This window comes from Sphingosinicellaceae bacterium (assembly GCA_019285715.1).
Classification (GTDB): domain Bacteria; phylum Pseudomonadota; class Alphaproteobacteria; order Sphingomonadales; family Sphingomonadaceae; genus Glacieibacterium.
On record CP079108.1, the window covers coordinates 1,919,088 to 2,034,430 of the forward strand.

At 66.3% G+C, this 115,343-nt stretch carries 88 protein-coding genes, 5 tRNA genes and 1 pseudogene (2 of these 94 cut by a window edge); 51 read left to right on the forward strand and 43 right to left on the reverse strand.

All coding sequences use genetic code 11. From position 1 onward, the window contains the following. The 3 genes in view from KX816_08980 to fabI are tightly spaced (at most 47 nt apart) and all read left to right on the forward strand, a layout consistent with a single transcriptional unit that may run on beyond the window. Positions 1–455, forward strand: partial view of a DnaJ domain-containing protein gene (locus tag KX816_08980; protein QXQ08091.1) — the final stretch only. The gene continues 520 nt to the left of window position 1, outside the view; 455 of the gene's 975 nt are visible here — the last part of the coding sequence; its start codon lies beyond the left edge, outside the window; its stop codon occupies positions 453–455. 47 nt (positions 456–502) lie between these two features. Then, positions 503–1,360, forward strand: coding sequence for a YihY/virulence factor BrkB family protein (locus KX816_08985; protein ID QXQ08478.1), 858 nt, complete (start codon positions 503–505; stop codon positions 1,358–1,360). A gap of 41 nt (positions 1,361–1,401) precedes the next feature. Next, positions 1,402–2,193, forward strand: a complete 792-nt coding sequence (fabI, locus tag KX816_08990) for an enoyl-ACP reductase FabI (GenBank protein QXQ08479.1) — start codon at positions 1,402–1,404, stop codon at positions 2,191–2,193. A gap of 234 nt (positions 2,194–2,427) precedes the next feature. Here the strand turns inward: fabI and KX816_08995 are convergent, their stop codons facing one another. After that, positions 2,428–3,381 carry an NAD-dependent epimerase/dehydratase family protein gene (locus KX816_08995; protein QXQ08092.1) on the reverse strand — a complete coding sequence of 318 codons (954 nt, stop codon included), beginning with the start codon at positions 3,379–3,381 and terminating at the stop codon, positions 2,428–2,430. A gap of 126 nt (positions 3,382–3,507) precedes the next feature. Between KX816_08995 and KX816_09000 the strand changes: the two genes are divergently transcribed. Both KX816_09000 and KX816_09005 read left to right on the forward strand, forming a co-directional pair. Further along, entirely contained in the window at positions 3,508–4,548 is a 1,041-nt protein-coding gene (locus KX816_09000; protein QXQ08093.1) for an undecaprenyl/decaprenyl-phosphate alpha-N-acetylglucosaminyl 1-phosphate transferase, read from the forward strand. A gap of 21 nt (positions 4,549–4,569) precedes the next feature. Continuing rightward, positions 4,570–4,644, forward strand: a tRNA-Gln gene (locus tag KX816_09005). Positions 4,645–5,638: 994 nt separating this feature from the next. Here the strand turns inward: KX816_09005 and KX816_09010 are convergent. Next, on the reverse strand, positions 5,639–6,148 hold the full coding sequence (locus KX816_09010; protein ID QXQ08480.1) for a PEPxxWA-CTERM sorting domain-containing protein: 510 nt from the start codon (positions 6,146–6,148) through the stop codon (positions 5,639–5,641). A gap of 701 nt (positions 6,149–6,849) precedes the next feature. Between KX816_09010 and KX816_09015 the strand changes: the two genes are divergently transcribed. After that, the gene (locus KX816_09015; protein ID QXQ08094.1) at positions 6,850–7,815 is read left to right on the forward strand and encodes a hypothetical protein; all 966 of its coding nucleotides are present in this window, start codon (positions 6,850–6,852) and stop codon (positions 7,813–7,815) included. A gap of 33 nt (positions 7,816–7,848) precedes the next feature. Here the strand turns inward: KX816_09015 and KX816_09020 are convergent, their stop codons facing one another. From KX816_09020 to KX816_09040, 5 genes are read right to left on the reverse strand one after another with little or no spacing between them, the layout of a single operon-like run. Next, the gene (locus KX816_09020; protein ID QXQ08481.1) at positions 7,849–8,955 is read right to left on the reverse strand and encodes a DegT/DnrJ/EryC1/StrS family aminotransferase; all 1,107 of its coding nucleotides are present in this window, start codon (positions 8,953–8,955) and stop codon (positions 7,849–7,851) included. A gap of 38 nt (positions 8,956–8,993) precedes the next feature. After that, positions 8,994–9,863 (reverse strand): CpsD/CapB family tyrosine-protein kinase, encoded by an 870-nt coding sequence (locus tag KX816_09025; protein QXQ08095.1) that lies wholly within the window; start codon positions 9,861–9,863, stop codon positions 8,994–8,996. Continuing rightward, positions 9,860–11,344: a lipopolysaccharide biosynthesis protein gene (locus tag KX816_09030; protein ID QXQ08096.1), complete on the reverse strand. Its 1,485-nt coding sequence runs from the start codon at positions 11,342–11,344 to the stop codon at positions 9,860–9,862. The genes KX816_09025 and KX816_09030 overlap by 4 nt, the downstream gene beginning before the upstream one ends. Beyond that, positions 11,341–12,480 (reverse strand): hypothetical protein, encoded by a 1,140-nt coding sequence (locus tag KX816_09035; protein QXQ08097.1) that lies wholly within the window; start codon positions 12,478–12,480, stop codon positions 11,341–11,343. The genes KX816_09030 and KX816_09035 overlap by 4 nt, the downstream gene beginning before the upstream one ends. Further along, positions 12,477–13,163 carry a polysaccharide biosynthesis/export family protein gene (locus KX816_09040; GenBank protein ID QXQ08098.1) on the reverse strand — a complete coding sequence of 229 codons (687 nt, stop codon included), beginning with the start codon at positions 13,161–13,163 and terminating at the stop codon, positions 12,477–12,479. Before KX816_09040 ends, KX816_09035 begins: the two co-directional genes overlap by 4 nt. 302 nt (positions 13,164–13,465) lie before the next feature. Between KX816_09040 and KX816_09045 the strand changes: the two genes are divergently transcribed. Continuing rightward, the gene (locus KX816_09045) at positions 13,466–14,284 is read left to right on the forward strand and encodes a WecB/TagA/CpsF family glycosyltransferase (protein QXQ08482.1); all 819 of its coding nucleotides are present in this window, start codon (positions 13,466–13,468) and stop codon (positions 14,282–14,284) included. On the opposite strand, the gene KX816_09050 is transcribed toward KX816_09045, so the two are convergent. Beyond that, positions 14,285–15,979 (reverse strand): hypothetical protein, encoded by a 1,695-nt coding sequence (locus KX816_09050; GenBank protein ID QXQ08099.1) that lies wholly within the window; start codon positions 15,977–15,979, stop codon positions 14,285–14,287. It lies immediately after the preceding gene. A gap of 264 nt (positions 15,980–16,243) precedes the next feature. Here KX816_09050 and KX816_09055 point away from each other — a divergent pair, with 264 nt between their 5' ends. Together KX816_09055 and KX816_09060 are read left to right on the forward strand one after the other, a co-directional pair. Next, positions 16,244–17,608 (forward strand): glycosyltransferase family 4 protein, encoded by a 1,365-nt coding sequence (locus KX816_09055; GenBank protein QXQ08100.1) that lies wholly within the window; start codon positions 16,244–16,246, stop codon positions 17,606–17,608. A gap of 6 nt (positions 17,609–17,614) precedes the next feature. Then, positions 17,615–19,180, forward strand: coding sequence for an O-antigen ligase family protein (locus KX816_09060; GenBank protein ID QXQ08101.1), 1,566 nt, complete (start codon positions 17,615–17,617; stop codon positions 19,178–19,180). Here KX816_09060 and KX816_09065 read toward each other — a convergent pair. From KX816_09065 to KX816_09080, 4 genes are read right to left on the reverse strand one after another with little or no spacing between them, the layout of a single operon-like run. Then, positions 19,093–20,451, reverse strand: a complete 1,359-nt coding sequence (locus KX816_09065) for an oligosaccharide flippase family protein (protein ID QXQ08102.1) — start codon at positions 20,449–20,451, stop codon at positions 19,093–19,095. The genes KX816_09060 and KX816_09065 overlap by 88 nt on opposite strands. Next, positions 20,448–21,587, reverse strand: coding sequence for an acyltransferase (locus KX816_09070; GenBank protein QXQ08103.1), 1,140 nt, complete (start codon positions 21,585–21,587; stop codon positions 20,448–20,450). Before KX816_09070 ends, KX816_09065 begins: the two co-directional genes overlap by 4 nt. Beyond that, the gene (locus KX816_09075) at positions 21,581–22,684 is read right to left on the reverse strand and encodes a glycosyltransferase (protein ID QXQ08104.1); all 1,104 of its coding nucleotides are present in this window, start codon (positions 22,682–22,684) and stop codon (positions 21,581–21,583) included. The genes KX816_09070 and KX816_09075 overlap by 7 nt, the downstream gene beginning before the upstream one ends. Further along, positions 22,681–24,009 (reverse strand): glycosyltransferase family 4 protein, encoded by a 1,329-nt coding sequence (locus KX816_09080; GenBank protein ID QXQ08105.1) that lies wholly within the window; start codon positions 24,007–24,009, stop codon positions 22,681–22,683. Before KX816_09080 ends, KX816_09075 begins: the two co-directional genes overlap by 4 nt. A 346-nt stretch (positions 24,010–24,355) precedes the next feature. Between KX816_09080 and KX816_09085 the strand changes: the two genes are divergently transcribed. The 7 genes from KX816_09085 to KX816_09115 all read left to right on the forward strand — a co-directional run bounded on the left by KX816_09085 (position 24,356) and on the right by KX816_09115 (position 40,874). Beyond that, on the forward strand, positions 24,356–25,624 hold the full coding sequence (locus KX816_09085) for a glycosyltransferase family 4 protein (protein ID QXQ08106.1): 1,269 nt from the start codon (positions 24,356–24,358) through the stop codon (positions 25,622–25,624). Continuing rightward, positions 25,624–26,787 carry a glycosyltransferase gene (locus KX816_09090; GenBank protein ID QXQ08483.1) on the forward strand — a complete coding sequence of 388 codons (1,164 nt, stop codon included), beginning with the start codon at positions 25,624–25,626 and terminating at the stop codon, positions 26,785–26,787. The genes KX816_09085 and KX816_09090 overlap by 1 nt, the downstream gene beginning before the upstream one ends. 46 nt (positions 26,788–26,833) lie before the next feature. Further along, the gene (locus KX816_09095) at positions 26,834–27,736 is read left to right on the forward strand and encodes a glycosyltransferase family 2 protein (protein QXQ08484.1); all 903 of its coding nucleotides are present in this window, start codon (positions 26,834–26,836) and stop codon (positions 27,734–27,736) included. A 180-nt stretch (positions 27,737–27,916) separates the two neighbouring features. Beyond that, complete coding sequence (locus KX816_09100; GenBank protein QXQ08107.1) at positions 27,917–32,623, forward strand: LLM class flavin-dependent oxidoreductase; 4,707 nt, start codon at positions 27,917–27,919, stop codon at positions 32,621–32,623. A gap of 3 nt (positions 32,624–32,626) precedes the next feature. Then, positions 32,627–39,175 (forward strand): KR domain-containing protein, encoded by a 6,549-nt coding sequence (locus KX816_09105; protein QXQ08108.1) that lies wholly within the window; start codon positions 32,627–32,629, stop codon positions 39,173–39,175. Between the two features lie 9 nt (positions 39,176–39,184). Continuing rightward, on the forward strand, positions 39,185–40,198 hold the full coding sequence (locus KX816_09110; GenBank protein QXQ08109.1) for a glycosyltransferase family 2 protein: 1,014 nt from the start codon (positions 39,185–39,187) through the stop codon (positions 40,196–40,198). After that, on the forward strand, positions 40,191–40,874 hold the full coding sequence (locus KX816_09115) for a 4'-phosphopantetheinyl transferase superfamily protein (protein QXQ08110.1): 684 nt from the start codon (positions 40,191–40,193) through the stop codon (positions 40,872–40,874). The genes KX816_09110 and KX816_09115 overlap by 8 nt, the downstream gene beginning before the upstream one ends. Here the strand turns inward: KX816_09115 and KX816_09120 are convergent. Both KX816_09120 and KX816_09125 read right to left on the reverse strand, forming a co-directional pair. Beyond that, a complete protein-coding gene (locus KX816_09120; protein QXQ08111.1) occupies positions 40,869–41,126 on the reverse strand; it encodes a helix-turn-helix transcriptional regulator in 258 nt (85 codons plus the stop codon). The genes KX816_09115 and KX816_09120 overlap by 6 nt on opposite strands. Positions 41,127–41,565: 439 nt before the next feature. After that, a complete protein-coding gene (locus tag KX816_09125; GenBank protein QXQ08112.1) occupies positions 41,566–44,049 on the reverse strand; it encodes an acyl--CoA ligase in 2,484 nt (827 codons plus the stop codon). A gap of 356 nt (positions 44,050–44,405) precedes the next feature. Between KX816_09125 and KX816_09130 the strand changes: the two genes are divergently transcribed. Both KX816_09130 and KX816_09135 read left to right on the forward strand, forming a co-directional pair. Then, positions 44,406–45,692: an amidohydrolase family protein gene (locus KX816_09130; protein ID QXQ08113.1), complete on the forward strand. Its 1,287-nt coding sequence runs from the start codon at positions 44,406–44,408 to the stop codon at positions 45,690–45,692. Between the two features lie 2 nt (positions 45,693–45,694). Continuing rightward, complete coding sequence (locus KX816_09135; protein ID QXQ08114.1) at positions 45,695–47,491, forward strand: DUF885 family protein; 1,797 nt, start codon at positions 45,695–45,697, stop codon at positions 47,489–47,491. Between the two features lie 197 nt (positions 47,492–47,688). On the opposite strand, the gene KX816_09140 is transcribed toward KX816_09135, so the two are convergent. Both KX816_09140 and KX816_09145 read right to left on the reverse strand, forming a co-directional pair. Beyond that, positions 47,689–49,929 carry a TonB-dependent receptor gene (locus KX816_09140; protein ID QXQ08115.1) on the reverse strand — a complete coding sequence of 747 codons (2,241 nt, stop codon included), beginning with the start codon at positions 49,927–49,929 and terminating at the stop codon, positions 47,689–47,691. 33 nt (positions 49,930–49,962) lie between these two features. Continuing rightward, positions 49,963–50,457, reverse strand: a complete 495-nt coding sequence (locus KX816_09145) for a hypothetical protein (GenBank protein QXQ08116.1) — start codon at positions 50,455–50,457, stop codon at positions 49,963–49,965. Between the two features lie 395 nt (positions 50,458–50,852). On the opposite strand from KX816_09145, the gene KX816_09150 reads away from it, so the two are divergent. Next, a complete protein-coding gene (locus KX816_09150; protein QXQ08117.1) occupies positions 50,853–52,682 on the forward strand; it encodes a DUF885 domain-containing protein in 1,830 nt (609 codons plus the stop codon). A gap of 16 nt (positions 52,683–52,698) precedes the next feature. Here KX816_09150 and KX816_09155 read toward each other — a convergent pair whose 3' ends face one another. The 6 genes from KX816_09155 to KX816_09180 all read right to left on the reverse strand — a co-directional run bounded on the left by KX816_09155 (position 52,699) and on the right by KX816_09180 (position 58,717). Further along, positions 52,699–53,193: a DUF3237 domain-containing protein gene (locus KX816_09155; GenBank protein ID QXQ08118.1), complete on the reverse strand. Its 495-nt coding sequence runs from the start codon at positions 53,191–53,193 to the stop codon at positions 52,699–52,701. 84 nt (positions 53,194–53,277) lie between these two features. Beyond that, positions 53,278–54,318 (reverse strand): glycosyltransferase, encoded by a 1,041-nt coding sequence (locus KX816_09160; protein ID QXQ08119.1) that lies wholly within the window; start codon positions 54,316–54,318, stop codon positions 53,278–53,280. A 4-nt stretch (positions 54,319–54,322) separates the two neighbouring features. Continuing rightward, complete coding sequence (locus KX816_09165) at positions 54,323–55,564, reverse strand: glycosyltransferase (protein QXQ08120.1); 1,242 nt, start codon at positions 55,562–55,564, stop codon at positions 54,323–54,325. Continuing rightward, positions 55,561–56,565: a glycosyltransferase family 2 protein gene (locus KX816_09170; protein ID QXQ08121.1), complete on the reverse strand. Its 1,005-nt coding sequence runs from the start codon at positions 56,563–56,565 to the stop codon at positions 55,561–55,563. The genes KX816_09165 and KX816_09170 overlap by 4 nt, the downstream gene beginning before the upstream one ends. A gap of 83 nt (positions 56,566–56,648) precedes the next feature. Continuing rightward, the gene (locus KX816_09175) at positions 56,649–57,845 is read right to left on the reverse strand and encodes a glycosyltransferase family 2 protein (GenBank protein ID QXQ08122.1); all 1,197 of its coding nucleotides are present in this window, start codon (positions 57,843–57,845) and stop codon (positions 56,649–56,651) included. Between the two features lie 62 nt (positions 57,846–57,907). Continuing rightward, complete coding sequence (locus KX816_09180; protein QXQ08123.1) at positions 57,908–58,717, reverse strand: FkbM family methyltransferase; 810 nt, start codon at positions 58,715–58,717, stop codon at positions 57,908–57,910. A 312-nt stretch (positions 58,718–59,029) separates the two neighbouring features. On the opposite strand from KX816_09180, the gene KX816_09185 reads away from it, so the two are divergent. Then, positions 59,030–59,401: a response regulator gene (locus tag KX816_09185; GenBank protein QXQ08124.1), complete on the forward strand. Its 372-nt coding sequence runs from the start codon at positions 59,030–59,032 to the stop codon at positions 59,399–59,401. A 268-nt stretch (positions 59,402–59,669) separates the two neighbouring features. After that, positions 59,670–61,379, forward strand: a complete 1,710-nt coding sequence (locus KX816_09190; GenBank protein QXQ08125.1) for an adenylate/guanylate cyclase domain-containing protein — start codon at positions 59,670–59,672, stop codon at positions 61,377–61,379. A 4-nt stretch (positions 61,380–61,383) separates the two neighbouring features. Here KX816_09190 and KX816_09195 read toward each other — a convergent pair whose 3' ends face one another. Next, positions 61,384–62,475, reverse strand: coding sequence for an NADH:flavin oxidoreductase/NADH oxidase (locus KX816_09195; GenBank protein QXQ08126.1), 1,092 nt, complete (start codon positions 62,473–62,475; stop codon positions 61,384–61,386). A gap of 85 nt (positions 62,476–62,560) precedes the next feature. Between KX816_09195 and KX816_09200 the strand changes: the two genes are divergently transcribed. From KX816_09200 to cysN, 4 genes are all read left to right on the forward strand, one after another. Further along, complete coding sequence (locus KX816_09200) at positions 62,561–62,860, forward strand: helix-turn-helix domain-containing protein (GenBank protein ID QXQ08127.1); 300 nt, start codon at positions 62,561–62,563, stop codon at positions 62,858–62,860. Positions 62,861–62,869: 9 nt separating this feature from the next. Then, positions 62,870–63,973 carry a zinc-binding dehydrogenase gene (locus KX816_09205; GenBank protein ID QXQ08128.1) on the forward strand — a complete coding sequence of 368 codons (1,104 nt, stop codon included), beginning with the start codon at positions 62,870–62,872 and terminating at the stop codon, positions 63,971–63,973. Between the two features lie 71 nt (positions 63,974–64,044). Further along, entirely contained in the window at positions 64,045–64,944 is a 900-nt protein-coding gene (gene cysD, locus KX816_09210) for a sulfate adenylyltransferase subunit CysD (protein QXQ08129.1), read from the forward strand. Next, on the forward strand, positions 64,944–66,800 hold the full coding sequence (gene cysN, locus KX816_09215) for a sulfate adenylyltransferase subunit CysN (GenBank protein ID QXQ08130.1): 1,857 nt from the start codon (positions 64,944–64,946) through the stop codon (positions 66,798–66,800). Before cysD ends, cysN begins: the two co-directional genes overlap by 1 nt. Before the next feature lie 9 nt (positions 66,801–66,809). Here cysN and KX816_09220 read toward each other — a convergent pair whose 3' ends face one another. Then, positions 66,810–66,995 (reverse strand): hypothetical protein, encoded by a 186-nt coding sequence (locus KX816_09220; protein QXQ08131.1) that lies wholly within the window; start codon positions 66,993–66,995, stop codon positions 66,810–66,812. 215 nt (positions 66,996–67,210) lie between these two features. On the opposite strand from KX816_09220, the gene ettA reads away from it, so the two are divergent. From ettA to KX816_09235, 3 genes and pseudogenes are all read left to right on the forward strand, one after another. Further along, on the forward strand, positions 67,211–68,887 hold the full coding sequence (ettA, locus tag KX816_09225) for an energy-dependent translational throttle protein EttA (protein QXQ08132.1): 1,677 nt from the start codon (positions 67,211–67,213) through the stop codon (positions 68,885–68,887). A gap of 3 nt (positions 68,888–68,890) precedes the next feature. Next, on the forward strand, positions 68,891–69,529 hold the full coding sequence (locus KX816_09230; protein QXQ08133.1) for a squalene/phytoene synthase family protein: 639 nt from the start codon (positions 68,891–68,893) through the stop codon (positions 69,527–69,529). Between the two features lie 255 nt (positions 69,530–69,784). After that, positions 69,785–70,084: pseudogene (locus KX816_09235) on the forward strand (EF-hand domain-containing protein). 68 nt (positions 70,085–70,152) lie between these two features. Here the strand turns inward: KX816_09235 and trmFO are convergent. Further along, entirely contained in the window at positions 70,153–71,559 is a 1,407-nt protein-coding gene (gene trmFO / locus KX816_09240; GenBank protein QXQ08134.1) for a methylenetetrahydrofolate--tRNA-(uracil(54)-C(5))-methyltransferase (FADH(2)-oxidizing) TrmFO, read from the reverse strand. Between the two features lie 88 nt (positions 71,560–71,647). On the opposite strand from trmFO, the gene KX816_09245 reads away from it, so the two are divergent. The 3 genes from KX816_09245 to KX816_09255 all read left to right on the forward strand — a co-directional run bounded on the left by KX816_09245 (position 71,648) and on the right by KX816_09255 (position 75,560). After that, the gene (locus tag KX816_09245; protein QXQ08135.1) at positions 71,648–72,100 is read left to right on the forward strand and encodes a hypothetical protein; all 453 of its coding nucleotides are present in this window, start codon (positions 71,648–71,650) and stop codon (positions 72,098–72,100) included. 176 nt (positions 72,101–72,276) lie between these two features. Continuing rightward, on the forward strand, positions 72,277–75,081 hold the full coding sequence (gene gyrA, locus KX816_09250) for a DNA gyrase subunit A (protein QXQ08136.1): 2,805 nt from the start codon (positions 72,277–72,279) through the stop codon (positions 75,079–75,081). A 95-nt stretch (positions 75,082–75,176) separates the two neighbouring features. Then, the gene (locus KX816_09255) at positions 75,177–75,560 is read left to right on the forward strand and encodes a hypothetical protein (GenBank protein ID QXQ08137.1); all 384 of its coding nucleotides are present in this window, start codon (positions 75,177–75,179) and stop codon (positions 75,558–75,560) included. 268 nt (positions 75,561–75,828) lie between these two features. On the opposite strand, the gene yaaA is transcribed toward KX816_09255, so the two are convergent. Next, entirely contained in the window at positions 75,829–76,593 is a 765-nt protein-coding gene (yaaA, locus tag KX816_09260; protein QXQ08138.1) for a peroxide stress protein YaaA, read from the reverse strand. A 157-nt stretch (positions 76,594–76,750) separates the two neighbouring features. Here yaaA and KX816_09265 point away from each other — a divergent pair, with 157 nt between their 5' ends. The 4 genes from KX816_09265 (at position 76,751) to KX816_09280 (ending at position 81,374) form a co-directional block, all read left to right on the forward strand. Next, positions 76,751–77,998, forward strand: coding sequence for a tetratricopeptide repeat protein (locus KX816_09265; GenBank protein ID QXQ08139.1), 1,248 nt, complete (start codon positions 76,751–76,753; stop codon positions 77,996–77,998). Positions 77,999–78,165: 167 nt separating this feature from the next. After that, a complete protein-coding gene (gene guaB / locus KX816_09270; GenBank protein ID QXQ08140.1) occupies positions 78,166–79,617 on the forward strand; it encodes an IMP dehydrogenase in 1,452 nt (483 codons plus the stop codon). A gap of 12 nt (positions 79,618–79,629) precedes the next feature. Then, entirely contained in the window at positions 79,630–80,829 is a 1,200-nt protein-coding gene (locus KX816_09275) for an RsmB/NOP family class I SAM-dependent RNA methyltransferase (protein ID QXQ08141.1), read from the forward strand. Between the two features lie 32 nt (positions 80,830–80,861). Next, positions 80,862–81,374 (forward strand): tetratricopeptide repeat protein, encoded by a 513-nt coding sequence (locus tag KX816_09280; GenBank protein ID QXQ08142.1) that lies wholly within the window; start codon positions 80,862–80,864, stop codon positions 81,372–81,374. A 342-nt stretch (positions 81,375–81,716) separates the two neighbouring features. On the opposite strand, the gene rsmA is transcribed toward KX816_09280, so the two are convergent. From rsmA to lptD, 4 genes are all read right to left on the reverse strand, one after another. Continuing rightward, positions 81,717–82,553, reverse strand: a complete 837-nt coding sequence (gene rsmA, locus KX816_09285; protein ID QXQ08485.1) for a 16S rRNA (adenine(1518)-N(6)/adenine(1519)-N(6))-dimethyltransferase RsmA — start codon at positions 82,551–82,553, stop codon at positions 81,717–81,719. A 17-nt stretch (positions 82,554–82,570) separates the two neighbouring features. Next, complete coding sequence (gene pdxA / locus KX816_09290; protein ID QXQ08486.1) at positions 82,571–83,554, reverse strand: 4-hydroxythreonine-4-phosphate dehydrogenase PdxA; 984 nt, start codon at positions 83,552–83,554, stop codon at positions 82,571–82,573. 57 nt (positions 83,555–83,611) lie between these two features. Continuing rightward, the gene (locus KX816_09295) at positions 83,612–84,955 is read right to left on the reverse strand and encodes a peptidylprolyl isomerase (GenBank protein QXQ08143.1); all 1,344 of its coding nucleotides are present in this window, start codon (positions 84,953–84,955) and stop codon (positions 83,612–83,614) included. 103 nt (positions 84,956–85,058) lie between these two features. After that, on the reverse strand, positions 85,059–87,419 hold the full coding sequence (gene lptD, locus KX816_09300; protein QXQ08144.1) for an LPS assembly protein LptD: 2,361 nt from the start codon (positions 87,417–87,419) through the stop codon (positions 85,059–85,061). 83 nt (positions 87,420–87,502) lie between these two features. Here lptD and KX816_09305 point away from each other — a divergent pair, with 83 nt between their 5' ends. Together KX816_09305 and KX816_09310 are read left to right on the forward strand one after the other, a co-directional pair. Beyond that, a complete protein-coding gene (locus KX816_09305) occupies positions 87,503–88,972 on the forward strand; it encodes a leucyl aminopeptidase (GenBank protein QXQ08145.1) in 1,470 nt (489 codons plus the stop codon). A gap of 127 nt (positions 88,973–89,099) precedes the next feature. Continuing rightward, the gene (locus KX816_09310; protein QXQ08146.1) at positions 89,100–89,549 is read left to right on the forward strand and encodes a DNA polymerase III subunit chi; all 450 of its coding nucleotides are present in this window, start codon (positions 89,100–89,102) and stop codon (positions 89,547–89,549) included. Here KX816_09310 and KX816_09315 read toward each other — a convergent pair. Beyond that, on the reverse strand, positions 89,546–90,682 hold the full coding sequence (locus KX816_09315; GenBank protein ID QXQ08147.1) for a beta-lactamase family protein: 1,137 nt from the start codon (positions 90,680–90,682) through the stop codon (positions 89,546–89,548). The genes KX816_09310 and KX816_09315 overlap by 4 nt on opposite strands. Positions 90,683–90,846: 164 nt before the next feature. On the opposite strand from KX816_09315, the gene ndk reads away from it, so the two are divergent. Then, positions 90,847–91,269 (forward strand): nucleoside-diphosphate kinase, encoded by a 423-nt coding sequence (gene ndk / locus KX816_09320; protein QXQ08148.1) that lies wholly within the window; start codon positions 90,847–90,849, stop codon positions 91,267–91,269. A 136-nt stretch (positions 91,270–91,405) separates the two neighbouring features. On the opposite strand, the gene KX816_09325 is transcribed toward ndk, so the two are convergent. Then, positions 91,406–91,885 carry an Lrp/AsnC family transcriptional regulator gene (locus tag KX816_09325; protein ID QXQ08149.1) on the reverse strand — a complete coding sequence of 160 codons (480 nt, stop codon included), beginning with the start codon at positions 91,883–91,885 and terminating at the stop codon, positions 91,406–91,408. A 146-nt stretch (positions 91,886–92,031) separates the two neighbouring features. On the opposite strand from KX816_09325, the gene trxB reads away from it, so the two are divergent. Further along, positions 92,032–93,021 carry a thioredoxin-disulfide reductase gene (gene trxB / locus KX816_09330; protein QXQ08150.1) on the forward strand — a complete coding sequence of 330 codons (990 nt, stop codon included), beginning with the start codon at positions 92,032–92,034 and terminating at the stop codon, positions 93,019–93,021. A 29-nt stretch (positions 93,022–93,050) separates the two neighbouring features. Here trxB and KX816_09335 read toward each other — a convergent pair whose 3' ends face one another. Continuing rightward, entirely contained in the window at positions 93,051–93,647 is a 597-nt protein-coding gene (locus KX816_09335; GenBank protein QXQ08151.1) for a PEPxxWA-CTERM sorting domain-containing protein, read from the reverse strand. Between the two features lie 102 nt (positions 93,648–93,749). Continuing rightward, positions 93,750–94,136, reverse strand: a complete 387-nt coding sequence (locus KX816_09340; GenBank protein QXQ08152.1) for a DoxX family protein — start codon at positions 94,134–94,136, stop codon at positions 93,750–93,752. A gap of 209 nt (positions 94,137–94,345) precedes the next feature. Between KX816_09340 and KX816_09345 the strand changes: the two genes are divergently transcribed. The 3 genes from KX816_09345 (at position 94,346) to KX816_09355 (ending at position 96,636) form a co-directional block, all read left to right on the forward strand. Beyond that, positions 94,346–95,266 (forward strand): LysR family transcriptional regulator, encoded by a 921-nt coding sequence (locus tag KX816_09345; protein QXQ08153.1) that lies wholly within the window; start codon positions 94,346–94,348, stop codon positions 95,264–95,266. Positions 95,267–95,521: 255 nt separating this feature from the next. Next, positions 95,522–95,595 (forward strand) — tRNA-Ile (locus KX816_09350). A 27-nt stretch (positions 95,596–95,622) separates the two neighbouring features. Beyond that, positions 95,623–96,636: a flippase-like domain-containing protein gene (locus KX816_09355; protein ID QXQ08154.1), complete on the forward strand. Its 1,014-nt coding sequence runs from the start codon at positions 95,623–95,625 to the stop codon at positions 96,634–96,636. On the opposite strand, the gene KX816_09360 is transcribed toward KX816_09355, so the two are convergent. The 5 genes from KX816_09360 to KX816_09380 form a co-directional block, all read right to left on the reverse strand. Continuing rightward, complete coding sequence (locus KX816_09360; GenBank protein QXQ08155.1) at positions 96,593–97,231, reverse strand: MOSC domain-containing protein; 639 nt, start codon at positions 97,229–97,231, stop codon at positions 96,593–96,595. The genes KX816_09355 and KX816_09360 overlap by 44 nt on opposite strands. Before the next feature lie 263 nt (positions 97,232–97,494). Further along, positions 97,495–100,854 carry a glycosyltransferase gene (locus KX816_09365; protein ID QXQ08156.1) on the reverse strand — a complete coding sequence of 1,120 codons (3,360 nt, stop codon included), beginning with the start codon at positions 100,852–100,854 and terminating at the stop codon, positions 97,495–97,497. A gap of 120 nt (positions 100,855–100,974) precedes the next feature. Further along, the gene (hmgA, locus tag KX816_09370) at positions 100,975–102,258 is read right to left on the reverse strand and encodes a homogentisate 1,2-dioxygenase (protein QXQ08157.1); all 1,284 of its coding nucleotides are present in this window, start codon (positions 102,256–102,258) and stop codon (positions 100,975–100,977) included. Then, the gene (gene hppD, locus KX816_09375) at positions 102,255–103,319 is read right to left on the reverse strand and encodes a 4-hydroxyphenylpyruvate dioxygenase (protein QXQ08487.1); all 1,065 of its coding nucleotides are present in this window, start codon (positions 103,317–103,319) and stop codon (positions 102,255–102,257) included. The genes hmgA and hppD overlap by 4 nt, the downstream gene beginning before the upstream one ends. Before the next feature lie 67 nt (positions 103,320–103,386). After that, positions 103,387–103,463 (reverse strand) — tRNA-Pro (locus KX816_09380). A 163-nt stretch (positions 103,464–103,626) separates the two neighbouring features. Here KX816_09380 and KX816_09385 point away from each other — a divergent pair. From KX816_09385 to KX816_09405, 5 genes are all read left to right on the forward strand, one after another. Next, positions 103,627–104,382 (forward strand): hypothetical protein, encoded by a 756-nt coding sequence (locus KX816_09385; GenBank protein QXQ08158.1) that lies wholly within the window; start codon positions 103,627–103,629, stop codon positions 104,380–104,382. A gap of 335 nt (positions 104,383–104,717) precedes the next feature. Beyond that, positions 104,718–105,308, forward strand: a complete 591-nt coding sequence (locus KX816_09390) for a recombinase family protein (protein ID QXQ08159.1) — start codon at positions 104,718–104,720, stop codon at positions 105,306–105,308. A gap of 1,437 nt (positions 105,309–106,745) precedes the next feature. Beyond that, positions 106,746–107,252 carry a hypothetical protein gene (locus tag KX816_09395; protein ID QXQ08160.1) on the forward strand — a complete coding sequence of 169 codons (507 nt, stop codon included), beginning with the start codon at positions 106,746–106,748 and terminating at the stop codon, positions 107,250–107,252. A 41-nt stretch (positions 107,253–107,293) separates the two neighbouring features. Further along, entirely contained in the window at positions 107,294–107,842 is a 549-nt protein-coding gene (locus KX816_09400) for a hypothetical protein (protein ID QXQ08161.1), read from the forward strand. A 95-nt stretch (positions 107,843–107,937) separates the two neighbouring features. Beyond that, positions 107,938–108,384 (forward strand): hypothetical protein, encoded by a 447-nt coding sequence (locus KX816_09405; GenBank protein ID QXQ08162.1) that lies wholly within the window; start codon positions 107,938–107,940, stop codon positions 108,382–108,384. Between the two features lie 725 nt (positions 108,385–109,109). Here KX816_09405 and KX816_09410 read toward each other — a convergent pair. The 3 genes from KX816_09410 to phhA form a co-directional block, all read right to left on the reverse strand. After that, positions 109,110–110,651: a site-specific integrase gene (locus KX816_09410; GenBank protein ID QXQ08163.1), complete on the reverse strand. Its 1,542-nt coding sequence runs from the start codon at positions 110,649–110,651 to the stop codon at positions 109,110–109,112. Positions 110,652–110,742: 91 nt separating this feature from the next. Beyond that, positions 110,743–110,818 (reverse strand) — tRNA-Ala (locus KX816_09415). A 68-nt stretch (positions 110,819–110,886) separates the two neighbouring features. Further along, positions 110,887–111,753 carry a phenylalanine 4-monooxygenase gene (gene phhA / locus KX816_09420; GenBank protein QXQ08164.1) on the reverse strand — a complete coding sequence of 289 codons (867 nt, stop codon included), beginning with the start codon at positions 111,751–111,753 and terminating at the stop codon, positions 110,887–110,889. A gap of 117 nt (positions 111,754–111,870) precedes the next feature. Here phhA and KX816_09425 point away from each other — a divergent pair, with 117 nt between their 5' ends. Together KX816_09425 and KX816_09430 are read left to right on the forward strand one after the other, a co-directional pair. Next, complete coding sequence (locus KX816_09425) at positions 111,871–112,515, forward strand: HD domain-containing protein (protein QXQ08165.1); 645 nt, start codon at positions 111,871–111,873, stop codon at positions 112,513–112,515. A 14-nt stretch (positions 112,516–112,529) separates the two neighbouring features. Further along, positions 112,530–113,012 (forward strand): CinA family protein, encoded by a 483-nt coding sequence (locus tag KX816_09430; protein ID QXQ08488.1) that lies wholly within the window; start codon positions 112,530–112,532, stop codon positions 113,010–113,012. Positions 113,013–113,016: 4 nt separating this feature from the next. Here the strand turns inward: KX816_09430 and KX816_09435 are convergent. Continuing rightward, positions 113,017–113,090 (reverse strand) — tRNA-Gln (locus tag KX816_09435). An 89-nt stretch (positions 113,091–113,179) separates the two neighbouring features. On the opposite strand from KX816_09435, the gene KX816_09440 reads away from it, so the two are divergent. Next, entirely contained in the window at positions 113,180–114,370 is a 1,191-nt protein-coding gene (locus KX816_09440) for a PQQ-dependent sugar dehydrogenase (protein QXQ08166.1), read from the forward strand. Positions 114,371–114,509: 139 nt separating this feature from the next. Next, a protein-coding gene (gene rpsB / locus KX816_09445; protein QXQ08167.1) for a 30S ribosomal protein S2 crosses the window boundary here: on the forward strand, positions 114,510–115,343 show its 5' portion. It continues 78 nt past the right edge of the window; the window shows 834 of its 912 coding nt (coding positions 1–834); its start codon is at positions 114,510–114,512; its stop codon lies beyond the right edge, outside the window.

Below are 115,343 nucleotides of genomic sequence, written 5' to 3' on the forward strand. Positions count from 1 at the left end.
GCATCACGCTGAAGAACGGCAAGACCCTCGACCTCAAGCTGCCGCCGGGCTTCTCGTCCGAGAAACCGCTGCGCATGGGCGGGCAGGGCGAGGCCGGGCCGGGCGGAACCGGTGACGCGCTGATCACGCTCGACGTCGCGCCGCACCGCTTCTTCAAGCGCGAGGGCCACGACATCCGCCTCGATCTCGCGGTCACGCTCGACGAGGCCGTCGACGGCGCCAAGGTCAGGGTGCCGACCGTCGATGGTCCGGTGACGCTGACGGTTGCGCCGGGGTCGACCTCGGGCCGCGTCCTGCGCCTGAGGGGGCGCGGCTTCACCCGCGCCGACGGCACCCGCGGCGACCTGCTTGCGACACTGGTGATCGATCTGCCCGCCGACGATCCCGAGCTTCGTGCGTTCACGCAAACGTGGAAAGATACGCGCAAGGTCCGGCAAAGCCTGGGGGTGGATTGATCGCCGACGCGCTTCGCCGGTATTCGCCGGGCTGGCTCAAGCGGTTCCTGCGGACGCGGGGTTGCCGGGTCGTGGCGAAAACCATTACCGGCAGCTGGGCGGATGGCTTCGTTCACGCCGGCAACCTTGCCTATCTGTCGCTGCTGACGCTGTTCCCGTTCTTCATCGTCGTCGCCTCGGTGGCGGGCGCGCTCGGCCGCACCGATGCCGGAATCGCCGCGGTACACAGCTTCCTGCATACGGTGCCGAAGGATGTCGGCGTGCTCGTCGCCAAGCCGATCGCCGACGTCATCGCGGCGCGGTCGAGTTCAGGATTGCTGACGGTCGGCCTGTTGCTGACCTTGTGGACGGTCAGCGGCTTCATCGAGACGATCCGCGACATCATCCGCAAGGCCTATAACAGCCCCGGACTGCTGCCGGTCTGGCGCTACCGTATCGGCGCGATCGCGATGATCGTCAGTGCGGTGATGCTGATGCTGATCGCCTTTGCCGCGCAGGTCGCGCTGACCGCAGTCGAGCAGTTCGTCTTTCGGGTGTTTCCGGTGGCGGCCGACCTGCTGCACTGGCTCGGCATCGGGCGGCTGGCACCGGCAGCCATATTGTTCGTCGCGCTCTACCTGGTGTTCTACGCGCTGACCCCGCGCCGTTTCCGCGACGGCACCTGCCCGATCTGGCCCGGCGCACTGTTCACCGCCGCGGTCTGGATCGGCACGACGATGCTGCTGCCGATGATCATCGGGTATTTCGGCAACTACTCGATCACATATGGTTCGCTGGCCGGGGTCATCGTTGCGCTGTTGTTCTTCTATATCATCGGCTTGGGGCTGGTCGCCGGCGCGCACCTCAACGCGGCGCTGGCGATTGTCCCGAAAAGGGGCCAAGAGCGCGGCTGCGCGGTTGAATGAGACCGCGGCTGACGGATGTGGAGAATGATTTGCCCGGATTGATGCAGGGGAAGCGCGGCCTGATCATGGGCGTTGCCAACGACCGCAGCCTGGCGTGGGGCATCGCCCAGGCCGTCTCGGCACAGGGCGGCGAGATCGCCTTCAGCTACCAGGGCGAGGCGCTCGAAAAGCGCGTACGACCGCTCGCGGCATCGCTGGGCAGCGACTTCCTGGTGGAATGCGATGTCTCGGATACCGCCTCGCTCGACGGCTGTTTCGCCGAGGTCGCGGCCAAGTGGCCGACCATCGATTTTCTCGTCCACGCCATCGGCTTTTCCGACAAGAACGAACTCCGCGGTCGCTACGTCGACACCAGCGCCGACAATTTCACCCAGACCATGAACGTCAGCGTCTACAGCTTCACCGCCTGCGCGCAGCGGGCGCTGGCGATGATGCCGGACGGCGGCTCGATGCTGACGCTCAGCTATTACGGCGCCGAGAAGGTCATCCCGCACTACAACGTCATGGGCGTCGCCAAGGCGGCGCTGGAGACCAGCGTGCGCTACCTCGCGATGGACCTGGGAGCCAACAAGGTCCGCGTCAACGCGATCTCGGCCGGCCCGATCAAGACGCTGGCGGCGTCGGGCATCGGCGACTTCCGCTACATCCTGAAGTGGAACGAGTACAACTCGCCCCTGCGCCGCAACGTCACCATCGAGGACGTCGGCGGCGCCGCCGTCTACCTGCTCAGCGACCTCGCGAGCGGCGTCACCGGCGAGATCCACCACGTCGACGCGGGCTACAACGTCATCGGCATGAAGGCCGAGGACGCCCCGGATATCGCGACGGCCTGAGGCTCGATACTGATTGTCATCCCGGGCCCCGTTGTCATCCCGGGCTTGACCCGGGACCCAGCTAACCTCGGAGTCCGAGCGCTGGGTTAACTGGGTCCCGGGTCAAGCCCGGGACGACAATGGACCCCCGGGCAAAGCCCTAAATGACCCGAAATCCACTCCAAGTCATTGATTTCATTAGAACCAGTTTCGACAACCCCCGCACAGGCCTAAAGTTCGAACCACTCGGCTCGCCTACAGCCCCGTATAGCCCCGGAACCACGCCACGAACCGCGGCAGTCCCTCGTCCAGCGTGACCTTCGGATCATACCCCAGGTTGTCCCGCGACTTGCCGATCTCGGCATGGGTCGCCAGCACGTCGCCCGGCGGCAGCGGCACCTCCTCGATGATCGCCTGGCGCCCGGTGGCGGCCTCGATGATCGACAGGAAGCGCGTCAGCTCCTCCGACCGGTCGTTGCCCAGGTTGTAGATGAAGTGGGGCCTTGTCCCCGCCGGCGGCCGGTCGAGCGCCGCCAGCACGCCTGCGACGATGTCGTCGACGTAGGTGAAGTCCCGGCTCATCCGCCCGCCGTTGTTGAGCCGTATGGTCGTGCCCCGTAGCACGGCTTCCGTGAACAGCCACGGTGCCATGTCGGGCCGTCCCCACGGGCCGTAGACGGTAAAGAACCGCAGGCCGGTCTGCGGGATGTGGAACAGGTGGGCGTACGCATCGCTCATCAGCTCGTCGGCGCGCTTGGTCGCGGCGTACAGCGACACCGGATGGTCGACCGCGTCACCGACCTCGAACGGCAGCTTGGCATTGCCGCCATAGACCGATGACGACGAGGCATAGACGAGGTGCTTGCTGCCGCGCGCCCGCGCCAGCTCGAGCACGTTGAGGTGCCCCGCCAGGTTGCTCCGGACATAGTCGTGCGGCTGCTCGAGAGAGTGGCGGACGCCGGCCTGTGCGCCGAGGTGGACGATGCGGTCGAAGCTGTCGGGCAGGGCGGTCAGCACGCTCATCTCGGCAAAGTCGCCCTCGACGAAGCTGAAGTCACCGGTCAGCCGCTCCAGTCGCGCGTGCTTCAGCGCCACCGGGTAGTAGGTGTTGAGGTTGTCGATGCCGACGACGCTCTCGCCGCGCGCCAGCAGCGCTTCGGCGACCGCCGCCCCGATGAATCCGGCGACCCCGGTAACCAGCACTGCCATAACGCAACCCCTCGCAATGAGCGCTCAATGCCGTCCGCGACCGCGGCTGTCGAGGCCCGCCGTGCCACTCCGTCTTGTCAGTGGCGTACAGTTCCGCCACAAGCCGGCAAAACAAGGGATGGCCGCTTGGAGCCCGTCACAGCGTCGATACTAACCGGGGTAGCGGCGCTGGCGATCGCGCTGCCGATCGGTCTCTACGCCCGCCCGCTCGGCGAGCGCTTTGCGCTCCTCGATTTCCCGGACACCGATGGCGGCCGCAAGCGCCATGCCACGATCACCCCGTTGGTCGGCGGTATCGCGCTGGCGCTCGTCGCGCTGGTCAGTTGCGCGCTGACCGTAGTTCTCGTGCCCGCCGGGCCGTGGGTGGTCCAGCACCTGATCTGGCTCGGCAGCGTCACTGGGGCGATGTACATAGTCGGCTTCTTCGACGACCGCTTCCACCTTAGTCCGGTGCTCCGCCTCGGGCTCGCGGTCGGCGCGCTGTTGCTGGCGCTGGTCCATGCGCCCGACTACTCGCTCGGAATCCTGCGCTTCGCCGGGCAGGACAGCGTGCTGCCGCTCGGTTCGTCTGGCGATGCGTTCGCGCTGCTGTGCCTGGTCGGGCTGCTCAACGCGGTCAACATGGCGGACGGCAAGAACGGCATCATCCTGTGCCTTGGGCTGGTCTGGACACTCGTGCTTGCCTGCCACCTGCCCGCATCGTTTGCGCCGGTGCTGAGCGGCATCGGCGTGGCACTCGCGACGATGCTGGTGTTCAACCTCAACGGCCGCTTGTTCATGGGCGACGGCGGCAGCTATGCGCTGTCGGCGCTGTTCGGCCTGCTGGCGATCTACGCCTACAACAATGACTTCGAGGCGATGCGCGCCGATGATGTCGCGGTGATGTTTGCGATTCCGGTGTTCGACACGGTGCGCCTGATGACGGTACGCGCGCTGTCCGGCCGCTCGCCGTTCCTCGGCGACCGCAATCACCTCCACCACCACCTCCACCAGCGTTTCGGATGGCCGAGCGGCCTCGTCGTCTATGTCGCCCTGGTCGCGCTGCCCAACGCGGCAGCGCTGCTGTTGCCGGGCACCGGGCTGGTCTGGCTGGGTGTCAGCCTGGCACTTTATGCCGCGGCGTTATGGGCGACGCGGTGGCATCGCTTGCCAAGCCCCGCCGGCTGACCTAGTCGACCGCTCCGCCGATGGGGCGTCGCCAAGTGGTAAGGCACCGGTTTTTGGTACCGGCATTCGCAGGTTCGAATCCTGCCGCCCCAGCCAGACTTCATTTAAGTTGATGAAATAGCTAAGATCGTACACGCCACGCTCGCGCCGCGCCGAACGATTCTGCCAATCCGCTGTGTAAATGAGTCACTCGCTTTATGGCATGTTTGTAACACGCTTACCGTCGCTGCCGTATATTGTGCTCGCGCTGTGTCCATATTTTAACTGCGGGAGCCACATCGTTGTGCAGGTCGCGCTCGACACATCAAGATGAGTGAAAGTCCGAATGCGGTGCGCGAGCCCGGCCTGAACGTCTGGACATCAGGCCTCGCTGCCGCAAAGCTGCCGGTCGGCAGTTGCCCAAGATCGGTCATCCCAAAGCTTTCGCCTCCCGCCTGCAAGCGGGTGGGAGCTAAGTCCCGCGCGGTTCTGCAACTTCGTAAACGCGCCGGTCGATTTCACCGATGCCCAGGCTCTGCCAAGCCGCACGCCAGTCAGCAATGTGCGTAAAGGCGAAGCGGCGATCCAAGGCGCCCTGATTGGTCGCATCTTTTTCACGTGGATGAGGCCAAGGCCGGACACATCCTCGGAGTACCCATATTCGACGCACCGCGTCTCCAGCCGACTGGCATCAGACATGCGCTTCATGTCTGGGGGGCGAGGTCCAAGTTCGAACCGTTCCAACAATTCATTAACATGCACGACTCGCATCGGTGCGACTTTGCGATGGGAAGGGTCGGCTATCGGTCTAGCTGCGCTCGAAACGAGTATTCGCAACCGCGCGCCTATAGTCGGCTATATTATCCAGTAGGGTCTGCTGCACGAGCGCGAGCAACCTGCTATGGCGATACTGGCGTCATAGGCGCTTTGCCTGGTATCGGATGGACATGGTCCACATCACAAACGATTTGCCTGAATTGCACCGCGGATAACTTCAGACTGAATGGTTGATACGGGTATAAGCCCCACTCCCCCGCAGCCATGGGCCCGGACAGGAGAGCCAGATGGCCCTCCTGTCCTCAGACTAGCGCGATAAGTCAGGTAGATCGCGTTACGTGGCGGCAAACTGCCTCTTCCGCAGTGCTCCCCCGACCGCGCCGAAACCGACGAGCATCATGGCCCAGGTTGCCGGCTCCGGCACGGCTCCGACTGAGGCGCCGCTCAGGGACGTTGCGGCCGCAGAAATTCCGCGGGGTTGGCCCTTCGCCCACTCAGCCGCGGTGATCACCCGGATGGCAGCGAGGGCGAAATTGTTGCCGGCGTCAGCACCGGTCAGGTCATAGATCGTGACGGTCAGCTTGGTGCCGGTCGGAATGAAACGCGCCTCCATGCCCTGCCAGATCCCGACACCGAACTCGGCGTGCCACTGGCCAAGCAGCTGGTCGCCCTGGCCGTTGCCGAGGTTATAATAGGCCGCGAATACCGGACGGTTGGTGTTCGACAGTGTCGCGAACCAATTGTCGAAGACATACTCGGTTCCCGCCACGAACTTGATATTATCCTCGCGCCAGACGACTGAATTCTTCTTCAGCGAGCCGTTTGCGATGAGATAGTTGCCCATCCCGCTCTCATGACCATAAGCGAGGTCGGTGATAGCCGGAAGACCACCGGCGAAGTTGTGGGGGTTTGAGCCGATGGTGTAGGTTCCGGCACGCGCCAAGACATCCTTGGCGGGCGCTATGTACTTGAGCGAGCTGGTAAACCCGGTATTTCCAGCTTTGAAGTCGCCGTTCCGGACTTGATTGGCCACGGCGATGACAGGTAGATTTATCAGCACCGCGGCTGCCAGAAGAACTTTCATGATCGAGCTTCTCCCTTTTAGGGAGTGGACCTCCCCTTTGCTGGCTCAGGCTTGGACCAGCTTCCTTAGATTCGAATGCATGCCCACGCCCACGGTCCAAAAACCGTGAGCAGCGATGCCAAAGCGTCATTAGCACATGCGATCGACCCAACGAGGTCGACCCGCCATCGCTTTCGGGCGGGTTGTCGACTAGAAACTATCCCCCACCGGGTTTACCGGATTGACGGCGCCACGTGACAACGCCGAGCAACCGGTGAGGCGAGTAAGTTGAGCGGCAAGTGGAGGCCGAGCTTGGCGTAGCAGTGCTGTTCGGCGACTCGATCGACTCGGCCTTGCTCTGCGTGAGTGCACTCAGCGCGCCGCTGGCAAACCACCCGCCGACTTGTCCCCACCCAGAAGCGCTCACTGGGGTAAAGAACGAAAGCCCGGTAGGCTCGGCGCAGCCGTCCCAGGAGCAGACTATGGCCCGCGTGACCTTCCGCAGCCGGATCGAAAACGCGCGCGACCTGCCGGCGCGGTGCGCGTTGCGGGTGACCAACTTCGGCCTGGTCAAGGCCGCACTCGGCGGTCGCTACAACCGCGCGGTTGCCGCCCACCGGACACGACTACCGGCCCTGACCGGCATCGACGCCGCGATCGTCACCGCCATGCGACGCGACGGCATCTATATAACCTCGCTGGCCGCACTTGGGCTGCCCGACGCCCCGGAGGTGTTAGCAACGGCGCAGCGGCTATCGACCGACTTCGCCGAAACCGCCCGCAGGCGGGTGCGCGAGGGGCACGACTTCAACATCGTCCCCCCCGACGAAGTCGCCGCGCATCCAGCGTTGTTTCAGCTCGGCCTCCATGACCGGTTGCTCGACATTGCCGAGGCGTATCTTGGGCTGCCAGTCGCCTATGACGGTATCCACATCATCTACACGGTCGCCGATGGGCGCGCAGTGTCGACCCGGCAATGGCACCGCGACTGGGAAGACCGGCGCATGCTCAAGATGGTCGTCTATTGTAACGACGTCGGACCCGATGACGGCCCCCTGCAGGTTCTCAGCCGTGCCGACGGCGTGCAGACCGACGAAGCCGGCTATCGCTATGAAACCTGCAGCCCCGGTGAGATGGCAGCCCAGTTCGGGCTCAACTTCGAACACGATGTCGTCAGTTGCGTCGGGCCGGCCGGCACCGTCGTGTTCACCGACACCGCGCGCTATTTCCATCGCGGCCAGCCAGCGGTCGCGAAGGATCGCCAGGCGCTGTTTTACAGTTATTTCGCGCGGTCGCCGCGGCATCCCTTCTTTTGTGAGCGATCGGGGCTGTCGCGCCGCCAGATCGCGGAACTCGCCGAGGGCCTGCCGGAGCGCCAGCGGGCTGCGACGCTGTGGCGGCAGGACCTACCTGTGACGCTGCGGCTGATCCCACCCCATCGGCTGTAAACCGTTTTTATTCGGGTCTACGCTCCCCGCTGCTTACCCGTCGACGATGATCTCGATCGCGCGGTCGACACTGGCTTCGGACAGCGTCGGAAAGATGGGCAGGCACAGTATCTGCTTGGCCGTGCGGCGCGCCACCGGCATCGGCTGTCGTGCCGATGGCAGGTCGCGATACATCGGCATGTCGCTGATCAGGGGACAGAAATAGCGTCGCGCCATGATGCCGTTATGTTGGAGCTGACGGTGGAGAGTATCGCGGTCGCGCGGGCTCTCGTCGCCGACCAGGATCGGGAAGTACGCGTTGTTTGCCGTAACGCCAGCCATGGTGCCGAAGCACGTGATCCCCGGCACTCCCGCGAGCGCCGCGCGGTAGCGATTGGCGATCCGCCCGCGCGCCGCGATGGCGGCGTCGATGTGCGTCAACTGGAGCATGCCGAAGGCCGCCTGGAACTCGTTCATCTTGTAGTTGCCGCCGGTGGCGACGACCTCCAGTTCGCCAGCGTAGCCGAAGTTCTTCAGCCGATCGATGCGAGCCTTGGTACGCGCGTCGGGGCAGATGATCGCGCCACCCTCGAAGGTGTTGAAGACTTTCGTGGCATGGAAGCTGAGCGTGGACAGGTCGCCGTAACGCAGCACGCTACTGTTGTTGACGCGCACCCCGAACGCATGCGCTGCGTCGTAGACAACCTTGAGATCGTAAAGCTCCGCGATCGTCTGGATGCGGTCTACATCGCACGGGTGGCCGTAGCAGTGGACCGGCAGGATGGCCCGGGTGGCGGGGGTGATCGCGCGTTCGATGGCAGCAGGACTGAGATTGCAGGTGGCTGGGTCGATGTCGACGAACACTGGCCGCAAGCCCTCGGCGGCGAGCGCGTGCGTCGTCGCGACGAACGAGAAGGGTGTCGTGATGACCTCCCCCGACAGCCGCAGCGCCTTGATCGCGACGGTCAGCGCGGCCGTGCCGTTGGAAACGAGTGCGAGATGGTCGACACCGAGATAGGAGGCCAGCGCAGCTTCAAGCTCCTGGTGGAACGGTCCGTTGTTGGTGAGCCAGCGGTTGTTCCAGATCGTCTGCAGGTAGGGGATGAAGTCTTCGAGCGGCGGCAGCAGCGGCTCGGTGACATGCGTGATGCTGGCCGGCATCTGCGGTGCCAGTGGCGTCGCAATCCTGCGCAAGCGGCTCATTCGCGGCCTCCGGAAATGTCGTAGGGAGTAGCATCGTGGATGGCAGGCTCGACCGAGCGCCGGTAGCCGGCATCGCTCCGGTAGCCCGAATAACTGTAGTAACTCGACGATACCGTGCGAGCGACCGACCGGTTCAGGATGGTGCCGAGCAGCGGCGTCGGATGCAGCATTCGCAGTGCCTCCGCGAGATCCTCGCTGCGCGTCCGCCCTTCCTCAACGACCAGCAGCACGCCATCGACGTGGCGGGCGATGATCATCATCTCGTCGGCTTCGAGGATCGGCGGCGTGTCGATTATGCACACTGGTGCCCCGGGCGTGGCGCGCAGCTCCTCGAACAGGGTGGTGCCGCGCGGCGACGCAAGTAGGTCGGCCGAGTTGTCCAGCGCCTCGCGTACCGGCAGCAGTCGCAACCGTTCGCCGACACGACAGCCAACCTCAGCAAGCCGCTGGCGGCCGCGCAGATAGTCCTCGGCACCGGCGCAGCCCGGCAAGCCGAAACGATCGCGTACGGTGGGACGGCGCAGGTCGAGGTCGACCAAGAACGTCGGCTGAATCTGGCTCAGCGCGGCGGCCAGGTTGGCGGCGACGAAGGATTTGCCGTTGCGCGGCTGGGTCGAGGTCACGGCAACGATTCGCCCGCCGCCGGGTGCCAGTCGGCGCAGGACCTGAGAACGCAGCAGCACAAACGGCTGCGCGCGCTCATCCATCGTCTCGAAGCTGAAGATATTGTTGTTCAGCAACAGGTTGCGGTCGAGCTTGACCTCTGGTGCGCCGGCCAGCGGCGCCCTCGCCAGCCGGTCGACGCGGGGTTCGCCACGCAGCGGCAGCGACGTGAAATCGAGACTGTAGCGTGGTTCAGTCTTCATCCGGCTGCTCTCCGCAATCGCCATGGCATGAACCGCTCGAGGCCGCGCCGCAGGCCCAGCGAAGGCCCTGACTTCATGTTCGGTATCGTGGTCAGCGGGGCTTCCCCGGTCAGCCGGGCGATGGCCCGCGCGCCGTTGATCCAGCCGCTCATCAATTCGAGCGCGAGGGCCAGCACCAGGCCGAGGCCGAGGCCGCCCTGCGCGCCGATCAGCAGCAGCTTGAGCGGCTGCGGACTGATCGGCTCGGTCGGCATCGTCGGCGGATCGACGACCTTGAACCGCTCGCCCTTGTCCTCGATCTGCAGGTTGGCGGCGACCTGCGCTTCCAGCTGCTTCTCGCGGGTCGCCGCGTATTGGGTCCGCAGCCCTTCGACATCGCTGTCGAGATTGTGCATCTCATAAGCCGCCTGCGGGGACAGGGAGAGCTGGCGCTCACCGGTGGCAATGGCCGCGAGCAATTGCGCGCGCCGCTGGCTGAGCACCGCGATCCGGTTGCGGCCACCGTTGATCTCGGCGGCCAGACTGCCAGCGAAATTGTGGGCCGGCGGCTCGTCGCGTTCTGCCTGCCGCGCCAGTTCTAGGGCTTCGCGCGCTGCGATCACGTCGGGGTGCGAATCCGACAGGGTGGCACGGAGCCGCGCGAGGGCCTGCTCGGCGCGCCGCACTTCGGCATGGCCCGGCGCTTCGATGGCCTGCATTTCCTGCGATCGACCTGCCAGCAGTACGTTTTGCTGGTTGATCGCCTGAATCTCGCTGTCGATGCGCGACACCTCGGAGCGCAGCGCCGATCCCGCCTGCATGGCGAGCGTCGCCTGTTCCGGCAACGCGCCGGCATAACGGGATTGAATGTCGCGCCGCCGGTTCTCGAGCTCGACGAGCCGGTCGCGCAGTTCGTCGGCACGGGTCTTCAGGAAGCTGACGGCACCCGAGGCCTGGGCGGTGCGGAGCATCTTGTCGGCATGGATGAACATGCCGGTCAGCGTGCTGGCGACCCGATAGGCGCGCTGCGGCTCGCCGTAGCGGAACGACAGGCTGAAGGCGATCGTCGGGTCGCCGCCCTTGGCGGTGCCGCTCGCGTTGCCGGCACTGGCGCTGACGAGATCGACGCTGATTGCATCGTGCATGCCAGACAGGATCTGGTCGATCGGCTGCTTGGCGCGTTCTTCCGGGTACAGGCCCTCCTTCGCCACCAGGCGGAGCAGGTTGTCGCGGCTGAGAATTTGCTGCCGGATCTTGGCGATGCGCTCGTCGGCCAGGCTATTGAACGGCGATGCGACGAGCGTGGCCGGGATTTCGGGCGACTCGATGAGCAACGTCGACGAGGCCCGGTAGACCTTGGGCATAACCGTGCCGGCGATGACCGCGGCAATGGTGCCGAGCACCGCGGGGACGGCGATCAGGGTGCGTCTGCGCCAGGCGATGCCGAGCACCTCGTTGATGCCGATGCCCCCAGCGGGCTCATGAACGTCAGGACGGTTCATCGCCGCCACTGCAGGCTCATGCCGGCATAGCCGCTGCTCAAGGCACTGCCGACGCCGAGGTCGCGCTGGCGGTATTCGAGCCTGCTGCCGAGGGTCAGCGCCTTGGTAAAGCGCCAGTCTAGCGTACAGCGCGCCGTCGCCGCGCTCAGCGTCGGTGCCGCTCCAACGCCGCTTCGTGAGGCGCGCTGATAGTCGGCCGCCAGCCCGAGATCCCAATATTCCCCGATGGCGCGATGGACGTTACCCCCGACGGCAAGGCGCTTCTGCAACGTGCCGATGGCGCTGGCTTGCGAGGCCAGCGAGGCATCGAGGCAGGCGCGATTGCGCTCGCCGCGCACGCAGAGCTCGCCGCGACCGCTGAAGTTGATCGCAGCGCTGCCGGCCAGGCGGTCGCGGACGCGTTCAAAGCCGGCTTCGGTGGTAAGATGGACGGCCGGTCCGAATTGCCGGTCCAGCGTCGCCAGTACCGACTGCGTTTCGAACTGGCCGGTGTTGCTGACGTCGCTGCGGTTGCCGAGCACGGCGATGCCGAGGCTGGTGCGTCCCGACAGCCGACGGGCGACCCGCAGTTCCGCCGTGTAGACCTTGCTTGTGCCGAGCGCGCGACTGTCGGAAAAGCGGGCGGAGGTGAAATCCAGTCGCGGCGTGATCGTTGTCCGCGCGCTCGGTGTCCAGGTCAGCGAGGTCGCCGCATCCCAGGCATTGCGGGTGCTGCGCGGGTCGACGGTGGTATCGACCGCCTCGGTCAGGATATCGGCCGAGATGTCGCGATTGAAGCTGAGCGATGCTCTTCCGGTCAGCCGTTCGTCGTGCCGCACGATGCCCTCGGCGCGGGCCTGGCCGAGCAGGAAGCTGCCGTAGCGGCGGCTGTAATTACGCGAGGTCAGGATGCCGTTGAGCGCCAGTGTCGAACCCGTGTCACCGGTCCAGGTGGCGCCCGGCTTGATCGACACGTCGCCAACCAGCGCCGACCGGTCGCTGCCACCAAGTAGCAACGGGTTGTTCGCGGCGGTCACGTCGCCTTCGGCGGCAAGGTCGTACTTCACCGACGCCCCCGCCCGGTTGGAGGGCAACGCCAGGAGCATCGAACCCAGGGACAGCAGGGCACAGACGCGCCAGTCATGCTGGGAGCTCATGGAATGACAAGGACATCGCCGCTCCCGAGCACGGGCAAGGACTTGGCCTGCGGGCCGCTGCCGAGGCCGCGGCTGCCCTTGAGCACGTCGGCAAGCCGGACGCGTTCGACGGACTGGCCCTGGTCGGTCTGGCGCAGGATCACCGCGTTATCGACATCGGCGAACTCGACCGTGCCGCCGGCAAGGCTGAGCGCCTGGATTACGTTGATGGCGCGCCCGACCGAATAGCCGCCGGGCGTCCGCACCTTGCCGACCACGTAAAAGCGCGAGCCGGCGGTGTCCTTCACGGCCACCGTCACGTTGGGGACGCCGGTGCGGTAGTTGCCCTTGATACGGTCGGTGATGGCGCCGGCGACTTCAGGCGCGGTGCGGCCCTCGGCGGCTATGGTCCCCGCGAGCGGAAAGGCGAAAGTGCCGTCGGGCAGGACTCGGACCGCTCGCTGCATGCGCTCCTCGCCCCAGACGAAGACCTCGAGCTCGTCGCCGGCGTTGATCCGGTACTCGAGCGCGACGGCTTTCGCGGCTGTGGCACCACCGAGCGGCGGCGTGACGGCTTTCGCCGCCGCGGCGCCACTGAGCGGCCAGCCGAACGCCACGCAAACCGCCAGGGTGGCGGCCAGTGTGCGCGAAACAGCCCGGTTCGCCACCGGACCTCCCATCGTGCTGACCGACCAAACCGTCATCGCGCTCCCCAGTTGCCCAACCCCGCTGTTATGACCCCGTGGCCTCGAGAATGGGATCGGGCCTAACCTGTGCTGAATTCTAGGAGCGGCATTACAGGGCGCGTGTGGGTTGCCTAGCTCGACTGGGCACGGCGGCAAAAGTTGTTGTCGCGTTGCTTGGGAGAACTAGGAGCATAGTTTGCGCCCGCCCATTCGCCGCTGGTTTTGGTACTCTTGCTCTGATGTAGCAGCGGCGTCGATCGACGCCGCTGGGGGGTGCGTCGATCAGTAATCGCTTAATGGGGAGGCAGCCTATGGCCACGATGATCGACGCCACGCCGTCCGCGCTCCCGCCGATCGCGACAGCGTTATGGCCGGTCCAGACGGACATCCCGTCCCGGCGGCCACCCGAAACGGCGCGGTTTCTCGGGTTCAGCTTCCACAACGCCGATGCCGGGGCCGTGGTTGAAACACTGGCGTCCCGACCGATCGACGCGCCATTCGCGTATATTGTGACGCCAAACGTCGATCACGTCGTCCGGCTGGAGCGCATCCGGTCCGATCTGTGGCCAGCGTATCGACGGGCCTGGATCACGCTGTGCGACAGCCGCATCCTTGGCCGACTGGCAGCGTCGGCGGGGGTTACGCTGCCGATCATTCCCGGCAGTGACCTGACCGCTGCGGTGCTTGAGCATGTCGTGCGTCCTGACGACCGTATCGCCGTCGTCGGTGGCAGCGCTGCGATGATCGACGGCATCCGCGACCGCTACGGCCTCACCAACCTCGTCCATTACAACCCGCCGATGGGGTTTATCCACAGTGCCCTCGAGCGCGCCCATGCCATCGGCTTCCTGATCGACGCCAAGGCACGCTTCAGCTTTCTCGCCGTCGGCTCGCCCCAGCAGGAAATCCTCGCCTACCAGGTCGCCCGCAGCGGCGTCGCCACCGGCATCGGGCTGTGCGTCGGTGCCAGCCTGCAGTTCCTCACCAACGAGAAGAGCCGCGCGCCGCAGGTCGTGCAGTCGCTGGCCCTCGAGTGGCTGTACCGACTGGTGGTCGAGCCTCGTCGGATGTGGCGGCGCTATCTCGTCGACGGCCCGCACATCTTCGCCATCTTCCAGCAGTGGCGGCGTTCAACCTAGCTAGCGTTCGGCTACTGCCGCGTGGGGCCCGTCGGCGGGATTGGCCGCGATCCAGTCGATCAGCGCTTGGTAGCGCGGCGATGTCTTCTGGTCGACACCCTCGAGTGCCGACCAATTCCCCCATTTGCCCGGTGTGCCGATGATGCCGAAGTTCATGTACAGCGAGCCGCCGGCAGCCTTGAAGGCGGTGTAGTTCGCGGTCTCCAGCTCATGGAATTCGGGTCGTCGCTGCAGGTTCGCCAGGAAGGTCGTATAGGCCTGATTCTGGTGTTGGCTGGGCGGCGTGTATTCGCCGAAGCCGCTCTCATAGGTGACAAGGCGCAGGCCGTTTTCGGCGGCCTTGCGGGCGTGATAAACATAGTAAGGCGCGTTGAACGTCGCGATCCGGTTGCGCAGAGCGGCTATGGCCCGGCCGTAGCCACCGTCGCTGTCCCGCCACCAGCTCATAACCGTGCCAGCCACCGCCGGCGTGTTCATCGTGCCGTCGTAGTAGCCGGTGATGGCGTACTCGTCGAAATAGTCGCTGGCGCGGACGTGGTTACCGGCGCTGTCGACCCAGTGCTCGGTGTTCAGACCCAGATCCTCCAGCCCCTGCCAGCCGAACTGCGTATTGTAGACGACCAGCACCCGCCCGGGATCGCCGCGGGGATTGTTGCCGTCATGGCGTACCGCCTCGCCGAAGACGGTATTCCAGATCGCGCCGACCTCGGCGGTTCGCTTGCCGTACCACTCCATCCATTTGACGTCGGCACCCAGTGTTTCGTGCGCCCGGCGTTCCGAGTAGCGCGCCTGGGGAAACGAGAAGTTCCAGACTTCGTTCGACAGCTCGACATGGATGCGGCGGCGGCCGTCGAGGTGATCGCGGACATAGGTCGCGAAGCCGCGAACATAGTCGTCACTGGCATTGATTGGCATGTTGAACCAGGGTTCGGCACCGGTGCGGTTGGCCAGTTCTACCAGCGCCTCGACCGGCACGCCGCGGCTGCCATCGGCCCAGCGCATAGTCTCGGGCCGGCTGCGATCCGCCCAGTCGAGCTGCGGTGCCCGGCGCTGGCCGATTTCAGAGGTGATCGGCGCCCCCGCCTTGTCGAAGATGGTGTTGGTGTTCATCCAATCCATGAAGCGCAGTGTGTGAAACGGCCTGATCTTCTCGACGAAGGCCGGGTTGAAGGTCTCGCCGGCCTCATAGCGCGGCAACAGGTCCTCGCGGATCAGGTGCACGTCGCGCAACGGGTCGGCGGGGTCGATCGTGGTGATGTCGATCGACAGCGTGCCGTCCTGCGCGGACTGGACCAGCAGCCGCCCGGGTCGATTCTCGACGACCTGCGCGCCGCCGGTGGTGGCGACGGACAGCGTGCCGCGACCGGAATATAGCACCACGTAACGGGCAGCCGGCGGCGCGGCGGGATTGTTGTGCAAAACGTTCAGGTGGACGCGCCGGTAGTTGGCCCCGGGCGGCAGCGCCGTCACCCAGCCCCGGGCATCACGCGGGACGGGTTCGCCGGTATCATAGGTCGCATCGGATTGTGGCAGCCACTGGCCGGACGCCTTTACCAGGTCGATGACCGGCAGCGCCGGGCTCCAGTAAGCCAGTCCGTCGAGATTGGTGCCGATCGCGAGATGACCGGCGGCGACAGGCTGGACCACCACGATGTCGGCAGCGCGCGACGCGGAACGGTCGCTGCACGCGGTCATCGACAGTAGAAGACTTATTGCAACACTGGCATGGGCGGCGACGATGCCAAGTCGTGAACTTTCGCCATCCTCATTAATGCCCACTGTCAATTACCTTCCGAATACACTCGCGAAATATACCAAGATAATTCTCGATGATTACCATGTACTGGAGTAATTAGAAGTCCACACCATATCATGAACTAGGATACCTGGAACACGTTGCTGTCCATGGGGGATTATCGTGACATTCCGAGATTCGGCGCTGCCAGAAGGTTTCACCGCATGACGCGGCCGCGCGTCCTGCTGCTGGCCGAGGTGGCGAACCCCGAGTTCGTCAGCGTGCCGCTGATCGCGTGGAGTCTGTCCGAAGCGATCGGCCGGAATGTCGATGCCCACATGGTCACCCATGTCCGCAACCGCGACGCCATCCTTCGCCAGGGTTGGCGCGAGGGCGAGGATTTTACCATCCTCGACACCGAATGGGCGACGCGGCGAATCTGGGATCTGGCCCGGCTGCTGGGCGGCCGTGACAACAAGGGTTGGACGATCCACCAGGCGCTCGCGCCGCTCGGCTGCTTCGCCTTCGAGGAGACGGCGTGGCGGCGCTTCAAGCCCGATCTCCTCGCCGGGCGCTTCGACATCGTCCACCGGATTACGCCGATGAGCCCGACGACGCCCAGCCTGCTCGGGCGGCGGCTGAAGCGGCTGGGTATCCCGTTCGTCGTCGGTCCGCTCAACGGCGGCGTGCCGTGGCCCCCCGGCTTCCAGGACCGCATGCGCCGCGAGCGCGAGGCGCTGTCGTACCTGCGCAGTGCCTTCAAGTTGATCCCCGGCTACCGCGCCATGCGCCGCGACGCTGCCGCGCTGTTGTCGGGGTCGCTATTCACGCTATCCGAAATGCCGGCGAGCGCCGCGCCACGCAGTTTCTATTTTCCCGAAAACGGCATCGATCCCGCACGGTTCGACAAGTCCCGGACACGCGCGGCCACCCTCCCGTTACGGGGTGCATTCATCGGTCGATTGGTGCCCTACAAAGCCGCTGACGTGCTCATCCGTGCTGCCGAACCGCTGCTGCGCTCGGGCAAGCTTCATCTCGACATCATCGGCGACGGGCCGGAGCGGGACTCTCTGGCGGCGCAAGTTGCGGGACTTGGCTTGGAAAGCCAGGTGACGCTGCACGGCAATATCGAGCACCGCTCCGTCCAGGATATCCTGTCCGAGTGCGATTTCCTCGCCTGTCCCAGCGTCCGCGAGTTCGGCGGCGGTGTCGTGCTCGAGGCGATGGCGCTTGGCGTCGTGCCGATCGTTGCGGACTACGGCGGCCAGACCGAGCTCCTCGATGACCAATGCGGCATTCGCATCCCGTTCACTGACGTCGCCAGCCTGGAGTGCGGTTTCCGCGAGGCCCTCGACGGATTGGCGCGCGATCCTGCCCGGCTCGATGCGATGGGCGTGCTGGCTCGGCAGCGTATCGCGGACCATTTCACTTGGGAGCGGAAGGCCGCGAAGATCCTCAAACTTTACGATTGGTGCCTTTATGGAGGCAATCGACCGGTTCTCGATGCGCTGCCGGCGGTGCACTCGCGGGTCGCGGAGCCTCAGGCCTTGCGGCGGTCGGTGCTCGCCGATGGCATCGTGGCAGGCTGAGCGGCGGTGACATCGCTGATCGCCATCCTGCTGCTCAGTTTCGCGACGTTGGCAGCGCTCCGGCTGGCCCTGCCGGCGACCCTGCGCCACCGTATTGGCGGGCGCGAATTCACGATGGCGGCGCTGCTGCCGACGGTGGCGATCTTCAGCCCGCAGTATTTCATCTTTGCCGGTGCCATGTTGGCGATCGTCGGGATGGCGCCATCGCTCGGCGGCGCGCGACCGTACCGCACCGCCGATGCCATGGAGACGCGCTTGCGGCTGATGGTGTTTGCGCTGCCGCTGCTCCCGATGCTGCAGTACACCGCGATGATATCGACCTTCACCATCGCGCAGTTGCAATCGACGGCACTGCTTTGCGCCGGCGGCATTGCGGCGCTGCTCAACAGCGACCTCCGGACGCCGAGGGCTCGCCTTGCCACCTGGGATGCCGGCTTCGCCATGCTGATGCTCGTCCAGCTGTTCATGGACGTGCGGGATAACGACGTGATGTACGCGCTGCGCAGCATCGTGCAGATCATCATCAACCTCGGACTGCCTTACTTCATCATCAGCCGCGCCGCGGCGATGGCCAAAGAGCCTTCGCAATTGCTGGTGGCGCTGCTGTTCGCGGCCTGCATCCTGTCCACGATCGCGGTGTTCGAAAGCTTCCGCCACTGGCTGCTGTACGAGGACATGATCCGCCGCGTCGGCGGCGATCCCGAGCGAATATCGGGCTACACCAAGCTTCGCGGCGGCATGCTGCGAGCCCGTGCCAGCTTCTCAGAATCGACCGGCCTCGGGCTGTTTCTCGGCGTCATGCTTTCTGTCCTGTTCGCGCTGCGGCGGCAGGTCGGATCGACGCGACTGGCCTGGCTGATGGCGACGATCTTGTTGGCCGGGCTGATGGTGACCTTTGCCCGCGTCGGCTACGTCGCGCTCGCCGCCGGCATCGTCCTGTCGATCCTCCACGAACGCCGCTACCGCCTGCTGGCCGTGGTCGCGGCGATCCTGCCGCCGTTCTACCTGGGCCTGAGGGCGCTCGGTCAGGTCGTACCCGTCATCGGCGCATCGATCGGCAGCAGTGCCGATTCCGTCGGGTCGGTCAGCTACCGGTCGCAACTGATGGACGCAGGCCGCGAGCTGATCGCCCAGAATCCGCTGTTCGGCCTCGGCATCCATGACCTCGTCGCCCGGCTGTCGTTTCTCAAGCAGGGGGAGGGCATTGTCGATTTCGTCAACCAGCCGCTGACCATCCTGATGCGCGCCGGCCTGATTGGCGGCGCACTGTATTTCCTGATGACCTTCCGGCTCGCCTGGGACCTGTTTCGCCAGCCCGGCCGGGATCCGGCCCTGCGCGCCGGTGCCGCCGCCTGCTTCGCCGGTCTCGGCGCCCTGCTCGCCGGGCTGACGACAACGAGCTATGGCCGCAACGACATCACATTCTTCGCGCTGCTGGCGTTGGGAGCAGGGCTGATGGCGCGGCAGTCCAGCAGCGTCGCCGCTCAGCCGAACGCCGCCGTGAACATCCGGGTGCCGGCGAGACCGGCAGCGACACCGGCGCCGGCGACCGCCAGCATGAGCAGTTCCTGATCGACCTTGAGCAGGTTGTTCCGGCGCAGCTGCCACCAGTTGTAGACCTGCACCGGCACCTCGATTGTGCCGACAGCGGCGACGAGCCCGATCGGCCCGAACGCCAGGAAACCCGCCGTGCCCGCTCCCGCCAACCATACCAGCCGGACGATGTTGGCGACCAGCAACGGCCGCACCTGCCCGATCGAAATGAGCACTTCGCGCGCTGCATAATTGTTGAGGCCGATCAGCGGGGCGACGGCGAGAATGCCGAGATAGCTGCCCGCCAGCGCGTAGCGCGGATCGTAGAGGATATGGATCGTGGCGGGTGCAAAGCCGATGAAGCCGCCCATCGTCGCCAGATAGAGCATCATCACCATCCGGCGACCGTCGTAGTACACGTCGCGGAGCGTCGCGGGGGCAACGCGGTGCGCATGCGCGTAGGCCGGCAGCAACACCCGGCTCGGGTAGCTGGTGGTGAACGCCGACGGTGCGCCCGCCAGGTTCATCGCCACGCTGTAGACGCCGAACAGGTTCAACGAGAACAGTCGCGACAGCACCAGTTTGTCGACCTGCGACAGCAGTACCTGGATGGTATGGGCACCCAAAATCGTCCGTCCGAAGCGCCACATCTCGATAAAGAGCCCGCGGTCGAAGGCCAGCCGACGGCGTGAGCCGGGAAACGCGGTGTAGCTCAGCACCGATTTGATGACGTTCGCCAACAGGCCGCCGATGATGATCGCCCAGTAATTGTGCATGACGAGCGCGAAGGCGATCCCGAGCCCGATCTGGATCGCCGTCGAGCCGACGTCGAGGATGCTGAGGCGCAGCAGTTTCTGCTGGCGGACGACCGTCATCAACGACAATGACGACGAGCTTTCGATGATGAAATGCAGCGCCGTGACCGCGATCGCCAGGGTCAGCGCCGGCTGTCCGACGAGCATCGCGAGCGGTCTCGCCAGCAGCGCCAGCCCGATCGTCAGCACCACCGACCGCACCAGGCGCACCGTCCACACGACATCCAGGAAACGCGGATCGTCGCCCTGCGCGTGCTGGATGACGAACACGCCGAAGCCGAGGTCCGACATCATCAGCAGCACCGTTATGATGGCCCCGGTGATGGCGGTGACGCCGAAATCCTCGGGGCTGAGCAGGCGCGTCAGGATGACCGTGCTGGGCAGGCGCAGGGCGGTCATCAGGACGACCGTGATCGTCACCAGCGACACGCTGCTCCCCATGCGCGCGCGCCATCGCGGCATGACTGGCTCCATCGGCATCGGCGCGGCGGTCATCGCGAAATCCCCTGGCGCAGGCCGCGCGCGACCGCATGCGATGCCAGCGCCCGGTTGAGGCGCGCGGTGACCGGTGCTTCGACGTGGCGGTGGACGACGATCGACAACAGGCTGCACCCGGCCAGCAGCCCGCCCGCCGTGGCGATCTCCGCCGCGGGTGACAGCGGCTGGGACAGGCGAGCCACCAATGTGAAGATCGGGCGGTGGATGAGGTAGAGCGAGAAGGACGCTTCGCCGAGACCGACCAGCACCCGCGACCGCAGCCCGCGGGAAATCATGCCGTCACCACAGGCGAACACGAAAACCAGCGCTGCCGCCAGGGGCAAGTAGGCGAGTTGCCAGCGCAGCGGCAACGGCACGTCGAGCGCTACAAACCCCGCCATGCAGGCCGGTACCAGAGCGACCAGCACGAGCTCGAACCGGGTCCCGGCCCAGGCGCGGAGATGGCCTTGGCGCCAGGCATCGTAGACCAGCATGCCGGTGATGAACTCAAGCAGCCGGACCAGCGGATTGACATAGAACAGCCACTCGATGTCGGGCGAAAAGCCCGGCACCAGTATCGCCGCCGCCAGCGCCATCGCGGCGATGCCGGTAAACTGCAGCGTCGCGATCCGCGCCAGCACCGCGCGCGGCAGCAGGATCAGCAGCGGGAACATCGCGTAGAAGAACATCTCCACCGACAGGCTCCACGACGGCCCGTTCAGCGAGAAGTGCAGCGTGCCGGGGACCGCCCAGGCGTGCAGCAGCAGCAGGTTGAGCGTCACCAGCAGCGGCTCGATCGGGCGGCCCTCGGCCAGCGCCAGCCACGCGATGAACGGCAGCGCCACCAGCCAGTGCATCGGCAGGATGCGCGCCGCACGCCGGGCGAGATACGCCGTGACGGTGATCCGCCGGGACAGCAGCGCGTCGCGGTAGGCGTGGCTGAGGATCAGGCCCGAAAGCACGAAGAAGAACGACACCCCGCAATAACCTTCGTGCAGGAAGCCATCGTAGATCCGGCGGAGCGGTGCCGCGGTCGACTGCTTCAGGAAATCGAGGTGCGAGACCATCACCAGCAGCGCCGCGAAATAGCGCAGCGATGTCAGTTGCGGGAGGACGTGGTCGATGGCGGGCGCGATCGGCCGCGATCTCAGCACATCAACTCCAGGTACCGGTCGGCGACACGCGGCGTGGAGAACTGCGCCAGCCACTCGGCCGGGACCGGCGGCGCGCCGTCGACGATTGCGGCCTCGATCGCCGCCGCCATGCCGTCGACGTCGCCGACCTTCACCAGCCGGCCGTGCCGCCCGCCGCCGAGCGCCTCGGCCGGACCGGACGGGCAGTCGGTGGCGACCACCGGCGTGCCGACGGCCATCGCCTCGATGACGACATTGGCCAGGCTTTCGAAATCCGACGACAGCACCAGCGTCGCGGCCTTGGCGACATAGGCGTGGGGATTGGGCTTGAAGCCAGGCATCGAGACCCGCTCGCCAAGCTCCAGCGACTGGACCAGCGCTTCGAGCATGACGCGCTCCGAACCGTCGCCGAGGATCATCAGGCGGCAATCACGGGCGGCGGAAACCTTGGCGAAGGCCCGGATCAGCAGCGCGAAATTCTTCTGCGCCTCCATCCGGCCGACCGCGATGACCACCGGCGGCGCGCCGGGGGTGAACCATGGATGCTCGACCGGCTGCCGGGCCTGAGCAAGCAAGGTCTCGCTGACGATCGGGTTGTAGATGCACTGGACGCTGGCGCGGTCGATCGAGATCACCCGGGCAAGGTCGTCGCCGGTGCCTTCCGAAACGGCGACAATCGAATCGGCGTGCGGGTAGGCGAAATGCGCGATCGGAAAGAACCAGTAGCGCGCCTGCCACGGCCGCGGCGCGGCGCGGTCGACGGACGGGAAGCAATGCTCGGTCAGCATCAGGTGGAACGAGGCCCCGGCGATCATTCGCGCCGCGACCGCGAAGACGTTGGGGAAGCCGAAGCTGGTGCACATCACGGCGCGCGGTCGCTCGTCGCGGATCAGGCGCATCAGCTTGCGCAGCCGGGCGATCGGCCCGCGTGCCTCAAGCACCTCATAGCGCGCGCCGACCGGGAGCAGGGTTCGGAAGGGCGAGAACTGGTTGTCGTAATCGACCGCGATGACGACGCCGAGCCCGCGCGCCATGAACTCCTCGGCGAGGTTGAAGACCACCCGGTCGACCCCGCCGTTGTGAAGCGACCGCATGTAGAAGATGATGTCGGTGCTCATCGACTGCTCCTCATGGCCGGGATGGCGGCGACCTGGGGGACAGGCTCCGCGACCGCCGGCGTTCGTGCCGCATCGACCATTTCCGCCATGATCGCGGCGACGTCGCGAACCTTGGCCGCCCAGCCGAGATCGGCGTCGATGATGCGCTGGCGGGCGGCGGCACCCATCGTGCGGCGCAGGTCGTGCGACCGCGCCAGCGTCCGCATCGCCTCGGTCAGCCCGGTGACGACCGCGGCCTCGGACACCGGATCGACGAACAGCGCGCAGGCATCGCTGGCGTATTGCGCGCCGCCGCCCCAGCGCAGCGACACCACCGGCAGGCCGATCGCCATCGCCTCCATCATCGCCATGCCCCCGCATTCCCGCAGCGAGGGTGTCACGTAGACATCGGCGCTTTCGAGCAGCGCGATATAATCGTCGAACTTGAGCCGGCCGTGCAGCACGACGGCGTCCTGCATTTCCGCCGCCGCGACCTGTGCGGCGATGTCGTCGTAGAGCTCGCCGTCGCCGACCAGCTCGAGCCGGGCACCGCCCTCGCGCGCCAGCGGCCGGAAGGCCTCGACCAGGTACTTGATGCCCTTCCAGTCGACGAAGCGGCTGCAGAACACGAACGACACCGGCGTGCCCGATGGCAACGGGTGGTGCTGCTTCGGGGCCCAGCGCTCGAACTCGACGCCGCTCTCCATGACCTCGCGGATTTCGCCCGTGGTGCCGCGCGGCACCGCCCGCCTGGTGCGGCTGTTGCCGACGATCAGCGCCGCGGCGCGCAATTTGCCCGGGATCAGCCGGTGCAGCAGTCCGGCGCCGTGCCGTGCACCGGTAATTGCCCAGCGCACCATCCGGCCGTCCATCCGGCGAAAGGCCGGCGGCAGCTCCATCCCGCCGCTCATCGGCCCGATCACCACCGGCACGCCGAGGCCGTACATGAAGCTCAGCGCCTTGGGCGCGATCGGGGCCGGCTCCAGCACCACTTCGATACCGTGCTCGGCGATGATGCGCCGGACCGCACCGCGCATCCGGAACTGGGTGATGACGTGGATCAGCTGGTTGAAGACGAGGTCCTCGACCCGGTACGGAAACCATTGGCCGATCCGGTAGATCGCGTACTGGAGCGGTGAATCCTCGACGAAGTCGATCAGCGCGAACAGCTCCGGCGGCAGGTCGGCGCGCAGGTCGTCGCGGCAGCGGGCGTGGCAAATGGCGCGGGCGTGGGTGCCGAGCTGCCGCAGGCCGGCCAGATAGTGGTACGGCAGCACGGTTTCGCCGCTCATCCGCCGCGAGATGTTCTCGGCGACGATCAGCGCACTGCGCGGCACGCGGCTCATCGGCGTCCGCCCCCGGCCATCGGTCGATCGGCGCGCACGGACGACAAATGCTTCCCCCAGCCAGTGGCCGCCGGCGCCAGAAGGCAGCCAGCACAGCCGCCAAGTTATCCGATGAGGGCCGTCGCCAACCATCGCCAATGCTGGGTGCTGAGTTCTACCAACCGGAAAAGCACCGCGCAGTTACGGATGGTGACTTCTGCCTTTGTCGGGAACGTGACTGGCATTATTCTGAGCAGGTCGGACGATCACTTTGCAATGTGCCAAAGCGACAGCCGAAAGCATTTCGACGTTCCTGTCCGAAACGCAGCGGAGAGCTGGCCTGAGCACGGTCCAAACCCTTGCCGATGTGCGCCGCACCGCTGTTCCGGCGACGGTGTCCCGGCTGCCGTCGCCGGTGCGGTCGGCGGTGGCCTATCTCACCAACGCCTATCCGCGCCCGAGCCACAGCTTCATCCGGCGCGAGATACTGGCGCTGGAGCGTCAGGGCTTCACGGTCGAGCGCTATTCGATCCGGCCACTGGAGGGCGTGCTCCCCGACCCCGAGGACCAACGCGAGGCGAAGCGCACCCGGATTTTGCTCGATGGCCGGCTCGGCGTCCTCGCGGGGTCGTTCGCGGCATTCGCCGTCACGCGGCCGCGGCGGCTGCTGGATGCCCTCGGTGCGACGCTCGGTATGTGCCGGTCGCCCGCCGCGCTGCCCCGCCACATCGCCTATCTGGTCGAGGCCTGCCGCCTGGTGCGCCAGCTCGAGGCCGCCGGCATCCGCCATGTCCACGTCCATTTCGGGACCAATCCCGCAGCCGTCGCGCGACTGGCAGCGCGGCTTGGCCGGCTGACCTACAGCTTCACCGTGCACGGCCCCGACGAGTTCGATGCACCGGTCGGGTTGTCGCTGGCGGCCAAGGCGAGGGACGCGGCGTTCGTCGTCGCGATCTCCAGTTATGGCCGCGGCCAGCTGATGCGCTGGCTGGCATCGGCGGACTGGTCGCGCATCGAGGTCGTCCGCTGCGGTGTCGATCCGAAGTTCCAGACGGCGATCGCCGCCCCGGTGGCCGACGTCGGCCTGGCCTCGCGACGGCTGGTCTGCATTGCGCGTCTTAGTGCGCAAAAGGGCCTGCCGCTGCTGATCGAGGCGGCCGCGCTGCTCGCCGAGCGTCGCGCCTTCGAACTGCGTATCATCGGCGGCGGCGAACTCCACGCTGCCCTGCAGGCGCAGATCACCGCCGCGGGCCTCGATCGCCAGGTTCGCCTGATGGGCACGCAGCCGTCGGACGTCGTGCGGTCCGAACTGCTCGGGGGGAGGGCGCTGGTCTCACCAAGCCTTGCCGAAGGGTTGCCGGTGGTGATGATGGAGGCGCTCGGCCTCGGGCGTCCGGTCGTTGCGACCAGCATTGCCGGTGTGCCCGAACTCGTCGACGCCGGTTGCGGCTGGCTGGTGCCGTCGGGATCGGCGGAGCGGCTGGCGGACGCGATGTCGGCCGCGCTCGATGCCACCCCCGCGACGCTGGCGGCGATGGGGGAGGAGGGGCGGCGTCGCGTCCGTGCCGCTCATGACGCCGATACCAACGCACACCGGTTGGCGGCGCTGTTGCGGCCGCTGGTGTTGGAGGGCTGATCATGGACGGTCTAGCCTGGCTCGTCGTGGCGCCGGTCGCCCTTCCGGTGGTGGTATTCGCCGCGGAATGCATTGCCGGCTTCGCGGGCGCGGGAGCCGCGCGGGCGACACCCGCACCGCCGCCCTTCGTCGTGATCATGCCCGCCCACGACGAGGCCGCCGGCATCGGCCGCGCGATCACGGCGGTGCGCGGCCAATTGCGGCCCTGCGACCGGTTGCTGGTCGTCGCCGACAATTGCACCGACGATACGGCTGCCATCGCCCGGGGGCTTGGTGCCGAGGTCGTCGAGCGCCGGAACAGTGTCGAGCGCGGCAAGGGCCATGCGCTGGCCTTCGGGTGTGCGGCGCTTGCCGGGTCGCCGCCGGACATAGTGATCGTCCTAGATGCCGATTGCTGGCCGGAGCCGGATGCCCTGCTACGACTGGCGGCCGCTGCCGCGACGGGCGACGTCGTGCAGGGCCGCTACGAATTGGCGACGCCCGCCGGTGCCGGCACCGCGGCGCAGGTGTCGGGCTTTGCCTTCGCGGTGAAGAACGTCGTGCGCCAGCGCGGGCTGCAGCGGCTCGGTGGCCCGGCGCTGCTGCAGGGATCCGGGATGGCCTTCCCGTGGGCGGTGTTCCGCGGGGCCCCGCTGGCCAGCGCCAACCTCGTCGAGGATATGGAGCTCGGGATTGCGCTGGCCCGTGCCGGCGACCGCATCCGCTTCCTCGACGGCGCCCGCTTCGGAAGCGCCGCCAGCAGCCGCGACGCAACGGTGACGCAACGCACCCGCTGGGAGCACGGCACGCTGGCGACCGGCTGGCGCGCCGCCCCGGGCCTGTGGGGGGCGGCGCTGAGGGGCCGGCCGCGGCTGGCACTGCTGGCGCTCGACCTGATCGTACCGCCGCTGGCGCTGCTGGCGGCGCTGGTGCTCGCGGCCATCGGTATCGCCGGCGGCGCGGCACTGATCGGCGGGTCCGTGCTGCCGGTGCTGGCGGCATTGACCCTCGGGATGATGTTGTCGGGCGCTGTGCTGCTGGGTTGGCTGGCGGTCGGTCGGCAACATCTCAGCCCCGCCACGCTGGCCGGCGTGCCCGCCTACATGCTGTGGAAGCTGCCGATCTACCTTCGACTGGCGGGCCGACGCCAGCGCCTGTGGGTGAGGACCCATCGCGATGTCTGAGCTTGCCATGTCGAACCGCGAGCGCACCGGGGCGGACGACGTCGCGTTGCCGCCACTCGGCGCGGTCGTCATCGGGCGCAACGAGGGCGAGCGGCTGCGGGTCTCGCTGCGGTCGGTGATGCCGTGCTTTACTCATGTCGTGTACGTCGATTCGGGGTCGAGCGACGGCAGCGTGGCGCTGGCCGAGCAGCTCGGGGCCGCACCAGTCGTGCTCGATCGCACCCAGCCGTTTACCGCCGCGCGGGCGCGCAACGCCGGCGTCGCCTGGATGACGCAGCACCACCCCGAGGTGACGCTGGTCCAGCTCATCGACGGCGACTGCGAACTCGATCCGGCTTGGCCCGCAACGGCGCGCGCCGCGATAGCTGCACGCCCCGATGCTGCGGTCGTCTGCGGCCGCCGCCGCGAGCGCTTCCCCGAGGCCAGCGTCTACAACGCCCTGTGCAACCGCGAGTGGGACACCCCGGTCGGCATCGTCAAGACGTGCGGCGGCGATGCGCTGGTCCGCGTCGATGCCTTCAACGCCGTCGGGGGATTTTCGCCCGAGCTGATCGCCGGCGAGGAGCCGGACCTGTGCCACAAGCTGCGCGGCGCCGGCTGGACCATCCACCGGCTCGACGCCGAGATGACCCGCCACGACGCCGCGATGACCCGGGCCGGGCAGTGGTGGAACCGCAACAAGCGCAGCGGCTATGCCTTTGCCGAGGCCTGGTCGCGGCGTGGCGACAGCGACGACTATCCGCGCCGGCGCGTACTGAACAACCTGCTGTGGGGGCTGCCGCCGGCGTGGGCGCTGTGGCCGCTGCTGTGGTGGCGCGTCTATCGCCGGAGCGACGCGGCGTATGCGACCCATATCGTTCTCGGCAAGTTGCCGCACGTCCAGGGGCAACTGCGTTTCTGGCTCGACTGGCTTCGCACCCGGCGCAGTACGCTGATCGAATACAAATGAAACAATGGGGGCAATCGGTGGCCCCATCTTGTCGGTGGGTGGTTCGTACCACATAGTCGCTATCGTTGTGCCAGCTAAACCAACACGATAGCCTTTACCGAGATGTTCAATAGTTCTGGCGATCTCCTTGGGGAAACGCTCGGACGAACATAGCTGCGATTGGCAAAGGGGGTAGCGACAGTGATCAACGGTCCTATCGAATTGGTGCCATCGTCCGGTATCGTCGGTTTGCGTTGCGTTCTTGTCGGCTCCGAGGCGCTGCTTGCGGAATGTGGCCAGCATCTGGAGCGGTCAGGCTTCGATATCCTGGCGGTTGTCAGTGACCGCCAGGATATTGTCGACTGGGCGACGGGGCGTAGTCTTCGCGTGCTGCCGAACGTCGCGGCGTTATTGGCAGCGACCGATCTTCCCGGCTTCGATTACCTGTTCAGCATCACCAATCTGTGGCTCCTGGGGCCCGAGGTGCTGGCGCTGCCGACACGGGCTGCGATCAATTTCCACGACGGCCCGCTGCCCGAGATGGGCGGCGTCAACACGCCGTCATGGGCGCTGATCGAGGGTGCCAGCGGCCACGGTGTCACCTGGCATTTGATGCTGCCCGAAGTCGACGCCGGCGGCGTGCTCGCGCGGCGGCGCTTCGCACTCGACGCCGGCGAGACCGCGCTGTCGCTGCACCGCAAGAATTTCGCCGCCGGCCTCGAGAGCTTCGAGGATCTGGTCAACCGCCTGGTGAGCGTCGGACCCGTCGCGATCGAGCCGGCAACCCCGCCGCGCCGGCTGTACCGCCGCAGCGACCGCCCCGAAGCCGCCGGCACGATCCGCTGGGACCAGCGCGCCGAGCGCATCGACCGCATCGTGCGCGGGCTCGATTTCGGCACCCGGCCCAATCCGCTCGGCACCGCCAAGGCGATCTTCGAGAACCAGCGGCTGATCGTCCGGGGCGTTACCATGACCGGCGGTGCCAGCGGCCTCCCGCCGGGCACTATTGTCCGCGCCAGCGACAAGGCCATCGTCGTCGCGACCGGATCGAACGACATCGCGGTCCATGATCTCGCCGACGCCGACGGCAAGCCGGTCGCGCTGTCCGATGCGCTGGCCCGATACCGGCTTCGCGCTGGCGCCGCCTTCGACGTCATCACCACGGCGCAGGCGCAGGAAGTGTCAGCGATCGACGCCCAGATTGCGGTCCACGAAGGCTTCTGGAGCCGCCGGCTGGTCGGCCCCAAGCCGCTCGACCTGCCCAACGTCAACCGCCGCACGCTGCCCGGTACCGTCGCGATGTCCGATCAGCTCCTCCTTGCCTCGGGCGATCCGGTGCGAAGCGACACGGTGCTTGCGGCGCTGGTCGCCAGCCTGGCGCGGCTGGCCGACACCGGCGACTTCGATGTCGGCTTCAGCTGCCCGTTGCTGGCGGCGCCGATCACCGACGTGGCGGACTGGTTCGCGCCGCAGCTGCCGCTCCGGGTTGCCGCTGACCTCGCCGGTTCCTTCGACGCCTTCCGCGCTGCCGTGCTCGACGACATGCGCCAGTTGCGCCGGCGCATCGGCCATGCCGCCGACCTTGCGGCGCGCACGCCGGGTGCGAGCGCGACGCCGCTGCCGGTCAGCATCGTGCTGGTCGATCAATTCGACGACGCAGTGGCGCTCTCCGGGTCGGAGCTGACCGTGGCGATCGTCCGCGACGGCAGCGCCTGCCGGTGGCTGTACGACGACGCGCGCTTCGCGGCCGCCGGCATCGCTGCGATGCAGCGCCAGTTCTCGACACTCCTTGACGCCGCGGACGCCGACCCGGGGACCAGCGTCGCCGACCTGCCGCTGCTCGATACCGAAGCGCTGGCCGCGCTCATCGATGGCCGCAACGCCACCACCGGGAGCTGGCGCAGCGACGCCTGCATCCATCACCTGATCGCCGAGCAGGCGCGGCGGACCCCGGACCAGGTCGCAGTGACCTGCAAGGGCCAGTCGCTGACCTATGCCGAGCTCAATGCGGCGGCAGCACGCTGGGCCCACCGGCTGCGTGCGCTCGGGGTGCGGCCGGACAGCCTCGTCGGCATCTTCGTCGAACGCTCGGTCGACCTCGTCGTCGGCGTGCTCGCGGTGCTGAAGGCCGGGGGCGCGTACGTGCCGCTCGATCCCGCATACCCCGCCGACCGCATCGCCCACATGATCGCCGACGCGCAGGCCGGCGTGATCGTCACGCACCGCCATCTCGTCGAACGCCTGCCGCAAAGCGACGCGACATTGCTGTGCCTCGACGAGGAGGTCGACGCACTCGACGCAGTCGACGGAGACGACAGTTACGAGAAGGGCGGCGCGACGCCCGCCAATCTCGCCTACGTCATCTACACCTCGGGTTCGACGGGCCGGCCCAAGGGGGTCATGGTCGAGCACCGCAACGCCGTGAATTTCTTCGCCGGCATGGACGCCCGGGTGCCGGCGCCCGGCGTCTGGCTGGCGGTCACCAGCCTGAGCTTCGACATCTCGGTCCTGGAACTGTGCTGGACGCTGACCCGCGGCTTCACCGTCGTGATCTACACCGGTGACGACCGCCAGGCGGCACCGGAAGTGCGCCCGGCAATGGCCGCCCGCCCGCTCGATTTCAGCCTGTTCTACTTTGCCAGCGATGCTTCGGAATCGGCCACCGACAAATACCGGCTGCTGCTGGAGGGGGCCAAATACGGCGACCGCGAAGGCTTTTGCGGGGTATGGACGCCCGAGCGCCACTTCCACGCCTTCGGCGGACTGTATCCGAACCCGGCCGTGACCAGCGCCGCGATCGCCGCCGTCACCAGCCGCATCGGCATCCGGGCCGGCAGCTGCGTGCTGCCGCTGCACCACCCGATCCGCGTCGCCGAGGACTGGTCGGTGGTCGACAATCTGTCGAACGGCCGCGTCAGCATCTCGTTCGCCGCCGGCTGGCAGCCCGACGACTTCGTGCTGGCCCCTGAAAATTTCCGTACCAACAAGGAGGTCATGCTGCGCGACATCGATGTCGTGCGGCGGCTGTGGCGCGGCGAGGCGGTCGCCTTCCCGGGTCCGCTCGGCAACCAGCCCGAAGTCACCATCCTGCCGCGCCCGGTGCAGCCCGAGCTGCCGTTCTGGCTGACGTCGGCCGGCAATGTCGAAACCTTCGAGGCGGCCGGGCGGATCGGGGCGTCGGTCCTGACCCACCTGCTCGGGCAGACGGTCGAGGAACTGACCGACAAGCTCGCCGCCTATCGCCGCGCCTGGCGCGAGGCCGGCCACCCCGGCAACGGCCGCGCCGCGCTGATGCTGCACAGCTTCGTCGGCGACGACGAGGCAATGGTGCGCGCCACCGTCCGCCAGCCGATGATCGACTATCTGCGGAGCTCGGCAAGCCTGATCAAGCAATATGCCTGGTCGTTCCCGGCCTTCAAGCGCCGTGCCGGCATGGACGGGGCGTCCGGCGGTGTCGAACTCGACGGCCTCGACGCCGACGAGATGGCGGCGCTGCTCGATCACGCCTTCGAGCGCTATTACGAGACCAGCGGACTGTTCGGAACACCCGATGGCTGTATGGCGATGGTCGACCGGATCAAGCGTGCCGGCGTCGACGAGATCGCCTGCCTGATCGATTTCGGGATCGATTCCGCCACCGTCATGGCGCACCTGCCGCAGCTGAACGCGGTCCGCCAGGCAGCGCTGCCGCGCGCCGCCGAGACCATGCCCGCGGCCGACACGCTAGAGTCGCAGGACATCCCGGCGCTGATCGACCGCCACGGCGTCACGCACCTGCAGTGCACCCCGTCGATGGCGAGCCTGCTGATGGCCGACGACCGCGCGCACCCCGCGCTGGCGACGCTGAAGGCGCTGCTGGTCGGCGGCGAGGCCTTCCCACCGGCGCTGGCCGACGACCTTGCGCGGCTCGTCGGCGGCTCCGTGATGAACATGTACGGCCCCACCGAGACGACGATCTGGTCGACGACGGCGACGCTCGACAGCGATCAGGGCTCGGCGGGTTCGGTATCGCTCGGCACGCCGCTGCTCAACCAGCAGGTCTATATCCTCGACAGTCGCGGCCGCCCGGTTCCCGACGGCATTCCCGGCGAGCTGGTAATCGGCGGTGCTGGTGTCACCCGCGGCTATCTGGGCCGGCCCGACCTGACCGCCGACCGCTTCGTGCCCCACCCATTTGGCGGCACCGGCAAAATCTACCGGACCGGCGACCTCGCGCGCTTCGATGGTGACGGTCGCGTCGAATTTCTCGGGCGGCTCGACAACCAAGTCAAGATCCGTGGCCACCGCATCGAACTCGGCGAGATCGAAGCCGAGCTCGCGGCGCTGCCCGGCGTCGACGAGGCCGTGGTGGTCGCCCGCGCCAGTGAGACCGGCGACGTCCGGTTGATCGGCTATGTCACCGGCACCGCCGCCGGCGACCTCCGCGACCGGCTGCGGCAGTGCCTGCCCGACGTCATGGTGCCGCCGCAGATCGTCACGCTGGCGGCGATGCCGCGCACGCCCAACGGCAAGATCGACCGCAAGGCGCTGCCGGCCCCCGAAACCGTCATCGCCGCGCCGGTCGTCGTCGCCGAGCCGCCCGCCGAAGGCGTCGAGGCGCGCATCGCGGCGATCTGGTGCAACGTGCTCAAGCTGCCGAGCGTCGGTGCGAACGACAATTTCTTCGACCTCGGTGGCCACTCGCTGCTCGCGGTGCAGGTCCACCGGCAGCTGCGCGATGGCATCGGCCACGGCCTCGCGATCATCGATATCTTTCGCTACCCGACGATCCGCGCGCTGGCGGAGCGGCTCGCCAACGGCGACGACAACCGCGCCGCCGTCATGGGCCAGAACCGTGCCAGCGAACGCCTTGCCGCCATGGGCCGGCGACGCGCCGGCATCCCCGCAACCGCAGTCAACATGGCCTGATCGATGTACCTCCCGCGCGAACTCAACGAACCTGCGTCCGAAGCCGTCGAGGGCGCCATCGCCGTCATCGGCATGGCCGGGCGTTTTGCCGGGGCTCCGAACCTCGACGCGTTCTGGCAGAACCTGCGCGACGGCGTCGAATCGATCGTGCCGCTCAGCGACGACGAATTGCTCGCGGCCGGTGTCGCTCCGGCCCTGATCCGCAACCCGGCCTATGTGAAGGCGTGCGCGGCGCTGACCGACATGGAGATGTTCGACGCCGGCTTCTTCGGCCTGTCGCCCCGCGATGCCGCGATCATGGATCCGCAGCACCGCCACTTCCTCGAGTGCGCCTGGGAGGCGATCGAGGATTCCGCCCACCCCCCGGAGCGGTTCCCCGGTGCCATCGCGGTGTTCGCCGGCAGCGGCTTCGGCGCGTACCTGTCGTATAACCTGCTGAGCAATCCGCGGCTGGTCGACGAGGTCGGGTTCTTCCTGTTGCGCCACACCGGCAACGACAAAGACTTCCTCAGCACCCGGATTTCGTACCTGCTCAACCTGCGCGGCCCCAGCGTCAACGTCCAGACGGCGTGCTCGACGTCGCTGGTCGCGATCCACATGGCGGTGCAAAGCCTGCTCAACCGCGAGTGCGACATGGCGTTGGCCGGCGGTGTCACGATCGAGCTGCCGCACCGCCGCGGCTACCTGCACGAGGATGGCGGCATCCAGGCCCCGGATGGCCACTGCCGCGCCTTCGACGAAAGCTCGCAGGGCACGGTCTTCGGCAGCGGTGCCGGTGCCGTCGTCCTGCGCCGGCTGGAGGATGCGGTCGCCGACGGTGACCACATCTACGCCGTGATCCGTGGCTCCGCGGTCAACAACGACGGTGCCGGCAAGGTCGGCTACCTCGCGCCCAGCGTCGACGGCCAGGCGCACGCCATCACCGAGGCGCTGGCGATCGCCGACGTGCCCGCCGACACCATCACCTATGTCGAGGCCCACGGCACCGGCACCCCGGTCGGGGACCCCATCGAGATCGCCGCTCTCAGCCAGGCGTTCCGGCAGACGACCACCGAGATCGGCTACTGCGCGATCGGTTCGGTCAAGGGCAACATCGGCCACACCGACACCGCGGCGGGTGTCGCCAGCTTCATCAAGGTGGCGCTGTCGCTGAAGCACGGCGAGCTGCCGCCAACGCTGCACTTCGCGGCGCCGAACCCGGCCTGCGACTTCGACAGCAGCCCGTTCTACGTCAACGCCACCCTCAAGCCGTGGACGCCGCCGCTCGGCCGCCCGCGCCGCGCCGGCGTCAGTTCGCTTGGTGTGGGCGGGACCAACGCGCATGTCGTGCTGGAGCAGGCGCCGCGCCGCCGCGGCCAGAAGTCGACCCGCAAGCATCATCTCCTGACCGTGTCCGCGAAAAGCCCGCGCGCGCTCGCCGACAATGTCGCGGCGCTCGGGCATTATCTGGCGGCGAACCCCGGCACCGAGCTCGCCGACGTGGCGTTCACCTTGCAGATCGGCCGCCAGCAGATGAGCCACCGGCGCAGCATCGTGGTCAGTGACACGCGGGAGGCGGCGGCGCTGCTCACGGAGGCGAAATCGCCGCGACTGGCCAGCGGGGTCTCACCGGCCGACGGCCGCGAGATCGTCTTCATGTTTGCCGGCGGCGGCTCGCAATATCCCAACATGGGCCTCGACCTGTACAACGCCGAGCCGGTGTTCCGCGAAGCCGTCGACGAGTGCCTGGAGACGCTGGCGCTGCACAGCAAGCTCGATATCCGCAAGTGGCTGTTCCCCAGCGCCGACGATGCCGATGCCGCCGCGCGCGAGCTGGAGCGACCCGCGATCGGTTTGCCCGCTCTCTTCACCATCCAGTACGCCCAGGCACGGTTGTGGCTGTCGTGGGGCCTCAACCCGCGCGCGATGATCGGCCACAGCCTCGGCGAGTACATGGCGGCGCACCTCGCCGGCGTGTTCAGCCTCGGTGACGCGCTCGACCTGGTCGTGCTGCGCGGCCGGCTGTTCGAGAGCCTGCCTGCCGGCCGCATGCTCAGCATGCCGCTCGGCGAAGCGGAGTTGCGGGCGCTGCTGACCCCCGACCTGTCGATTGCGGCCGTCAACGGCCCGCTGCTGACGGTCGCCTCGGGGCCGGTCGAATCGATTGCAGCGTTGCAGGCAAAGCTCGACGCGATGGAGGTGCCGGCGACGCTGATCCCGATCAACATCGCGGCACATTCGGCGATGCTGACGCCGATCCTCGCGGAATTCGGTGCCTTTTTCCAGCGGCTGACACTGCGGGCGCCGCGCAAGCCGTTCATCTCCAACGTCACCGGCACCTGGATCACGCCCGCCGAGGCCGTCGATCCGCGCTACTGGGTCAGCCAGATGCGCAACACGGTACGCTTCGCCGACGGCATCCAGATGCTGTTGCAGGACCCCAATTGCGTGCTGCTCGAGGTCGGTCCGGGGCGCACCCTGGCAACGCTGGCGCGCAGCCATCCGGCGCGGCAGGATGCCCAGCCGGTGTTCAACTCGCTGCGCCATCCCACCGAGCAGGCCTCGGACGTGGCGTACGTGCTGGATGTCCTCGGCAAGCTGTGGACGGTCGGCGGTGCGGTCAGCTGGGGCAGTTTCTGGCAGTCCGAAAAGCGGCTGCGGCTAGCCCTGCCGACCTACCGCTTCGACCGCCAGCGCCACTGGATCGAGCCCGGCACCGCCACCGCGGTCGTCGACACCGATCCGAACACGCCGCTCGAGCGCCGCGCCGAACTCGACGACTGGTTCTATCAACCGGTCTGGAAGCGCGCGGTTCGCCCTGTTGTTTCGTCCTCTACGGTAACGGCCCTGGTCTTCCAGGAGGAGTGTGGCCTCGGCGACGAGCTCGCGGGGCAACTGGCGGCGCGCGGGCGTGACGTGGTCTGCGTCCGTGCCGGGCGGCGCTTCGCGCGATCGGGGCGGCACGTCTTCACCATCGATCCGTCGTCACCTGCCGACTACGAAGCGCTGCTGTCGCGTCTCGCCGACGACGGACGCAGCGTCGGCGAAATCTATCACATGTGGTCGGTGACCGGGGCCCAGCGCCGCCAAACCAGCAGCGACGGGGCCGAGGCAATTCTGCGGCGCGGGTTCTACAGCCTGCTTTACCTCGCGCAGGCCGTCGGGCGCGAGGACGGCAGCCAGCCGATCGCGCTGGCCGTCGTCACCGATCACCTGCAGCGCGTCGCCGGGGAAACCCTGGTGATGCCGGCCAAGGCAACCATCGTCGGCGCCGGAAAGGTCCTCGCGCGGGAGATCGCGAACCTGAAGCTGCGCAGCATCGACGTCCTTGCTCCACCAGTGTCATCCCCCGAAATGCGCGAACTTGCCGACGACCTGATCGCGGAAAACGGCAGCAGTGATGATGCCGACGTCATTGCCTATCGCGCTGGCGAACGCTGGCTGCAGGATTGGTCTCCGGTGCGGCTCGTTCGTGGTGGCGGACGGCCCAGCGCCCTCCGGCGCGGCGGCGTCTACCTGATCACCGGCGGTCTCGGCGGCATCGGCTTGTCATTGGCGCGCCACCTTGCCGAAACCGTTGCCGCCCGCATTGTCCTGGTCGGCCGCAGCGGCCTGCCACCCCGCGAAGAATGGCCGTCTCGCACCCTCGGCTTCGACGCCGACGATGCCGTCGCCGCCCGCATCCGCCAGGTGCAGGCGATCGAAAAGCTCGGCGGCGAAGTCATGGTTGCCGGTGCCGACGTCTGCAACCTCGCCCAGATGCGCCACGTCGTGCAGCAGGCGCGCGTCCGCTTCGGGGCGATCGAAGGCGTCTTCCACACCGCCGGCGTCATCGATGACGGCATCGCGCAGATGAAGGAGACCCAGTCCGCGGCCGCCGTCCTGGCCCCGAAGGTCCGCGGCACGCTGGTCCTGGAAGACGTGTTCGCCGACCAGCAGCCCGAGTTCATCATGCTGTTCTCTTCGATCAGCGCCAACATCGGCTTGGCGGGGCAAGTCGACTACGCCGCCGCCAACGCCTTCCTCGACAGCTACGCCCAGGCCTCCAGCGGGCAATCCGGCGCGCGCGTCGTCGCGGTCGACTGGAGCCAATGGCAGGAAGTCGGGATGGCGGCGGCGCTCGCGTCGAAGCTTGGCCTCGCACCCGCCCGCGCCGCGCCGTCACGCCCGACCGGCCATCCGTTGCTCGGCGACTGCCTGCGTGACACGCCGACCGAGCGGCTGTTCGAGGTGCAGATGTCGCCTCGCACTCACTGGTTGCTCGACGAGCATCGTGTTGCCGGCGGCCAGGCACTCGTGCCGGGGACGGGCTACCTCGAGACCGTCCGCGCCGCGCTCGCCCAGCATGGCGAAGGCCGCCCGATCGAAATCACCGACGTCATGTTCCTCGCCGCGTTCGCGGTCGATGACGATGCCCGGCGGACGATGCGCGTCCAGCTTCGCCGCAGTGGTAGCGACCGCTGGCAGTTCAGCATCACCGGCAGGCCCGCCGACAGCAGTGACGAAGGCGGCTGGGTCGAACATGTTCGCGGCATGGTCGCGCACGTCGACGCGCTGCGGCCGGAAGCCGTCGAGATGGCCTCGATCATGGCGCGTTGCCGGTTGCGGCACCGCGACGGGGTACCGTCGTCACCGCAGATGCGCTTCGGCTCGCGCTGGCAGAACGTCGAGGCCACCGATTTCGGCAACACGGAAGCGGTCATCCGGCTCGCGTTGCCCGATGTTGCCGCCGCCGACCTGCAGACCATGGCGCTGCATCCGGCACTGCTCGATTTCGCCACAGCCGGGGCGCAGGCCCTGGTCCCCGGCAGCGCCGACAGTCGCGACTTCTTCGTGCCCGCATCCTATCGCTGCGTGCGCCTGCACGCGCCACTCCCGGCACGGATCGTCAGCCATGTCCGGTACCGTGGCAACGGCGGCGAGCCCGGTATTGCGGTCTACGACGTGACCATCATGGACACGGGCGGCGAAGTCCTCGCCGAGATCCTCGATTTCACCATGATGCGCGTCGCTGAAGGGGCAGATTTCACCCAGGCAGCGGCGGCGACCAAGCCAGCGCCGCGCCCCGTGTCGACCGCAAACCCCGTGCTGACACTTGGACATGAAGCGGCGATCTCGCCGAGCGAAGGCATGGCCATCATCGACCGGCTGCTCGACGCTCGCACCGGGCCGCAAATCCTGGTGTCGCCGCTCGATTTCGGCCCGCTGTCGGCAAGGCTGCGGGCGCCGCTCCCGGCAGCGGTACGCCCGCAAGCGACCGGTGACGGAACCGGCGGCAGCGCCCTTGGCGGCGTACCGGCGACCTATACCGAGATCCTGATCGCCGAACTCTGGAGTGAGATGCTCGGCGTCGGCGAGGTCGGGCGTGACGATAATTTCTTCGATCTCGGCGGTCATTCCCTGCTGGCAGTGCAGCTCGTCAACAAGCTGAAAAAGCGCACCGGTACGACGCTGCCGCTGACTGCCTTGCTCGAGGCGCCGACCGTCGCGACGCTCGCGGAATTGATCGCGCCGGGGCAGGCCGCCGACACCGGCACCGACCGTGCCGCAGCGCCGGTGGTTCAGGAGGCCACGCGACCCGCGATTGGCCCGGGTCTCGTCCGCATCCGCTCGGGCAGCGGCAAGCCGGCGCTGTATTTCGTCCATGACGGGCTCGGCGAAACCTTGCTCTACCGCACGCTCGCCATGAAGCTCGATGCGCGCCACACCGTGTACGGCCTGCAGCCCGAAGTCCGCAGCGACGGCAGCTTCCCGCAGATCACTATCGCCGACATGGCGGCGGCGCACGTCGACAGGATCCGGTCGGTCCAGCCGTCCGGCCCTTACCTGCTGGCGGGATTGTGCGCCGGCGGTGTCATCGCCTTTGAAATGGCGCGCCAGCTGCAGGATGCCGGCGAACGCACGCTGTTCGTGGGGATCATCGACGCCGCCGACGTCGAAGCGGCTGAACGACCGTTCTACGTGACCCGCGCCCGACTGGTCAGCCTGTTTGCGACACTCGCCGCCAACGGGTCTGAACCCCTCGCGCGCCGCCTGACCCTGTTCGCGCCGCGGGCTGCGCGCAAGGCCTATAATCTCGTCGCGTACGAGATCGCGGTCCGCATCGACAACGCGCGAACCGCGCAGGCCGTCCGCCGGCTGCAGCAACAGGCGAACCGTTCCGACAGCCTCGAAGAGGGGGTAACCACCAGCGCACCCGGCGTCATGGAGCCACCGTCGTTCCTGAAGACCTACCGGCTGGCGCACCGCCAGCACAAGCCGAAGGGCCTGTTCAGCGGCGGGGACGTCGTGCTGTTCAAGGCGACGCGGAGCAACGGTGCCGACGACGACGGTCCGTTCCGCGAGCAGTTCAGCGATTGCCAGCTTGGCTGGGGCAAGCGGGTCGCCGACGAGGTCAGGGTCATCGAGATTCCCGGCGGCCACTCGAGCGCCCTGCAGAACCCGCATGTCTCGACGCTCGCACACGCCTTGCAGGAATGTGTCGATGCCGCCCTTGCCAAGGTCGAGGTGCCGACGCCGCCAGCGTCGGTGGCAGAACCGGTAGCAGTCGCGACCGAACTCGTCGCCAGCTGAAGCACTGCCGTGCCGATCCCCTCGACTGCCATCGTCATCGTGAACTACCGCACCGGTGACTTGGTCGTTGATTGCCTGGATAGTCTGGTGCCGGAAGTCACCGGCAGAGCGGGGGCACGGGTAATCATCGTCGACAATGCATCGGGGGATGGTTCGGCCAGCCGCATCGCCGCAGCGATCGCGGCGCGCGGCTGGGACGCTTGGGCCCGAGTCATCGAGTCGCCCGTGAACGGCGGCTTCGGGGCAGGGTGCAACGTCGGGATTCGCGCGGCGCGCCAGAGCGCCGAGCCGGTCGAGCTGGTCTGGTTGCTCAATCCCGACACTCGCGTCCGCCCCGGTGCGCTGGCCGCGATCACGGCGTTCATGACGGCAAATCCAGCGGTCGGTATCGTCGGCACGATGATCGAGGAGGCCGACGGCGCGCCGTGGCCATTTGCATTTCGCTTCCCCACCATCCTCGGCGAGATCGAGCGTGGGATGCGCCTGAGCCCGGTCTCCAGGCTGCTCGCCCGGCATGCCGTTCTGCGCCGGATGGACGACCGGCCCAAGCGTGTCGACTGGGTTTCGGGCGCCAGCATGGTCGTACGGCAAGGTGTCTTCGACACCATCGGCCTCTTCGACGAGGCCTATTTCCTCTATTATGAGGAAACCGATTTCTGCCGTGCCGCGCAGACCGCAGGCTGTGAGACCTGGTATCTGCCGCAAGCCCGGATCATGCACATCGCCGGCCAGAGCACCGGCGTGACCAGCCGCGACGCCGGCCGCCGCCGCATGCCCGTCTACTGGTTCGAATCAAGACGGCGCTATTTCAACAAGAATCACGGCACCACGTACGCGACGCTGGCCGACCTGGCGTGGGGGGCGTCTCACCTTGTCTGGATGCTGCGGCGGACCCTGCAGCGCCTGCCCGATCCCGATCCGCCTCGCTTGCTCCGCGATTTCATCGCTAGCGCGAGTCGTCGTTCGCGCCACGCGCGGCCAGTCGGCTTCGACACCGCCGTCACAGAGCTGGCCGTTGACTGAAGCGGTGCGCGACTCGACTGCCGTGGTCCGCCTGGATGTTGATGCCCCTATCGCGCTCTGGGCCGTCGACCTGCGCATCGAGCCGGACCCGGCGCATGTTGCGCTGTTCGACTCCACCGAGCGCGCCCGCCACCAGCGGTTTCGATTCGCGCGCGATCGGCGGCGCTACCGGGCCGCGCATGTCGCGCTGCGCCGCCTGCTGGCGAAAGCCAGCGGGATTGCGATGCCCGATCAGCGATTCGTGACCGGTGACTACGGCAAGCCGGCGCTGGCCGGCCAGCCGGCGCTTGCCTTCAACATGTCCTACGCCGGCGATGTCGCGCTGATCGGCATCGGCCAAGGCCGTTCGATCGGGGTCGACGCCGAGGTGCGGCGCCAGATCGACGATCTGGCTGGGCTCGCGGATAGTGTGTTCACCGACAGCGAGCGGCTCGGCCTGATGGCCGAGCCCGCCGGCGCCTTGCGCGACGCCGCCTTCCTTCAGGGGTGGACGCGCAAGGAGGCCTGCATCAAGGCACTGGGAACCGGCCTGTCGGCCTCGCTCGATTTCGCCGTGGGAGTTGCCGCTCCCCCGCGCGTCTCGACCGTCTTCGCCGAAGCTGGACGCACCGCCATCGAGGTCGGTTCGTTCAGGCTCGGCCCGATGGTGATCGGCGCGTGGGCGCAGCGCTTATGAGGCGAGCATCGCCATGGCAGGCCGCTCGCGCTCGTGCAGCAGTCCCTCCTGGATCACATAAGCAACCATGTGCGCGCGGTTCCTCGTGCGTGTTTTCAGCCGGACGTTCTCGATGTGGCGCTCGACAGTGCAGGGCGCGATTTCCAGCATCTGCGCCACTTCCTTGGCCGTGCGCCCGAGCGCGATGAGCTGCAGCACCTCCGACTCGCGGCCGGTAAGTTGCGTCACAGTAGCAAAACTTCGGTTCGTCATGGTAGCCCTCCTGTTAATACTAAAGTTGATCCTGATTAGTTCTTCCCCCAGGACCAAGTCATTTAGTTACGAGTCCGATACAACCGTCTTAAGCGTGCGCCCGTCAGTGCCCGCTAAAGCCGGGCACAGATCGGACGGCAAAGGCCGGCTGTTTTTGCCAACCGTTGCTTCCGGCGTCGACCGCATCGATGTCGTTGATCGCCCCGTTACACCCCCGGAAAGATGAACAAAGCATTGCGGAAAAGCAAGCCAGTAACACTATGTACGTATTTTTTACCAGCGTAACTAACTTAGGTTATATTGTGTTGGGTTAGCTGGGAGGCCGTCGTGCTCGTCTGCCGCTAGCTGAAATTGCGGTCTTGAACGCCATCGATTGGAACGGCTGTGCCGACATTTCGCGCCGGTCCGCGCGCCTGCAGTCAGCGCGATGCCGACGTGCTCATGCCCTTGAACCGGATGAAGCGAGCGTTCCACGCCACCGGCGCACAAGGCGACGGGTACTCGCCACCGCACCGCTTGTTCTCGCGAAGGCGAGTACCTGGCGGTCGAGCCAATTATAAACTCGCGCGAACACCATCCCGACCACAATCGCCAGAACCAGGGCGATCCGTGGCATCGGGCCGTGGAATAGGCGGATAACCAGTGATCGAACCTGGGTATGACTAAGATATAAGAACATCGACGAGGCAGCGATCTCGGATACGATGATTCCTATCAAAGAGGGAACAGTTATGGCGGGCCAAAAAAGCAGTATTGATGCACCGCCAAGTATATAGGCACTTGCCGATGTGAGACCGTGGTGTGCCACCACAGAAACGGTAACAATCGCTAACGCAACAACTCGACTTCTCAGATCACGGGCGCTGGCCATCAACATGCCGGCTCCAACCGTCCAGCAATACCAGATCGGTGTACGATGATAGATATAGGTCGTATCCCAGACCTGATTTACGACGCCGCTTACCGCCATCGCAACAGCGATGAAGGCGGTGCAAGTGACCATCGGCCTTTTGCGGAGCCAATCACGGACCGTTGGGATCGACAACAACGCAGCGATTATCAGGAGGAGCTGCATATATATTTCGGCAAAGTAGTAGAATGCCACTCGATACTTTGCCGGATCGAATAAGTTGGATATCAGCAGCAGCGGCTTTAACTCGAAAGTTCTCGCCCAAAGCTGCATAGCGACGATGACCAGTATCGTTGGAATGGCAACGCGCACGACGGTGCCGAAAATCGTGTAGACTTTTCCGGTTCGACTGATCTCTGGCCACTGAAAACGCATCACGCTGTAGCCACACAGCATGAAGAGAAAATACGCGGCGCCCCAATTACTACTGTAGATGAATGTATCGAAATGCAGGGCGACGATACAAATCATGAAAAAGGCGCGCGTCAACGTGGCCGATGGTAGCTGGCGCCAGATCCGTTTGTCGTTTGTAAGTGGCTTTCTCTCGAGTTGCGCGACAGTCAGCGACTCCCAGTCGTTAGGCAACGAACCAAAGCGACTCTCGAAGCCAAGAGAAAACTGAATGTAGCTGAGCGAGTCTCCACCCATGCTCTGGAAGCTATCCTGCTCACCGATGCTTCGTCCGGGAAAGGATTGTATGAAATAGGCTCGCACATCGTCGGTGCCAGAGCGGACTTCCTGGGCGGTAACGGGATCAACCGAAGGCACCGCTAAAGTCCGGATAAAATCTTCGGTCAGGAGGCGGCGCAAGGGCTTGCCGGTCGCGGTCCTCGGCATTGCCGGCATCACCATGACATGCAGCGCATTTCCGGCGTTGACGTTCAGCTCTGCCAGGGCCTCGACCGACACCGAGCGAAGCCGGTCGATCGCAACGTCGGGTGCCTCGGTGGCCACGAGAATACCCTCGCCGCGAAGTGCGTCCGGCACCTTGGCGACGACGACCGTAGCTCCGTGCCCGAGAAGCTTGCCAATCCGTGCCTCCAGCATATCCGGATTGATCTTGATGCCGCCGCTATTGATGAGATCGTCGGCCCTGCCATCATAATACAGATAGCCGTCCTTCATGTGCCCCAGATCGTTGGTCTCCAGCCAACCATCGGGATCGCAAAGGTCCACCAGCTCTTCGGTGCCCACGCGCCAGCGGGCGACATGCGGGCCACGAATTCGGATCCGTCCTTCCTGCGATATTCCCACCTCGGTCGCGCCGACCGCCGTACCGACAGAGTCCAACAGATTATCTGGAACCTCGGAGATCTTCAGGAAAGTACTGCGGGAAGCCTCCGTCAGGCCGTAGTGCTGAACAATCCGGGCGTTGGGGAAAAGCTCGCGTATCGCGCGCTTCTCGGCACCCGTCATGTACTGTGAACCAATTTCCAGCCAGCGTAGCTTATCGCCGTCGCGCTCCATGATTTCCGGCGTCTGCAGCAGGATACGCAGAAGGGTCGGTACCGCGGATAGAGCGTTGATCTCACCGGATTCGAGCATTCGAGAAAGCTCAAGAGGGTCGAAGCCGCGTGGCGGGAGATAGGATCGACCACCGGCCGCGCTGACCGCACGTATCCGACCGATACCGAAGCTGTAGGTCACGGGGACACCCACATACTCGCGTACGGCAGATGTCAGACCCATCTGGAGAATAATCCGCTCCGCAGCGTCCGCAAGATTCGAATAAGTCAGAACCACGCCTTTAGGCGTGCCCTCCGTGCCCGAGGTATAGGTGATCTGCGCCGGTCGATCATCGTAGATCAGCGGATGACTTTCGGTAAACCAGCCACCCCCCTCGTCAGGCACGATGCAGTCCGCGATGTCCACTCCCACCAGGCTATTGGCGAACAACGCGTCCGAAACCGTGACCAGCGGCTGGCGCGCTTCATTGAGCGCGAAAACATTCTCTAAATAGGACAACGAGTTCCGCATGATGAGCGCGGTGAGCGTCAGCTTCCGATGTCGCACACATATACCCTTGATCGTGTGCGCGCGTGCGCAGACGTGTCCTTGTGATTTAAATTATCAATTTTCCCAATGATACTGGTGGTTCGATCCACTAATTTATGCCCCCGGAAAATTGGCTCTCCTTGCAAGGGAATACCTCGTCCAGGCCGCCTGAGTTACCGGCGTCGGAAGCACGCTGGCACGCGGCGAACCTAGGGAACGGCAGGGCGCGTGCTCCGGGGTGGCGCGAACCGATGCTCGCCGGGTTCGAGGCCCCAGCTGGAAGGTTGCGCTTTCGACAACGGACTAAACTGATCGCTGGTATTGAGGGCAAGTTTGCGCCGCCGTATGCCGGAAAGGCGCTGCAGGGGATTTTGATGATGAGCTTGATGCGACCCGTGGCGGCGCTGTTGTTGGCCTTCGTGCCCGGCGTCCCCGTCCTTGGCGCGACCGTCGCGCTGGTCGGCGGCACCATCGTCGATATCGATACCGGGCGGCTGACCCCGGATGGCGTCGTCCTCATCACCGACCAGCGGATCTCGGCCGTCGGCACGCGCACCGGCGTCAAAATTCCCGTCGGTACGCAGGTCATCCCGATGGCGGGGAAATACCTGCTGCCCGGGCTGATGAACATGCACGTCCACCTCGGCCTGAAATTGCCCGGCGCGGCCGGCGCGGCGCTGGCGAACGAGAGTGATCCGGCCGAAACGCTGCGGATGGCATCGAACGCGCGCCTGTCGCTGCTGTCCGGCGTGACGACGCTGCGGCTCGTCGGCGAGGACCACGGCAACGACTTCGCCCTGAAATCCTCGATCGACAGCGGCGAGCTGATCGGCCCGCGCATCCAGACCGCGGGCGAGGTCATCATCCCGACCGGCGGCCATGGCTCGATGGAGGCCGACGGCCCCTACGGCTTTGCGCACGCCGTCCGCGAGGAGATCAAGAAGGGCGCCACCTGGATCAAGATCGCGATCTCGGGCGGCATCTCCGACACCTCGGGCAGCATCTCCGCTGCTGGGATGACCGACGACGAGATGCGCACGACGATCGAGGTTGCGCATCGCAACGGCATCAAGGTCACCGCCCACAACGGCTCGCCGGTCGCCGCCGAGCAGGCATTGCGCTTCGGCATCGACGGCTTCGAGCATGGCTATCACCTGTCCGAGGCGAACCTGAAGGCGATGAAGGCCAAGGGCGTCTGGCTCGTCCCGACCATCGTCGTCACCGAGAAGGGTGCGCTCGAGTTCTACCGCAAGATCGGATCGCCTGACTGGTATCTGGCGCGCGTCGCCAGCACCAACGTCGACCACTGGGCGATGCTCAAGAACGCCGTCCGCCTCAACGTCAACATCGCGCTCGGCACCGACCAGTTCCCGTTCGAGCCGAACAGCGGCACCACCGCCACCGTCCACGAGGCCGAACTTTACGTCGACGCCGGCATGACGCCGCTGCGTGCGCTGCAGTCGGCGACGACGGAATCGGCCCGGATGCTTGGCATGGAGGCCGATATCGGCCGCCTCGCGCCGGGCAAGTACGCCGACGTCGTCGCGGTCGACGCCGATCCGACCAAGGATATCAGGGCGCTGCGGACGATCTCCTTCGTCATGAAGGGCGGCATCGTCGTCCGCAACGACGCGCAGCCGCAGTTCGTCCGGGTCGACTGAGCATGGCAATCGCCGCGATTGACCGTCGTACGCTGCTGGCAAGTGCGGGGGCGACGGCGCTGATGGCGGCCGCTCCCGTCAAGGTGCCGGCTGCCGATGCAGCGCTGGCGCGGCTGCTACAGCGTCACGTCGACCTGTTCCTGCAGCGCTGCCCGGAGGAAGCGACCTCGAGCGGCTTCGACGATGCCGCCATGCGCCGCCGGCTGACCGACCGCTCGCTGGCCGCGATGGCGACCGACCGCGTCGCCATCAAGCAGGCCGTGGCCGAGCTGGGTGCCATCGACGCGCGCGGGCTGTCACCACGTTCGGCTGAAGACCTCGACGTGGCCAAGTTCGTCTATTCGACCTTCGCCGACCTGCTCGGGCGCTATGGCTACATCGACATCGACCTGCGGCCGAGCCCGTACGTCGTCAGCCAGATGAACGGGGCCTATTACTGGCTGCCGGACTTCCTCGGCCAGCGCCACCCGCTCGCCACGCCCGCCGACGCCGATGCGTACATGGCCCGCCTCGGTGGGCTCGCGGTCGCGCTCGACCAGGAGAGCGAGCGGATCGCTCATGACGCCGGCATCGGGGTCGTCCCGCCGGGCTTCGTCATCGACAAGACGATCGCGCAGATCACCGCGCTGCGGGATGGCAACCCCGCCGCCTCGGCGATCATCGAGCCAGCGGTAGCGCGCGGTGGCCCCGGATTTCCCGCGGCGCAGGCGGCGGCGCTGTTCCGCTCGGCGGTCGTGCCGGCGCTGACCCGCCAGATCGAGGCTCTGTCAAAACTCCGCGCGACGGCCGTCGATACCGCCGGTGTCTGGCGGCTGCCCGATGGCGATGCTTATTACGCCGCCTCGCTACGCGCCAACACGACGACCGGCATCGCGCCCGCCGAGATGCACCGCATCGGCCTCGAGCAGGCGGCGACGCTGACCGCCGAGCTCGACCGTGCCTTGCGCGCGCAAGGCTATACCAGCGGCTCGGTCGGCGAGCGGATCGGCGCGATGAACAAGGATCCGCGCTTCCTCAAGTCGCCCGACGATGCCGGCCGCAAAGCATTGATCGCTTATGTGCAGGACGTGCTTGCCGACGCCCGCGCCCGGCTGCCGAAGATGTTCAACGCCGTAGCCGTCGCGCCGCTGATCGTGCGGCGCATCCCGGTCGCGGTCGAGAACGGCTCGCCGGGGGCGTTCTACGATCCGGGTCCTCCGGGCCAGCCGGGCATCTTCTCCCTCAACCTGCGCTCGCCGACCGACCAGCCGACCTGGCGGCTGCCGACGCTGGCGCACCACGAAGGCATTCCCGGGCACCACTTCCAGGCGAGCGCGCTGGACTCGGCGGCGGCATTGTCGCCGTTCCGCAAGATCGTGCGCTTCTCGTCGTACACCGAGGGCTGGGCGCTCTACGCCGAGCAGCTGGCGGACGAGATGGGCTGCTACGAGGCCGATGCCGCGGGCCGGATCGGCTACCTTCAGTCGATGCTGTTCAGGGCAGGGCGGATCGTCGTCGACACCGGCATCCACCACCACCGCTGGACCCAGGCGCAGGCCGTGCAGTGGATGGTCGAGCACGTCGGCGAGCAGGCCATCCCCGCCGCCCGCGAGATCGTCCGCTACTGCGTCTATCCGGGGCAGGCGTGCAGCTTCAAGGTCGGGCAGACCCAGATCTTCGCGGCGCGAGAAGCGGCCCGGCGGGCACTCGGCCCACGCTTCGACGTTCGGGGCTTCCACGATGTCGTGCTGCTCGGCGGCCCGATGCCGATGCAGACGCTGGCGGCTGCGGTCGAGCGCTGGGCGAAGTCGCGGGGCTGAGCTTGCTGGAACGGCAAGGCTTAGCTTGCTGGAACGGCAAGGCTTAGCTTGCTGGAACGAATTCCGTCGTCACCGCGCCCCACCCCGTCATCCCCGCGCAGGCGGAGACCCATCACCACTGAATGTTGGGGTGATAGGTCTCCGCCTGCGCGGGGATGACGGGGTGGGAGCGAACCTCCCCCCCCGGTCGCTCAGCCCTAGTAGTGTACCGTCGCGCGGATGCCGAGGCGGCGGACAGACGGCTGGACATAGAGTCCGCCCGCGAAGGCCTTCTCGTAAGCATTGGTGAAGTACTTGTTCTTGAACAGGTTCTCGGCATAGGCTTGGACGTCGAACCGGTCCTTGGTGAAGCCGACGCGCAGGTTGGTCTGGTTGAAACCAGGCACCTTGTACGGCCAGATATTAAGCACCAGCCCGGTCTTGTCCGAATAGATCCCGCTCCGGTAGACCCACTCGGCCCGGACATAGGACTCGAAGCCGGCGACCGGCTCGAAGGTGTATTCGGTCGAGGCGTTGAGCGTCCACTTCGGCGAGTTCGGCATCTGGAAACCGCTCAGGTCGGTCAGGTTGCCGTTGATGAAGGCGTTGTCGTAGCTGCGGAACTTGGCGTTGAGGTAGCCCACGCCCGCCCCGAAGGTCAGGTGGTCGGTGGCCTTGGCCGTCGCATCGAGCTCGACGCCGTAGCTGCGCGCCGACGCGGCGTTCTCGATGCCGGTGAAGAAGCTGATCTCGTTGTCGATCACCCGCGACTGGGCGAACTCGGTCTGCAGGTTCTTCCAGTCCATGTAGAACGCGGCGACGTTTAGGATCAGGCGACGGTCGAAGGCCTGGGTCTTGAAGCCGATCTCGTAGTTGGTCAGCGTCTCCGGCTTGTAGGACGGGTCGGGAAGGTTGGGGTTGATCTGGACGCCGCCCGCCTTGAAGCCGCGCGAGATCGTCGCGTAGACGTTGGTCCGCTCCGCCAATTTGTAGGCGATGGTCGCCCGCGGCGAGAAGTTGCTGAACTTGGCGCTGTCATCGACGAAGTCGTTGACCGTACCACCCGATGTGTTGAACTGCGCGACGGTGACCTTCTCGTGGGTGTAGCGGCCGCCGAGCGTCAGCGACAGGCGGTCGGTCGCCTTCCACGTGCCTTCGCCGAAGACCGCATAGCTTTGCGACTTGCCCTTCGACGACGAGCTGGTGACCTCGAACCCGCTCGGCAGGCCGAACGGGTTGTCGCTGCCGGCGAACGTGTGCTGGTCGATGAAGCCGCGGTCGCGCGCCAGCAGGCCGCCGATTGTCCACGTGATCGGTGCATTGGCGTCGGCCGACTGCAGCCGCAGTTCCTGGCTGAGCGAGTTGCGGTCGACGGGCTTGGTCTCGTAGAAATAGTCCTTGCTCGACCCGTCGATGTCGCCGGTCAGGAACTGCTTCGACTTTATGTAGCCGGTGATGCTGGTCAGCGAGACGTTGTCGCCCTCGTACTTCACGCGCGCCGTGCCGTAGTAGAACTTGGTGCCGATGTTCTGCGGGCGGTTGAAGTTCACGCGGTTGGTGTTCTGGGGGAAGAAGCCGACGCCGTCGGGGTCGCCGACCGGGTTTGCGATGCCCGGGAAGATGACGCTCTGCGCGGTCAGGCCGACGACGCCGGTCGGCACGCCTTCGCGCATGCCGACATCCTCCTTGGTGTAGGTGCCGGTCAGGTCGACGGTCAGCCGCTCGGTCGGGGTGATGCGCAGGATCGCCTTGCCGTAGCGGTAGGTCGAATCGTTGCCACCACCGATCGGGTTGATGTTCTTGATGTTGCCGTCGCTGTGCGCGTAGCGGCCGACGACGCGCAGTGCGAGCTTGTCGTCGATCAGCGGCACGTTGAGGACGCCGTTGACGTCGATGGTGTTGAAGCTCGAATAGTTGATCGTCGCTTCGGCCTCGACGCGCTCGGTCGTTGGCTGCTTGGTGGTGATGTTGATCGCGCCGCCGACCGCGTTACGCCCGAAGTAGGTGCCCTGGGGGCCGCGCAGCACTTCGATGCGGTCGATGTCGACGATCTCGGGGTTCACAGTGCCGGTCGCGACGTTGAACTCGTCGATGTAGAATCCGAAGGTGCCGGCGCCCGGAATGGCATCGACGCTGAGCTGGTTGGTGACGCCGCGGATGCTGATTTCCTTGCGGTCGCGTGCGCCGGTCGAGATGAAGCTGACGTTCGGGGTCTTGGCGAAATACTCGCTGAGGCCCTGGATGTTCTGCTTGGCCAGCGCCTGCGCGTTGAACACCGTGATGCTGACCGGCACGTCGGTGACCGACTGCTCGCGACGCTGGGCGGTGACGACGATGTCGTCGGCGGCAGCAGTCTGCACCGGCGGCGTGGCGTCCGTGCTCTGCGCGAGGGCGGGGAGGGCCGCGGCGAGCGCAACGATGGAGAGGCCCGCGCGAAAGGCGGGTCGGAAATCGGTCATCTAGTTTACCCCGTTAACGTCTTGAAAGTGCAGCTACTTGGTGCCGGGCGGCCGTGGCTTGGCCGGCTCGGCGCTGACGAAGTTGATCAGGGAGATCTTGCCCCCGCGAATGTCGGCGTAACCCATCACCAGGTCACGGGCGTCTTTCCCGTCCGCCCGCGAGGTCACGACGTGATAGGTGAAGATGCGCTTATGATCGGCCGACCAGAACTTCTCGATGAACGGCAGTTCTATGGCGACCGCTTCCGTGCGCTTCTGGATCTGCTGGAAATGATCGGCGAGATCCTGGCTGCCGACAGCACTGTCGCGACCATTGATCCGCATCACCGCGTCGGGCGTGAAGTGAAGCTCGAAACTTTCCTTGGTGAAGCCGTTCTTCTGTTTGTAGGCGGCGTTCCACCACACGAACATCGCGGTCAGCGGGTCTTCGGCGGCAACGGTGGCATGATGCGGCACCGTCTTCGCCGAAACGGGCACGACAGACGCACTCAGGCCAAGCAACAACGCTGCCGTAATACTAATTCTCATCTGTGCTTCCCCTCAACGTCGACGCCCTGTGCCCGCCGTTATCCATGTTCGACCGGACGATGACGGCGGGATGTCCCAAACATCCCTGACGGCTGAATTTATTTCAGCTCAGGGATACAGCTTATGGTGATCCGTTAAAAAAGCATTCGCAAACGTATCGAGACTTTGTTGTCCGTAGCGCAACTGACTGACGGAGTGGCCGTCACGACAGGCTTGCCGCGTATCGCGAACTTCATTGCCGCGAGTGCACATCGGACGCCCGATCGGTGGTACCGGAGCAGATCCTCCACGGTGCGACCCCGATTGCAGTCGATCCGGCAGCGGCTCGGTTGCTCGCAAGCCGGTTGTCACAGGGCTCGTTTCTTCCCACCATCCCGTCGTCAGTTGCGGGGACCATGATGAAAAGCGAACACGGGCTATCGCGGCGCGCCGCCATCGGGGTGGCCGGTTCGGCGGCGCTCGTCGCCAGCGCGACATGGGCGAAGCCGGTGGCGGACGACGCCTCGCAGCGCCTGCGGGCCCTGCTTGAGGCGAGCGCCAGCGCCGACGCCGCGCTCGATCCGACCGGCGAGGCCAGCGCCGCGGTCCCGCCCGGCACGCCGCCCTTCGTCGACCCGCTTTCGGATGCCTATGCAACGACGCTGGCGGCGAACAAGCGCCGTGACCTCGCGGCGCTGAAGGCCATCGACACCAAGCAGCTCGGCACGGTCGACAAGATCGCCTGGGATGTCCTCTACTACCGCACCCGTCAGACGCTGGACCTGATCGACTCCGGCCTGTTCAAGGTCGGCCAGCTGGCACCGCTCAACCCGTCGTTCGGGCCGCAGGTCGAGCTGCCCGACTTCGTCGCCGGTGCCGGCGCGCGGTTCGCATCGGCCGAGGACTACGAGACCGGGCTGGTCCGCCTGACCGCGTTCGCGGGCTACCTGCGTTCGGCGGTCTCGCGCCTCAAGGAGGGGCTGGCCGCGGGCTACGTCCAGCCGAAGATCATCGTGACCAACATCATCAAGCAGCTCGACGCCGTGCTCGCCCAGCCCGTCGAGGACAGTCCGTTTTATGCCGCCATCCGTCACCTGCCTGCCGGGCTCAGTGCCCAACGCGAGGACTACGCCAAGCGCTACCGGGCGGTGATCGAGCAGCAGGTCTATCCCGGCTACCGGGCGTGGGTCACGTACCTGCGCGACGTCTACCTGCCGGTCGCGCCCGAGGCGCCGGGACGCGGCGCGATGAAGCGTGGCGGCGAACTTTACGCGGCCGAGCTCGCCTTCCACACCACGACGACGCTGACGCCCGACGCAATCCATACGCTCGGGCTGTCCGAGGTCGAGCGCATCACCGGCGCGATGGAGGCCGTGCGGCCGCAGCTCGGAGCCTATGGCGACCTGCCGGCGCTGTTCACCGACGTCCGGACGAACCCGCGCTTCTACTGCAAGACCCCAGACGAGTTGCTCGGCCGGTTCCGCGACATCGAGGCGCGGATCTGGCTCGGCATGCCCAAGCTGTTCGCCAATCGGCCGCGCTCGCAATTCGTGGTCGCGGCGCTGCCGGCGCTCGGCGAGCAGCGCGGCACCGGCTATTACCGCCCCAGCGCCTCGGGGACGGGGCCGGGTACCCTGTTCTTCAACATGGCGATGCTGAACACCCGGCCGATCCCGACGCTCGAGACGCTGACCCTGCACGAAGGCATTCCGGGCCACCATTTCCAGATCAACCTGGCGCGCGAGAACACGAGCCTGCCGCCGCTGCTGCGTACGGGCTCGAGCACCGCCTACACCGAGGGCTGGGGGCTGTATGCGGAGTCGCTGGGGCGTGAGCTCGGCATGTTCACCGATCCTTGGCAGTGGTTCGGGCACCTCGACATGGAGATGCTGCGGGCCGTGCGGCTGGTGGTCGATACCGGCATTCACGCCCGCGGCTGGTCGCGCGACAAGGCGGTGCAGTACATGCTCGGCCACACCTCGATGGCACCGCGCGACGTCGAGGTCGAGATCGACCGCTACATCGCCTACCCGGCACAGGCCTGCGCCTACAAGGTCGGCGAACTCACGATTTCGCGCCTGCGCCGCCAGGCCAGCGCGCAACTCGGTTCGGGTTTCGACCTGAGGTTGTTCCACGACCAGGTCTTGTCGACCGGTGCACTGCCGCTGGCCGTGCTCGAAGCAAAAATTGTCGCCTGGCTGCGCTCGACTGCAGGGGCCGCACCGACGCGCGCGCATCCGTCCTGAACGGCGGCGCGGTCGCTTACAGCACCTCGAACAGGCTGTAGACCGGGCCGGCCGCGGTGCGATGTCCGATGCCGACCGTGACGATGCGGTTGAGCCACGCGAGTTCCGGGGCGGCGGTCTCGAACATCGGGCTGATGCGGAAGTAATAGTCCGCCGGGTCGACGGTTTCGCCGCCCTCCAGCCGGGCGATGATGTCGGCGGGGCCATGGCGGACACCACGGTAGGTCATCGCGATCAGGGCGCCGTCGGTGGCATGCAGGACGAGCCTGACGTCGAGCACGGTGCTGCCGTCGCCCCGCACCGTTTGCCAGTCGCTGCCGCCGTCGAGCACGACGCCGGACAGCCGCTCGCCCTCGAAGACGCCGCCGGGCACGACGCCGACCCGCCGATACGCCGCCGGCGGGCCGCCGAGCAGCTGCAGCTTGCGGACGTCGAGGCGGATGACGAACAGCGGCCGGGTCCGCACGGTGCGGAGCACCTCGGGCAGGGTCTCGTTCAGGTGCTCGGTCATGCGGTCCTCCCGGTATCGCGGGTGTCGGCAGCGTTCTGGCCGGCCGGCGTGCTGGCCGACAGGCCTGTTCTCAGGCGCTGCAGGTCATGCCACCGGCTTCACGAGTCCCCGATACAGCCCGGTGGCCGCCTCGCCCAGCGCGGACCAGCTTAGCGACGACAGGTCCGGTGCGCCGTGCGGCGGGTCGAACACCAGGTCGGCAGGGGTCAGCGCGCCGGAATAGGTGCGCACCCAGGCCCGACCGACGACGTTGGCGAGGCCCTCGGCGAATGGTGTCGACGGCGTGATCACCGGCCGGCCGCAGCTCAGCGCATAGACCATCGACCCGGAGTGCAGATAATCTCGGAACGGCAGCACGATCACGTCCGCGGCGGCGACGAGCTCGAGCAGGCCGGCATCGGACAAGCGGCCGAGGCGGAGCTCGATCCGGCGGTCCGAAGCCGCCAGCCGCTCGATCTGTTCACCGAATTCCGGGGAGTCGGCGTGGCCGGCAATCAACAAGCGCTGGTCGCTGCCGGGGCTGGCCGCGAAGACCCGGATCAGGTCCGCCACGCCCTTGTACCGCTTGAGCTGGCCGAAGAAGGCATAGGCGTTCACACTCGGCGCCACCGGATGCGTATTCCGGCACGCGGCGCGATGCGGTGCATGAAGCGCCGCTTCGTAAAGCGGATGCCAGACCGCGGCCAGGGGCTTGCCGACCAGTTCGGGGAAGGCCGCCTGGACCGTCGGGACCGTCGCCGGGCTGAGGGTCATATAGCCGTCGACGAGGCGGGCGAGCCGGCTCGACAGCAGCGACCACAAGCGTTGGCGTACTCCGGCCACATCGTGGGGCCGCAGATTATGGACCATCCACACCAGGCGCACGCCGGATCGCCGCAACCGTGTCAGCGCGCGGATCGTCGCGAAGGTCCGGACGAGGGTCCGCGCCGCGCCGCCGCCGGCCCAGAACACCTTCTCGGGCCAATGGATATGCAGCACGTCGATCGGCACCCCGATCGTGCGCGGATCGTCGACATCGACGACGTCGCAGCCTGCCGCCTCGAGGCTGTCGCAGAATCCGGCAACGAAGCTGTTCCAGTGGAACGAGCGACCGGGCCACGAGCCGACAACCAGTCGGCGCGGCATCGGGTCAGGCACCACTGGACGTCGCGACCTGCCGTTGCGCCGAGGGTGCGATCCTGCCGGTCAACCGACGCAGGTGATCCGGCAGCGCGCGGCTCGCCCCGACCTCGCGGTAGAGCCGGGCATAGCCCAGCGCTTCCGCCGGCTTGCCGCGGCGGACAGCGAGCAGCGTGTACCGAAAGATTGGCCAGCTCAGCGCCGCGATCAGCGCCGACCGGAAGCGGCTGGCGGGCAGGGCGCGGACCTCGCGCAGGAACGGGTTGTCCGGGTTGAGGTCGTCGCGACCATATCCGTGTTCATCGAAGACTCGTCCGAGCATAGCGGCTTCCGCCGGCTCGATGCCGGTAGTGCCAAGACGTTTTGCGATGGTCGTTGCCGCAGCGATATCATCGCCGGCGAGCCGCCACAGTTTCTTGCGGGCCATCGCCGCAGCGCGCCTCAGCAGCGCCCGCAGCGTCTCGCCCGCGGTCAGCTCGCCGGCCGGCAGCGGGCGCGGCAGGTAGCCGTGGAGCGGAAACGTCCGGTAAACCTTCTCCAGCACCCGCGCGTCGAACGTCTTCTGCCGCTCCCAGACTTCGCGGCCGTCGATGCCGAACGCGGCCGAACCCCGGCGCTCGAAGTGCTGGCGCTGATGGAAGACCACGCTTGGCACCTCGATGCCGGCTGCGTTCAGCGCCAGCCTGGTGAGCATTTCATAGTCCTGGGCGCGGACGAAGCCGGTGTCGAAACCGCCGACCGCATCGTAGCAGCGACGGCGAACCAGCAGCGCGGGCTGGAACACGAAGCAGCGCTCGAGCAGGGCGCAGAACAGGTCGGGGGCCTCGAAGTGGGCCGGCTCGACCGGCATGAAGCGCCGCGGCTGGCCGGGCTCGTCGCTGAAGTTGTCGTAGCGACCGAAGGCGTAACCGGCGTCGGGATCGGAATGCAGAGCCTCGTGAAGCAGGCGCAGCGCGTCTGGGTCGGCATAATCGTCGTCGTCGAAGATCCAGATGTCCGCTCCGACGGCATGCTCGAGGCCGAGATTGAGCGCGGTCGCCTTGCCGCCGTTAGGCTGCTTCAGATATTCGACACGACCGGCATAGGCTTCGGCGACCGCGGCGGTGTCGTCGGTGGAGCCATCGTCGACGATGATGATCTGGCGCGGCGGCGTGGTCTGGCCGAGCAGCGCATCGAGGCACTCGCCCAGGTAATGCGCGCGGTTGAAGGTCGGGACGATCACTGTCACGTCGAGGGGCGGGCGCGTGCTCATCGCGGCGCGCCCGAAAGCTCGGACTTCGCGGCGCGGGCGGCGCTGCTGGCGGCCGACTGCCACGACCGCACGATGTCGGGGCAGTCGCCGAACCGCCGCAGGACATAGTCGGTGACACCGGCGCGGAACGCCGCGCGCACCCCGTCGCGTGCGCCGACGAGGCTGCCCAGCCAGCCGAATACGCCGTCCTTGCCGGTCAGCTCGCGTGCCTGCCAGACATAGCGCCGGGCCAGTCGCAGCCGCTCGGCCAGCGTGCAGTGCTTCTCCGCGAACAGCAGCCGGTTGCGCGCCATGAAATAGGTCTGCAGCGGCGACTGCCGCCCGCCGATCGACGCGGATCCGACATGGCGGATGACCGCGTCCGACAGCATCAGCAGGGGGAAGCCCAGCTCGGCGGCGCGGCGGCACCAGTCGGTGTCGTCGAAATTCAGGTAGAAGCGGTCGTCCAGCAGCCCGACGGCCTCGAAGTGGCGACGGTTCGCGAACAGCCCGGCACCGCTGATATAGCTCGTCGCGTTCAGGCGGCCGGTCGGGGCATGGGCGGCCTCGGTCCATGCCGGGATGCCGGTCCTGGGGTCGGTGCCGGAGCCGATGAAGTCGTAGTCGCTGGCGTGCTCGCCGCGATGGACCGGGCCGATGACCGGCCAGGTGCCGCGCGCCGCCTGCGCCTTGGCCTCGTCGAGCAGCAACCCGAGCGTGTCCGGCTCGACGAAGGCGTCGTTGTTGAGGATGAACAGCCAGTCGTAACCCGCCGCCAGCGCGCCCTCGATCCCGAGGTTGTTGCCGCCCGTCCAGCCGCCGTTGATCGGCGAGCGGATCAGCGTGACGTCGTCGCCGAGGTTTGCGAGGCGCTCGACGGAGTCGTCGGTGGAGGCGTTGTCGACGATGTACAGGTGCCAGTCCGGCTGACGGCTGGAGCGCAGCGCGGCCAGGCACTCAAGCGTGTTCGCCCAACCGTTCCAGTTGATCGTGATCACTGCGATCCGGTCGTCTTCAGTCACCGTGCGGAGTTCCTCGTGAGCGGTTCGGGTACGAAACGTACCGCGCTGGGTTGCGGCACCATCGCGACGACATTTGCGCTGCGTTACTTGGTCGGGGCACCCGCGGTCGAGCCGCGCCGGAGCCGCCGCTTGAGCCCCGCCAGCGCCGGTGCGCGCAGCACATAGCGCGCCGCGAAGCTGGGTAACAGGCTGGCGGGCAGGAGCTGGAGCGCATCGGCCAGGCGCCCGGCCGCCGCCAGTCGCGCCGCGGTACCGCTCAATCGCCGCGCGTACAGCGAGCGGTTCGCCGGCGACAAATGCGCCATGCCGCGGCGCGCGATGCGGCCGATCAGCCGGCAGTCGCTCGCTTCGATCTCGAACGGCCGGTAGCTCGCGAGTTCGAGCAGCTTCGCACCGCTCGCCTCCGCCAGATAGGCCATCTCGTCCGCATCGAGACCGGCGCCCGCCAGCTCGATCAGCTCGGCAAGGTCGTGCGTGCCGCGCAGGTCGCCGAGGCTGTCCTTGGCGAACACGAGGTCGCCCGCCGCCCGGTGCCGCCGTCGGAACGACAGCGCCGCCAGCTGCGAGTTCACCGCCGCGATGCGCCCGTTGGTGACGCTGGCGCTCGACACGCTCTCGGCGTGGAGCCGGTATTCGCCGAGCACGTCGGGCAGGTTGCACAGCCGCCCGCGCTCCGACAGCCGCCAGTAGAGGTCGGTGTCCTCGGAATGATGCACGTGCCGGTAGCCGCCGACGGCCATGATCGTTTCGCGCCGGACCATCAGGAACGGGTGGATGATATAGGGCTCCTGCGACGGGACCTGGAACGCGTCCGCGAGGTCGGGCGAGATCAGGTCGACGACACTGCCGGTCGGTCGGCCATCGGCGTCGATGTGGCGGACCGCGGCCCCGACCGCGACCACGTCCGCATGCCGCTCCAGCCAGTCGAGCTGCACCGCGAACCGGTTCGGGTAGGCGAGGTCGTCGGCATCGTGGCGCGCGATATAGTCCGCCGTACAGAAGCCCAGGCCATAGTTGAGGGCATCGACGATGCCGCCGTTTGGCTTGCGGTGCACGCGGATCCGGTCGTCGGTCGCGGCGAGCGCGGCCAGGATGTCGGGGCTCGCGTCGGTCGAGCCGTCGTCGACGACGTGGATGACGATGTCGGTCACCGTCTGCGCGCAGATGCTCTCGACCGCGGAGCGCACGGTCCGGGCGGCGTTGTAGACCGGGATGAGCACGTCGACGCGGTGGGGGACCGCATCCCGGGGAATCGTCGTGGCGGGGGCTTTGGCTAGCATCTCGACGGGGCCAGTACGGGAACGGCGGCCAACCGGCAAAACATTCTCGGACGCCGCGTCGCTCAGCGCGGCGCACCCAGCAGCTTGGTATTCAGGTAGATGAGGTTCTCGCCGCTGATCAGGATCTCGAAGCGGCGGTCCGACATCGCGCGCTGGAGCGTGAAGCTGGTTTCGGCGCCCGGGCGCATCCAGTCGTGGATCTCGATGATCAGCACCGTGGTGTCGTCGATCCACTCGGTGCCGGACGCGAACACGTCGGACTCGAAGCCCTCGATGTCCATTTTCACGATGAACAGCTGGCCGTTCGGGACCTCGTCGACCGCGTCCTGGATGGTCACGACCTCGATATTGCCGTCGTCGCTGCGCACGCTGCGTGGTGACCAGGCCATGCCGGCGGGGTTGTTCAGGGAGACGCGGCCCGACGACGATCCGACGGCTGCTTCCAGCAGGCTGATCGAGGGCCGATTCGCGATGTTCCGGCGGCACATCGCGACGTTCGCCGGCTCGGGCTCGATGGCAACGACGTGGGCGCGCGGGAAAATGTTGGCAAACCACAGCGAGGCCGCACCGATATTCGCACCGGCGTCGACGACCACCGGCAGTCGCCCGGCGTCCAGCAATGCCTCGTAGCGCGCCTGGATGTCGGCAAATCGCCGGAGCGAACGGAGCTCGTATTCACGGTTCTGGAAGACCTGCCGGAAGACTTCGCCGTCGGTGCTGTTCTTGCGCAGCCAGATCGGACCGATCCCGCTCAGTGCCGCCGGCAATACTGGTTGACCAGCCGATCCGGACATCCAGCGCATGACGTAGCCGGGTCCAAATAATCCGGCCAAGGCGACGGCGCGGTTCAGGGCCTTCATGGCTTGTTTCATGGCAATCGACTTCTCGGCTGCTGAATGATTTACGGAACGTCAGGATTTAAGTTGAGAGGGTCAAGCTCTTTCGCGCGAACGTTCCGGAATTCCGACTACAATTCCGCGAATTTAACATCACTCGAGCCCTGTCCACGGAACCACATCGGGCGTCGCCTGTTCAGAATCCCTATGCGCGTGACCGCCGCCGTCGGTGCATCACAAGCGAATGGATTTTGTTTAGTGATGATTATCAGGTCGTTACGCGCGACCGCGAAGCGTCGCGCGGGTCTCGAAGACGCGTCCGCCCTGTCGGCGTGCGGCTAGCTCGCCGTGGCCCCGGCCCTGCCACGAACCACGATCCTCGTCGTCGAGGATGAGGTGCTGATCCGCTTCGAACTGATCGACATGCTCGAGGAAGCGGGCTTCGCAGTGCTGGATGCCGGGGACGCCGACGAGGCGATTGCCTTGCTCGAGTCCCGCTCCGAAATCAGGATCGTGATCACCGACATCCAGATGCCGGGAAGCCTCGACGGATTGCGGTTGGCGCACCTGATTCGGAACCGCTGGCCGCCGACGCACCTGCTGGTCATGTCGGGTAACCTGTCACCGGGCGTAAGCGATCTGCCCGAGCGCACGAGTTTCATCGCCAAGCCTTTCCACGGCCCCACGCTGTTGCGAGTGATCGCCGGCCTCGCCGTCTGACCGCTGCGAAAATCGTCGCAAAAGATCGGGCGTCGCAGATGGCCGGGCGCCATTCGTTGCCACGACGACGGTGAATGCGCGGTGGCACGCCCGATAATATTGGACCATATACGCGCGGTGCGACTGTATCTGCCTGTGTTCCGGACCGGGACGTTCGCCCACGATCGGCAGGACCCGGACATGGATAGGCTGAGAATTGGCTGCAGTGCGCCAGGCCGTAGAACCAGTTGATGCCCGGGCGAGCCCTTCCCGTGCAACCCACGCTGCAATGAGCGATCTCGACCGGGCACGCGCGGCCTTGGCGCGCGGCGATCTCATCGCGACCTACGATTATGCGCGGGGCGCGCTCGCCGACGGCGCAGCGGAGGCACCCTATCTCATCGTCCTCAGCCTCGCGAGGATGGGCGACATCCGGTCGGCGATGGAGCGCTATGCCGAATACGGCCTCGACCGCGCGACCGACGAAGACACAAGGGCACTCGGCGCCCGTCTCGCCAAGAACGTCGCGGAGGCCCTGGCCGGCGACGCCCGGCTCGCGGCATTCGCGTCCGCCAGCGCCGCCTATGCCAGGATCCACGACGAGAACGGCGGCGTCTTTCCGGCCATCAACGCCGCCAGCCTGGCTTTGCTTGCGGGCGATGTCCTCGGCGCGCGCCGCCGTGCCGAGGCGCTGCTTGCCGACGACAGTGCCGTCGGCGACTTCTGGAGCGGCGCGAGCCGGGCGGAGGCACTGCTGCTGCTGCGCCGTGATGCCGACGCCGAGCGCGAAATGGCGCGCGCGCTGGTCCTGCCGGGGGCCAACCTCGGTGCCCGCGCGACGACATTGCGCCAGTTCGAACTGCTGGCGCGCGATGCCGGGCTCGATGCCAGTCGCGCGGTTCGCGACCTGCTGTGTCCGCCGGTCACCGTATTCTATTGCGGCCACATGTTCGTCGCCGGCACCGAGGCCGAAGACATACTGGCGGCGAGGATCGACGCGGCGCTGGAGGAACACGACATCGGCATCGGCTTCGGCGCACTCGCCTGCGGCACCGACATCCTGTTCGCCGAGCGCCTGCTGCTCCGCGGCGGCGAACTCAATGTCGTGCTGCCCTTCGCGGATGCCGACTTCATCGCGCTGTCGGTCGACCCCGGCGGCCCGACGTGGCGCGCCCGCTTCGATGCCTGCATGGCGGCGGCGGCCTCGGTCCACATCGTCTCGGAGGTCGGCGACATCGGCGACCCGCGTGCCCTCAACCACGGCAGCAAGATCTCGATGGGACTGGCGCGGCTGCGGGCCGATCACCTGCGCGGAAAATCGGCGCTGCTCGCGGTCTGGGACGGCGCGCCTGCGCGCTGGGTCGCGGGTACCGCGGTCGACATCGAATGCTGGCGGAAATCGGAGGGCCGGACGATCGTGCTGACCCCCGAGGGTCTCGACCGCAAGCTTGCGACGCCGCTTGCCCCAAGCGAATACGAGGGCCCGATCCGCGCCGTGATGGCGCTGATCTTCGCCGACGCACCGGGCTTCTCGAAGCTGCACGAAACCGAGATTCCTGAGTTCTGGCGCGATGTCATGGGCACCGCGTCGCGCGTCCTCGACCACCACGGCGAGTGCGTCCGCTCGCGCAACAGCTGGGGCGACGCGATCTTCGCGGTGATCGACGGCAGCGCGGTCGCCGCCGAGATCGTGCTGTCGCTGCAGGAGGCGCTGGCCCGGATCGGCGAGCGCTTCACGCTGCGCATCGGTGCCCATTACGGCGCGGTGTTCGAGACCGATGACCCGGTCACCGGCAACCCGACCTATTACGGCGTCGAGGTGTCGCGCACCGCCCGCATCGAGCCGGTGACGCCGCCGGGGCAGGTTTATGTCACCGAAAGCTTCGCCGCCGCGCTGGCGATGGACGCGCCCGGCCGCTTCCCGTGCCACTATGTCGGGAAGGTGCCGCTGGCCAAGGCCTACGGCACCTTCCCGATGTACCGGCTGTCGCGCGCCTGAGGCCTCAGGCGACCCGGTAGCGCTCGAGCCAGTGCGCATAGGGGGCGGGCAGGGTCCACGCCGCCTTGTCGACACCCAGCGCCAGCGCGGCATGATACGGCCAGTGCGGATTGGCGAGCAGTGGGCGGCCGAGCGACACGAGGTCGGTCTTGCCCTCGACGATCAGCGCTTCGGCCTGCGCTGCGTCGCTGACGAACCAGCTCGTCGTCGCCGGAAGCCCGGCCTCGTCGCGGACGCGCTGGGCGATCGGACCCATGAACGACGGGCCCCAGGGGATCTGCGCGGTCGCGGTCGAGAAGCCCATGCTAACGTCGATCAGGTCGAGGCCGGTCGCCTTGAAGCGGCGGACCATCTCGATGCCTTCTTCCAGGTCGTCGGAGCCGTCGAACTCGGTGACGCCGAAGCGTGCGGTCAGCGGCAGATGGTCGGGCCAGACCTCGCGGACCGCGGCGAGGGTCTCGAGCAGGAAGCGGCCGCGACCGTCGATGCCACCGCCATATTGGTCGTCCCGCTTGTTGGACCAGGTCGAGAAGAAGCTCTGCGCGAGGTAGCCGTGGGCGAAGTGGAGCTCTAGCCACTCGAAGCCTGCCGACAGCGCGCGCTTGGCCGCCGCGACGAAGTCGGCCTTGACCCGCTCGATGTCGGCCAGCGTCATAGCGGCGGGAACCTTGGGCAGGGTGCCACCGAAGGCAATCGCCGACGGCGCGATGATCGGCCAGCCACGCGGGTCGCTGTCGGCCATGTGGTCGTCGCCTTCCCACGGGCGATTGGCGCTCGCCTTGCGGCCGGCGTGGGCGATCTGGATGCCCGGGACCGCGCCGGCAGCCTTGATCGAGGCGACGGTGTGGCTCCAGCGCTCGGCCTGCGCATCGGTCCAGATGCCCGCGTCGCCGGGCGTGATCCGGCCCTCGGGCGAAACCGCGGAGGCTTCGGCGATGACGAGGGCCGCACCGCCGCGCGCCAGGCTGGTCAGGTGGACGTGATGCCAGTCGTTGATCAGGCCCTCGTCGGCGGAATATTGGCACATCGGCGAGACCACGATGCGGTTGCGCAGCGTGACGCCTTTCAGCGTGTAGGGGGTAAACAGGGCAGGCAAGGCAGGTCTCCAGGGGCTCGGATATTCGTTAGTTCGAGTATTATCGAACATTGAAACCTTACGCAAGGCCTGCTATCACGACGGCATGAGAACCATCACCCATCCGGCGATCGAGGAAGTGGCGCTCTGCCAGGTCCTCTACGCGCTCAGCGACCCGGTTCGCCTGGAAGTCGTCCGCACGCTCGCCCGCCTCGGCGAGGCCACCTGCTCAGCCCTCGACGGCGGCCGCCCAAAGTCAACAATGTCCCATCATTTCAGGGTGTTGCGCGACGCTGGCTTGGTCCGCACCCGCACCGACGGCCCCACCCACATGAACGATCTTCGTATCGATGATGTTGGCAGGAAATTCCCCGGCCTCCTCGACGCAGTCCTCGTTGCCGGTTAGCAGGCCGGCATGGAAATCACGGCAGCCGTCCTCGAAACCCGCGATGCAGCGCGACCCTATTCCTCCTCGCTCCCCCTCCGGCTGGCGACCCTCGACCTCGCCGCGCCACGCCCCGGCGAACTGCTGGTCCGCATCGATGCTGCCGGCCTTTGCCACTCCGACCTCTCGGTCATCAACGGCGACCGCCCACGCCCCCTCCCGATGGCGCTCGGCCATGAAGCCGCCGCCACCGTCGTCGCGACCGGCGATCCCGCCGACCCCGGCTTCGCCCCCGGCGACCAGGTCGTGCTCGTCTTCCTCCCCGCCTGCGGCCACTGCCCGGCCTGCGCCGCTGGGGAAGGCTATCTCTGCCCTAACGGTGCCGCAGCGAACGGCAAGGGCGAGCTCCTCCACGGCGGCAGCCGGCTCAGTGCTTCGGGCAGCGGTGTCCACCACCACCTCGGTGTCTCGGCGTTCGCCACCCATGCCGTCGTCGACCGGCGCTCGGCGGTCCGCATCGACCGCGACATCCCCTCGGAGATCGCCGCGCTGTTCGGCTGCGCGGTCCTCACCGGGGTCGGCGCGGTGTTCAACACGGCGCAGGTCCGGCCCGGCGAAAGTGTCCTGATCTACGGCCTCGGCGGCGTCGGTCTGGCGGCTTTGCTCGGCGCGCTGGCCTGCGGCGCGGTCCCAGTCACAGCGGTCGATCCCTCGCCCGAGAAACGCGCGCTGGCCCTCGAACTGGGGGCCGCCGCAGCCGTCGCGCCCGCCGACACGGCCAGCCTCGCCAAGGCCGACGTCGTCGTCGAGACCGTCGGCAAAGCGGTGGTGCTTGCGGAAGCCTACGCCATGGCGCGGCGTGGCGGGCGGGTCGTGACAGTCGGCCTGCCCAACCCGAGCGAGATGCTGTCGATCCCAGCGGTGTCGCTCGTCGCGGAGGGCAAGACCCTGATGGGCAGCTACATGGGCTCGTCGATTCCGTCCCGCGATATCCCGCGCTACATCGCCTTGTGGTGCGCAGGGCGACTCCCGGTCGAGCGTCTGCTGACCTCGGTCAGTCCGATGAGCGACATCAACACGCTGCTCGATCGCCTCGCCGACGGCAGCGCGATACGGCAGGTGATGCGACCCTGAGGCCCAAACTTCGCGACCCCGACTAAAAACTTTCACGTAATTTCCGGCCGAGATCGCATATCGGGAGCGCGATGCACGAAACCAGCCACCTCGACCGGCTCGAAGCCGAAGCGATCTTCATCATGCGCGAGGTCGTTGCCGAGGCGGCGCGCCCGGTGATGCTCTACTCGATCGGCAAGGATTCTGCGGTCATGCTGCATCTTGCCCGCAAGGCGTTCTTCCCCGCGCCGCCGCCGTTCCCGCTGCTCCACGTCGACACGACCTGGAAGTTCAAGGCGATGTACGAACTCCGTGAACGTGCGGCGGCCGCCGCCGGCATGGAGCTGATCGTCCACAAGAACCCCGACGCCGTGGCGCGGGGTATCAACCCTTTCGACCACGGCGCCTTGCACACGGAGTTGTGGAAAACCGAGGGCCTGCGGCAGGCGCTCGAGGCCGGTGGCTACGACGCTGCCTTCGGCGGCGCCCGCCGCGACGAGGAGAAGTCGCGGGCCAAGGAGCGGGTGTTCTCGTTCCGCTCGGCGACCCACCGCTGGGATCCGAAGCAGCAGCGCCCGGAACTTTGGCAGCTGTATAACGCCCGCCTGCATCCGGGGGAATCGATCCGCGTCTTCCCGCTGTCCAACTGGACCGAGCTCGACGTCTGGCAATACATCGAGCGCGAGGGCATCGAGGTCGTGCCGCTATACTTCGCCGCGCCGCGCCCGGTGGTCGAGCGCGACGGACTGCTGATCATGGTCGACGACGACCGCATGCGGCTCAAACCCGGCGAAGTGCCGATGGAGCGCACCGTCAGGTTCCGCACGCTCGGCTGCTATCCGCTGAGCGGCGCGGTCGAGAGCGACGCCGCGACGTTGCCCGAGATCATCGCCGAAATGCGCGCCTCGACGACCTCGGAGCGACAGGGCCGCGCCATCGACAGCGATGCCGGCGCCTCGATGGAGCAGAAGAAGCAGGCGGGGTACTTCTGATGGGCCCGAAGACCTCGACGACCCAGGCGACCAGCCTGCTACGCTTCATCACCTGTGGCTCCGTCGACGACGGCAAGTCGACGCTGATCGGCCGCCTGCTGCACGACACCCACGCCGTCGCCGACGACCAGATGGAGGCACTGGTCGCCGACTCCCGCCGCCACGGTACGCAAGGCGCGGCGCTCGACTTCGCCTTGCTCGTCGATGGACTTTCGGCCGAGCGCGAGCAGGGCATCACCATCGACGTTGCCTATCGCTATTTCGCAACCCCGCGCCGTAGCTTCATCGTCGCCGACACACCGGGCCACGAGCAATACACCCGCAACATGGCGACCGGCGCTTCGACCGCGGACCTCGCGGTCGTCCTCATCGACGCGCGCAAGGGCGTGCTGACCCAGACCCGGCGGCACAGCTACCTCGTCGCGCTGCTTGGCATCCGCCACGTCGTGCTGGCGGTGAACAAGATGGACCTGATCGGCTGGGACCAAGCCGTATTTGACGCCATCGTGTCCGAATACCGCCAGTTTGCGGCGAGCGTCGGCGTCGCTGCCGTGACCGCAATCCCGTTGTCAGGGCTAAGCGGCGGCAATGTCGCCACAGCCGCCCCGGAGGCCCCGTGGTACGTCGGCCCGACCCTGCTCGACCACCTCGAGACCGTTGTCGTCACCGGCCCCGACGATGTGTCCGCTCCGTTCGCGCTGCCGGTGCAGTGGGTCAACCGCCCCAACCTCGACTTCCGCGGCTTTGCGGGAACGCTGGCGCGCGGCACCGTCCATCCCGGCGACCCGGTCCGCATCCTGCCTTCGGGGCGCACCACCAAGGTCGCGCGAATCGTAACCATGGACGGCGATCTCGACGTCGCCGAGGCAGGTCGGTCGGTAACGCTGACACTGGCCGACGAGGTCGATTGCTCGCGGGGTGATGTCATCGTCGCCGCAAATGCGCCGCTCGAGGTCGCCGACCAATTCGAGGCTACACTCGTCTGGATGGGTGAAACGCCGCTGCTGCCGGGCCGTGCCTATTGGCTCAAGCTCGGCACCCAGACCGTGTCGGCGACGATCGCCGAGCCGAAGTACCGGGTCAACGTCGATACGCTGGAACAGCTGGCGACGAAGACCCTCGACCTGAACGGCATCGGCGTCGCCAACCTGACGCTCGACCGCGCCATCGTCTTTGCGCCGTTCACCGAGAGCCGGACGCTTGGCGGCTTTATCCTGATCGACCGCGCCAGCAACGCGACGGTCGCTGCGGGCATGCTCAACTTCGCGCTCCGCCGGTCGCAGAACATCCATTGGGCTCCCACCGACGTCACCCGCGCCGACCATGCCGCGCAGAAGGGCCAGCGCGCTGCGGTGGTCTGGCTGACCGGCCTGTCGGGCGCAGGCAAGTCGACGATCGCCAACCTCGTCGAGCAGCGCCTGTTCGCGCTCGGGCGGCACAGCTTCCTGCTCGACGGCGACAACGTCCGCCACGGCCTCAACCGCGACTTGGGCTTCACCGACGCAGACCGGGTCGAAAATATTCGACGTGTCGGCGAGGTCGCAAAGTTGATGACCGATGCCGGGTTGATCGTCATCACCGCGTTCATCTCGCCCTTCCGCGCCGAGCGTAATATGGTCCGGGCAATGATCGAGGAAGGTGAGTTCGTCGAGGTTCATGTCGACACACCGCTCGCGGAGGCGGAGCGCCGCGACGTGAAAGGGCTCTACAAGAAGGCTCGGGCCGGGCAGCTCAGCAACTTCACCGGAATCGACTCGCCTTACGAGGCACCCGAGAACCCGGAGTTGAGGATCGACACGACTAACCTGTCGGCCGAGGACGCGGCGGACCAGATCATCGTCCGGCTGCTCGCCTGAGAGGGGTCGCTAGTTCCGGCGATCGACGCAGCGGCGACGATAGTCAGCTGAAGCAATGCGCGCCATCAATTCTGCGTAGCCGCCGTTGACCACTACGGCGTCGCTTGCTTTATCGAGTTGGCCAAACAGCGCGTCGAAATCGCCAAGCGTATCTTCCGTCTTGTGATCGGACTCCGGATACATCGGCAAACTCAAAACAATCAGGCCTTACGCTGCAGAGAATTTCAGGACTGCCCATCCTTACGGTCTACGCTGCTAACCGCCGACCTCTTAGGATGTTCCGTACGTTTACGCACAGTTAACTAAAATTGTAATGCGGATCGCATCCGTTGCAGCGCATTTGAACCAAGCCGCGCCATCGGCTAAGACCCGCGCGACCCCGCCATCCCTTAGCCGAAAGCCCGCATCCCGTGGCCTATCAATACGCCTTTGTCATGAAGGGCCTGTCCAAGGCCTATCCCGGTATGAAGCCGGTGTTCAAGGACATTACGCTGAGCTTCCTGCCCGGTGCCAAGATTGCCATCATCGGGCCCAACGGCGCCGGCAAGTCGACGCTGATGAAGGTCATCGCCGGCATCGACAAGGAGTACCAGGGCGAGGCCTGGGCGGCAGAGGGCATCCGCGTCGGCTATCTGAGCCAGGAGCCGCAGCTCGACAATTCCAAGGACGTCCGCGGCAACGTCATGGACGGTGTCCGTGGGGCCCATGACATGATCGAGCGCTTCAACGCCATCGCCGCCGAGATGGGCGAGCCGACCGACACCACCGATTTCGACGCGCTGATGGCCGAGATGGGCACGCTGCAGGAGAAGATCGACGCGGTCGACGGCTGGACGCTGGATAACCAGCTCGAGATCGCCATGGAAGCACTGCGCACGCCGCCGCCGGAAAGCTCGGTCGCCAATTTGTCGGGCGGTGAGAAGCGCCGCGTCGCTTTGTGCAAGCTGCTGCTCGAGAAGCCCGAGATCCTGCTCCTCGACGAGCCGACCAACCACCTCGATGCCGAGAGCGTCTCGTGGCTTGAGAAGCACCTGCAGGACTATGCCGGCATGGTCATCCTCGTGACCCACGACCGCTACTTCCTCGACAACGTCGTCAAGTGGGTCCTCGAGCTCGACCGCGGCAAGGGCATCCCGTTCGAGGGCAATTATTCGGCATGGCTCGAGGCCAAGGCCAAGCGCATGAGCCAGGAAAGCCGCGAGGACGAGAGCCGCGAGCGCGCCATTCGCGACGAATTGTCGTGGATCCGCTCCAGCCCGAAGGCCCGCCAGACCAAGTCCAAGGCGCGCATCCAGGCGTTCGACGACCTCGTCGAGAAGCAGGCCAACCGTCGCCTCGGCACCGCGCAGATCCTCATCCAGATCCCGGAGCGCCTCGGCTCGACGGTCATCGAGACCAAGGCGCTGGGCAAGAGCTTCGGCGACAAGCTGCTGATCGAGAACCTGTCGTTCAGCCTGCCGCCCGGCGGTATCGTCGGCGTCATCGGGCCGAACGGCGCGGGCAAGACAACGCTGTTCCGCATGATCACCGAGCAGGAAAAGCCCGACGAGGGTACCATCCGCATCGGCGAGACCGTCAAGCTCGGCTATGTCGACCAGTCGCGCGACAACCTCGACTCGAATAAGAACGTCTGGGAGGAAATCTCCGGCGGCAACGAGAAGTTCTACTTCGGCAAGAACGAGGTCCTGACCCGGGCTTACGTCGGCGCGTTCAACTTCAAGGGTGCCGACCAGCAGAAGAAGGTCGGCCAACTGTCGGGCGGCGAACGCAACCGCGTCCACCTCGCCAAGATGCTGGTGCAGGGCGGCAACGTGCTGCTGCTCGACGAGCCGACCAACGACCTCGACGTCGAGACGTTGCGCGCGCTCGAGGAGGCGCTCGAAAGCTTCGCCGGTTGCGCCGTGGTTATCAGCCACGACCGCTTCTTCCTCGACCGACTTGCGACGCATATCCTGGCGTTCGAGGGCGACAGCCATGTCGAATGGTTCGAGGGCAACTTCGAGGCTTACGAAGCCGACAAGCTGGCGCGCATGGGCGACGCCGCCAACCGCCCGACCAAGCTGACCTACAAGCGGCTGACCCGCTAGGCGATGGACGACGCGGTCACCGCGCTCGTCCAGGGCGCCGACCGCGACCGCTGGCTGGCGACGCAGTATGCGCCCGCCGGAGTGCGTGCGGCGCTGCTGGCGGTGCACGCGCTCGACCTCGAACTGGTCAAGGTCATCGCGACCACCACCGAGCCGATGATCGGGCAGATCCGGCTGGCGTGGTGGCGCGAGCGGCTGGAGGGGCTCGACCGCGGTCAGGTACCGGCTCAGCCGGTGCTGCAGGTGCTGGCGGCAGAGGCGTTGCCCCGCGGGGTCATGGGTACCGAACTCGCCGGTTTCGAGGATGCCTGGCTGGCGCTGGCGGCTGGTGACGTGGCGCGGCATGTCGAGGCGCGAGGACTGGCTTTGGGAGCGGCTTCGGCGCGGCTGCTTGGCGGCGATACGGTAACAGCTGTGCGCCTGGCGACGGCATGGGCGGCCGGGGAGGCGGCCCGGAACGGCGAGCCGGGTGGCGTTGCGTCCGCTCCGGGACGCGTCGGCCCGAACCTGCGACCGCTGGCCGGTCTCGCCGCACTCGGTCGCCGCGATCTTGGCCGCGCGGCGAACGGCCTGCCGCCCGAGCCGCGCGCGACGCCGACGCGGCAGTTGATCCTGCTCCGCGCCGCCCTGATCGGTCGCTGACAAGTCCGGCCGCCTCGGCTAAAGCCGGTACGGGGTCGTAATAATCGGGGGAGCATCGATGGTATCTGCAAGTCTGCGCCGCTCGCTGGGCCTGGCCGTGATGGCCCTGCTGCTTGCCGGGGGCGCCTATCTCTGGATGCGGCCGTCGCTGCATCCGGGGGCGGCTTTCGCAGCTCCAGCCGAAGCCGGTCGCCCGATCCCGCCGGGCGAACCTAGGGCGCCGCCGCACCCGTCAGCGCCGTTACCGCAGCGGACCGAGAGGCGCGGCGCTTCAACCGCTACGACAAGGACCGCGACGGCCAGGTCACGCGCGAAGAATACCTCGTCGCGCGTCGCAAGGCGTTCGCCAAGCTCGACCTCGACCATGACGGCAAGCTCAGCTTCGACGAGTACAGCGCCAAGGTCATCACCAAGTTCGCGACCGCCGACGCAGGACACGACGGCAAGCTGTCGGCGGCGGAGTTCGCGACCACCGCGGTCAAGCATCGGATCAAGCCGGCGGCGGCAAACTGCCCGCCGGTGGAAGCTGTCTCGTCTCGGGACGAGGAGGGGTAGGTCGCAGCCCCCCCTGGGGTTGTCGTTCGGGCGAACGCCGGAACCCAGTTGCCCCCAGCGCTCCGAGTTCAGAGTGCGTGATGCAACTGGGTTTCGGCGTCTGCTGGAATGGCAACGGGAGGTAATGTGACCGCCAAGGCGGGTGTTTCCACTCCGCTCCACGCCGCGAAGTCGGCCTTCGCCCGCGCCACCATCGCGGCCTTGCGAACGCTTTTGTGGACCTTCTCGGGCAGCGGCGGGAACAGGCCGAAGTTGACGTTCATCGGCTGATAGGTCTCGGCAGTCGCGTTACCGGTAATGTGCCCTAGCAGCGCCCCGATCGCGGTCGTCGCCGGCGGCACTTCGGCGGTCTCGCCCAGTGCCTCGGCAGCGGCAAACCGCCCCGCCAGCAGACCGACCGCAGCGCTTTCGATATAGCCCTCGCAGCCGGTGATCTGGCCGGCGAAGCGCAGCCGCGGCTCCGACTTCAGCCGCAGCCGCTCGTCGAGCAGCACCGGCGACTTGATGAACGTGTTGCGGTGCAGCCCGCCCAGACGCGCGAACTCGGCATTCTCGAGGCCGGGGATGGTACGGAAGATGCGGACCTGCTCGGCGTGCTTCAGCTTGGTCTGGAAGCCGACGATGTTCCACAATGTGCCCGCGGCATTGTCCTGCCGTAGCTGGATGACCGCGTAGACCCCCTTGCCGACACGCGGATCGCGCAGGCCGACCGGCTTCATGGGCCCGAAGCGGGGCGTGTTGACGCCGAGCTCGGCCATGCGCTCGATCGGCATGCAGCCGTCGAAATAGGGGGTCGTCGCCTCCCACTCGTTGAACTCGGTCTTGGCGCCGTCGAGCAGCGCCTGGATGAAGACGCCGTATTGCTCGCGACTCATCGGGCAGTTGAGATAGTCCTTGGTCTCGCTGCCGTCGGCGTTCGGACGGTCCCAGCGCGACTGGAACCACGCCACCGACAGGTCGATCGAGTCGAAATGCACGACGGGTGCGATCGCGTCGAAGAAGGCGAGGGCGTCCTCGCCAGTCAGGCTGCGGATTGTCTCGGCGAGCGGTGCTGCGGTCAGCGGCCCGGTCGCGACGATCACCGAGGCCCATTCGGCGGGCGGCGCGTCGATGCGCTCGCGGCGCACCTCGATCAGCGGCTCGGCCTCGATGGCTGTCGTGACCGCGTCGGCAAACAGGTCGCGGTCGACCGCCAGCGCCGACCCGGCGGGCACGCGGGCCGCGTCGCCGCAGCGCATGATCAGCGAGCCGAGGTCGCGGAGTTCGCGGTGCAGAAGCCCGACGGCGTTGTTCTCGGGGTCGTCGGAGCGGAAGCTGTTCGAGCACACAAGTTCCGCGAGTTTGTCGGTGTAATGCGCGTCGGTGCCTTCGACGCCGCGCATTTCGTGGAGGACGACAGGCACGCCGGCACGAGCGCACTGCCAAGCGGCTTCGGAGCCAGCGAGGCCGCCCCCGATGATGTGGATAAGTTGCATCGCCGGTGTCTAGCACCGCGGCATCGCGTGAAAAAGCGCGCGGCAGAATCCAGTACCGCCGCGCGCGTTTCTTCAGCGGGGGCTGGTCGTGCTGTCGGTGCTCGGCGTGTCGGTGGTCGAGCCGCTGCTCATCGAGCTACCCGTGGAACCCGAGCCGGTCTTGTGGCGGGTGGAGCTGCTGTGCTTCTTCGTCGCCTTCGAAGACATGCCCGTCAAGCTGTTGCCCATCGCGCCTGAACTCGACATCGAGCTATCGGTGCCCGGGCTCATCGATCCCGACGACGTGCCCATCGAGCTGCCGCTCGACATGCCGCCACTCGAGGTTCCACCACCGGACGTGCCGCCAGCGGTCTGCGCCAACACGGGTGCTGCCAATATCGCGGCCGCTGCAACCGCAACGATAAACTTGCTCATTTCGACTCTCCCTCAAGGCCAGGTGGCCAGCATGATAAGCTTGCGCCGCTACCCACAGTTCCCTGCAATCCGCCCCCTGCGGCAAAGCGGCCGCACGAATTATACAAGCGTATTCAGTTTGTTATGAGAACGGAATGGACCTCGACGGGCTTGCTACGCGGCTCGCTACGGCGCAGCTCGCCAGCCGTCGTGTCGCCAAAGCTCGACCGGGCGGGGCGTGGTGCGGAAACTGGCGTTTCGGGCCGTCATGTCCTAAGGTAGCCCGACACCGACAGCGCAAATCGTTCAGGCCCGAATTACCCTATGGCATCAACAACTTCTACCCCTCCCGTGGGTCCCGATATCGAGCCGATCTCGATCGTCACCGAGATGCGCACGAGCTTCCTCGATTACGCCATGAGCGTCATCGTCGCGCGCGCTCTCCCGGACGTCCGCGATGGCCTCAAGCCCGTCCACCGCCGCATCCTGTGGGGCGCCTACGAGGGCGGCTACGTCTCGGGCAAGCCGTACCGCAAGTCGGCGCGCATCGTCGGCGACGTGATGGGCAAGTACCACCCGCACGGCGACAGCTCGATCTACGACGCCCTCGTCCGAATGGCGCAGGACTGGTCGCTGCGGCTGCCGCTGGTCGACGGACAGGGCAATTTCGGCTCGATGGACCCCGATGCGCCCGCCGCGATGCGCTACACCGAGGCGCGGCTGGCGAAGTCGGCCGACCAGTTGCTCGAGGACATCGACAAGGACACCGTCGACTTCGTCCCCAACTACGACGGGCAGGAGCGGGAGCCGTCCGTCCTCCCGGCGCGCTTCCCGAACCTGCTGGTCAACGGCGCCGGCGGCATCGCGGTCGGCATGGCGACCAACATCCCGCCGCACAATCTCGGCGAGGTCATGGACGCCTGCCGCGCCTATCTCGACGACGGCGCGATCACCGTCGAAGGCCTGATGGAGCACATCAAGGGCCCCGACTTCCCGACCGGCGCCTTCCTGGTCGGCACCACCGGCATCCGCACAGCCTACGAGACCGGGCGCGGCAGCGTCATCATGCGCTCGCGCTGGATCGTCGAGGAAGGCCGCGGCGACCGCCGTTCGCTGGTGCTGACCGAGGTGCCGTTCCAGCTCGGCAAGAACGGGCTGGTCGAGAAGATCGCCGACGCGGTCCGCGACAAGCGCATCGAGGGCGTCAGCGAAGTCCGCGACGAGAGCAGCCGCGAGGGCGTCCGTATCGTCATGGACCTGAAGCGCGACGCCACCCACGAGGTCGTCCTCAACCAGGTCTATCGCCACACGCCCGCGCAGTCGTCGTTCGCGATCAACATGCTGGCGATCCGCGGCGGCAGGCCCGAGCTGCTCAACCTGCGCGACATCATCGTCGCGTTCATCGACTTCCGCGAGGAAGTGATCACCCGCCGCTCGAAGTTCGAGCTGATGAAGGCCCGCGAGCGCGCGCATTTGTTGCTCGGGCTGATGATCGCGGTCGCCAATCTCGACGAGGTCGTGCGCCTGATCCGCGCCTCGGCGACGCCGGCGGAAGCGCGCACCGCGCTGCTCGAGCGCAAGTGGCCGATGGGCGACATCCGGCCCTACCTCGGCATCATCGAGGCCGAGTTGCCCGACGAACGTATTCCCGGCGAAGCGGATGCGACCTATTCACTGTCCGACCTGCAGGTTCGCGCCATTCTCGAACTGCGCCTGTCGAAGCTGACCGCGCTCGGCCGCGACGAGATCGCCGACGAGCTGAAGGAGCTGGCGGCCAGCATCGAGGACCTGCTCGAGATCCTGCGCGACCGCAACCGCCTCCGCCGCGTCATGCGCGAAGAGTTCGACGCGCTCCAGCCGTTCGTCACCAAGCGCCGCAGCGAGCTGGTGCTGGCCGGCGACGATGTCGATGACGAGGACCTGATCGAGCGCGAGGAGATGGTCGTGACCGTCACCCTCGGCGGCTATATCAAGCGCGTACCGCTCGCGACCTACCGATCGCAGCACCGGGGCGGCAAGGGCCGCGCCGGCATGACGACCAAGGAAGAAGACACCGTCGCGCAGCTGTTCGTGACCTCGACGCATACCCCGGTGCTGTTCTTCAGCTCGACCGGCAAGGTCTACCGCCAGAAGGTGTGGCGCATCCCGGAAGGCGGGCCGAACGCCAAGGGCCGGCCGATGATCCACCTGCTGCCGCGCCTCGAGGGCGACGAGAAGATCATCACCGTCGTGCCGCTGCCCGAGGACGAGACCGAGTGGGGCAAGCTCCACGTCATGTTCGCGACCGCGCACGGCTCGGTGCGACGCAACTCGATGGATGCGTTCACCAGCATCAATGCCGGCGGCAAGCTGGCGATCCGCTTCGAGGACGGTGACGACGACCGCCTGATTGCGGTGGCACTGTGCGACCAGCACGACGACGTGTTCCTGGCGTGCCGCAGCGGCAAGGCGATCCGCTTCCCGGTCGACGACGTCCGCGAGTTCGTCAGCCGGACCTCGACCGGCGTCCGGGGCATGACGCTGGGGCAGGGCGACGAGGTCATCTCGATGAGCATCCTCAAGCCGTTTGCCGCCAGCCCTCAGGAGCGCGAGGACTATCTCAAGGCCGCGCCGTGGAAGGGCGATGCGGCGGGCGAGCGTATCCTGTCCGAGACCCGCAGCAAGCAGTTCGCCGATGCCGAGGAGTTCATCCTGACGGTCACCGCCAATGGCTACGGCAAGCGGTCGAGCGCCTACGAGTACCGCCGCACCTCGCGCGGCGGACAGGGCATTCGCAACATCGCCGAGAGCGATCGCAACGGACCGGTGCTCGCCAGTTTCCCGGCGCACGACGGCGACGAGATCATGCTTGTGACCAACCAGGGCAAGCTGATCCGGCTTACCGTCGGCCACCTGCGGGTTATCGGCCGCGCGTCACAGGGCGTGAAACTGTTCGATGTCGCGAAGGACGAGCATGTCGTCTCGGCGGCAAAGATCGGCGACAGCGGCGAAGACGACGACATAGTCGTGGCGGATGGCGCAGGGACTGGTCCGGAAAGTGACGGGCCCGACGCGAGTGGCCCCGATGACAACAACGGCGATAACAATGACGATGCTGGTCCTGCAACGGAACCTGATACGGGCGCGTGACGTTGTAGGGCACGCTGTTTTTGCTTCGCTTCCGTGAAGGGAGTGGGTAACGGACGGCGCGCGTGAGGGACTGCGCAATCAAACGGAGATTATCGATGAAGACTGTTCTTACCCTGGCGGCCGTGGCCAGCCTCGGCCTGCTTGCCGCTTGCGGCGAGAAGGCGAAGACCGTGGACACCACGACCAACGCCGACGGTTCGATGACCACCACCGAAACCACGACGACTGCCGCGCCGACTGCCAACGACGCCGCCAATGCGGTCGCCGACAAGGCCGATGCGACTGCCGATGCGACCAAGGACAAGGCCGATGCTATGGTCGATTCGACCAAGAAGCAGGCCGACGCAATGGTCGACACCGCCAAGAACAACGCCGACGCCATGAAGACTGGTGCCGAGGACAAGGCCGATGCGATGAAGGCCAACGCCGACGCTGCCGCCGACAACATGAAGGCGAAAGCCGACGCGATGAAGAAGTAAGCTCAGCGCTTACTTTGGAATTGGAAGGGGCCGGGCGAAAGTCCGGCCCTTTTTCTATGGGCGTTTGAGCGCTGCATCGACTGATGCTGTCCTACAGCCTGCCTATCTGGTACAATATTCCTGCGCCGGACTCACGGGCGTGCGATCTTTCTCATCGTCCGGGCGGTTAGAACGCAAAGATATCGAACGTTTTCCACAACCGCTTCCGCTCGTCGGTGTAAAATGCAAACCGCGCGAGGGTGTAAACTCTGACAACTCTCGCTGATATTCACGCCGTCCGCACAAACGCCCACCGTGCTTCGTCGGACAATTCCTTGCGGTACGAATACCCATAGCCGTCGAACTTTTTCATGCCGGCGGGGCTCTCCAGTCGCTCGTCGACGATGAAGCGAGCCATCGCGCCCCGGGCCTTCTTGGCGACGAAGGTGTTGAAGCGCAGGTCGCCGTCGCCGTGGTCGTCGCGGAAGTCGATTGCCAGCACCTTGCCGGGCAGGACGGCGACGTCGACTGCCGCGAAATACTCCTTGCTGGCGAGGTTGATCAAAGTCTTGTCCTTGTGACCGGACATGTCGTCGGCCAGCGCCTCGGCGATGCGCTTGCCCCAGAAGGTGTAGAGTCCTCGCTTGCGCCCGATCTTGAGGTCGGTGCCCATCTCGAGCCGGTACGGGCGCATCAGGTCGAGAGGCCGCAGTACGCCGTACAGCCCTGACAGGATGCGGACGTGGTGCTGGGCGAACGCGACGCCTGCCGCGTCGAGCGACTTGCCCTGCAGACCCGTGTAGACGTCGCCGTCGAAGGTGTAGAGTGCCGGTCGTGCCTCGCCGGGCTCGAGCAGGTCCTGGAAGCGGGCGGCATTCTTCTCGGCCAGGGCCTTCGAGATGTGCATCAGCTTCGCCAGCGCGGCAGGCTTGAGCTTCGCCGCAGCCTGCGCCAGCGTCGCGGTCGCCTCGGGGAAGCGTGCCTCCGTGGCGTCAACCTGGGGAATGGGGCTGGTCTCGTCGAGCGACTTGGCAGGCGAAAGCACGGCAAGCATGGCGGCTCCAGGATGTGGCGTGGTGGGGGGATACGCGCAGCGGCCCGCACGTTCAAACCGTGTTCACTGGCGTTGCGACAACGAGGACGGCAGGAATTGACGCGGCGGCCTTCGCAGCTTAGCCAAACTGCAAAATATCACCTTGGAGAGCAAAGACATGACCCCATTCAAGCGCGCACTGCTGGTTGGCCTGCTCGCGAGCGGGATGACCGGCGTCGCGGTGGCGAAGGAAAAGCCCGCCGAGGCCGCCGCTACCGGTGCCGCCGACCCGAAGAACCTGTCGAAGGCTGGGCGCACCGTCGCCGCCGCTGCGCAGAAGCAGGATACCGCGGGCGACTCCGCCGGTGCGATCGCGACCGTCAAGGCGGGCTATGCGGCCGGTGGTCTCAACCCGACCGACGAGTTCTTCCTGTCGCAGATCGAACTCGGTGCCGCGAACAAGATCAAGGACATGGTCTCGCTCGAGGATGCCGTGACGCGTTCGGCCGCAAGCCAGTTCCTGCCGGCGGCCGAAAAGCCCAAGTATCTCCGCAATGCGGCTGCACTGGCTCTGCAGCGCAAGGACTATGCGGCGGCGACCAAGACCTATGAGCAACTTGTCGCGCTGACCCCCGATGACGCTGACTCGATCCTCAACCTGGCGCTGCTGTACAGCGATCAGAAGCAGAACTCGCAGGCCGTCGCGACGCTTGAGAAGGCGATCGCCGCCAAGAAGGCCAAGGGCGAGGTTGCGCCCGAAGTCTGGTATCGCCAGCGGCTCAAGATCGCATTCGACAGCAAGCTGCCGGCGCAGACCAACACCGCCTCGACCGATCTGGTCGCCGCCTACCCGAACCCGGTCAACTGGTACGACGCGCTCAACCTGTTCCGCGACTCCGCGAACGGCGATGACCAGTTCAACCTCGACACCTACCGGCTGATGCATTCCGTCGGCGCGATGGGTCCCGACCGCGAGTGGCAGGAGTATGCCCGGCTGGCGCTCGACAAGGGTTTGCCAGGCGAGGCTCACGCGATCCTGACCGAGGGTATCGCCGTCAAGAAGCTGACCGGCACCAAGCCGATCGAGAAGGAGATCCTCGGCACCTCGACCGGCAAGATCGCCGCCGACAAGGCTTCGCTGGCCGGGCTCGAGCGCGATTCGGCGAAGGCCGCGAACGGCAAGACCGCACTCGGCACCGGCGACGCGTACTTCGGCTATGGCAACTACGCCAAGGCGGCGGAGATGTACCGGATCGCGGTGAGCAAGGGCGGCGTCGACCTGCCGAGCGCCAACCTGCGCCTCGGCGCATCCTTGGCGATGGCGGGAGACAAGGCCGGCGCGACGACGGCGCTCCAGGCCGTGCAGGGCGGTCCACGCCAGCAGCTCGCGCAGTATTGGCTGATCAAGGTCAACGGCAAGGCCTGAGCCGAACGGTCGCCGTCATCCTGGGCGACTTGGATGACGGCAACAGCACCGCCGGCGCGTGCGCACACCACCGGCGGTAGCTTTCCCGGTCGAACGTCCGTATAGAGCGCCACCCCGCGCCCGGCGGGTTGACGCATTTTCGCCGCCGAAGATGCCTAGGAGTGCGCATGGACATCCGACTCGGCCTGACCTTCGACGACGTGTTGCTGGTGCCTGCCGAGTCCGCCGTGTTGCCCAGCGAGGCCGACACCCGCACCCGCATCACGCGTGAGATCGGGCTCAACATCCCGGTCCTGAGCTCGGCGATGGACACCGTCACCGAGGCCGACATGGCGATCGTCATGGCGCAGGCGGGCGGCATCGGCGTCCTCCACCGCAACCTGACCATCGACGAGCAAGCGACCGCAGTCCGCCAGGTCAAGCGCTTCGAGAGCGGCATGGTCGTCAACCCGGTGACCATGGCCGTGGACGGCACGCTCGGTGACGCGCTCGAACTGATGCGCCGCTACAAGATCTCGTCGATCCCGGTCGTCGAGGCATCGGGGCGCCTTGCGGGCATCGTCACCAACCGCGACGTGCGCTTCGCCGAGAACCCCGGCCAGCCGATCCGGGAGCTGATGACCGCGACCAACCTCGCGACAGTCCGCCTCGGCGTCACTCAGGACGACGCGCGGCGCCTGCTCCACGCCCGCCGCATCGAGAAGTTGCTGGTCGTCGACGACAACGAGCATTGCATCGGACTGATCACCGTCAAGGACATCGAGCGGGCGGTTACCTATCCCGACGCTACCAAGGACGCTGCCGGCCGCCTCCGCGTCGCCGCCGCGACAACCGTCGGCGATGCCGGCTTCGAGCGCACCGAGGCGCTGCTCGACGCCGAGTGCGACCTGATCGTGGTCGACACCGCACACGGTCACTCGGTCCGGGTCGCCGAGGCTGTCCGCCGCATCAAGCGCTTGTCCAACTCGGCCCAGGTCATCGCCGGCAACGTCGCCACCGCTGACGCGGCGCGCGCCCTGATCGATGCGGGCGCCGACGGCATCAAGGTCGGCATCGGCCCGGGCTCGATCTGCACGACCCGCATTGTTGCAGGCGTCGGGGTGCCCCAGCTGACCGCGATCATCGACTGCGCGCGTGCGGCGGGCGACGTGCCCGTCATCGCTGACGGTGGCCTCCGCACCAGCGGCGACATCGCCAAGGCGCTGGCGGCGGGCGCGAGCGCGGTGATGATCGGCTCGCTGCTCGCGGGCACCAGCGAGGCCCCGGGCGAGACCTTCCTATGGCAGGGCCGGACCTACAAGAGCTACCGCGGCATGGGCTCGGTCGCGGCTATGGCGCGCGGCTCGGCCGACCGCTACTTCCAGGAGGACATCAAGGACCAGTTGAAGCTGGTCCCCGAGGGCATCGAAGGCCAGGTCGCCTTCAAGGGCCCCGCGGTCGACGTGCTCCACCAGTTGGTCGGCGGCGTGAAGGCCGCGATGGGTTACTCGGGCGCGCCAGACCTCAAGACCTTCCGCGACCGTGCCGAGTTCGTCCGCATCACCAATGCCGGCCTGCGCGAGAGCCACGTCCACGACGTGACGATCACCCGTGAGTCCCCGAACTACCCGGCTGGATGACGAGTTGAAGATATGACCCCGGCAGCCCGCGTCCAGGCGGCGATCGACTGCCTCGACGCCATCGTCGTCGCCGCCCGCGAAGGTGGCGCTGCCGCCGACACCCTGATCCAGCGCTATTTCTCGACCCGGCGCTATGCCGGATCGAAGGACCGGCGTGCCGTCCGCGAGCTGATCTACGCCGTCGTCCGCAACATCGGCGAGCGCCCGGCGGGCGGCCGCACCGCGGTCCTTGCCTACGCCCGCGCCCACGAACCGGCGCTGCTCGAGCTGTTCGACGGGGCTGGGCCGCATGTCCCTGCCGCGCTCGTTCCGGGCGAGCCCGAGGCCGTCCCCGGCCTGGCACCGCGCTGGCTCGTCGACCAGCTCCGCGAGCGCTTCGGACCCTCGACCGACACCGAGCTTGCGGCGTTGCTCGGGCGTGCGCCGCTCGACCTGCGGGTCAACACCTTGAAGGCGCAGCGTGATGCGGTCGCTGCAGAGCTCGGGACGGTCGAACTGCTCGACCTCGCGCCGGATGGGCTGCGCGCCACCGCCGAGCTCAACGTCGAGACGCTCCCCGCCTACCGCGACGGCCGCATCGAGGTGCAGGACGCGGGCAGCCAGTTCGCCGCGCTCGCCTGCGAAGCCAAGGCCGGCGAGACCGTCGTCGACCTGTGCGCCGGGGCGGGTGGCAAGACCCTCGCGCTGGCGGCCGCGATGGGCAACGCCGGCAACCTCATCGCCTGCGATACCGACCGCGCCCGCCTGCGCCAGCTCGAACCGCGGGCGGAGCGCGCCGGTGCGACCATCATCGAGGCGCGGCTGCTCAACCCCGGTCGCGAAGCGGGTGCGCTTGCCGACCTGGCCGGGACCGCAGACCTCGTGCTGATCGATGCGCCGTGTTCGGGGACGGGCACGTGGCGGCGCAACCCAGAGGCGCGCTGGCGGCTGACCCCGGACCGGCTCGACCGGCTGGTCGCCGAACAGGCGCGGCTGCTCGACATCGGCGCGGCATTGGCCAAGCCCGGCGGCCGGCTGGTCTATGTCGTGTGCTCGCTGCTTCCGGCGGAGGGTGAAGCCCAGCTAAAGGCGTGGCTGTCCCGAAATCATGACTGGGAACCGCTGTCATTGCGCAACCCGGCGGGTGGTGCGCCCGTAGATGGGGTAGTGCTGACGCCGGGGATGTTTGGTTGCGACGGTTTTTCCATAGGGGCGGCGCGGCGCGTCTGCTAGGTTTACGTGACACTGGCGGTGTGGGAGTCGAGATGCGCAGGTCCTGGGCGATACCGATAGTCCTGCTGGCGGCGGGAACGATCACCTCCGTCGCGGTCGGCGCTTCGGGCGACGATGCGTTGCGACCTGCCTCGGTTCGCATGCAGGCTGCCGGCGATGCGGCGCTCGCCAAGGCCCAGCCAAGCGCCGCCATCGACGCCTACGAGGCTGCCGTCGCCGCCGATCCGCGCAACGGCCCGGCCTTCATCGGCATGGCCCACGCCTACGAAGCGCTCGGGCTGCCGGGCAAGGCAGTGCGCTTCTACCGTGAGGCGCTCGGGCTCGATCCCAACGATCTCGCCGCGCTGGAAGGGCAGGGCAAGGCGCTCGTGACCCGCGGCGCCCGGGCCCGCGCGAACCTCAACCTCGTCCGTATCCAGACCCTGTGCAAGGGTGAATGCCCCGCCGCGAAGCGCCTCGAAATGGCGCTCGCCGCGCCGGTACCTGTGGTCCCAGCGACGACCGCCAGCGCCGAACCGGCCAAGCCGGACGCTGTCAAGAATTAGCGCGTAGGGCTGAGAGTTGTCAGAGTAAGCACCCTCGGCGCTTTCCTGTTTTTCTGGTTCCGTTCGGCGTGTCGCGGTATCGCCTAACTTATTCAGTGACTTGTGGTGTTGCCAGCGATGAGAATGAGCTGCGCCGACGTTTCGGTGCGATAGATCTGTACCAGATAGGCTATCCGTAGGACAGGGCTGCTTCGCGCCCGTGTTCTCCTTTGCGAGCGTCGCGTGACAGCCTTCCCCGCGACCTCTGTCCGGGCAACGACGCATCTGTCCCCGACGATCGCTGCCAGAGTTTTTGCTGCAACTGGGCTCCGGCCTTCGCCGGAATGACAACTAAAGTCCGGCTTATGCCAGGTGGTTATCTGGACTGAGCACCGCCGCCACCGCCACGAACTCCGCGACCGACAGCGTCTCGGCGCGACGCGAGGTGTCGATACCGCAGCGCTCGAGCGCGTCGAGCGCACCCGCCATGCTGCGCAGGGACGAGCGCAACATCTTGCGGCGCTGACCGAAGGCGGCGGCGGTGAGCGCCTCGAGCACGGGACCGGAGACACCTGCCGGCGCCTCGATCGGCACGAGGTGGACGACCGACGAGGTGATCTTGGGCGGCGGGGTGAACGCCTGCTTCGGCACGTCGAGCGCGATCCGGGGCCGCGACCGCCACTGTGCGAGGACGCTGAGCCGGCCATAGGCCCCGGTGTCGGGTGCGGCGACGATGCGTTGCGCGACTTCTTTCTGGAACATGCAGGTCAGCGACGCCCACCACGGCAGCCATGGCTCGACGGTCAGCCAGCGCACGAACAGCGCGGTGCCGATGTTGTAGGGCAGGTTGGCGACGACGTGCGCGCCGGGCGGGACCAGCGCGGCCTCCTCCTGCGCCAGTGCGTCGCCGGCGATGACGGTCAGCCGGCCCGGCACGATCGCGGCGAGTTCGGCAAGCGCGGGCAGGGCGCGGTCGTCGCGCTCGACGGCGACGACCGACGCGCCGGCGCGGAGCAGGGCGCGGGTCAGGCCGCCGGGGCCGGGCCCGACCTCGTAGACCGTCGCGCCGTCGAGGGAGCCGGGGACGCGCGCAATGCGGTCGAGCAGGTTGCCGTCGAGGAGGAAGTTCTGGCCGAGGCTCTTCTTGGCGGCGAGGCCGTGGGCGGCGATGACCTCGCGCAGCGGCGGCAGGGTGTCCAGTGCGGCTTTGTCCAGGCTCACCCGGCGCGCCGGGACGCGCACTCGCCCGCCATCCGCAACGCCGCGCACATCGCGTCGGCGCGCGCGGTGCCGGTGCCGGCAATGCCGAACGCGGTGCCGTGGTCGGGCGAGGTACGAACGATCGGCAGGCCCAGCGTGACGTTGACGCCCTCGTAGAAGTCGAGCGTTTTCATCGGGATAAGCGCCTGGTCGTGGTACATGCAAAGCGCCACGTCGTAGCCTGCGCGGGCCTCGGCGTGGAACATCGTGTCGGCCGAGCGCGGGCCGGTGACGTCGAAGCCTTCGGCGCGGAGGAGGTCGAGCGCGGGGCCGATGATGTCGAGCTCCTCGCGTCCCAAGGTGCCGCCTTCGCCGGCGTGGGGGTTGAGCCCGGCGACGGCAATCCGCGGCTCGGCAATGCCGAAATCGCGCTGCAGCCCGCGCGCGACGACCCGGCAGCGGGTGACGATCAGCTCGATGGTCAGCGCGCGTGGCACGTCGGCGAGCGCCGTGTGGATGGTTGCCGGCACGGTCTTGAGCGACGGGCCGGCCAGCATCATCGCGACGTTACCGACCGAGACGCCGCAACGCTCCGCGATGAACTCGGTCTGGCCCGGGTAGGTGAAGCCGATGGCGTAAAGCTGCGACTTCGATACCGGGCCGGTGACCAGCCCGGACGCGGCGCCGGTGCGCGCCAGGCCGACGGCGATCTCGAGGGAGTCGAGGGCACACCGCGCGCCGGCGAGGTTGGGGTCGCCCGGCACGATATCGCCGGGGTCGTCGACCTGGATCAACGGCAGGGCGTGGTCCGAGACGCTCGCGGCGTCGGACGGTGAGCCGAGGGTCTCGATCGGGCCGTCCCAGACCGCGGCGATGCTGCGCCGGTCGCCGATCGCGAAGAAGCACGGCAGGTTGGCGGCGCGCCGACCCTCCCAGGCGCGCGCGACGATCTCGGGGCCGATGCCGGCCGGGTCGCCGAGGGCCACGGCAAGCGGCTGCATGGCGACGGTCAACGCCCGGCTGTCTTGGACGTCAGGCTCGGATCAACGTCGCTCACGTCAACGATAGTCGATGATGGCGTCGCGGCGCAGGTTGCGCAGCATCTTCTGCGCCTGCCGGTTGACCCGCTCGTCGTTCATCTGCGCGTAGACCTCCTCGAAGGTGGGGATCTTGGCCTGCGTCGCGCTGTCGTCGCGGTCGCACAACACGAGCACCCGCACGCCGTCCTTGGCCGAGCCGAACGGCGGTGTCGCCTGGCCGATCTTGAGCTGGCCCATGATCGTCTGCAGCGCCGGCGGCAACGCCTTCAGCTTCATCGACTCGTTCGAGGCGATGTCGGCACCAAGCTCCTTGGCGACCTGCTCGGCCCGCGCACAGCCGCCCATCGCCTGGGTTTTCTCCTGGAAGCTCTTGACCAGCTTCTGGGCGTCGGCGTCGGACATGCTTTCCGGGAAGGCGATACCGAGCTGCTTCAGGCTGAGCACCGCTTCACCCGGGTCGCCGCTCATCGCCGAGCGCTTTTCCTCGAGCTTCCAGATCTCGACGCCGCCGGGCACCGCGAAAGGGTCGCTGACCTCGCCGGGCTTGAGCTTCGTGACGATCGGCGCGACGGCATCGCTGAGCTGCGCCGGGCGGACCCAGCCGATGGCGCCGCCGTCGTTGCGGGTCGCGTCCTCGGAAATCTGGCGGGCGTAGACGGTGAACGACGAGCCGGCGCGGATTTCGCCCACATAGGTCGCGGCCTGCTGCATGACCTGGGGCATGTTCTCGGACGACGCCGACAGGAAGATCTTCCGCAGGTTGAGTTCCTCGGTGCCCTTCGACGCGGTCATCTTGGCGATCACCGACTGGACCTCGTCGTCGCCGACGTTGACCATCGGCTCGACCTTGCGGCGCAGCAGCCGGCTCCACGCCAGCTCGGCGCGGATCTGGCCCTTGAGCGCAGCCGGCGCGCTGCCGCCCGAACGCAGGAAGGCCTCGAACTCGGTCGGCGACTTCTTGAAGTTGGTGGCGACGCGCTTGTAGGCCTGCTCGACCTCCTCGTCGGTGATCTTGATGTCCTTCGAGGCCGCTTCCTGGATCTGCAGCTTCTCGTCGATCAGGTTGCGGATGACCTGCAGCCGGAGCCGGTTGCGCTCGGTCTCGTCGATCTGGCCACCGTTCGCCGCGAGGACGAGGTTGAGCCGCTGCTCGACGTCGGTGTCGGTAATCACGTCGTTGTTGACGATCGCCTGCGCCTTGCGAAGCGCCGGGTCGATCTCGCCCAGGATCTTGATTTCGGCGAGGTCGGCGTCAGGGTTGCCGATGACGTCCTGGGCGTGGGCGGCGACGCCGAGCATGGTGCCGGTCAAGCTGAGCGTGCTGCCCGCGACCAGCGCCAGAATCCATTTACCGCGAACCATTCATCTCTCCGAGGGCAGTCCCGCCACTGCCGGCGCGCCCGCGCTGTACAGCGAAGCGGGGAATACGGGAAGCGGTAGTGGCCGACAGCGGCTTAACCCGGCATTAGCGCCCGAGATTCTTGAAGGCGATGGTCAGCGCGTAGGTGTTGCCCTTCCGGAAGTCGCGGTCGGCGATATAGTCGCGACGCCACGATACGCCGAAGCGGAAGCACTCGTCCTCGTAGGCGATACCGACGCGCGAACGTGTCGGCGAGAAGCCGTCGCCGGTCGCGGTCGGGTCCTCGGCCTTCGAGGTCAGGTCGATGATCGTCGACCCGAACACCGACCAGTACTTGGCGAACGCGACGCGTGCCCCGAGGCGCACTTCCTCGCGGTCCTGCAGGTCCTCGGTGTTGATGTCCCGGTTGAGCTTGATGTAGCCGACGGTCAGGTAGCTGCGCGCGGTGCCGAGGGCGATGTCGATCTCGTTGCGGCGGATCGAGAAGTTCGACTTGTCGAGGCGGAAGCGGTGCGTCAGGCTGACGAAGCTGCCGTATTTCAGCGTCGTCCGCCCGACGATGTCCGACAGATTGCCCTCCAGGCCGGTGCCGGCGGGAAACAGGTCGCCCTTGTTGTCGAAGCGCGCCGACTGCGCGACCTCCGTGGTCAGTGCGAAGCGCGGGCGCTGGAAGGCGTACTCGAAGCCGTAGGTGACGCGGCTGCCCCCCTCCCAGCGGTCGTAGCCGGGGTAGCGGTTGAGGTCGAAGATGTTGCTGTCCTCGAGGTCGACGGCGCGCGCATCCTCGTTGGGGATACCGTCGTTGCGGCCGCCGCCGGCGCTGACCAGCTGCACCCGCGGCGTGATCGTCTGCGTGCCGCCGAAGGCCGGTCCGGCGAACGGCCATTCGGCGTCGAGCGCGACCAGCGGCAGGATGCGCGCCTTGACGTGGCCTGAGCCGGCGTACTCCGGGAGGGTCGCCTCGCCGACGTTCCAGCTGTCGAAGACGTCGCCCCGGACCAGCGCGGTCGCCGTGATGCGCTGGCCGAGCGTGGTCAGGAAACTGCGGTCCCAGCGGCCCGAGGCGACGGCGCGCGCCTCGCCCTGGCCGTCGGTGCGGTACAGGCCGAGCGTGTTGCCGGCGATGGTGAAGTGGCCGCCCAGGAAGGCCTCGCGCGGGGTCCAGCGGTAGTCGATCAAGGGCAGCGCGAACGGGGTCTCGCCGCCGGTGCTGCCGGCGCGCAGGTCCTGGAACGCCCACGCCGCGATCGACAGGTACGAGTCCGGCCGGAAGCGCTCCAGTGTGTAGTTCGACCGCAGCGAGTCGTCGTAGTCGAGACCGTAGCGGCGGTTGAAGGTGTCGTCGGTGGTCAGCCGGACCGAGAACGTCGAGCGCCACTCGGGACCGTGCTGGAGTTGGCCGTGCGCCGCGAAATAGCCGCGGAAATGATCGCCCTTGTCGACGAGCGCGACGCCATCGGGCCCGAACTCGGTCAGGTTGGCGTAGGTGAAGAAGCTGTCGATCTGGACCGGGCCGGCCTTGAACAAGCGCCGTGCGGTCAGCGCCAGCGCGGGGTTGGCGTTGGTGTAAAGCCACGGCTTCAAGGTCAGGTCGCGGTCCGACGCGAACGAGATGTTGTACGGAATGCCGATGCCGAGGCCGAGTGAGCGCCGGATCTCGAGGTCGGGCAGCAGCAGCCCCGAAGCCTGGCCCTTGCCGCCGTCGGGATGCGAGAAGCTCGGCAGATAGACTACGGGCACGCCGCCGAAAGCCAGCGACGCCTGGCGGTAGGAGATGCGGTTCTTTTTCGGGTCGTGGATGATCCGGACCGCGCGGATGCTCCACAGCGGCTCGCGCGGGCAGCCGTCGGGGCCGGTAACGGAGCAGGGCGAATAGACCGCGCGATTGAGCGTCGACACGCCGTCGGTGCGGGTTCCCGAGCGCGCCACCAGCCGGCCGCCGTCGTTGAGCACGAGCAGCATGTTCTCGACGGCACCGTCCCTGAGCGATTCGGTCAGCTGGACGCGGTCTCCGAAGACCTGGTTGCCCGAAGGGTCGACGGTGACGACGTTGCCGCGCGCCTCGACCTGGCCCGAGCCGCGGTCGTACTCGACCTCGTCGGCGCGTAGCTTGTAGCCTTGGCGGTTGATCTGGACGTTGCCATGCGCGGTGACGACCTGGTCGTTGTTCGCGTAGGACATGGTGTCTGCAGCGAACTCGATGACGTCGCCGGGCTGGACCAGGGACGCCATGCCGCTGTCCGGCGCTTTCACCGCGCCGTCGGACGTCTTTGACACGCCATCCGGCGTTGCCGACGCCGGCGGCGCGACGGTTTGAGCGGCAAGCGGCAGCGCGATAACCGCAACACCGGAAAGCAGGGCAATACGAAGGAGCAAGCGGAACTTTCGGGGCGGGAAGCGCCGGCGACGTTTAGCACGGCGACCGCGCCCGGCAACGGGGTTCTCCGGCAGCCTGCGCCAACGCATGCATTTGCGCGCCACCTGTGGCGGGTTTAGACGCTGCAGCCAGTCGCTGCGTTTACAGCCTCGTTCCAATTCGAAAGTCATCCATGCGCATTGCGTTCTCCGCCACCGCCGCTCTTCCTGATAGCGGCGCCCGCGTCGTCCTCGCCGCCAAGGGCGCGCTCACCGGTGCCGCCGCGGCCCTCGACACCGAGCTTTGCGGTGCGCTCGCCAAGGCGGTCGCGTCGTCGCGCTTCGAAGGCGAGGTGGCGAGCCTTGTCGAAGTCCTCGGGCATGGCGGCATGCGCGTTCTCGTCGCCGGTCTCGGTGAGTCCGGCAAGATCGACGCACTCGGCTGGGAGCGGGTCGGCGGCGCGATCGTCGCCAAGCTGCTGGTCAGCGGCGAGACCGCGGTGACGGTCGACTTGGCAGGTATTGAGGCCGATGCCGAAGCGGCCGCGCGTCTGGCGCACGGTGCCGAGCTGCGCTCGTACCGGTTCGACAAGTATCGTACGACGATGAAGGACAAGGCGAAACCGACGCTTACCTCTCTGACCATCGTCAATGCGCCCGCGGGGACAGAGGCCGCGTTCGCGCCGCTCGCCGCTATCGCGGCCGGTGTCCAGCTGACCCGCGATCTCGTCAGCGAGCCGGCCAACATCATCTATCCCGAGAGTTTCGTCGAGCGCGCCCGCGTGCTTACGGACGCGGGCATCTCGATTGAAGTGCTGGGCGAGGCCGAGATGCGCGCGCTCGGCATGGGCTCCATCCTGTCGGTCAGCCTCGGCTCCGACCGCGACGCACAGTTGCTGGTGATGCGCTGGAACGGCGGTACCGATGCCAAGCCGGTCGTGCTGGTCGGCAAGGGCGTGACCTTCGACACCGGCGGCATCTCGATCAAGGCCGCTGCCGGCATGGAAGACATGAAGTGGGACATGGGCGGCGCTGGTGCCGTCACCGGCGCGATGCTGGCGATCGCCGGGCGCAAGTCGACCGCCAACGTCATCGGCGTGTGCGGGCTGGTCGAGAACATGCCCGACGGCAAGGCGACGCGCCCGGGTGACGTCGTCACCTCGATGTCTGGGCAGACCATCGAGGTCATCAACACCGACGCCGAGGGCCGGCTGGTGCTCGCCGACGCGATCTGGTGGGCGGAGACCAAGTTCGAGCCCGAGATCGTCGTCGACCTGGCGACGCTCACCGGCGCGATCATCGTCAGCCTGGGGCACGAGCACGGTGGCATCTTCGCCAACGACGACGGGCTGGCGACGCAGCTGATCGCGGCGGGCGCTGCGGTCGGCGACAAGTTGTGGCGGATGCCGCTCGACGAGCCGTTCGACAAGCTCATCGATTCGGCGATCGCCGACATGAAGAACGTCGGCCCGCGCGAGGGCGGCTCGATCACCGCCGCCAAGTTCATCCAGCGCTTCGTCAAGCCCGGCGTGAAGTGGGCGCACCTCGATATCGCCGGTATGGTGTGGGCGTCGAAGGACGGCCCGCTGTGGGCGAAGGGCGCGACCGGCTACGGCGTGCGCCTGCTCGACCGGTTCATCGCGGATAACTTCGAAGCGAAGTGAGCGGGTTCGAGGACAAGTGCCGTCCCCCCCTGTCATCCCGGCGAACGCCGGGACCCAGTTTCAACCGGAGCTGGGGATGCCGGGTTAGCTCGGTCCCGGCGTTCGCCGGGATGACAGGGTGTGACGCATGACCGAAATCGGGTTTTACCAGCTCGCCAGCAAGCCGATCGAGCAGGTGCTGCCGCGGGTGCTGGAGAAGGCGGTCGCTGCCGGTCACCGCGCCGTCGTGCGGTCCGCCGACGCGACGGCGCTGGCTCGGCTCGACGTGGCGTTGTGGAGCTATGATCCGCTGTCGTTCCTGCCCCATGCGATCGATGGCGACACTGCGGCTGACCAGCCGATTCTGCTGACCTCGGGCGAGGAGACCGCCAACGGCGCGGACCTCGCGGCGGTCATCGATGGCCGCCTGCCGGGTGATCTCGAGCCGTTCAAGCGGGTGCTCTACCTGTTCGACGGTGGTGACGAGGAGGCGCTGGCGCTGGCGCGGCGGCACTGGAAGGCACTCAAGGCGCGCGACGACGTCAAGCCGGTGTACTGGCAGGAAAATGCCGCCGGGCGCTGGGAGAAGGCGGGCTAAAGTCCGTAGGCCAGGCGCTCGACCCCGGAGTAGACGGATAGCGCGCCGAGGTCGCCGAACGGCATGAACTGCATCATCACGACGCCCGCGATACCCGATGCGGGGTCGATCCAGTAGTAACTGTTGGCGATACCGGCCCAGGCCAGGCTGCCGGCGGCGCGACCGTCGGGGCCGGGGTCGGGGTTGATCAGGAAGCCCAGTCCCCAACCCGTCGCCATGCCCGGGAAGACGTCGACCGGGTAGCTGAACGCCGGCATCGTCGTCGCCATGACGCCAGCCCGGAGCGCGCCGATCTGGTTGCGGCTCATCGCGGCGACGCTGGCGGGCGTCAGAACCTGTGCTCCGTCGAGCGTGCCGTTGCCGAGCAGCATGCGCAGAAAGCGGAGGTAATCCGGTGCCGTCGACTTCAGGCCGCCGCCGCCGGACAGGAACTCGGCGTTGTAGCCGCCGCCGATGTCGACCGGGAACGCCGTGTAGGTGTCTCCCTGGCGGGCCTGCAGCACGGCGAGCCGCGACTGGCGCTCGTCGTCGAGGTGGAACAGCGTATCGGTCATGCCGAGCGGACCGGTCACGTGCGCCGCAAGATAGGCGTCGAGGCGCATGCCGCTCGCCGCCTCGACGGCGAGGCCGACCCAGTCGGTGCTGACGCCGTATTCCCAGCGGTCACCCGGATCGAACAGCAGCGGCGGCATCAGCGAGGCCAAAGTCCCCGCGGTCGGCGGACCGCCGGCGCCATGCGCCTTGAGCCGGTCGGCGCTGATGAAATCATAGCCCAGGCCCGAAGTGTGGGTGAGCAGGTGGCGGAGCGTGATCGGTCGCCGCGCGGCGCGCAGGATCGCTGCCCCGCTCGCGTCGAAGCCCTCGATCACCAACGGCCCGGCGAGGCTGGGCAGCACGGCGTCGATCGGCGCATCGAGGTCGAGCACTTCGCGCTCGACCAATTGCATCGCTGCGACCGACACCACCGCCTTGGTCATCGAGGCGATCTGGAACACCGTGTCGAGGGTCATCGGCGTCGCGGTGGCCGGATCTCGAACGCCAGCCACGAAGCTTTCGCGGACCCCATCGCGGTCCGCGATCATCGCCACCGCGCCCGGTACCCCGGCCGCCTCGATCAGGTTCCGCAACGGCATCGATTGTCCTCCCCCACGCGCTTTGGTCGAGCCTGTGCGCGCATTCGCGTGCCGTCAACGGGCTCCTGCTCGGGACGCGTCACCGCCTTCGCCTTGCCTTTGGCGGCGGGCGCGGCTAGGGCGACCGCGCTTTCTCAACCGAAATTACACTATTGGAGACCGTCGTGGCCACCACGCGCACCTTTTCGATCATCAAGCCCGACGCGACGCGCCGCAACCTGACAGGCGCAGTCAACGCGATCATCGAGGGTGCCGGCCTGCGCATCGTCGCCCAGAAGCGCCTGCAGCTCACCAAGGCGCAGGCCGAGGGCTTTTACGCCGTCCACAGCGAGCGCGGCTTCTTCGGCGAGCTGGTCGCCTTCATGATCTCCGGCCCGGTCGTCGTCCAGGTGCTCGAGGGCGATGACGCCGTGCCGCGCTACCGCGAGATCATGGGTGCGACCAACCCCGCCAACGCCGACGCCGGCACCATCCGCAAGGTCCACGCCGAGAGCATCGAGGCGAACACCGTCCACGGCTCCGACAGCGACGAAAACGCTGCGACCGAGATCGCCTACTTCTTCGCGCAGACCGAAATTACGGGCTGAGCTTCCCGCTTGTCATTCCGGCGAACGCCGGAACCCGGCTGCATCAAGGGCTCGAAGTTCCGAGGCTTGGGGGCAACTGGGTTCTGGCGTTCGCCGGAATGACAGCGTGGTGAAGACGGCGCTCCCGCCCGCCGCATTAGGCGTCGACCGGCACTCCCGGCAGCGCCTTGCTCGTCCGGATCGTCAGGCTGGTCTTGACGCTGGCGACGTTTGGCGCCGGGGTAAGCTGGCTGGTCAGGAAGCGCTGGAACTCCTGCAGGTCGTGCGCAACGACCTTGAGGATGAAGTCGATCTCGCCGTTGAGCATGTGGCATTCGCGGACCTGGGGCAGGGCAGCGATGTGGTCCTCGAAGGCGCGGAGGTCGGCCTCGGCCTGGCTCTTCAGGCTGACCATCGCGAACACCGTGATCGAATAACCCAGCGACTCCGGGTCGAGGTCGGCATGGTAGCCGCGGATCGCGCCGGCTTCCTCGAGCGCGCGGACCCGGCGCAGGCACGGCGGCGCGGTCAGTCCGGCGCGCTCGGCCAGCTCGACATTGGTGATGCGGCCCTCGTTCTGCAGGTGATGCAGGATGACGCGGTCGACGGTGTCGATCGGCAGGCGGGAGCGGTGCATCGGCGCAATCGTTAGCGGGTGATGACGTCCGAGACTATAGGAATGTTGCCGCCGCGCGCAATCTTGCGTCGCTATGCCGCTTACGCTCCGGTCGCTGGCATCCGCGCCTCCGAACCCCTAAATAGGACGGCAGGAGAATTGCCAGAATGTCCGAGAACCACGCCCGCGTCCTGATCATCGGCTCAGGCCCTGCCGGCTATACCGCCGCGATCTATGCGGCGCGCGCCGCGCTCGAGCCGGTCCTGATCCGCGGCCTGCAGCCCGGCGGACAGCTGACCATCACCACCGATGTCGAGAATTGGCCCGGCGACACCAGCGTCATGGGCCCCAACCTGATGATCCGCATGGAGGCGCAGGCCGCTCATGTCGGCACTAAGCTGGTCGACGACATCGTGACGTCGGTCGACCTGTCGCGCCGGCCGTTCGTCGCGGTCTGTGATTCAGGCGCGCGCTGGACTGCCGATGCGATCGTCATCGCGACGGGTGCACAGGCGCGCTGGCTCGGGCTGGAGTCCGAAACCCGGTTCCGCGGTTTTGGCGTGTCGGCGTGCGCGACCTGCGACGGGTTCTTCTTCCGCAACAAAGTCGTCGCGGTCGTCGGCGGCGGAAATACGGCGGTCGAGGAAGCGCTGTTCCTGACCAACTTCGCGTCGAAGGTCTACCTCATCCACCGCCGCCACGAGCTGCGCGCGGACGCGACCAACCAGGCCCGGCTGTTCGCCAACCCCAAGATCGAGATGATCTGGAACGCCGAGGTCGCCGAGGTCGAGGGCACCACCGCGCCTCTTGGGGTGACCGGCGTCGCCGTGGTCGACACGGTCACCGGCCAGTCGCGGGTCATCGAGGTCGACGGGCTGTTCGTTGCCATCGGCCACGTGCCGGCGACCGAGCTGTTCGTCGACAGCCTCGCGATGGACGACGAGGGCTACCTCATCACCGCCCCGGATTCGACCGCGACCAGTGTCCGAGGCGTGTTCGCGGCCGGCGACGTCAAGGACAAGGTCTACCGCCAGGCCGTCACCGCGGCCGGCACCGGCTGCATGGCGGCGCTGGAGGCTGAGCGCTACCTCGCGCACGGCGCGCTGGACGGACATGCCAACGGCGAAGGCTTCGACGAGGAGCGGGCCGCGGCCTAGCAGCGCCGGGGCCGCCGCTGGATCGTCCCTCAAGCCAGGCTTGCGCTGATCCTGCGGCGACGCATCATGGTTCCGGCCCCGGCAAAGCCGCTGAGCATAAATGCCCAGCTTGCTGGCTCTGGCACGGTGTCGACCCTTGTGGTGAAGCTGGTGACGTCGACCTCGAAACCGCCGCTGTAACTGAAGTCGAGCGGGCCACCGTTGCTGTTAAAGCCAAGGAAAGATAAGGCCCGACCGGCGCCGAGTGCCAATGTGCCGGCTTCGCCATTGATCGTGTAGGACATTGTCTGCGCGCCGCCAAAGGCCCCGAGGTAGAGGCCGAGTACGTGGTTCGGGGTGACGACGTGATAGGAGCCACTGTCGAAATAAGGCGTGGTGCCGTAGCCGCCATCGTTGGCGATAAAGCCGTTTGTTGGCGTGACGAAGCTTACTCCGTTCAAGGTATAGGTCGGTGGAGTGACGACAGACAGGATGTTGCTGGCCGGGAAGCCGTATGTGGTGAGGCCGGGATTGGCCGCGGCAAATGCAGCCGGGTCCGTGTAGATAGTCGGCGCTGCAGCGGCCGACGTCGCGATCATTGCCGCGTTCAGCGCGGTGACGGTGAAAACGATAGTCTTGAGCTTCATGACGTGTCCCCGGGTTTCACTTGCCCGCCTTCACTAGTCGGCAATCGGCGGCGTGACATACCCGGAACGCGGTATGGTTCTTCTATTAAAGGGATGCGTCGGTCAGGCTTTCGTCTTGCGAAGCGCATCCAGGCTCCACGCCCCAGGACCCGCAAAGACGAAGTACAAGAAGATGAAGCAGTAGAGGGTCGCGAGTTCGCCGCCGTTCGCGCCGGGCCAGAAGCCGCCAGGGGCATGCGCGACGAAATAGGCGACCGCCATTTGCCCCGCGCAGACAAAGGCGACGGCGCGCGTGAACAAGCCGAGGGTCAGCAACGCGCCGCCGACGATCTCGATCACGGCGGCCGCGAGGAGCATCGTGGGCAGCGGGTCCGGCGCTCCCGGCTGCGCGATCGGGAAATGCAGCAGCTTCATCAGGCCATGTTCCATGAACAACAGCGCCGCCACGATCCGCAGCACGCTTAGCACTCGTGGTGTCCAGACGGTCATGGCTTCACTCCTGTAGTTCGGATGGGTCCAGCTCGCTCACCGGCGTCAGGAACCCAATTTGTGATCGGTTGCCGTTTATCGACGAGATCATGTCGGCACCGTAGCGTAACGGGCAACGTCCGCAACCGGGGCGAAAGTGGACATCGGCCGCCCGGAGGTTTGCCAGCCCGCCGATTGTCGGTCAGTGAGGGCGCACGAAAGGGCCGCGAATGAACCTCGACTGGGAGAAATTGCGGCTGTTCGACTGTGTCGCCGACGCCGGCAGCTTCACCGAGGCGGCGCGGCGACTGCACATGAGCCAGCCGGCGTTAAGTCGGCAGATCCAGGCGCTCGAGGATTCGGTGGGCGCGAAGCTGTTTCACCGGCATGCGCGCGGGCTCGCGATGACCCATGAGGGCGAGCAGCTCCATGCCGCGACCCACGAAATGAGCGAGACGCTGGAGCGGACGCGCAACTCGATCGACATCTCGCGCGGGCGCCCGTCTGGCGAGATTCGCCTGACGACGACGGTCAGCTTCGGCTCGACGTGGCTGGCGCGACAGATGGGCAGCTTCCTCGACCGCTACCCCGACATCACCATCAAGATGATCCTGACCGACGAGGACGTCGACCTGTCGCGGCGCGAGGCCGATTGCGCGATCCGCTTTCACACGCCGTTCCAGGGCGAGCTGATCCAGAAGCCGCTGGTGCCGATCCGCCACCGGCTGTGCGCCTCGCCCGAGTACCTGGCAGCGCACGGCACCCCGACGACGGTCGCCGACCTCGATTCCCACCGGCTGCTGGCGTACGGCAATGCCGCGCCGGAGCCGCTGAAGGGCATCAACTGGGCACTCGAGCTCGGGCATACGGGTGCGCCGCGGACGCCGGCGCTGACGCTCAACAACAGCTTCGGGGTGCTACAGGCGGTCGAGGCCGGGGCAGGTATCGCGGCGCTGCCGAGCTATCTGATCCGCTTCTCGGGCAAGGTCACGGTCGTGCTGCCCGAGCTCGAGGGCGCGGTGTTCCGGACCTTCTTCGTCTACCCGAGCGAATTGAAGAAATCGGTGCGTTTGACGGCGCTGCGCGATTTCCTCGTCGAGCGGATGACGCTGGAGGAACTCGACCTTCCCGGCCATGCGCCGCTTGCATAGCTGCACTGCAGCATAAGCGTCTCCCCGCAATGACCGCCCTGGCGCATATAGACGGGGTCGCCGCTTAACGCGGCTTACCCCCCGGCCACCGCCTTCCCTGCGGTCCCCGGGTTGGGTTCCGGCCTCTCCCCCCCCTTGGCCGGGACCCTTGGTGTTCTGAGGCCGGTGTCGAAAGACGCCGGCCTCTTTTTTTGGCGCGTGATGCGTACGCTTGCCGCGAGGCGGTCGACCCGCTAACCCGTCGCCTGCCGGCACGGACCTGTAGCTCAATTGGTTAGAGCAGGCCGCTCATAACGGCTCGGTTCGGGGTTCAAGTCCCTGCGGGTCCACCGGAACTATCGGAGTTTGCAGACTACGTGACCCCCGACCTGCCGACGACACCGAAGCGCAGCGTGGGGCAGTGGGTCTGGGCCGTGCTCGGGCTGGTCGTGCTGGCGCTGGCGTTGTGGGGTATCCGGTCCATCGCCGCGCAGGTCACCTGGGCCGAGGTCGTCGCCGACATCCAGGCGACGCCAATTCATTACCTGGTGCTGGCGGCGGTCTCGACGGCGCTCTCGTACGTCGTCCTGATCGGCTACGACTGGCTGGCGGTCGCGCACCTCGGCTACCGAGTCGGACTGCGGACACTGGCGGCGTCGTCGTTCGGCAGCTTCACGATGAGCCATGCGCTCGGGCTGACCGTCCTGACCGGCGGCACCGTGCGCTATCGGATCTACACCCGCGCCGGGATCAAGCCGCTCGACATCGCGCTGATCATCGCGCTGTGCGGCTGGACCTTCTGGCTCGGCATCGTCGTCGTCGCCGGCGTCGGCCTACTTGTCGCTCCCGACCTTGCGGCACCGCTCGAACAGGTGCTGCAACACCTGGGGGTCCAGAAGTCGCTGCTGATCAGCATCAAGGACTGGGCCGGAGCAATCCTGTTGCTGGGCGCGGTCGCCTACACGATGCTGGCGTGGCTGTGGCGGCGACCGATCCGGCTGTGGAAGTACGAGTTCTACCTGCCGACCTTGCGCGAGACGTTGCTGCAGATCCTGATCGGCGTGGTCGATCTCGCGTTCGCGGGCTCGGCCTTGTACCTGCTGCTGCCCGACGCGGGTTCGGTCGACCTGCTGACCTGGCTTACGATCTACGCCGTGGCGATGGTCGCGGGCGCGCTGAGCCATGCGCCGGGCGGCCTCGGGGTGTTCGAGCTGGTGGTGGTGGCGCTGCTGCCGGCATCGCCGCGTGCCGGGGTGCTGGCAGCGCTGGTGCTGTTCCGGGTGATCTACACCTACCTGCCGTTCGCGCTCGGGCTGTGCGTCATCGGCTGGACCGAGTGGCGTGCCTTCACGGAGCGGCGCGGACGGCGGCAAGCAGTCGCAGCGCCCTGACCCGCCAGTTGTCGGCTAGGCCCTCCATAGCCACCATTTCCGCCAGCAGGTCAGCCCCCAGCGCGCGCGCCGCCACGACCTGGGCAAAGCGCGCCACTGTCCAGCCGGGATTTGGCCGCTCGACGAGGACATGGTCGTCGCCTGAGCCGATGACGCCGGCCCCCAGGACCCGGTAGTACCAGCCGCACCAGCCATTGCGGGTCATCGCTCGCGCCAGTAGCGGCTCGCCGAGCGCCAGCGCGAGCTTGAAGCACGGCTGGCGGGGCTGTGTGACCTGCAGCAGCGCGCCGCCGACGCGGACCCGGTCGCCGATCGCGAGGTCGGCCTCGGCGATGCCTTCGATGACAAGGTTCTCCCCCATCGAGCCGGGCACGAGACGCTCGGACAGTTCCGGGAAGGTCGCGCTCCAGTCCGGGTAGCGCGACACCGGGTAGCCGTAGACCGCCTTGTCGACGCCGCCGTGGACAGTGAGGTCGGCCTGAGCGTCGCCGCTCAGCCCGAGTTCACCGGCGAGGACGGGTCGGTCGACGGGATGCTTGAGATAGCCGCTCGGCACGCCCTGCGGCCCCAGCGGCGCGATCCGACCGGCGTGCACCGCGGTGACTTTCGGGTGCGTTATCCCGGGGCTTGCAATCATCCGCACGACGTCCCAATTTCGAGTTCGTCGTCAACCAAGCGGAAGGAGGTGGTCCAGTGTCTCATTGCATCAAGTCGGAAACTGGAATGAAGGTGTGCGCTCACGAGGTGGTCGTACTCTAAGCCTCTTTCGGTTTCACGACCGGCAATGGAAGGGCCGTCGGGGGATACCCCGGCGGCCCTTCGATCATTCGAGAGGCATCGCGGCGCGTCGAACACGGTTCAGGCGGTGGCCGGCGTGCCGCTCGAGTCGATGCGCCCACTGCGCTCGAGCTTGCCCCAGCCGACCGACGGGCCGCGGAGCGCCGCCGCGACCGCGCGCAACACGACCGAATACATGATCTGCCGATAGATGAAGCGCTGGGCGATCAGCAGCAGCGCCGGATAGCGCTTCTCGCGGGCATCGAGGTGATAGGCGACCCAGCCGCAGGCGACGTCGATCGCGGTGAAGGCCACCCAGAACACCGCCATGCGCAGCACGTCGCTTTGGGTCTGCGCCCAGCCGTGCTGGTTGATGCGGATTGCGGTGGAGACGAAGCTGATCAGCAGCGCGAGGTCGATAATCGGTGAAATGAGCGCGAAGCCGATCTGGAACAGCCACGCCTGCGGTAGCCCGATCCAGGCGAGTCCCGCGGGCTTTCCGCTGCGGAAGATCGACTGGTGCTTCCATAGGCACTGGAGCGTCCCGAACGCCCAGCGGAAGCGCTGGCGCGCGAGGGCGCGGAAGGTCTCGGGAGCCTCGGTCCAGGCGACCGCGTCGGTGTCGTAGCCGACCCGCCAGCCGGCGCGCTGGATCGCGATGGTCAGGTCCTGGTCCTCGGCGAGCGTATCGGTCGGGTACCCGCCGACGGCGGTCAGCGCCGCCTTGCGCCACGCCCCGACGGCACCGGGCACGACGGTGATCGCCTCGAAGCGGGCGAGGGCGCGGCGTTCGAGGTTCTGCGCGGTGACGTACTCGACCGCTTGCCAGCGAGTGACGAGGTTGACCCGGTTGCCGACCTTGGCGTTGCCCGCGACCGCACCGATCACGGGGTCGGCGAACCAGCGCGCCAGCCGCGCGATGGTCTGCGGCTCGAACTCGGTGTCGGCATCGAGCGACACCACGATCTCGCCTTTGGCCAGCGTCAGCGCGTGATTGAGGGCGCGGGCCTTGCCGCCGTTGGCCAGCGTCACGAGGCGGACGCGAGGCTCGTTGGAGAACGCCTCGGCGACGATGGCGCTGGTGCCGTCGGTGGAGCCGTCGTCGACGACGATGATCTCGAGCTCGACGTCGGCGCTGGCGAGGACCCGGGTGACCGACGCCTTGATAACCCGGGCCTCGTTGAAGGCCGGGATGATCACCGAGACGAAGCGCGTCGGGTCGATCGGCGGCGCTACCGGGCGGACCGAGGCGCGGCGGCTGCCGAGCGCCAGTGCTGCAAGCACCAGCGAGCGCGCGATGCCGAGCGCAATGGCGATCACGAACAGCCACTTGAGAATGAATTCGATGCCGGCGACGAGCAGGAACACGCCGACGTCGGCGCGGACCGCAAACAGGTCGTCCTTGCCGACCACCGGCATGACCTCGGCGGCGGTGACGCCGGCGAGCTCAGCGATCGGCACGATCCGATAGCCGTGCGCGCGCAGCCCGTCGATGATGCGGGGCAGGGCAGTCACGGTCTGCGCCCGGTCGCCGCCGGCATCGTGGAGCAGGACGACGTTGCCCGAGCGCTCGATGTCGCCGCCCTCGACTTGCGCAAGCGTGCGGTTGACGATCTCGTCGACGCCCGGCCGCTTCCAGTCGCCGGGGTCCACATGAAGCCCGACGTTCATGTAGCCGTCGTTCTGGGCGAGCAGCGCCGGCCCGAGTTCGTCGGCGGTGGTAGGTTCGGCGTCACCGAAATACGGTGCCCGGAACAGCCGCATGGCACGCCCGGTATAGGCCTCGATCAGGCGCTGGGTGGCGTTGAGCTCCAGCCGTGTGCCACGCTCGGAAACCAGCGCGAGGTTCGGGTGGGTGTAGCTGTGGTTCCCGAGTTCGTGACCCTCCGCGACGATACGGTTGAGCAGGCCGGGCTGCGTGATCGCATTTTCGCCGATCAAGAAGAACGTCGCCGGCGCCTTTTTCTGCTTCAGGATGTCGAGGATTTTCGGCGTCCAGTCGGGGTCGGGGCCGTCGTCGAAGGTCAGTGACACCAGCCCGGGTTTGTAGCCGGTGCGGCGAACGACGAATGGCGTAGGCAAGGTCCCATAGGTCTCGTCGCGGATAAAGCCCGCGTCGGCGACGATGGTGCGGTCGCCGCCGGTCGGGGTGTGCTCGATGCGGATCAGCTCGCCCGAACCCTCGATGTCGACGTTACCCATCGACTCGAGTTTGGTCAGGTCGGGGATCTTGCCGGTCTCGAACGTTTCCAGCGCTGCCCACATATCGGGGTCCTCGGTACCGAGCCGCCAGAGCGCAACGCCGTAGACGCCGGCAGCATCGGCGGCGCGGAGCTGGTTCCAGGCGCTGGCCGCGTCGAGCATCCAGACGTGGTGGGTCTTGCCGGCTTCCTCATAGTCGAACGTCGCGTTCCCGCTGGCCGGGTCGAAGCGGATTTTCGCACCGCTATCGCGCGCCGACAGCCACGCTTCTTCGACCGATTGCGAGACGGTGCCCTCGACGCCGCCCTTGGCGTTCATCGTCCAGTCGTAGGCGTAGTTGCCGACCGCGACGATCGCCTTGTCGCGGCCGATCAGCTGGCGGGCGGCGCGGAGACGGTCGACGTACCAGTTCTGCGAGGCGATCGGACCGGGTGGGCCACCGATCCAGTGCTCGTCATAGATCATCAGGAACAGCCGGTCGGCGACCTTGGCGTAGGCGGCGAGGTTCCAGTCGGGGTTGTCAACCGGCACCGCCAGCGTCACCCGCCAGCCGCGCGGCACGAAGCGCGCTTTCGCCTCGGCGAGGAACTGCAGGTAATTCGCCTGTGCGCTGGCGGGCAAATCCTCGAAGTCGAAGACGACGCCAGCGGCCTCGCGCGCCGCGATCTGCGGCATAACCTTGTCGAGGAGGACGCGGCGCTCGCGCGGGTCGGCCAGCAGTGCCGCGGTGCCGCCGCCGTCCCAGCTGCCGTCCTTGGCGTTCTGGACCATCATAAGCAGCTTCGGGCGCTTGGAGGCGTTGGCGAGCAGCAGATCGAGGCGGGGATCGTTGACCACGGTGAAATGGTGGTTCGGCCCAGTCACCGACAACAGGCTCGGCACGAGCGTGTCGAGCTTGCCGATGTTCTTGGCCAGCGAGGCATAGCTGGCGTCGTCCCACGGCGCATAGAAGGCGACGATAGTCTGCTTGACGGCGGCGTCGGCAGCGGTACCCCCGAACGGCCGCCAGGCCAGGTTCTTGGTGAGCTTGTGCCTGAACCGCGCCACCTTGACGTCGAGGGGGCGCGGGTGCGGGCGCTCCATGATCATCGCGAGGGGGGCGGGCACCGGCACACTGATCACCGTCATCGCGAACGTCACCACGGCCGCGACCAGGACCAGCCCGAGCGCCAGCACCGCACGCAGCGTCCAGCGCGCACGCTGTCCACTCGGATCGTAGAAGACCGGCTTGTCCGTCATTGTCTCATTCGGTCATGGCCAACGACGGGCCGTTGCGGAAGCCCCGTAACATACGCAAGTTGGCAGTTCCATCGGATGACGATGCGGAAGCGGTGGGTCCGCATGGCGCGAGAGCGAAAGTCAGCCGGGTAGTCGAGCCTTCGCAAACCCGGTCCAGACGTCGTCGTAGTCGAGCTGCATCGCCGGTGTCGCCATCGCCCAGGCGGTCGGGTGCAGCGGCATCCGCGTCTCGAACATGAAGGCCAGCGTGTTCTCCAGCTTGTGCGGCTTGAGCTCGGCGGCGGAGGCAGCGGCGTGGCTCGCTTGGTCGGGGCCGTGGCCGCTCATGCAGTTGTGCAGCGACGCGCCGCCGGGCGCGAAGCCACCGACCTTGGCGTCGTAGGCCCCGGTCACCAGCCCCATGAACTCGCTCATCACGTTGCGGTGGAACCACGGCGGGCGGAACGTGTCCTCGGCCACCAGCCAGCGCGGCGGGAAGATGACGAAGTCGGCGTTGGCGGTGCCGGGCGTGTCCGACGGCGAGGTCAGCACCGTGAAGATCGACGGGTCGGGGTGGTCGAAGCTGATACTGCCGATGGTGTTGAAGCGAGCCGTATCAAAGCGGTAGGGGGCATAGTTGCCATGCCACGCGACGACGTCGAGCGGCGAGTGGTCGAATTCGGTGCGCCACAGTCGGCCGCCGAATTTCTGCACGACCTCGGTGGCGACGTCGCGGTCCTCGAACCACGCGACGGGGGTCTCGAAGTCGCGTGGGTTGGCGAGGCCGTTCGAACCTATCGGGCCGAGGTCGGGCAGGCGGAAGGGCTGGCCGTAGTTCTCGCAGATGTAACCGCGGGCGGAGCCGGCCGGGAGCTCGACACGGAAGCGGACGCCGCGTGGGATTACGGCGATCGAGCCCGGCGCGACCTCGATCAACCCAAGCTCGGTGACAAGCCGCAGCGCGCCCTGCTCGGGTACGATCAGCAGTTCACCATCGGCATCGTAGAACAGCCGGTCCACCATGTCGGCGGTCGCGGCGTACAGGTGCACGCCGACGCCGGCGCCGCTGGCCGGGTCGCCGTTGCCCGCATAGGTCACCAGCCCGTCGATGAAGTCGGTCGGTATTGCCGGCAAGGGCAGCGGGTCCCAGCGCAACCGGTTCGGACTCGGCGGCACCTCGTCGTACGGTCCGGAGCGGACCAGGCCCTGCGCATAGGGCGTGTAGGCCGGATGGTTGGCGCTCGGCCGCAGGCGGTAAAGCCACGAATGCAGGTTGTGGTCGCGCGGTGCGGTGAAGGCCGTGCCCGACAATTGCTCGGCGAACAGCCCGAAGGCCGGGCGCTGTGGCGAGTTACGCCCAACCGGGAGCGCGCCGGGTACGGCTTCGGTGCTGAAGTGATTCCCGAAGCCGGACTGGTAGCTCACGCCTCGACTTCGCTCGGGACGACGTGTCCCGGGATGACGCCGCGGCGGACCTGGTCGAGCTCCAGGCTCTCGAACAACGCCTTGAAATTGCCTTCGCCGAAGCCGTCGTTGCCCTTGCGCTGGATGATCTCGAAGAAGATCGGGCCGACCATGTTTTCGGTGAAGATTTGCAGCAGCAGGCCGCCGCCGGTCTCGGGCGCGCCGTCGATCAGGATGCGGCGCTTGCGCATCTCCTCGACGTCGTGGCCGTGGCCCGGCAACCGCTTGTCGATCAGGTCGAAATAGGTCTCCGGCGAATCCTGGAAGCGGACGCCGTTGGCCCGCAGCGCGTCGACGGTTGCGAAAATGTCGTCGGTGGCGAGCGCCAGGTGCTGGATGCCCTCGCCCTTGTAGGCGCGCAGGAACTCCTCGATCTGGCTGTGCTCGTCCTGGCTCTCGTTCAAGGGTATGCGGATCTTGTCGTCGGGGGCGGTCATCGCCTTGGAGAACAGCCCGGTCGACTGGCCCTCGATGTCGAAATAGCGGATCTGGCGGAAATTGAAGATGCGCTCGTAAAAGTCGGCCCAGTACGCCATGCGGCCCCGGTTGACGTTGTGGGTCAGGTGATCGAGCGTGTGCAGCCCGACCGAGCGGTCGTCGCGCGCCGCAGCCGGCACCGGGCGGAAGTCGACGTCGTAGATCTCCTGCGCGCCGTAGCGGTCGACGAGGTACAGATGCGACCCGCCGATGCCCTCGATCGCCGGGATGTTGAGCTCCATCGGTCCGGCGCGGGGAGGCACCGGGACCGCGCCGCGCTTGACCGCTTCGGCAAAGGCAAACTGCGCATCCTTGACCCGGAACGCCATGGCGTTGGCGGACGGCCCGTGGGCATTGCGGAACTCGGCCGCCTGGCCTTCGGTGTCCATGTTGAGCAGGAAATTGATGTCGCCCTGGGCGTAGCGCCGGACGGGCTTGGAGCGGTGGTCGGCGACGTGGGTGAAGCCCATCGCAACGAACAGCTTGGCCAGCGCCTCCGGATCGGGCCCGGTGAACTCGACGAACTCGAAGCCGTCGAGGCCCATGAAATTATCGCTCGTCAGGTGTTCGGCAGCCTTGGTCGGCATCGCTTTATCCACTCAAGCTAGAATATGGTCGGGGAGACAGGATTCGAACCTGCGACCCTCTGGTCCCAAACCAGATGCGCTACCAGGCTGCGCCACTCCCCGACCGTCCGCCTTGGTGGAGCAGAGGGGGAACGTCTGTTTCCCTGCTAAACCATTGAGAACAAACACTTAGGCTTTCTCGATTTACCCTTGTGTGTGGCCGCTATGTGTGAGCTTTTCGCCGCGTTGGCAAGGGTGTTGATCACACTATGCGACAGGGGGATGGATGATTGAGCAAGCGACTAAACCGCCTGAGCAGATTGAGCCGAATGGAGCCGATCTGGTTCTGCAATCGTATGCTGCTAGCCAAGCAATCGCAGGATGGGCAGCTGTCCATGAAATGAGGCGAAGTATATATGCAACGTGGGTCAGTATCGCGGTAAATGCAGTCGTAGTTGCAACCGCCCTAGGTGCACCATTGATCCAGCAAAAATGGAATGATCATATCGAGAATATCACGGCAAGGGAAAATAAATTGGCCTTGCTTAGGAATATGACAAATTCGTACAACAGTGGATTGGAGTGGTTAAACTCGGATGATTGGATCAAGCCCGGGCCTCAGGCATTAACTAATGACGAGAGACGATATTATATTTACTGGTTTTCTCGTCAGGAAGTGGCTTATTCAGGAAGTCTCAAGTCGAAGATGGTTGGTTATCAGAGCTTCACCTCTAAACCAAATTATGCAATGCTAGTGAATGCGTACTATTGGATTGATGAGGCGATCATATCTGCATCGAGGCAGAAGATTGAGTATATCAAAGCTTTTCCTAAGCTTACCCATACTGAGTTGAGAGATTTTAGTATTGAGTTTGACAACGAAATCGGAGATCAGCTTCGTAATGTTCGCAGAACGATCAGAGAAAATATGTTAGATAATGGCGAACCGACTTGGGGCGTTCGGGTTCGCACATGTTCGTCGGAATGGCCCGGGGGGCAGTTTGAGACGTGCTCACAGCCCCTAAGGTACATCGCTCAGTAGGTAACAGCCGATCTGAAAATGGTATGTTTACGCGAGGGGGCAAGTCGGAGTCCGACCGCGCGCGTTACCCCCGTACGCCCTCAGTCAGCCCAGCCTACCACGGTGCCGCTCAGCCGGTCAGGGGAGGCACAGGGCAGGGCTGGCGCTCAGCCGTGGTGGATCATGGCCGGTGCAGCCGTGGACGCTGAGCGGGCTTCTATGGCGTTGCAGCCCAGCCGATTAGGCGGCTCATAACTTGTAAGTATCCGGCTACGGCACAAAACCTATCTTGACGGCATCTATGAGCTAGCTTATGAGCCGGTTTAGACGGCACCCTAACTTGTGAGCTACAAGCCATGACACACCGCATTGCCTACTACCGGGTCAGCACCGGGGACCAATCCATTGATGCTCAGCGCTCAGCGTTGGGTAATGGCTTCGATGCCGAGTACAGCGATGAAGGCGTTAGCGGTGCGACCATGGCGGCTGACCGGCCACAGTTCGCCAAGCTCCTAGAGCATATCCGCAAGGGTGATACCTTGTACGTCTTCGCGGTAGATCGGCTAGGCCGGGACGCTATCGACGTACAGACAACGGTTCGCCGCCTTATCGACAAGGGCGTGACTGTTGACGTGCATGGCATCGGTGCGATTGGCCGTGGCGTCGGTGAGATTATCCTAGCGGTCCTAGCCCAGCTTGCTGACATGGAGCGGCGCAAGATACTTGATCGCTGCAACAGTGGCCGGGTCGCTGCTCGTGCTGCATTGGCTGCCACTGGTAAGACGCATCGCGGTAAGGAGAGCCTTGGTCGCAAGCGGGTGAAAGAGGGTGGCAGGATTGCGGCTTGGCGTAAGGAGAACAATGCCAGCATCCGTGACACAGCGGCTCACTTCAAGGTGTCGGATGCCACGGTCAAGCGCTATTGGGCAGAGGCAATCGCCGGATAGCCCAGCCAGACAGGCTCAGAGGCACCGTCCAGAGCCGGGAGAGGTGCGGCTGGCACAATCCCTCCCTAATCATGGGAAAGCGCTGAGCGGGCTTCTCTGTGGCTCTGAGGGCATTGGAGTAGGATAGCTGGACTACACGGCCTGAGGCTGAGCAGTTGACGCGCGCCTGATCCTTGGGTTTGACCGGGCTGGGTAAGGGATTAACCTACTGTATTCATTGTCCTTAAACTCTGGAACTGTTTTGATACCGTCGGCCACAGGAGCATCTATTGGCTGGGAATGACCGGGGAGTACATCGTATCTCCCTCGAAGTATTTGAGAAGCTAGTACAGGCGGTAGCACCCGTCGATACCTCCCTACTGATTATCCCTGAGTAACCAAGGGGCTTAATGCTTGGCTATGAGATGCACTCGATAACCGGATAGCTGTAGCAATTACCACCATGGTAAGCTGCATCTATTGATTGGTTAGAGAGAAGCGGGTTACACTAAGGTATACCCTTGGCTAGCCATAGCCTCTATATCTGATGAACCTAGATCATGACAGATGATGATATGACCGGATAGCAACTAGGCAAATACCCTGATGAATAACTATGGTAACGTCAGAGCTACAATACTCGGCTGATGCTAAGAACCTATCTACCGGGTTAGCCAAGGGTAAACCCATGGTATACCAGATGATAGGATAACGAGTATCCTACCTAGCTATCTCACTGCTTAAATCCCGGTTATATCATAGACTATATACGCGGGCGTCACGTACGCATACGCGGGGGTAGTTGGACATTTCTAAGCAGGGGCTAGAAGCTATTCAATCGCTAAGACTTCATACGATTATTACAGAACGGCTTATCTCGTAAGTTAGCTCCCGGTTAAACCTATGGCTGCCATCCTAGGACATGCCATAAACATGAACTCATTGAACGGCGCTTTGAGAACATGGTTAGCCGGGGGCTTACTTACAGGATAAGCTAAAGGGATTAAAGGCGCTTACGCTTACGCACACAAGCGGGCGGCCTATCTCTATAAGTCGATGGAACTATTTCACTCATCCCTTTCCATAACCCCTAATCACAACCAATCATAATCACCACGGTAAACAGAAGGACAAACTATGGCTAACCATACGGTCAACGATGACGTTATCAACAGCGATGTAGCAGAGGCGTATTTCTCTAGGGCTGATCCCCGGATTACAGCGGGCTTGCGTGTAGCGTTGGAGATGCTTGGCATTCCAGTGCCACTCTATGCCGTGAGACGTAAACCCGGACGTACGCCAGCCGGTGACGTGCTTAAGGCTTTCACGGCTGACAATCCCCAACCCCGGCCAATGGTGCTTGCGCCGCGTAAGCCGAACTACGTCCCGCCTATCTCGCTAAGCCCTGAGGGCAGCGGGCTCGGTCTATTCAATGAAACCTTTGGGTAACAGGAACACATGAACACCCTCGATCTACTTACCTATGACGTACAGCGCCTCACGGCTGAGCTTAACGAGACTAGTGCGGATGTAGCTCTGCTTACCCGGTTAAAGGATGCCGTGACCTTGGCAGCCCGGTTGTCTATCGAACTCGGAGATGCACAGGATAAGCTCGCCGCTGCCATGACGGCTAAGGTTCTGGCTGACCGTAGGGCGCGGTTCGCCCGCTTCCGGGATATCATCATCACCGTAGCGCACGGCAGCAACTCCAACGGCTCAGCCTTGGCCGCTGCCTACAACATCACCTACGAAGCGCTGACGTACGACCATGAAGCGAGGGACAGCGTTTTCATGGATCACAGTGTCGAGGGCTTCGCTGCCCTGCCCGGTGAAGTCTACGAATACCTGATGAGCGAGAAGCCCCACGTCCTCCCCCCGATCATCCTGGCCCTCGCTCCCGGTGACCCTGAGAAGGCTATGGACGTCTACCATATCGGCATGAAGCGCGGGTATCTGACCCAGTGAGGCAGGCTGGCCGTCCTAATCGTAAGGGTGCCCAGCAACGTTTGAACTACAAGACGATGCGGAAGTTTGTCCCCGTGGCAGACCGGGACCCGCTGGACCTTGGCATCATCCACCCAGCCCCGGCCTATGACACGGCTAATCGCGTTGGCTGGGTAGCCTACAAGATATTCCCCGACACGCTAGAGGACCTTGGCAGTAGGCTTGGCATCCATGCCGAGGCTGGCATCATTGATACCCTGTGGTCCCCAGTAACCCGCTGGCTATTGAAGTCCTATGGCACTGACCAGCTAAGCAACCCGTATGACGTTGCTAGCCTCGCTGTCCGCCTCTGTATGTTCCATGATCGTAAGCGGCTAGGTTTCCCCGTCTATCCGGACAAAGCCATAACGCTGGCACTAGACGACCTCACAGAGGACAATCGACAAGAAGCCCTACGTGTAGCCGCTGAGACTATCGTTGATTGTCAGCGCGCCGGTATGCACGAACCTACAGCCAGTGACATCAAGCATAACTATCAGCTTGTCACGAACATGGTCATTCATCTGGCCGCACTAACCACAACAAAGGAAACTGCGGTATGTCCGCTCTAAGTCATAAACATCGTATCACTGTTAATGCCGCCCTCGCTACTATCCATGCCAGCGGGGGAGATGCCTCGTTCGTTACCCGTACCGCTCGCACTCACATGGCTAGCGGGCATGATCCCCGGAAAGCCTACGAACTGGCGCTCAATGCCTTCGCCGCATCCAGCCCCGCCCTTAGCGGTACGTTGGAGCGCGTCACCCGACTAGTGCAGGCCAGCGATAGCGCGACCCTTGCCAAGTACGACACGGCCTTGAACCACTACAATGCTACCGGGGATGAAAGCGGGCTGAACGCCCTTACTCCCATGATCGAAGCGGACATGGATGCGCTGGACGTGCGGGAGGATGCCAAGGCGGACGCTGTGGCTAACCCTGCGGACAGCCCCGCCGCTGCGCCTGTGGCTGAGCAGCCCCGTTCGTTCACCAATCCCGCCCAGTCCGGGGGAGCGGGCTACCGTCCCTCGAAGTCCGGGGAGGCGCTTGCTCGCCAGACGGGTGTGCCGCTGAGCTACACCGGGCCAGCCATCGACATGCCCCCGTCGTCCTAGAGCGGCATACCGGGGAGTGACAGGGAAGCCCGCTGAACGCCTTCCTTTGGCGAGTGGCATAATCTCCCCCGCCAACCCCTCAACGCGCCCCAGCGCCTCCCTGACAAGCCTCGCTGCCAACCCTCCACTAACATCCAACCAATGGAAACCCTAATGTCCTACTTCACGACCCTCATTTCAAATAAACATCAGACGCTAACCCTAATCGCCACTGTTGCTATCATCATCGTTGGCCGCGTCTAATGGCCTATGATCGTAACCGGGATAGGATGACCGGCATAATCCAGTCACGTAACCAGACTGCACGTAGGGCTATTGCTATTACAGGCTCAGCCCTCGACCTCGCTAACTACTGCGCTGAGCTTTTCATAGGCACAGCCGGTGCGGTTACGGTTATCCCCGTGGACAGCGATGACGATACGACTGTGAGCTTCGCGAGTCATCCCGTTGGATACCTACGCCTACAGTGCCGACGTGTAACCGTTTGTCCTGTCGGGACTATCGCGCTCTACCAATAAGCCCAGTCTAACCGGAGGGACTTCGTTCCATCAAGGAGGCGATAACGGCAACTCCAACTAAGACTGCTGCAATCATTATGGCAATAAGGAATGTGCCAACAGCTTTGGATTTGCTACGTTTCATCAAACGAAGTTGCGCAATACGAATATCCGCACAACTCCAAGATGATATATATCGTGGCTTAATCGCTAGGCTAAGATGTTTGGTTAGCGTAATGGCTTAGGCGGCAATACGAACCCCGGTACGCGGTACAACGTCATTCCCTCCACTAGGCGATAGAGGCCATGACCGCTACCGTAGTCGTCAGCTACTCCTTCCCCGCTGTGGCCCATTATTTGCCGCTGTACGCCTTCTATCATTCCGCTATGCCGAGCATTGTCCTTAAAAGTATGGCGGAATGAATGAAACACTAGGCGCTTGTCTATCAGACCCAAGTTCTTGCGATACACGGTATACCACATGCTCCACTTAGCAGTATAGCTGCCGTACTTGTCCGGGGTCAGGTCAGAGAAAATGCGTTTCTGTTTAGCAGCAGTAGCAGTGTTGACTAGATCAATGAAGCCAAGTTCTACAAGGGTAGGGTGAACTGGAATGATGCGGGCGCTGCCTGAGTTCTTTAGGTGCAGGCCGTCCGCTTCATCCTCTACAATGTTAATCACCCAAGCCGTTTGAACTTCATCGTTACCGTCGCTGTATGTTGCCTTCCTGACATCACCGGGACGTAGCTGGCCAAGTTCCTCAAGTCTCGCCCCGGTGTACAAGGCGAGCAGCGGCAACCAGTAGGATGCCTCCCCACGACCTTGGGGTGGACGTTCGCCGAGAGCATGTACAGGGCCAGCGAACAAGGTGGCCAGCGCCTCCGTGTCGTAGACGGCGCGTTTACGTGCAGCGGCCTTAGGGTCGGGGAGGGTTATGCCCTTGGCATAGTTCACCGGTATCATGTCGTTATCCAAGGCGTAGCCAAGCAGGCCGGAGATACGGGATAGCTTCATCTTCGTGTTCGCTATCGTCGTGCCTTTTCCTAGCAGCTTGTCCTTAAAGTCCAGCATATCCCGGCGTGTGATTTGCTCCACGGCTACGCGGCCAATCGCCTCATAGAGCCAGCGTACAGATGCCTTGGCAGCATCCCTTGTCTTGGCAGTTACCTTGCGCTCAATGGACCAGCGCTCGATAACTGTTTCAAGCATTGTCCCTACTGTTCGATCAGGCTGAGCCTCAGGGGGAGGGGGCACCACGGGCGCTTCCACTTCCCGCCGCTGGCGTAGCTCGTACTGGACCGCTGCTAGGTTCTGATTGGCAATGCGGGCCGCTTCGTCGGCGTCCCTCACGATGTCCCGGATAGCCCGCTGCTTCTCGCTCAGGCTGGCCGTCGATCCTCCTAGCTCCCGGATGACCGTTTGCCGCATGACCTCCCGTGCTTCGTACTCCCGCTCTTTCCCAGCCGTCAGGGCGTCTAGGAACTCCATGGCCTCTAGCTCGTGCTGGCCTTGCCAGTCCCGGCGTTGACGCTGGCGAGGGGTCAGGGAGGGCGCTGGCGGGGCCACTGAGAGGGCTAGGCTGGCGCGGGCATCATCTATCAGGCCATTGGTCCGAACGGCCTCAGCTTGCGCTCTGCGCTTGGCCTCTGGCCGGTCCTTAGTTTTGAGGGAATAGCTCCACTCCCTGCGGCCTAGCTGAGCCTGCAAATCAACGGGCACCAGCCGCCTAAAATAGTAGGTCGCGCCGGGCTTGGAGAGGTAGTTGCACATCGCCTTTGTAGTCCTCCATGTGTGGGACACGTGTGGCGTAAGTGCTTGTTCTCCGTGTATAATCTAAGGGTTTCAATCCCTTAGAGGCCGTTGGTGGAGCAGAGGGGGATCGAACCCCTGACCTCAGCAGTGCGATTGCTGCGCTCTCCCATCTGAGCTACTGCCCCACATAGACGGAAGGCGGTCCCTATACGAGTGGCACGGAGCCAACGCAACGGGCGATTAGGGCCTGCGATCAGGCTGCGGCGGCGCGTCTTTGCGCATAGGCCTGCGTACCCCGGTGAATGACCCGGTCACCCTCGACGATCGCGGCAATGTCGAGGTCTGGCTTGCCTTCGAGTTCGGCGTACAACGGCGCAAAGTCGGTATCGAGGGTTGCGCGCAGCAACTGCTCGAAGCTGTCGATGACGAAATAGCCCTGCTGGAAGTCGTCGATGCGGTACGGCGTCCGCATCACCCGCGCGAGGTCGAAGCCGATCCGGTTCGGCGACGGGTCGTCGAGGGCGAAGCGGCTCTCGCCGTGGCTGGAGACGATGCCGGCACCATAGAGCTTGAGGTCGCCGCTTTCCCGGATCAGGCCGAACTCGACGGTGTACCAGTACAGCCGCGCCAACCGGGCGATCGCGCCGAACTCCATCGAGCGCAGACCGCCCTGGCCGTAGGCCTGCATGTAATCCGCGAACACCGGCTGGCTGAGCAGCGGGACGTGCCCGAAGACGTCGTGGAAGACGTCGGGGGCTTCGAGGTAGTCGAGCTCGTGCGCGCCGCGGATGAAGCTGCCGGCAACGAAGCGCCGGTTGGCAAGATGCTCGTAGAAAACCGCGTCGGGGACCAGCCCGGGGACCGCGACGACGCTCCAGCCGGTCGCCTTGTGGAGCCGTTCGGACAGCTCGTCGAAGTCGGGGATGCCGGGCTCCGACAGCGCCAGGATATCGAGGCCGGCGAGGAAGGCGGGGTGGGCGCGGTCTTTCAGCAGGCTGGTCTGGCGCGCGAACAGCGTGTCCCACACCGCATGCTCCGCCGGAGTATAATCGCCCCACTTCTGCGGGACGGTCCAGTCAGCGGCAGCGCCGGGCGGGGGCAGGGCATCGGTTTCGGCCATATTGTCATGTTAACCTGTGGCAAACGGCTTGGGTAGCCCGGCGCGGACTCCGCAGCCGCGGACGGTCCGGTCCGCGCCCCGAGATTGTCGAACCACATCCGGTTCAAGGAGAAAAGCATGTATTCGAAACGACTTACGGCCGGGTTCAAGATGGCCTCCCAGCTTCACGAAGGACACGAAAGGAAGGGCGTCGGGACGCCGTATCTTTCGCATCTGCTCGGTGTCGCGAGCCTGGTGATCGAGCACGGCGGCGACGACAAGCACACCATTGCCGCTCTGCTCCACGACGCGGTCGAGGATTGCGGCGGCCAGCCGACCCTCGACAAGATTCGCAAGCGCTTCGGCAAGACCGTCGCAGAGACGGTCGAGCAATGCTCCGACAGCGTGACCGAGGACGCGTCCGCCAAGCTGGACTGGGAGGACCGCAAGCGCGCCTACGTTGCCGCCGTCGCGACCAAGAGTGCCCGCGCCGCTTTCGTTACCGCGTGCGACAAGCTCCACAACGCGAACGCGATCCTGAACGATCACCTGATCGGCGAGGACGACGACGGCACGACCGTCTGGGACCGCTTCGGCGACAAGAGCCGTGGGCAGGTCGTTGCCTATTACACCGCAATGGTCGCCGCGCTTCACTCCCGCATCCCGGAGCCGCTGTGGGAGAGGCTGGCGCGGACGGTCGCGGCGCTGGAGATGCTCGCCGACCCGGTCGAGCATCAGCGCTGGGTCGACCGGCTGACCGGGCGCGTCGAGGCTCAGCGATGACGGGCGTAGCCTCGATGGAGGGCTTGTTCGAGCAGGCGCGTACCGTCGCCGCCGCCCTCGTCGCGCGGCGCCAAACGGTCGCGGTCGCGGAGTCCTCGACGGGCGGATTGATCTCGGCGGCATTGCTCGCGGTGCCGGGGGCTTCGGCCTATTACCTCGGTGGCGGGGTGATCTACACGGCGCGGGCGCGGCACCGGCTGCTCGACCTGAAGCGCGAGGATGTCGTCGGCATCAAGTCGGCGAGCGAGCCGTATGCGATGCTGCTCGCGGAGACGGTACGGCGGCGGTTCAGCGCGAGTTGGGGGATTTCAGAGACCGGCGCGTCGGGTCCGACCGGTAATCCGTACGGCGATGCGGCGGGACACAGTTGCTTCGCGGTGGCCGGCGGGGCGACACTCGCCCGGACGCTGGAGACCGGCAGCAGCGACCGCCTCGGCAACATGGTCGCCTTCGCGACCGCGGCGCTGGCGCTGCTCGGCCAGCAGATCGAAGGCTGAAGCCTGGATGCCCCGCGAGGATTCGAACCTCGATTAACGGAGTCAGAGTCCGTTGTCTTACCTTTAGACGACAGGGCAGTGGGGCGCGGCGGTGGTTAGCTTTTGGGTGGTGCCAAGTCAACGCGTCAGACGCTAAGCAGGCAAATCCCTTCGAAGGACCTGACTCCATGCGCTTCGGACTTCTCGCTGCCCTGATCGCGACGCCGCTCGCCGCCGCCCCGGTTGCGCAGGGCCCTGCCAACGTGCCGTCCTTCAAGCCCGCGTTCCCGAACCAGACCCGCGCCGAGGCGGTCAAGACCCGGACGCCGCTGAAAATCACCGAGGTTGCGACCGGCCTGGACACGCCGTGGGGGCTGGCGTTCCTGCCCGACGGCCGGATGCTGGTCAGCGAGAAGCAGGCGAGCGCGCTCCGTATCGTCAGCCCGAACGGTGCCAAGTCGGCGCGGCTGACCGGCACACCGCCGACGGATACGCGCGGGCAGGGCGGCATGTTCGATGTCGCGCTGTCGCCCGACTATGCGACGTCGGGCACGATCTTCTGGAGCTATGCCGAGAGCCGCACCGGCGGCACCGGGCTGGCGGTGGCGCGCGGCAGGCTGGTCACCGGTGCGGCACCGCGCGTCGAGAACGTGCGGGTGATCTTCCGGATGATGCCGACACTGGATTCGATCCAGCATTACGGGGCGCGGCTCGTTTTCGCCCGCGACGGCACATTGTTCGTGACGATGGGCGAGCGCTCGATCCTGCCGGGCCGCGTCCAGGCGCAGAACCTCAAGAGCGACCTCGGCAAGATCGCCCGCATCAACCCCGACGGCTCGGTGCCGAAGAACAACCCGTTCGTCGGTAAGGCGGGCGTGCGGCCGGAGATCTGGTCCTACGGCCACCGCAACGTCGAGGCGGCGGCGCTCGATGCCGGCGGCCGCCTGTGGGAGGTCGAGATGGGGCCACGCGGCGGCGACGAGCTCAACCGCCCGGAGGCCGGCAAGGACTACGGCTGGCCAACGATCGGCTACGGCGAGGAGTATTCGGGCCTGCGCGTCGGCAAGGGCCTGACCCAGGCGAAGGGCATGGAGCAGCCGGTCTATTACTGGGACCCGGTGATCGCGCCCTCGGGCCTGGCGATCTATTCGGGCAAGGCGATCCCGGAGTGGAAGGGCAACTTCTTCATCGGCGGGTTGGCATCCACGGCGCTCGTGCGGCTGGTGCTGCGTGACGACCGCGTGGTCGGCGAGGAGCGGCTGCTGACCGAGCGCGGCGACCGCATCCGGGACGTCGTCGAGGGACCGGACGGTGCGCTGTACCTGCTGACGGACGACAGCAGCGGCAAGATTCTGAGGGTCGGGCCGGCCAAACCCTGACCGGGAGCCTTGACCCGCCGCCCCACCTCGGCTAACCGCGCCGCTCTCGAAAACCCCACGCAGGGGCAACCCATCCGGTGCCGGGCGCAAACCCGTTCACCCCCTGCGGCGGTATAACCGGATAGAGGAGAACGATACCATGGCAACTCCCGTTGTCTCGATGGCGCAGCTGCTTGAGGCAGGCGCCCACTTCGGCCACCAGACGCACCGCTGGAACCCGAAGATGAGGCCTTACATTTTCGGCGACCGCAACGGCGTGCACATCATCGACCTGTCCCAGAGCGTGCCGCTGTTCGCGCGTGCTCTCGATTTCGTTCGCGCCACCGTCCAGGCCGGCGGCAAGGTCCTTTTCGTCGGCACCAAGCGCCAGGCGCAGGACCCCATCGCCGAGGCTGCCAACCGGTCGGGTCAGTTCTACGTCAACCACCGCTGGCTCGGCGGCATGCTGACCAACTGGAAGACGATCAGCGGCTCGATCAAGCGCTTCAAGCAGATGGAGGAGCAGCTTTCGGGCGACACCACCGGCCTGACCAAGAAGGAAATCCTCAAGCTCACCCGTGAGCGCGACAAGTTCGAGCTGTCGCTCGGCGGCATCCGCGACATGGGTGGCTTGCCCGACGTGATCTTCGTGATCGACGTCAACAAGGAAGAGCTCGCGATCAAGGAAGCCAACGTCCTCGGCATTCCGGTCGTCGCCATCCTCGACACCAACACCGACCCGTCGGGCATCGCTTTCCCGGTTCCGGGCAACGACGACGCCAGCCGCGCCATCCTGCTGTACTGCAACGCCATCGCCGACACCGTCATCGATGCGCGCACCGGCCGCCAGGCGAGCCAGGGCATCGACATCGGTGCGATGGACGCACCGCCGGCCGAGACCTTCGCCGCACCCGAGCCGGTGTCGGCCGACCCGCTGCCGACGACGATGGTCGAAGCGCTGGGCGAAGTCGGCGTGCACGTCGCCGAGCCGGCG

Excerpts from the sequence above, each read along its gene's own strand:
- fabI (QXQ08479.1), top strand. The coding sequence starts at position 1,402 with ATGCAGGGGAAGCGCGGCCTGATCATGGGCGTTGCCAACGACCGCAGC.
- KX816_08995 (QXQ08092.1), bottom strand. The coding sequence starts at position 3,381 with ATGGCAGTGCTGGTTACCGGGGTCGCCGGATTCATCGGGGCGGCGGTC.
- KX816_09010 (QXQ08480.1), bottom strand. The coding sequence starts at position 6,148 with ATGGGCAACTATCTCATCGCAAACGGCTCGCTGAAGAAGAATTCAGTC.
- KX816_09015 (QXQ08094.1), top strand. The coding sequence starts at position 6,850 with ATGGCCCGCGTGACCTTCCGCAGCCGGATCGAAAACGCGCGCGACCTG.
- KX816_09020 (QXQ08481.1), bottom strand. The coding sequence starts at position 8,955 with ATGCCGGCCAGCATCACGCATGTCACCGAGCCGCTGCTGCCGCCGCTC.
- KX816_09025 (QXQ08095.1), bottom strand. The coding sequence starts at position 9,863 with ATGAAGACTGAACCACGCTACAGTCTCGATTTCACGTCGCTGCCGCTG.
- KX816_09030 (QXQ08096.1), bottom strand. The coding sequence starts at position 11,344 with ATGAACCGTCCTGACGTTCATGAGCCCGCTGGGGGCATCGGCATCAAC.
- KX816_09035 (QXQ08097.1), bottom strand. The coding sequence starts at position 12,480 with ATGAGCTCCCAGCATGACTGGCGCGTCTGTGCCCTGCTGTCCCTGGGT.
- KX816_09040 (QXQ08098.1), bottom strand. The coding sequence starts at position 13,163 with ATGACGGTTTGGTCGGTCAGCACGATGGGAGGTCCGGTGGCGAACCGG.
- KX816_09045 (QXQ08482.1), top strand. The coding sequence starts at position 13,466 with ATGATCGACGCCACGCCGTCCGCGCTCCCGCCGATCGCGACAGCGTTA.
- KX816_09050 (QXQ08099.1), bottom strand. The coding sequence starts at position 15,979 with ATGACCGCGTGCAGCGACCGTTCCGCGTCGCGCGCTGCCGACATCGTG.
- KX816_09055 (QXQ08100.1), top strand. The coding sequence starts at position 16,244 with ATGACGCGGCCGCGCGTCCTGCTGCTGGCCGAGGTGGCGAACCCCGAG.
- KX816_09065 (QXQ08102.1), bottom strand. The coding sequence starts at position 20,451 with ATGACCGCCGCGCCGATGCCGATGGAGCCAGTCATGCCGCGATGGCGC.
- KX816_09075 (QXQ08104.1), bottom strand. The coding sequence starts at position 22,684 with ATGAGCACCGACATCATCTTCTACATGCGGTCGCTTCACAACGGCGGG.
- KX816_09080 (QXQ08105.1), bottom strand. The coding sequence starts at position 24,009 with ATGAGCCGCGTGCCGCGCAGTGCGCTGATCGTCGCCGAGAACATCTCG.
- KX816_09105 (QXQ08108.1), top strand. The coding sequence starts at position 32,627 with ATGTACCTCCCGCGCGAACTCAACGAACCTGCGTCCGAAGCCGTCGAG.
- KX816_09120 (QXQ08111.1), bottom strand. The coding sequence starts at position 41,126 with ATGACGAACCGAAGTTTTGCTACTGTGACGCAACTTACCGGCCGCGAG.
- KX816_09130 (QXQ08113.1), top strand. The coding sequence starts at position 44,406 with ATGATGAGCTTGATGCGACCCGTGGCGGCGCTGTTGTTGGCCTTCGTG.
- KX816_09135 (QXQ08114.1), top strand. The coding sequence starts at position 45,695 with ATGGCAATCGCCGCGATTGACCGTCGTACGCTGCTGGCAAGTGCGGGG.
- KX816_09140 (QXQ08115.1), bottom strand. The coding sequence starts at position 49,929 with ATGACCGATTTCCGACCCGCCTTTCGCGCGGGCCTCTCCATCGTTGCG.
- KX816_09145 (QXQ08116.1), bottom strand. The coding sequence starts at position 50,457 with ATGAGAATTAGTATTACGGCAGCGTTGTTGCTTGGCCTGAGTGCGTCT.
- KX816_09150 (QXQ08117.1), top strand. The coding sequence starts at position 50,853 with ATGATGAAAAGCGAACACGGGCTATCGCGGCGCGCCGCCATCGGGGTG.
- KX816_09155 (QXQ08118.1), bottom strand. The coding sequence starts at position 53,193 with ATGACCGAGCACCTGAACGAGACCCTGCCCGAGGTGCTCCGCACCGTG.
- KX816_09160 (QXQ08119.1), bottom strand. The coding sequence starts at position 54,318 with ATGCCGCGCCGACTGGTTGTCGGCTCGTGGCCCGGTCGCTCGTTCCAC.
- KX816_09165 (QXQ08120.1), bottom strand. The coding sequence starts at position 55,564 with ATGAGCACGCGCCCGCCCCTCGACGTGACAGTGATCGTCCCGACCTTC.
- KX816_09175 (QXQ08122.1), bottom strand. The coding sequence starts at position 57,845 with ATGCTAGCCAAAGCCCCCGCCACGACGATTCCCCGGGATGCGGTCCCC.
- KX816_09180 (QXQ08123.1), bottom strand. The coding sequence starts at position 58,717 with ATGAAACAAGCCATGAAGGCCCTGAACCGCGCCGTCGCCTTGGCCGGA.
- KX816_09190 (QXQ08125.1), top strand. The coding sequence starts at position 59,670 with ATGAGCGATCTCGACCGGGCACGCGCGGCCTTGGCGCGCGGCGATCTC.
- KX816_09200 (QXQ08127.1), top strand. The coding sequence starts at position 62,561 with ATGAGAACCATCACCCATCCGGCGATCGAGGAAGTGGCGCTCTGCCAG.
- KX816_09205 (QXQ08128.1), top strand. The coding sequence starts at position 62,870 with ATGGAAATCACGGCAGCCGTCCTCGAAACCCGCGATGCAGCGCGACCC.
- cysD (QXQ08129.1), top strand. The coding sequence starts at position 64,045 with ATGCACGAAACCAGCCACCTCGACCGGCTCGAAGCCGAAGCGATCTTC.
- cysN (QXQ08130.1), top strand. The coding sequence starts at position 64,944 with ATGGGCCCGAAGACCTCGACGACCCAGGCGACCAGCCTGCTACGCTTC.
- KX816_09230 (QXQ08133.1), top strand. The coding sequence starts at position 68,891 with ATGGACGACGCGGTCACCGCGCTCGTCCAGGGCGCCGACCGCGACCGC.
- trmFO (QXQ08134.1), bottom strand. The coding sequence starts at position 71,559 with ATGCAACTTATCCACATCATCGGGGGCGGCCTCGCTGGCTCCGAAGCC.
- gyrA (QXQ08136.1), top strand. The coding sequence starts at position 72,277 with ATGGCATCAACAACTTCTACCCCTCCCGTGGGTCCCGATATCGAGCCG.
- KX816_09255 (QXQ08137.1), top strand. The coding sequence starts at position 75,177 with ATGAAGACTGTTCTTACCCTGGCGGCCGTGGCCAGCCTCGGCCTGCTT.
- yaaA (QXQ08138.1), bottom strand. The coding sequence starts at position 76,593 with ATGCTTGCCGTGCTTTCGCCTGCCAAGTCGCTCGACGAGACCAGCCCC.
- KX816_09265 (QXQ08139.1), top strand. The coding sequence starts at position 76,751 with ATGACCCCATTCAAGCGCGCACTGCTGGTTGGCCTGCTCGCGAGCGGG.
- guaB (QXQ08140.1), top strand. The coding sequence starts at position 78,166 with ATGGACATCCGACTCGGCCTGACCTTCGACGACGTGTTGCTGGTGCCT.
- KX816_09275 (QXQ08141.1), top strand. The coding sequence starts at position 79,630 with ATGACCCCGGCAGCCCGCGTCCAGGCGGCGATCGACTGCCTCGACGCC.
- KX816_09280 (QXQ08142.1), top strand. The coding sequence starts at position 80,862 with ATGCGCAGGTCCTGGGCGATACCGATAGTCCTGCTGGCGGCGGGAACG.
- pdxA (QXQ08486.1), bottom strand. The coding sequence starts at position 83,554 with ATGCAGCCGCTTGCCGTGGCCCTCGGCGACCCGGCCGGCATCGGCCCC.
- KX816_09295 (QXQ08143.1), bottom strand. The coding sequence starts at position 84,955 with ATGGTTCGCGGTAAATGGATTCTGGCGCTGGTCGCGGGCAGCACGCTC.
- lptD (QXQ08144.1), bottom strand. The coding sequence starts at position 87,419 with ATGCGTTGGCGCAGGCTGCCGGAGAACCCCGTTGCCGGGCGCGGTCGC.
- KX816_09305 (QXQ08145.1), top strand. The coding sequence starts at position 87,503 with ATGCGCATTGCGTTCTCCGCCACCGCCGCTCTTCCTGATAGCGGCGCC.
- KX816_09310 (QXQ08146.1), top strand. The coding sequence starts at position 89,100 with ATGACCGAAATCGGGTTTTACCAGCTCGCCAGCAAGCCGATCGAGCAG.
- KX816_09315 (QXQ08147.1), bottom strand. The coding sequence starts at position 90,682 with ATGCCGTTGCGGAACCTGATCGAGGCGGCCGGGGTACCGGGCGCGGTG.
- KX816_09325 (QXQ08149.1), bottom strand. The coding sequence starts at position 91,885 with ATGCACCGCTCCCGCCTGCCGATCGACACCGTCGACCGCGTCATCCTG.
- trxB (QXQ08150.1), top strand. The coding sequence starts at position 92,032 with ATGTCCGAGAACCACGCCCGCGTCCTGATCATCGGCTCAGGCCCTGCC.
- KX816_09335 (QXQ08151.1), bottom strand. The coding sequence starts at position 93,647 with ATGAAGCTCAAGACTATCGTTTTCACCGTCACCGCGCTGAACGCGGCA.
- KX816_09340 (QXQ08152.1), bottom strand. The coding sequence starts at position 94,136 with ATGACCGTCTGGACACCACGAGTGCTAAGCGTGCTGCGGATCGTGGCG.
- KX816_09345 (QXQ08153.1), top strand. The coding sequence starts at position 94,346 with ATGAACCTCGACTGGGAGAAATTGCGGCTGTTCGACTGTGTCGCCGAC.
- KX816_09365 (QXQ08156.1), bottom strand. The coding sequence starts at position 100,854 with ATGACGGACAAGCCGGTCTTCTACGATCCGAGTGGACAGCGTGCGCGC.
- hppD (QXQ08487.1), bottom strand. The coding sequence starts at position 103,319 with ATGGGCCTCGACGGCTTCGAGTTCGTCGAGTTCACCGGGCCCGATCCG.
- KX816_09385 (QXQ08158.1), top strand. The coding sequence starts at position 103,627 with ATGATTGAGCAAGCGACTAAACCGCCTGAGCAGATTGAGCCGAATGGA.
- KX816_09390 (QXQ08159.1), top strand. The coding sequence starts at position 104,718 with ATGACACACCGCATTGCCTACTACCGGGTCAGCACCGGGGACCAATCC.
- KX816_09395 (QXQ08160.1), top strand. The coding sequence starts at position 106,746 with ATGAACACCCTCGATCTACTTACCTATGACGTACAGCGCCTCACGGCT.
- KX816_09405 (QXQ08162.1), top strand. The coding sequence starts at position 107,938 with ATGGCTAGCGGGCATGATCCCCGGAAAGCCTACGAACTGGCGCTCAAT.
- KX816_09410 (QXQ08163.1), bottom strand. The coding sequence starts at position 110,651 with ATGTGCAACTACCTCTCCAAGCCCGGCGCGACCTACTATTTTAGGCGG.
- phhA (QXQ08164.1), bottom strand. The coding sequence starts at position 111,753 with ATGGCCGAAACCGATGCCCTGCCCCCGCCCGGCGCTGCCGCTGACTGG.
- KX816_09425 (QXQ08165.1), top strand. The coding sequence starts at position 111,871 with ATGTATTCGAAACGACTTACGGCCGGGTTCAAGATGGCCTCCCAGCTT.
- KX816_09430 (QXQ08488.1), top strand. The coding sequence starts at position 112,530 with ATGGAGGGCTTGTTCGAGCAGGCGCGTACCGTCGCCGCCGCCCTCGTC.
- KX816_09440 (QXQ08166.1), top strand. The coding sequence starts at position 113,180 with ATGCGCTTCGGACTTCTCGCTGCCCTGATCGCGACGCCGCTCGCCGCC.